Source organism: Curtobacterium pusillum (genome assembly GCF_007673235.1).
Taxonomy (GTDB): Bacteria; Actinomycetota; Actinomycetes; order Actinomycetales; family Microbacteriaceae; genus Curtobacterium; species Curtobacterium pusillum_C.
The window spans coordinates 55,692-167,685 of record NZ_VDZH01000006.1 but is presented as its reverse complement, the minus strand read 5'-3'; the positions used below and the strand labels follow the sequence as shown (position 1 = coordinate 167,685).

The window sequence follows — 111,994 nt, the reverse complement described above, 5'->3', positions numbered from 1 at the left end:
GCCTCGGCGTGGAGCCGCGCCGGTTCCGGCGTGCGCTGCGTCGCGCGGCGCGACGCGGGTAGTCGAACGCGACCGAAGGGCGGTCTGGAGGCGCGGGGCGGGCCCGCCCAGCGCCTCCAGTCCGCTGTTCCGTCAGCCCTGCCTGTCCGCTCGCAGCGCACATCCCGCAGCGAGGTCACGCCCACGGCGAACAGGGGCAGCCACCGGGGTGAGCGCTGGTTACTCTCGATGTACGTCACCGGACTTCCACGAGCCCGGCAAGGGAGAGCACATGTTCGAGAGATTCACCGACCGAGCCCGTCGTGTTGTCGTCCTCGCTCAAGAAGAAGCGAAGATGCTCAACCACAACTACATCGGCACCGAGCACATCCTCCTCGGCCTCATCCACGAGGGCGAGGGCGTCGCCGCCAAGGCGCTGGAGTCGCTCGGCATCTCGCTCGATGCCGTCCGCGAGCAGGTCCAGGACATCATCGGGCAGGGCCAGCAGCAGCCGACCGGGCACATCCCGTTCACGCCGCGCGCCAAGAAGGTGCTCGAGCTGTCCCTGCGCGAGGCGCTGCAGCTCGGCCACAACTACATCGGCACCGAGCACATCCTCCTCGGCCTCATCCGCGAGGGCGAGGGCGTCGCCGCCCAGGTGCTCGTCAAGCTCGGCGCGGACCTCAACCGCGTCCGCCAGCAGGTCATCCAGCTCCTGTCCGGCTACCAGGGCAAGGAAGCGGTCGCCGTCGGCGGCGAGCAGCAGCAGAACGCGCAGCAGGGTTCGCAGGTCCTCGACCAGTTCGGTCGCAACCTCACCCAGGCCGCGCGCGACGGCAAGCTCGACCCGGTCATCGGTCGCGAGAAGGAGATGGAGCGGGTCATGCAGATCCTCTCCCGTCGCTCCAAGAACAACCCCGTCCTGATCGGTGAGCCCGGCGTCGGCAAGACCGCCGTCGTCGAGGGCCTCGCCCAGGCGATCGTCAAGGGCGACGTGCCCGAGACGCTGAAGGACAAGCAGCTCTACTCGCTCGACCTCGGGTCGCTCATCGCCGGGTCCCGCTACCGCGGTGACTTCGAGGAGCGCCTCAAGAAGGTCACGAAGGAGATCCGCACCCGTGGCGACATCATCGTCTTCATCGACGAGATCCACACCCTCGTGGGTGCCGGTGCTGCCGAGGGCGCGATCGACGCTGCCTCGATCCTCAAGCCGCTGCTCGCCCGCGGTGAGCTCCAGACCATCGGAGCCACCACGCTCGACGAGTACCGCAAGCACTTCGAGAAGGACGCCGCACTCGAGCGTCGCTTCCAGCCGGTGCAGGTCAACGAGCCGTCGCTGCCGCACGCGATCAACATCCTCAAGGGCCTCCGCGACAAGTACGAGGCGTTCCACAAGGTGTCCATCACCGACGGCGCCATCGTCGCCGCGGCGAACCTGGCGGACCGCTACGTGCAGGACCGCTTCCTGCCGGACAAGGCCATCGACCTGATCGACGAGGCCGGCGCCCGCCTGCGTCTGTCGATCCTGTCGGCGCCGCCGGAGCTCCGCGAGTTCGACGAGAAGATCTCGGCGGTCCGCGGGCAGAAGGAAGCCGCGATCGAGGAGCAGGACTTCGAGAAGGCCGCGAGCCTGCGCGACGAGGAGAAGAAGCTCCTCGGCGAGCGTCTCCGCCTCGAGAAGCAGTGGCGTGCCGGAGACGTCGCCGCGTCCGGCACCGTCGACGAGGGCATCATCGCCGAGGTCCTGGCGCAGGCCACGGGCATCCCGGTGTTCAAGCTCACCGAGGAGGAGACCTCGCGTCTCGTCTTCATGGAGAAGGCACTGCACGAGCGCGTCATCGGTCAGGAAGAGGCCATCTCGGCCCTGTCCAAGACCATCCGCCGCACCCGCGCCGGCCTCAAGGACCCGAACCGCCCCTCGGGCTCGTTCATCTTCGCCGGGCCCACGGGCGTCGGTAAGACCGAGCTCGCCAAGGCGCTCGCGGAGTTCCTCTTCGACGACGAGGGCGCACTGATCTCCCTCGACATGTCGGAGTTCGGCGAGAAGCACACCGTGTCCCGCCTGTTCGGTGCTCCTCCCGGGTTCGTCGGGTTCGAGGAGGGCGGCCAGCTCACCGAGAAGGTGCGCCGCAAGCCGTTCTCCGTGGTCCTGTTCGACGAGATCGAGAAGGCCCACCCGGACATCTTCAACTCGCTGCTGCAGGTCCTCGAAGAGGGTCGTCTGACCGACGGTCAGGGCCGCGTGGTCGACTTCAAGAACACCGTCATCATCATGACCACGAACCTCGGTTCGCAGGGCATCGCCGGTGGCCCGGTGGGCTTCCAGGTCGAGGGTGACTCGGCCGTCGGCTACGACCGCATGCGCGGCAAGGTCAACGAGGAGCTCAAGAAGCACTTCAAGCCGGAGTTCCTCAACCGCGTCGACGACACGATCGTGTTCCCGCAGCTGTCGCAGCCCGAGCTGCTGCAGATCGTGGACCTGTTCGTGAAGCGCCTCGCCGACCGTCTGCTCGACCGCGACATGACGGTGGAGCTCACGCTCGCCGCCAAGGAGCAGCTCATCAAGGTCGGGTTCGACCCGTCCCTCGGTGCACGCCCGCTCCGCCGCGCGATGCAGCACGAGGTCGAGGACCAGCTGTCCGAGCACATCCTGCAGGGTGAGCTCAACGCCGGCGACCACGTGAAGGTCGACTTCACCGACGGCAAGTTCCAGTTCGAGACCGGGCGTCAGCCGGGCCGCGAGGAGGTCCTCGCCGGGGCTGCCGCAGTCGAGGCGACGGACGCCCCGCAGGGCGAGATCGAGTCCTAGGACCCAGCCACAGGCAGACGGGAGGCGCGGTGCCAGCTGGCATCGCGCCTCCCGTCTGTCGTGGGGTGCGTCCTAGAGCTGATCGCCCCGTTCCGCGTCACTGGCGACATCGCTGTCGGCGGTGCCGTCGGAGTCACCGGTGAGGCCGTCGGCCAGACCGTTGGTCTGGTCGAAGGCGTGCCCGATGGACTCGTCGTTGAGGTCGGCGAGGGACCCGTTGTCCTCGCGCTGTTCCGGGTCGGTGTCCTTGTCCATGGTGCGGACGGTACGCCGGAGCCCCCGTGCGGTTCCCAGCACGGGGGCTCTCGTTCGTCGACCGGATCAGGCCTGGACGTCTCCGCGCCACCCGGTGTCCGTCGGAGCCGCCTCGACGCGCTCCTTGTAGTTCTGCAGGTCCTTCTTGATGGCGTGTCCACCGACGCCGACTGCTGCACCGAGCTTCTCGAGGAACCCGGACGGCTCCCAGTCGATCTGCGCGGTGACGCGGGTCTCGTCGTCGGAGAGCTTGTGGAAGGTGACGACACCCGCGTGGTCGGTCTCGCCGTCCTTGACGGTCCAGGCGACCCGCTCGTCGGGGTGCTGCTCGGTGATGACGGCGCGGAAGTCGCGCTCCTGGCCGGCGACCTTCACGGTCCAGTCGGTGGTCTTGTCGTCGACCTGGACGATCTTCTCGACCTCGTCGAGGAACTCGGGGAACTCCTCGAATCGGGTCCACTGGCCGTAGGCAGCTGCGACGGGGACGTTCACGTCGACGGTTTCGATGATCTGGGGCATGTCCTGGACGGTAGGCGGCGGCGCATGTGCACGGTCCAGGGAGCCGTACCCCGTGAGCACTAAGGTTGGGGAGATGACTGAGCACGGGAAGCACGCGTTCCACGAACGGGACGAACACGGCATCCTCGTGCGACCGGCGCTCGCGTCCGACGTCCCGCACATCCAACGCCTCATCTCGCCGTACGTCGACCGCCGCATCCTGCTCGGCAAGGAGAACGTCGCGCTCTACGGCTCGATCCAGCAGTTCCGGATCGCCGAGGGTCCCGACGGCGTGCCGATCGGCTGCGGTGCCCTCGCCGTCTTCTGGGACGACATCGCCGAGGTCCGCACGCTCGCGCTCGACGCCGACTGGATCCACAAGCGCGTCGGACACCGCATGCTCGAAGCGCTCGAGCACGACGCCCGCGAGCTCGGTGTCGCCCGCATCTTCTGCCTGACGTTCGAGGTCGAGTTCTTCACGAAGCACGGGTACCTCGAGATCGGCGAACAGGTCGTCGCACCCGACGTCTACGCCGAACTCGTGCGGTCGTCGGACGAAGGGGTCGCGGAGTTCCTCGACCTCGCCCGGGTCAAGCCGAACACGCTCGGCAACACCCGCATGCTGAAGATCCTCTGACGCTTTCGGGTGGTCTGCGGCGGGGTTCCCTCGTCGGGCTCTCGGCATTGTCTACCCTGTGCGCATGTCGTCGTTCCGTCACCCCGTCGGGCCCGAGAAGCCGGGTGTCTACTGGCGTCGCCGTGCGACCGTCATCGGGGTGCTCCTGCTCATCGTGGTCGTCGTCGTGCTGATCGTCGTCGGGCGGGGCAGCGGGGCGACCTCGGCGGAGCCGACGGCCACGGCGACCGGGGCTTCGACCCCGTCGTCGTCGTCTTCTTCTTCTTCTTCTTCTTCTGGGTCAGCGTCTTCGTCTGGGTCGTCGTCGCCCTCCGCTCGATCGACGCCGTCTGCTTCATCCGCTGCTGACGGATCCACCTGCGCGAAGGACCAGATCCAACTCACCGCCGTCGTGGACAAGACCGCGTACGGGCCCACCGAGGACCCGAAGATCGCGATGTCGATCAAGAACACCGGGTCCAACTCCTGCCACATGGACCTCGGCTCGTCGCAGCAGGTCCTCACGATCAGCTCCGGTGACGAGCAGTACTGGTCCTCCAAGGACTGCCAGACCGGCGGGACGAACCAGGACGTCACGATCAAGGCCGGGCAGACCCTGACGACGCCGGCGATTGCATGGGACCGGACGCGTTCGTCGACCTCGACGTGCGACTCGTCGCGGCCGTCGGTGACCGGTGGGGGAGCGAGCTACCACCTGCAGGTCGGGGTGGGGAACATCGAGTCGAAGGACTCGGTGCAGTTCATCCTCGACTAGTCGCGGAGCGGCATCGCTGATATGCTGGCTGGCAAGTGGATCGGGAATGCCCGATCGGCGTCGAACCCCTGGCTCAGGCCGGGGGTTCTCGCTTTGTCACGGGTAGACCTTCAGGCCCCACCCACGCTCCGAGCCGTTCGGCGACTTGGGCATCCGTTCCAGGATCCTGTCCCAGGCACGATTGGTCTGTTCGGGTCGCAGCAGATGCGTGCCGATGGGCCGAGCGACGAGGTCCGCGATCTGCAGGCCGGCGCTGTTCGTCTGCTTGCTCGCGATGGCGAATCGGAACGTCTCGGCCATCCCGCGCATCCGGGTGGTGGACAAGATGCGGTTGAACTCTTCCTCGAGCTCACGGTCTTCGGTCCGTCCCCTGCTCTCGAACACGACGACGGTCTCGCTGCGGGCGGCGCCACGATTCTGCAGCTGGAGGAAGACTCGTTCGAGTCCGAACTCGAGCGCCACATGGTACGGACTCGTGTCGCGCCCCACGCGCCGGAGGAACTCGTGCTTCCGGATGGCTGATGCAACGACGCTGAACCGTTCGTCGAAGATCGCGTCGATCCGCTGCATGAACGAGGCCCGCGTCGTCGGGTTCAGCAGGATGTCGAACGGCGGAGCCGATTGCCGCATCTCACGTTCGTGCAGCACCACCATGTCGTGGTTGAAGAAGTCGAACTTGAGTCGCTGGATGAGGGGAACGATCCGATCGATGTACAGATCGACCGGGAAGATGCAGAAGGCCAGCACGAACATCGGGTACTGCGGGTTGATGCTCGTGAGGCTGTGGTCCCCGCTCTCGTCGACGTAGACGATGTATCCACTCTGCATGATACGCCAGCATATCAGCGAGCAATCGCGGCAACGAGAACGGGCCCGTCGTCACGAGGACGACGGGCCCGTTCGAGCTGAGCGAGATCAGCCGAGGACGGTGATGTTCTCCGCCTGCGGGCCCTTGCGGCCCTCGGTGATGTCGAACTCCACCTTCTGGTTCTCCTCCAGCGACTTGTAGCCGTTGCCAGCGATCGCGGAGAAGTGAGCGAAGACGTCAGCGGAGCCGTCGTCCGGGGCGATGAAGCCGAAGCCCTTTTCGTTGTTGAACCACTTGACGGTGCCGGTCGATGCCATGATGGCGTTCCTTACTTTCTTGCCAGTCGACATCTGCTGTCGACTGCCTTGCGATGCGGTATTCGCTACCGCCGATCCACCGACGGATGTCGTCAGATCGATGCGCCCCGCGGGCATTGGGCCGGCGGAACGGGTTCGGGGCCAGGCGGCCGGGGAAGGCCAGTGACCGATGGCGCTCGAGGTGCATGACACCGGAAGAACGATGGACTCCCGCCGAAGCGGTTGGTATCAATGTACCCTCTCCTGGCCACAAGGGAAGAGCCGAAGTCGCTGAACTGCCATGAATCTGGTGGACTAGGGGCGATGGCAGACAAGGAACAGCGCTTCCGGAGCGAACAGCTCGAGGAAGCCCTAGCGAAGCAGGACGTCGCCGCGGTGGCGTTCGCCCTCCGCAACGACATCGTGATCGTCCCCCGGCTCGTGACCGGCAAGAAGGACATGCAGGTCCGGGTGTTCGGTCGCGAGGGCTCCGACAAGCGCATCCTGCTGCTGTTCTCGTCGGCGGACGCCTACACGGCGATGGTGCCCGACGAGAAGATCCGGCAGGTCATGGTCTACGACGGACCGCGGCTGGAGGAGTTCCTCGCCGCGCACCTCGAGTCGCTCGAGGGTGTGTTCTTCGACATCGCCGGACCGCACACGATGCAGGCCACCCCCGAGGACCTGCTCGCCGCACTCCGCGCCTGAGCGATTCGCGCTGTGCGCGGTCGCACGGCGCGTCGCGATCGCGCACGCCGTCGGGACGGGCGGTCAGAACGCGCGGTCGAGCTCGCGTTCGCGCTCGTTGTTCGCCAGTGAGAACGCGACGCGCAGGGCTTCTCGCAGGTGCTGTGCATCGGACCCGAGGACGGTCGTGAAACCGAGCCGGGCTGCTTCGCTCGCACGCTGCTTCGTGCCGGTCGTGGGACGGATCTCGCCGGCGAGGCTGATCTCGCCCACGGCCGCGAGGGTGTGCGGGTACGGCCGGTCCCGGGCCGCGCTCGCCAGGGCCAGTGCGATCGCGAGGTCCGCGCCGGGTTCGGTGAGCTTCATGCCCCCGACCGTCGACACGTAGACGTCGGCGTCGGACAGCTTCAGGCCGGCACGACGCTCGAGCACCGCGAGCAGCATGGCCACGCGGGACGCGTCGACGCCGTTCACGACCCGCCGCGGCTGCGGGGCCGAACTCGGCACGACGAGCGCCTGCACCTCGACCGGGAGCGCCCGACGCCCCTCGAGCGCGACCGTCACACACGTGCCGGACACCGGAGCGCCGTTCTTCGACATGAACAGGCCGCTCGGGTCGGGGACCTCGTGGATGCCGTCGCCGGCCATGTCGAAGCAGCCGACCTCGTCCGTGGGACCGAAGCGGTTCTTCAAGGCCCGGACGAACCGGAGCGCGGTCTGTCGGTCGCCCTCGAAGTGGCAGACGACGTCGACGAGGTGCTCGAGCAGGCGTGGGCCGGCGATCGTGCCGTCCTTCGTGACGTGCCCGACGATGAGGACGGGAAGCGCCCTGTCCTTCGCGACCCGGATCAGGGTCGAAGCCACCTCGCGCACCTGGGACGTGCCGCCCGCGATGCCGTCGATCGAACTCGACGAGATGGTCTGCACGGAGTCGGCGATGAGGAGGTCCGGGCGCACCTGGTCGATCTGACCGAGGATGACGCCGAGGTCGACCTCGCTCGCCAGGAACAGGTCGTCGTGCATGGCCCCGGTCCGCTCTGCCCGAAGGCGCACCTGGTCCACGGATTCCTCGGCGCTGACGTACAGGACGCGCTTGCCGGTCGCCGCTGCGCGCGAGGCGACCTCGAGCAGGAGCGTGGACTTGCCGACACCCGGCTCGCCGGACAGCAGGACGGCGGCACCGGGCACGACACCGCCGCCGAGCACGCGGTCGAACTCGCCGATCCCCGTCTGCCAACGCTGGACCGTCGTCCCGCGGGACTCGGTGATGGGACGAGCGACGCGGTTGCCGGCGACGGCCACGGCGGCCGTGCCGCGCGTGCTGGCCGTCGCTGCGGAGGAGTCCTCGACGGTGCCCCAGGCCTGGCACTCGCCGCAGCGACCGACCCACTTGATGCTGGTCCAGCCACACTCCGTGCAGCGGTAGAGAGACTGAGGGCGGGCCATGCTCGTCAGGTTAGGCGGTGCCGCCGACATGGCCGGACCGGTCGTCCGGACTGTCGTCGCGGGCGCCCGGGATCGGGACGGAACCCGTCATGCGCTGCCGGAGTCGGTCGATCCGCCCCGGCCGGTCGGCGTGGTCGAGCGCCTCGGCACCCTCGACGTCCTGCTCCGCACGAGCCGTGGCAACCGCCCCGGCACCCGCACCGAGGTCCTCTGCCTCGCGTGCGGAGAGGTAGTGACGGATCGCGGCCACCACGTCGACCCGGGCGTCGATCGCGGGCTCGAACGCACTCGCCCAGATCTCGTAGCCGCGGTCGTTCGGGTGGAACAGGTCGCCGTAGCTGTTGAAGAACGTCCGGCGGAGCCCGACGCGCTTCGTGATCGTGTGCAGCGGTGCCACGGTCAACCCGAGTTCGTCCGCCACCCGGTGCACGATCTCGTTCGCCACCGCGACCTTGCGCTCCCGATCCGGCACGAACATGCACGGCAGCTCGGCCACGATCGCGTGGGACGGCACCGCACCGTAGATCTCGCGGATGTTCCGCTCGAACTTGTCGGGATGGAAGTCGGCGATGTCGTTGGCCCCGATCGACACCGTGCAGATGTCGGGCGCGTAGTTCCGGAGCTTCGGCAGCTGGTCCTTCCGGGCGCCCCAGGTCGTCGAGCCGGACACGCTGAGGTTCACGACGCGGACCGAGGTGCGGGAGCGGTGGCGGATCCGCCGGGCGAGCAGGCCGACGTACCCGCGGTGCGGTTCGGTCGCGCCCACGCCCTGCGCCGCCGAGTCGCCGATCGCGAGGTACGTGATCTGCCCCTCGTGCTGCAGGCGCTCGCGCCACCAGTCGGCATGAACAGGGAGCATGTCCACGACGCGTCGGGCGGCGGCGCGTTGCCCGCGGACGCCCGCCCGTGCGCCGAAGGCGGCGCCGCCCATGACGACCAGTCCGCCGACGATCGACGACAGCAGTGCGATCAGGGTCCGGGATCTCATGGGGTGGACGTTACGCGGCGATCTTCGGGACGTGACGAGTCCCTCCTGAGCTGGGGACGGGGGTTCTGGACCGGCCGCCTGTGGAGGGGGAGCGGACCGGCGGTGGTGCGCCGTGCCTCCCGGATCGTGTAAGCTCTTTCCCGGTACCGTGTCCGAGCGGCCGAAGGATCATGTCTCGAAAACATGTGTGGGGGCAACTCCACCGTGGGTTCAAATCCCACCGGTACCGCCGTAGAAAACCCCCGTTGACGCGGGGGTTTTCTTCATTCGCAGGCGTGGCTCTGGTGCAATTCTGGTGCACGCTCTCCATCCACCGCTTCAGACCGCCCCTCTCGTGACCGCCATCTCCTCGGCGGGGCTGCTTGTTGGGGTTCCTCCCGGGCTGATGCTCAGGTCCACTCGCCTGTTTCACGAGCGTGCGTGTCGAAGCGGAGGTGCTCGCTTGCGTTACAACAAGGGCGTGCGCTAAGAGGTCATTGACCTCAGCACCGAGCCCGCCGACGTCGTGGCCGCCCAGGGGAAGAGTGCGGGCGCAGCGACGGCCTCGGTACAAGCCGCACCCCGACCCGAGGTGGCTACGCGGCTTCATCCCTTCGTGGCTCGCCAGATCGCTAGCATCACCTCTCACGACCGGTCGCCGACCAGATTGGCCACCGTCGCAGCTCTTTCCTCTCTTCATCGGTCAGTTCCGCAAGCACCAGATCGAGGTCGTCCGCGTCCTCCAGAAGGATTGCTATGCACGCTTCCAATGTCGAGGAATTGTCGCTCGCAATTTCCCGCCTTAATTTCAGAAGTGCTTGCCTTTCGGCCGTCGCGAGCGGGCCACGCCGTCTGAGAATTTGCCACCGATTGATTCTATGAATAGGGTCCTCTGGCGCGTGGTCGAGAAGCCAGTTCGTGAGGGCCTCGGCGCCACTCAGTAGATATTCGTTGCGCGGCTCGACCGTGAAATCGCAGGCCAACATGAGTTTGAGTGCAAAGTTATTTGCCAGGCTGTATCTAACAGCATTGTCTTCGAGGGATTCATATGCGTCGACGACTTGATCGATGCGCAGATTGAGTGCATTCACAAGATCGGGAACTTCAAGGGACTCGTAAACCGTAGACCAGTTTATCTCTTTGTACTTGTCTTCTCCGTCGGTTTTTCCGAGCATCCTGAACTTATCGCGGTTTGCTGGGTCGAATGGATCAAATAGATATCTCATGTGGTCCGACGACCCGGGCAAGACCATGGTGATTATCTTCTCTTCGCCGAGTGATACGTCCCAGCGACCAAATCCCTCCCCGTTATAGAGGCGAATTTCTTCGTGCCGCGCCATGGCGTCACGCAGAGTCAACAGGTTCCGTTTTTCCTGAAGGTTGAAACTAAGTGAGTTGAAGACCTCATCGGGTAGGCCGAGATAGTCAAACAGCTCGATGAAACCCTCAAGGGCATGTTTTGTGGCGCTCAGCTGCTCGGCTGCGGCAGGGTCTTCCTCCCCTCCAGATCCGGCCCTCCCGTCGATGGTGATCGGCATCCCGTGGGCTGCATTGAGCATGAACGCCACGTCTCTGACCTGGCTCCGCAGGCCGCCAGCGAGGGTCAAATTCAGACTCACCGTCCTCTCTTCCTCTCGTATGCGGATCCGCAGACCTTCAGAGCAGGTCAGCAGGACCACGTCATCCGCTTCTAGTCGAGAAGCCCATGGCCTTGAGAACTCCACATTCCCACAAACAATTACGTTGGTAGTCTCATGAGGGGCAAAGTGCGCCGGAAAGACTTTGAGGTCAACATCGACGGGGATGATCATGCCCGAGGGTAGTTCCGCTAACACAGCGTAGTCGCTAGTCTCAAGGGTCAATTCTACGGAGCGGTCCTGGCTGAAGCCTTCAAGGGTGTGGATCATGATAGCGACGGCGTCATCGAGAACCGAGTCAGGGACCCCCTTTATGCGCCCCTGATCCTGCTGGTGAATCGCAAGTCCAACAATTCCCTCGAGCGAACCCCCAAGGGCCAGGCGCTTGAATTTGAATGACACCTTGGCCGCGTCCGGCTGTGCTGCTAGTTCCCTCTCGATCTTGAACGGGTTCAAGATGGCGAAAAATACCTCTTCCCCGGTTCCGTCCGGGCGCATCGGGACGTAGAAGTAGATGCCTCCGCCGTTTTTCCGGAAATATTCGATATCGGCCCTGTTTACGGCGTAACTTATGGTCGGCTTGTTTTTTTTAACAGGTTTTTGACGGCTGCGGCCTTTGACCTGTACCTCTACGCGGCCAATGATGTCGTCTTTTTTCTGCCCGGAATTGGAGTACAGATCGATATGGCCGTCTGTGATGGGGGTTTTGTCGTTCGTGCCTATGTACGCTTTGAGGCGCGGGCAGCGGCTCGCGTCCGAGGTGACGGCGATCACGCCGAGTTGTTCGATGTCCGCGCCGTGACTGCTCATGTCTTCATCCTGCCCGGATGCGAGTGGGCGCGGGTGGGTGCGAGCGGATCCCGACAACGATCGTTTACGGCTCCGCCTGAACGGGAACCCAAAGACGATCGCCGCATTGGCGACCCCGATGAGCACGGAGACGAGGGCTGCGAACTCGGGGGCTGTGACGAACTGGTTGGTCCGTCCATGGCCAGGTTTCTCACACCGTCTCCACCCGTGGCGGGGGTTGCCGCACCGGCCTGCCACGGCGCCGTTCCAGGCGGTGCAGGTCCACGTCAGCCAGGTGGCGAGGGCGAACGGGAGCGCGACTGCGAGCATGACGCCCCACCAGCCTGTGTCTTCGTGATGACGGTCTGTGGCAGCGGCGACAACGATCAATCAGGAGGTCACCGAGGCTGACTCCGGCGCTAGCCGCGGAGGTGCGGTATCGCCGCGGCCCAGCCGGTGCGCTGGGTCGCGCTACGACGGCAGGGCCAGCCCAGGCCGGCGGGCGGCCAGTCCCGTATGCAGCGACAGCGTGAGAAGACCTCGTGACCGTTTGAGTTCGCCCACTCTGGGATCTTCGCGGGCTCGCCGGGACGACCAGCGCGGTCGTCCTCCCCATGCGGGGCCGTCGATACCAATCGTGACGTCCTCCCACGAGACGTAGCGCGGGCGTCGATCGGGCTCGTCCAGCAAGGTACGGTCAAGCTCGGCGCGCGACCTGCCGCACCGACGTCTCGCCCTTCCGAGCGACCGCGATCACGTCACGGCGGAAATCTTCCGGATACGCCTTCACCATGACGCACATCCTTCCAGCAAGAGCCCATGCCCCTACCTGTCAGGAGTCAACTGAACCTGCAGCAGTCGCTCCTATTTGGTTTAGGTTGAGCGCATGCAAAGTGAATGGTGGTACGCGTACTCGGATGACGAGCTCGCTACAGTAGCAAGGGACACCGATTCGTTCTTGGAGAGCAACCCCGAGATCCGCGGAGGCTTCTCAAATTCGGTCTGGCTCCTGCATGGTCTCGTTCAGCTCGTTCCCGTAACAGAAACAAACCTTTTCTCAGGCAACCTGCATCCGCTGTTTGAAGCTGAAGCGGATTTGAGGGCCTCCACCACGCAAGTGCGCTTCGGGCTTTATAAGCAGGCTCTCTCAGGTTTACGAGGCGTCCTGGAACTCGGGTTGCTCTCGGTGTATTGGGACATCGACGATACCGCTCACATCGACATCCAAGACTGGCTTCAGGGGCGCGAGGACACCCCGGGATTCTCTGCGGTCGGGAGAAAGCTCCTTAAACTTCCAGCGGTGCAGGCTGCGCTCGAGCGAGACCCTGACCTCTTTGAGCGAGGCAAATCCTTGTATCGAGAAATATCGGGGTTTGCTCATTCCCGGGGGTACCGGAAGTCGACTGCCGGCCTCGTTCTTCAGTCGAATCGACCCTTGTTTAGCGCTGATGCGATGCTCAAATGGGTAACTCTTCGGGACCGCGTGCTGAACCTCGTGCTGATTTTTCACCTACTGAAGTACCCATCGGGGCTTCAAGTGACACCTCTGTCTCAAAAGCTGGGCATGAATACGCCGGTGGGTGGTTTCGTAGAACCTTCTGTCCGTGATCGCTTTCTGGCTCATCTGGGGCCGTCTATGGCGGCTATTCTGCAAGAGATTAGCGATGCTGATGAGCGCGCGCAGTCGGCAGCCAACTACTTCCAAAACCTTCCCGATTATCCAGTGGAGTCGTGGCGTGAAGACATCCTCAAGCAGGACAAAGAGTGGATTGCGATGATGGGTTACGACGATTGGCGACGGACTCACGACGTCCGCCCTGAGATGCCGCACGAGTCCCAGCGGGACAAGATCAGGCGTGCTAATTATGGCGATCGGCTGAGGGTCTGGGCCGAATCCGAGGAATTGCTCACTCGGGAAGACGCCGCCAGAAAGTACAAGGCGTCGGGCGACGAAGGCCTCAACCGTAATAGCTGACGCAAGGCTGTTTACTCGCGAGACAGCGAGTACCGATTTCCTTCGGATATCGACCATCGACTTCCGTCGAAACGCCCGAGCGCCTCGTGGTCGACTCTGTGGACCAGGCGTCGCAGAACCACACTTGATGGGTCGAGTGTCAGCAGTACCTCGGGGTAATCGGCGTCGGGAAGTATCGAGCCCACCGATCGTTCCGCTTCAACCGCTCCGTTATTTGCGACGTTCTGGTCCGTGGCGAATATGACGCAGTTCGAGTTACCGGTATGGGCGCTCGCGAATACGATGCCGTCGAGTGGTGGATTAACGGCGCGGCGGAAGAACTCGGCGACAACCTGCGTGGGGACGTAATCGATGTGTTGGCGCCCATCGGGTACAATCGGTCGGCTGATTGCCTGCTGGAACTCCTCGAGGAACAGCAGCAGGATGCGTAGCTCAAGATGCTGTTCGTCGAATGGTGAAGCAAATATGGACGCGGTGCGTAGGTCAAGCATCCGCAGTGGCCGCGTCGGATAAAATGCGCCGACGACGGCATGTTGTGCAATGCTGAACGCACCGACCTCGTTCAGTGCCGTGGCCTCGTCTTCCGCGCCGTAAAACATCGGAATTCCCGCCGGCGACATGCGATTGGCGGCGGCGCGGTCTGCTGGTGCAGGACCAAGCTCGGTGGCAGATGTTGGAAGCTTTGCCGTCATGGACCAATCCCAGGCCACCGTCCGCGCTCGGTACAGCGGGTCCTCAGGCAGCAAATGACTGACGAGACCACTCCCATCGCTTGCGAGCTCGCCCAGCTTCCGAAGGAAGTCTTGCACGCGAGCGCTCGGGCCATCACTACCCATGAAAACGAAGCGGCTCTCGTGCTTCACAGTGGACTCGAAGTCGTCCCATTCATGGCTCAGTCCATCGGCGCTTATCGCCGCCCCGTAGGTACTCACCTCATCGACGGCAATCGCGTCGGAGATCAGGGATCCGATAGCCTCGATGTGACTCACGTCGAACGCGTACTGCGCGAGATACCCAACCGCCCACGTCGTGTCTTCAAGGTCGCTCGGAGTAGGTGCTGCCTCGGGTCGCTCGTACTCGCGCCAAAAGGCGCGCATGAAGGGTTCCACAACGATGTCCCACGCCACAGCGAAGGCAGGCTCGCTGCCGACCGCTGCGCGTCCACAGATCGTGCAGGACCGGTCGGTAGCGTTGCCGACGGATTCTCTTAGAGAAGTGTCGACGATGTGGGATAGACACACTGCGCCCTCGATGGTTGCCCAGTCCGGCGTATCCTCGTCCATGCTGGCCCTCCTGTCTGCTGCTAGAACACGCATCTTGCCGTATGTGACCGCCGGCTCGGCTCGGGCCTTCGGTTTCCCGCAAACGGCGAGCCGCCAGCTGCCAGTTCCTGCGCAACGGTCGCGTCCTACGTCCGCCGGATCTGCGGCGAAGACTTCGGCATGACGTCGTCTTGTCGGTGTCGCGCAGTCCTGGCAGCCGTGGTGCATTTTGGTGCACTGCGACGTGGCTGGGGAATGCCGCAGGGGGCGCGAGTTGTCACCGACCAGCCCGCGATTGCGGCGATCGGAGGTGAACTCTCCCACGTGCCGGGGCTCGGCGATGGGTTCAAATCCCACCGGTACCGCCACAGAAGCCCCCGGCTCATGCCGGGGGCTTCTTCCGTCCTCGGCGGAACTCAGCTCGTCAGGGCGTGACGCGCGCCTTCATGCCCCGCCCAGCCTGCAGCGCGTGGATCGTCTCCGCGAAGCACTGACTCCCAGTACAGGGAACGAGCACCACTCCCTCCGCCCGCGCGACCGGAGTGTGATGGACGCATGGCAACCGCGACCCCCACAGTGACCCTGAACAACGGCATCGAGATGCCCGTCCTCGGCTTCGGCGTCTACCAGGTCGGCGCCGACGAGACCGAGGCTGCCGTCAGCTCGGCGCTCGCCGCCGGCTACCGCCTGCTCGACACCGCCGCTGCGTACGGCAACGAAGAGGCCGTCGGCGCCGCGATCGCGTCGAGCGGCATCCCGCGTGACGAACTCTTCATCACGACGAAGCTCTGGATCCAGGACGCGCCCGCCGAGGCGAACACCGCCCGGGCGCTCGACGACTCCCTCCGCAAGCTCGGCCTCGAGTACGTCGACCTCTACCTGATGCACCAGCCCTTCGGCGATACCTACGGCCAGTGGCGCGCGATGGAGCAGGCGAACAAGGACGGCAAGGCCCGCGCGGTCGGCGTCTCGAACTTCGCTCCGGACCAGCTGCTCGACCTCATCATCAACAACGAGGTCGTCCCCGCCGTGAACCAGATCGAGACGCACCCGTTCAAGCAGAACACCGACTACCAGGAGCTCATGCGCGGCGAGGGCGTCCAGATCGAGTCGTGGGGCCCCTTCGCCGAAGGAAAGAACGGCCTGTTCACGAACGAGGTGCTGGCCGCGATCGGTGCCGAACACGGCAAGTCCGTCGCGCAGGTCGTGCTCCGGTGGCTCACGCAGCGCGGGGTAGTCGCGATCCCGAAGACGGTCAACCCGGACCGCATGGCGCAGAACCTCGACGTCTTCGACTTCGAGCTCACCGAGGCGCAGATGGCCAGGATCGCGGACCTGCACACCGGGGGATCGCAGTTCTTCGACCACCAGGACCCCGAGATGGTGCGCTGGCTCAGCGCCCGTCGCCTCGGCTGACCCCCTGGAGGACGGGAGGCGCGGTGCCAGCTGGCACCGCGCCTCCAGTCCGGACACCGGAAGGACCACTGCCGTGACCCGTCCCGTCATCGCGCGTCGCGCACTGATCCGCGGCGTCGGCGCTGCGGCCGTGGCCGCAGCCGCGGCGAGCCTCGCCGCGTGCACGCCCGACCCCACGCCGTCGACCACTCCGGGGAGTTCCGTGCCACCGACCGACCGCGACGACCGCGTCCTGCTCGCGTACTTCTCGCGCCCCGGGGAGAACTACTGGAACGGCGGCCGCCGGAACCTCGACACCGGGAACACCGAGGTCCTCGCCGACCTGATCCGCGTCCGAATCGACTGCGACGTGTTCCGGATCGAGGCGGCCGACCCGTACTCGGACAGCTACGACGACACGGTCGCACGCAACGTCCGGGAGCAGGGCGACGACGCCCGCCCCGCGATCGCGGGCGACCTGCCCGACCTGAGCGGCTACGGCACGGTGCTGCTCGGCAGCCCGATCTGGAACGTGCAGCCGCCGATGATCATGGCGACGTTCGCCGAGGCGGTCGACCTGTCCGGCACGTCGCTCCATCCGTTCGTGTCCTACGCCGTGAGCGGGCTCGGCGACACTGCGTCCTTCTACCGTGACCTCCGCACCGGGGCCCGGATCGGCGACGGTCTGGCCGTCCGCGGCGAGGAGGTCCGCGACGATGCCGCCGGGGTCGACGTCGACCGGTGGCTGTCCGCCGCCGGCCTCTCGAGAACAGGAGCACCATGAACATCGAACCCGCCGTCCCGACCAGCAAGAACCCGCCCGAGCGCTTCACCGGCGACGTCTGGCTGGACCCGATCGCCGTCCCGCACGAGGACGGCCAGCACATGACCGTCGCGACCGTCCGGTTCGCCCCCGGCGCGCGCACCGCGTGGCACTCGCACGAGAAGGGGCAGTACCTCCGCGTGACCCAGGGCATCGGGCGGTTCGGTACCCGTGACGGCGGGGTCGTCGAGGTGCACCCCGGGCAGACGCTCTACACACCGCCCGGCGAGGAGCACTGGCACGCCGCCGCACCCGGCTGCTTCATGGAGCACATCGCCATGGTGGAGAGCGGTGACGACCCCTCGACCAGCACGACGTGGCTCGAGCACATCACCGACGACGAGTTCGAGGGGCGCTGAGGCGCCGGCGACTCACGGCGTCGCCTCCGTCGTGGGGGCGGCGGTGGCAGCCAGGCTGCCGAGCAGCCGGACACGCTCGTCGGAGGGCGAGCCGGGCACGGTCGTGTAGCCGTACATCGTCCAGCCGGGGCTGTCAGGCAGCTGCATCGCCTCGAACGCGAACTCGAGGTCGCCGACCGCGGGGTGGTGCAGTCGCTTCGTGCCGGATCGGTGGAAGCGGACGTCGTGTGCGGCCCACCGACGTCGGAAGTCGTCGCTGCGGGTGACGAGCTCACCGATGAGGTCGGTCAGGTCCCGGTCGTGCGGGTGCTTGCCGGCGTGGCTGCGCATCGAGGCGACGAGGCTCGTGGCGCCCTGCTCCCAGTCGACGTAGAAGTTGCGGGCGGCTGGGTTGAGGAACGTGAACCGCGCGTTGTTGGCCTGGTTCACGGGGTCGTCGAGGAGCGGGGACAGCAGGGCGCGGCCCAGGCTGTTCGTGGCGACGACGTCGCTGCGGCGGTTCTGCACGACGGTCGGGGTTCCGGTGATGGTGTCGAGGAACCGCTGGAGGCTCGGACGGACGGCATCGTCGGCGGGCTTCGGGGCACGACGCCGGACCGGTACGGGGGTGTCGGCGCGGGCGAGGTCGAGCAGGTGTTCCGTCTCCGCATCGTCGAGCTGCAACGCCCGAGCGAGGGCGTCGAGGACGTCCTCGGAGACTCCGGCGAGGTGGCCGCGCTCCATCTTCGCGTAGTAGTCGGAGCTCATCCCGGCGAGCATCGCGAGCTCCTCGCGGCGGAGACCGGCGACCCGACGACGACCGCCGCCGATGATCCCGGCCTGCTCGGGCGTGATCCGGGCCCGGCGGGTCCGGAGGAAGTCGCTGATCTCGGCGCGGTGGTCCATGCCGACACCGTACGTGCTGCGCCGGGCCGGAAGGAGGGACTGTCGGTACAGGGAAGCCCCACCACTCCCAGTGCGGGCGGATCCGCGGTGGACTCGTCGGCATGACCGCAACGCCCGACACCGCGTCGACACCCGTCCCGCCCCCGGCCCGGGCGTCCCGACCGCACCACACCGTCGTCCTGGTGATCGTCCTCGTGAGCTACTTCATGATCGTCCTCGACAACTCGATCATCTTCACCGGGCTACCCGAGATCCAGCGTGGGATGGGCCTGTCGCCGACGGCGCTGTCCTGGGTGCAGGACGCGTACACCCTCGTCTTCGGTGGCCTGTTGCTCCTCGGTGCACGCGCCGGCGACCTCCTCGGGCGCCAGCGCGTGTTCGTCCTCGGCCTGGCGCTGTTCGGGCTGGCGTCGTTCCTCGTCGGCACGGCGCAGGACGAGGCGTGGATCATCGCCGCCCGCGCGTTCCAGGGTGTCGGCGCCGCGATCGTCGCCCCGTCGTCGCTGTCGCTCATCACCTCCACGTTCCCCGTCGGCCCGGAGCGCACCCGGGCGGTGTCGCTGTACGGCACGACGGCCGGTGTCGGGGCGAGCCTCGGCATGGTCGTGGGCGGTGCGCTCGCCGGCCTGGTCTCCTGGCGGGCGGGGTTCTTCATCAACGTGCCGATCGCGATCGTGCTGATCGTCCTCGCCGTCCGGTACCTGCCGCAGACCGCGCCGACCCGGGGCCGCTTCGACGTCCTCGGCGCCGTGACGTCGACGCTCGGCATGGGAGCACTCGTGTACGGCATCGTGAACGGCGGCGACCACGGGTGGGGTGCGAGCGCCACGATCCTGCCGATCGTGGCCGGCGCCGTCGTCCTCGCCGTCTTCGTGCTGAACGAGTTGAAGGCCGCGCACCCGATCATGCCGCTGCGGCTGTTCGCGGACGCCGGTCGCTCCGGAGCGGCCGTCGCCCGACTGCTCTTCGCGGGCACCGGCATCGCGTTCTTCTTCTTCACGACGCAGTTCCTGCAGGGTGTGTACGGGTGGTCGGCGCTCGAGGCCGGCGTCGCCTTCCTCCCGATGACGCTGCTGCAGTTCGCCGTCTCGCTCTTCGTGCCGCGGCTCACCCGCCGGTTCGGGAACGCGCTGCTCGTCGCGTCCGGGATCGCGATCGTCCTCGTCGCCGTGCTCTGGCTGAGCCGGATCACCCCGGACGTCGGGTACCTGGCGGGGTTCGCCGGGCCGCTCGTGCTGTTCGGCATCGGTCAAGGGCTGTGCTTCGGACCGCTCACCGCCGCCGGCATCGCGGGGGCGCCGGCGGCCGACGCCGGAGCGGCCTCCGGTCTCGTTAACACGGCCCACCAGCTCGGTTCGACCCTCGGCGTCGCGGTGCTCACCGCGGTCGGCGCCGGTGCGGCGACCCTGTCCGGACGGGTCGCGGACGCCTACACCGGTGGGGCGGTCATGCTCGGCATCGCACTCGTCGCGACGCTCGTGCTCGTGCTGCCGTCCGATCGACGCGCCCGTGGCCGGGTTGTCGTGCCGTAGGGTGGACACATCCGCCTTAGCACGAGCCAATCCGTAGGGAGTCATGAGCAACGACGCTGAAGCCACCCCACCCGGACGCCTCCTCGCCTCCGGCCAGCGCTGCCGCATCCGGATCTGGAACCGGAGCGACCGCAGCGTGACCACCGTGCACGAGTCCGCCGAGCGCCTGTACGAGGCACCGAACTGGACCGCCGACGGCCGGCTCGTCCTGAACGCCGACGGCACGCTGTGGACGATGCCGGCCGACGGTTCCGCCGACCCGACCGCGGTGGACATCCCCGGCGTCCCGCCGCTCAACAACGACCACGTGCTCGACCCCGACGGCGTCACCGTGCACGTCAGCGCGAACGACTTCCACATCTGGTCGGCACCACTGGCCGGGGGAGCGGCGACACGGGTGACGCCGGACGACGGTGGCCTGCACTTCCTGCACGGGGTCAGCCCCGACGGCTCCGAGCTCGCGTACGTCCACCTCGACCCGTCCGCCGAGGCCGTTTGGTCCTCCGGCACGATCCGGGTGATGGCCACCGACGGCAGCGCCGATCGCGCCGTGACGACGGAGCCCGCTGCCGCTGACGGCCCGGAGTGGACCCCGGACGGCAGCTGGATCCTGTTCAACACGGAAGCGTTCGGCCACGCGCAGATCGCCCGGGTCCGACCAGACGGCTCCGGGATCGAGCAGCTCACCGTCGACGAGCACGTCAACTGGTTCCCGCACCCGGCGCCGACCGACGACGCCGCCGTCTATCTGTCCTTCCCGCCCGGTACCGAGGGGCACCCGGCGGACAAGCGGGTCCGGCTGCGGCTCGTGACCGGCCCTGGCAGCGTCAGTGACTGGGGGCCTGCGGTCTGGCAGTCGGCCGAGACGATCGTCGAGCTCGACGGCGGTCAGGGCACCCTCAACGTCAACGGGTGGGCTCCCGACGGGTCCGCCCTCGCCTTCGTCGACTACCCGATCGGAGATGCCGCGTGATCATCCACACCGTCTGCTTCACGCTCGTCCACGAGCCCGACTCCGCCGCCGAGGCCGCGTTCCTCGAAGCGGCCCGGACCACCCTGCCGGCGATCCCGGGCGTGCACGACTTCACGGTGTCACGGCAGGTGTCGTCGCAGAGCGACTTCCGCTTCCAGTTCTCGATGCGGTTCGCCGACCAGGATGCCTACGCGGCGTACGACGCCCACCCGGCGCACCAGGGGTTCGTCGGCACGCGCTGGGCGGACGAGGTCGCGTCGTTCCAGGAGTTCGACTTCGTGCCCCTGCCCGCCTGAGCGGGTGCGGCTCGCGAACGCGAGTCGATGACGGCCTGGAGGCACGGTGCCAGCTGGCACCGTGCCTCCAGTCCGTCAGACCGTCACGTCACGGACGTGACCCGAGGAACGCGCGCAGGCCCGCGACGACCAGGTCGTGGTCCTCGTCCGAGGACAGTCCCGACGCGGTGACCGCGGCGACGACGCCGACGCCGCGCACCCGGATCGGGAACGAGCCGCCCGTGACGGCGTACTCCGCACCGAGCCAGCCGATCGCTGCGGGATCGACGCCGGCTGCGGACAGGCGTGCGTCCACGAGGGCGCTCGACTGCTCCATCCTCAGGACCACGGCGGCCTTCCGGTCGATCCAGACCTCCTGGTCGGGCGTGATGCCGGGCAGTGCGGCGCGGAACAGGCGGAGGCCTGGCCGCCGGATGTCGATGCCGACGGCGTGACCGGCCTCGTGCGCGAGCTGACGGACCACGAGGCCGAGCTCCCACGCGTCGTCGTGCGTGAACGTGTCGAGGACGAGGTCGCGCTCCTGCTGCTCGAGCGTCTCGATGCGGTCCGTCATGGTCAGCCCGCCGCGATCTGTGCGCGGGCGGTGTCGATCGTCCCGAGGATCGCGACCGTCTCGTCGAGGGTGTGCAGCGGGGACTCCGTGCGACCCTCGCCGACGAAGCGCGCCAGTGCCGTGGCCTCCCAGGCGAGCGCCGCGAACCCGCGGAGGGGTGTCGGGTCGTCCCAGTGCAGGACGGGAGACCCGTGCTCCGGTGCCGAGAGCGTGAACGAGGTCGGGTTGTAGAACGGGCCGGCGAACGCGATCGTGCCCTCGGTCCCGGCGATCGAGGCGGTCGTCGGTGTGCGGGCCGCGATCGTCGTGTGCAGCACCGCTTGGGCGTCGCCGTGCTCGAGGACCAGCGTTCCGGATGCGTCCACACCGCTCTCCGTCATCCGCCCCCGGGCCGTGACCCGGTGCGGTTCACCGAGCACCATCGACGCGAACTGGACGGTGTAGATCCCGAGGTCGAGCAGTGCACCACCGCCGAGCTCGGGACGGAACAGCCGGTGGTCGGGGCCGAACGGGATGGCCTGCCCGTGGTCGGCGAGGACGCTGCGGACCTCGCCGAGGGTGCCGTCGGCGAGCAGGGTGCGGAGGACGGAGGCCTGCGGGAGGTACCTGCTCCACATCGCCTCCATCGCGAAGACCCCGGCGGCACGGGCGGCGTCGGCGACCGTGCGGGCCTCGGCTGCGGTGACGGTGAAGGGCTTCTCGACGAGGACGTGCTTGCCGGCGGCGATCGCGGCCAGGGCGGTGGCGGCGTGGTCGCTCTGTGGCGTCGCGATGTAGACCACGTCGACGTCGGGTCGTGCGAGCAGCTCGTCGACGCTGCCGAGTGCGGTCTCGATCCCGTGCTCGGCGGCGAACGCGGTGGCGCGGTCGATCGACCGCGAGGCCACGGCGACGATGCGCTGCGCGGTGTGGGCGCGGACGGCGTCGGCGAACTCACCGGCGATCCAGCCCGGGCCGACGATGCCCCAGCGGAGGGTCGGATCGCTGGCCTCGGGGGTGAAGACGACCGGTTCGGGCAGCGTGTTCGGGATCATGGTCGCGAGGTTAGCACGAGCCAAACGCGGCGTGGGGGGCGTGCTCGCCGGCACGCGCGGCGTCGAGTGAGCAGGAATCGTCGGATGGCGTCAGCGGAGCCGACGATTTCCGCTCACTCGACTGCGGGGCCCGTCGAGTCGCGGACCTCGAGTCGGGTCGGAGTGGCGACGCGTCGGCGCTCGCCGCCGTCCCCGGTCGTCCTGTCGATGACCGCTGAGAGTGCCGCGTCGACGGTCGCCTCGACGTCCTGGTGCACCGACGTCAGCCGGTGGTAGCTCAGTGACGCGAGGTAGCTGTCGTCGAACCCGACCACTGAGACGTGTCCCGGTACCTCGACGCCCTGTTGCGCGAACACCGCGAGGAGCCCGGTCGCGCACAGGTCGCCGCAGCAGATGACCGCCGTCGGCAGGAGCCCGCGTGCGACCAGGGTCCGCGCGGCAGCGGCGCCGTCCTCTTCGCTGAACCCGCTCGGGACGACGTCGACCTCGTTGCCCAGCCCCGCGCCGCGCATCGCGGACCGGTAGGCCTCCGCGCGGTCACGGCCGACCAGTCCGTCCTCCCCGCCGACGTACGCGATGCGGCGGTGGCCCAGGGCGACGAGGTGCTCGACGGCGGTGCGGAGTCCACCGACCTCGTCCACGTGCACGTTGTCGGCGAAGGGCGCGTCGGTCCACTCCCCGAGCAGGACGACCGGGACCGAGCGGCTGGCCTCCTCGAGCGCCGTCGAGCCGGGGTCCGGGTTGAACACGACGAGCGCCTCGACCCGGTCGCCGAGCAGGTCCGCGACCACCTGGTCCGTCGATCGGTCCGGACCCGCGGCACCGAGCGCGACGCCGAACCCCTGCTCGGCAGCACGGGCGAAGAGCCGTTCGACGACCCGCACCTGGAACGGGTTGCGCATGCTGAACACCGCGCCGATCAACCGCGTGCGACCCTCGCGCAGGAGCCGTGCGGACGTGTGCGGGCGGTACCCGAGCGCAGCGGCCGCGGCGAGGATGCGCTCCCGGGACTCGGCGCTCGGACCGGGCGCACTGCGGAGCACCAGGGAGACCAGCTGCCGGGACATCCCGACGTGCTCGGCGACGTCGCGCATCGTCGGCAGGCGACCGGTCCCGTGGGGGCGGCGCTCCGGGTGGTCGTCGGTCGGCGTCGTCACGGGTTCAGTCTCCCACTCGCCTCCACGCCCAGTGGTTCCACATCGGTAGCATCGACGGATGCAGCAGCGCCCGCCGTTCCGAGCCGACGTCGTCGGCAGCTTCCTCCGCCCGACCCCCGTCAAGGAGGCCCGCACCGCCCTCGCCGACGGCCGCATCGACGCCGCAGCGCTCCGTGCCGTCGAGGACGACGCGATCCGCGCGCTCATGGACGCGCAACAGGCCGCGGGGCTGCACGTCGCGACCGACGGGGAGGCCCGACGTGCCTGGTGGCACCTCGACTTCTGGGGAGGCCTGGACGGTGTCGAGGTCGTCGAGCTCGACCACGGCATCGCGTTCCAGGGCGTCACCACCACGCCGAAGGGCATGCGGGTCACGGGGCCGGTGTCGTTCCCGGCCGACCACCCCTTCGTCGCCGACGCCGCGTTCGTCGTCGCCGAGGCCACCGCGCGCGGCCTCACCCCGAAGTTCACGATCCCCGCGCCGACCGTGTTCGACTTCCGGCTCGATGCGGACCAGATCCGCACGGACCACTACGACGGTCGCGACGCCATCACCGAGGACCTCGTGCAGGCCTACCGGGACGCGATCGCAGCCCTGTACGCCGCCGGGGTCCGGTACCTGCAGCTCGACGACACCGCCTGGGCGTACGCGTGCTCGGACGCCGAGATGGCGAAGGCCCGCGAGCGGGGCATCGAGACCGACGGCATCGCCGAACGGTTCTCGTCGATCATCCGGCGCGTGCTCGACGGTCGTCCGGAGGACCTCGTCGTCACCACGCACGTGTGCCGCGGCAACTTCCGGTCGACCTGGATCGCCTCGGGCGGGTACGAACCGGTCTCCGAGCAGCTCCTCGGCAACACCGGCTACGACGGGTTCTTCCTGGAGTACGACAGCGACCGCGCGGGCGGCTTCGAGCCCCTGCGGTTCCTGCCCGAGGGCGACCAGGTCGTCGTGCTCGGCCTCGTCACCTCGAAGACCGGCGAGCTCGAGGACCCGGCGGTCATCGAGCAGCGCATCCGGGACGCCGCCGAGTACGCGCCGCTCGGGCAGCTCGCGCTCAGCCCGCAGTGCGGGTTCGCCTCCACTGAGGAGGGCAACACCCTGTCCGAGGACGAGCAGTGGGCGAAGGTCCGCAGCGTCGTCGACGTCGCCGGACGCGTCTGGCGGTAGACGTCCATCAAATCGGACTGGAGGCGCGGTGCCGGTTGGCAGCGCGGCTCCAGTCCGTCTGTGCATCCTTCCCGAATGGTGTTTCGTGCCCCACGGTCAGATCCAGACCGCGGCGTACGCGGTGCAGGGGCGATGGGGAGAGGCCGCCGTCTCGGCGGTAGGTGCAATCGGCGGCGGATACGCCGCAAAGGGGCTTGCGCGGTTTGGCCGGGGGTCATTCGGTCGCACGTCAGATACAGTTTCCGGGCAGGACGTTCGGCGTCGAGATGCTGGGGGTCCCGCTCATATCGCCGGGTTCATTTCCGCGCGAACGCTGTTGGGAACACCGTCGGTGACGGCATATCGGCGTGGGGCGGCAATCGCCGATGGGTCAAGCGTTCGCGAACTCGCTGGTGATCACGAGAGGTAAGCGCATGAAAAGAGTCCCGGGTACTCGTCGCGGTCCGATCGTTATAGCCTCGTCGTACGTCCTGCTTCTTGGTGGGGCGACCGGCGTGAGCGTCGCGGTGACCGGTCTGGCTTGGGAGCAGACTGCCATCTTCGGACTCCTGCTCCTTTGGCTTGTCAGAGCTGCGACCGTCGGGGTATTCATAGGAACGCGCGATCTGAAGATCCGTGGCTGGTTCCGCACTGTCCGACTGCGGTCGGATTCCATAGAACGCGTGGAAATCCGCGGATATTCGGGCCTGATGAATCGGTTCACGGAAGGCGGCCTTGACCCGCTTCACCTCTTCGTTCGCATGTTCGTGATCATCATGAAAGACGGAAGAGAGCGAGAGTTTCCTAGCACTGCAATGTCTGCTCGCCAGTCCAGAAAGACGCTTGCGAGGATTGTCTCCTCTTTTCCGGGAATCCGGCGCGGCCCAAATGATGTCGCGCAGGGTTCGGCCCAAGGGAAGCATGCGGCGCCGCGGCCTGAATAGATGCGTCGCGATAACTGCAGCGGAAAACGACCTCCAAGTTCACACGTAGTCCAACGGTCAGAGGACAGAATTCTACCGCGGCGGCAATCGATTCCTCGGCAGCTACGCTCACCGAGCAGGTAGCGGAGTGCAAAGGGGGTTCGGCCGGCTTCCGCACTGCCATCGTCGTGGACCCGGCGGTATCGGCACAAGGCATAGCGTGTGCGCAAACTAAGCGCGGAACCATCTTCACGTGGATTACGATATTCGCGTGGGGCGGCAATCGCCGATGGGTCAAGCATTGGCGAACTCGCTGGTGATCGCAAGAGGTACGCACATCATGATGAATCAGGGTCATGCGAAGTCTCTCGACCACGAGGCTTGGTACGTGCACGAGGACGACGGTGATCGCGAACAGGGCCGCGAAATGATGCTGCGAGCGGCTCAACAAGCCGAGGCGGCACCGGCGTGACCAACCCAGCATGACGAACCTCGACGCACCGCGGACGCAGGATGCTCGTTCCTTCGGGATGTGGAGGGATGACTGCCTGACGGCTTGACTCAACCGGACCCGCGCCACGGCGGGGCGTCCGCACGGTAGCGTCGACGACGGCCTGTCCCCGACCCGGATCGAGCAACGATGCCTGACGTCCACCGCCCCGCCGACGACCGCTACGAGCGACTCCCGTACCAGCGCGTGGGGAGGAGCGGCCTGCTGCTGCCGCGCATCTCGCTCGGGCTGTGGAACAACTTCGGTGCCGACCGGGCCCTGACCACGCAGCGCGACATCGTCCTGCACGCGTTCGACCGCGGGATCACCCACTTCGACCTCGCGAACAACTACGGTCCGCCGCCCGGAGCCGCCGAGGAGCAGTTCGGGCGCATCCTCGAGTCGGACCTCCGCCCCTTCCGTGACGAGATCGTGGTGTCGACGAAGGCCGGCTACGACATGTGGCCCGGACCGTACGGCAACTGGGGCTCGCGCAAGTACATGCTCGCCTCGCTCGACCAGTCGCTCACTCGCCTCGGGCTGGACTACGTCGACGTGTTCTACTCGCACCGCCCCGACCCCGAGACCCCCATCGAGGAGACGATCAGCGCCCTCGTGACCGCGGTCCGCTCGGGCAAGGCGCTCTACGCCGGCATCTCGAACTACGACCCGGCGCAGACGGCCGCTGCCGCTGAGGCACTCGCCGCCGAGAACATCCACCTGCTCATCCACCAGCCGCGCTACAACATGTTCGACCGGGTCCCCGAGGACGGGCTCTTCGACGAGCTGCTCCGCCTCGGGACCGGCGCGATCGTGTTCTCGCCGCTGGCCGGCGGGCTGCTGACGGACCGGTACCTCGACGGCTCGGTGCCGGTCGGGTCGCGTGCGGCCGAGGGCCGCTGGTTCGGCGCGGACCGGATCGACGACGAGTACCTGACGACGGCGCGTGCGCTCAACGACATCGCCGCGGCGCGCGGGCAGACGCTCGCGCAGCTCGCGATCACGTGGGTGCTCCGGCAGGAGGCGGTCACGTCCGCGTTGGTCGGGGCCTCGAGCGTCCGCCAGCTGGACGGCACGCTCGACTCGCTCGCGGGTGCCCCGCTCACCGACGAGGAGCTCACGGCCATCGACGCGCTGGTGCCGCGCGGCTGAGCCGGGTGACGCGGTGGAGGTGACTCCGTGACGGACTGGAGGCGCGGTGCCAGCTGGCACCGTCCCTCCCGTCACGGCCGGCGCCCCGCTGGCGCGGCGCGTCGGTACCGGCGGTTGGGGCCCACCTCCAGTCCGCTACTGGGTCACCATCAGACCGCTGCGGTCGCCTCGTCGCGGTGCGGGAGCTTCCACCCCGGGCGCACGAAGTGGCAGGTGTACCCGGCGGGGTACTTCTCGAGGTAGTCCTGGTGCTCCTCCTCGGCCTCCCAGAAGTCGCCCGCGGGCTCGACCTCGGTGACGACCTTGCCCGGCCAGATGCCCGAGGCGTCGACGTCCGCGATGGTGTCGCGCGCGACCTGCTCCTGCTCGGGCGTCGTGAAGAAGATCGCCGAACGGTAGCTGCGGCCGACGTCGTTGCCCTGCCGGTCCTTCGTCGACGGGTCGTGGATCTGGAAGAAGAACTCCAGCAGGTCCCGGTACGAGATCACGGACGGGTCGAAGACGATCTCGACGGCCTCGGCGTGGTCACCGTGGTTGCGGTACGTGGCGTTCGGGGTGTCGCCGCCCGAGTAGCCGACGCGGGTGCTGATGACGCCGGGACGGCGACGGAGGAGCTGCTGCGCTCCCCAGAAGCACCCGCCGGCGAGGATGGCGGTTTCGGTGGTGGTCATGCTGGCCTCCTTGGGGTCGTGCCGCTGGCTGTGGCACCACGGGGTGCAACCGGCGACGGGGGTGTCGTGTTCCCGGTGTTGTCAGTCGGTGGTGTCCTGCAGTGCGTCGAGTGCTGCGACGTCCTCGGCGGACAGCACGAAGTCGACGTTCGCGTTCTCGGCGATCCGCGACGGCGTCGTGGACTTCGGCAGGGGCAGGACGTCCTGCTCGAGCAGGTACCGGATGGCGACCTGTGCGACGCTCTTGTCGTACTTCGCCGCGATGTCGCGGATCTCGGCGTTCTCGAGCAGCCCACCCGTGGCGAGCGGCGAGTAGCCCTCGGTGAGGATGTCGTGCTCGCGGTCGAAGGCGGTCGTGGCGTCCTGCGTGTTGCCGATGAACCAGCGGATCTGGTTGGCGTGCGGGACGACGTCGGTGCGGCCGAGCAGGTCCTCGAGGTCCGCGACCTCGAAGTTCGAGACGCCGATCGAGCGCGTCCGACCGGCGTCGTAGAGCTCCTCGAAGACCTTCCAGACCTCGACGTTGCCGTCGCGGTGGTCCGATCCGATGTCGCCCCACGGCCAGGGGGCGTGGATGAGGTACAGGTCGATCTCGCCGAGGTCGAGGTTCGTGCTCGAGGTCTCGAAGGCCTCGCGTGCGCCGGCGGCGGTCTTGACCTCGGCGGGGAGCTTCGTGGTGATGAAGACCTCGTCGCGCGGGACGCCGCTGTCACGGACGGCCTGGCCGACGCTCGCCTCGTTGCCGTACGCGAGCGCGGTGTCGATGTGGCGGTAGCCGAGGTCGAGGGCGGTCTTCGTGGCGTCGTAGGCGTCGTCGCCGGACGGGATCTGCCACGTGCCGAAGCCGATCTTGGGGATGTGCAGACCGTTGGACAGGGTGAACGTGTCGGTGAGAGCGGGCATGGACCGGACAGTACGCCGCGCGGCTGCGGCGCACTGTCCGGATGTCGGGGTACTACGCGACGGCGATCTCGTTCGGGACGCCTGGCAGCTCGTCGCTCGAGGCGATGACCTTCCCGGTGGTCAGGTCGACGGCGTGGATCTTCTGGTCGGCGGTGTCGGTGACGTAGGCGACGTCCCCCGCGACCTTCAGGGCGGGGTGGGCGTCCTGCCACTCGGTCGGGCCGTCCCACGCATCGATCACGGGGAACGAGTCGAGCTGTTCGCCGGTGGTCTCGTCGAAGGTGTGCAGGGAGCCGTCGGAGCCGAGGACGACGGCCTCGTCACCGGGGCCGCGGGCGAGGTCGCGGAAGGTGAAGCCGACGCCGTCCGGCATGTCGGCGACGGTGTACTCGCCGGCTTCGGCGTCGATGAGGGCGATCTGGTGGAGCAGGTAGCCCTCGCTGTCCTCGTCGTCGTTGTAGTCCCCGACGGCGACGGGGGACGTCTCCGTCGTGAAGAGGTTGCCGGTGCGGCCGTACTCGGTCGGGGCGTCGATCTTCTCGAACGCGCCGTCCTGGTAGACCAGGGCGCCGTCGGTGCAGCCGAAGACGGCGACCTCGCCCTCGACCGCGCCTTCGCCGTGCACGTTCGGGCACTCCTCGGAACGGGCGAGTTCCGCGCCGTCGGCATCGAGGGCACGGACGCCGGAGCGGCTCTCCTCGGTGCCGATCGTGGTGAGGAGCGTGCCGTCCTCGAGCTCGATGGCGACGCCGTGGTGCGCCGCCTCGGACTTCGTCGTCGTGGTCTCGGGCAGCTCGTCGCCGTCGAGGTCCGTGTTGTCGAACGTGGTGACGTCGCCGGTTCCGTCGGCGAAGAGGGCGGTCCGGTCGCCGTGCACGACCGCGTGCCCACCGGTGTCGGCCGGGAAGACCGCGTCGGTCAGTGCGGGGTCCGCGGCGGTGTCGAGCACGCGGAAGCCCTCCGGGACGGTCACGAGCACGTGGCGCCCGTCGCCGGCGGGGTTCACGCGGGTGAAGCCGTCGATCGGGTCGTCGGACACGACCCGCAGGTCCTCGTCGAGGACGAGCAGGCCGCCGTCGTAGGTCAGGGTGATGCGCGTGCCGTCGGCGGACGGGGTGCTCGTCCGGGTCGCTTCGGCGTCGGCGGGGCTCGTCGAGCACCCGGCCAGGGCCATCGCGACGGCGCCGACGAGTCCCACGGGCAGGATCTTCTTCATGTGCATGTCCAAACTGTATTGATTCTCATTCTCAATTGGAAGTCGACAGGCCGTCGACGATCGCATCCATGTTGGACCGCATCATCCCGAGGTACGTCGAGGCGGGCCCCTCCGCGGTCAGGGACTCGGTCGCGAGGGGGCGGATCGCGACGTGCACGTCGACCTCCTCGGCGAGCACCTCGGCGAGCCGAGCAGGTTGCGACGCGTCCGCGAAGATCGTGGGCACGCCGGCTTCCTCGATCGCCGCGGCGAGGTCCCGGAGGTCCGCCGCACTCGGTGAGGCCAGGGTCGTCCCGCTCGGGATGACCGCGCCCACGACCCGGAAGCCGAACCGTTCAGCGAGGTACCCGAACACGTGGTGGTTGGTGACGAGGGCACGGCGGTCCTCGGGCAGCGTCGCGAACGCCGTCGTCATCGCATCGTCGAGCTTCCCGAGCCGCTCACGGTAGGCGGTGGCGCCCGGCGTCCCGATGCCGGCGTCGTCGAGTTCGTCGCCGAGCGCGTCCACCACGTCGAGCATCCGCGCCGGGTCGGTCCAGAAGTGCGGGTCCGGGCCGCTGTCGTCCTCGGTGCTCCACTCCAGTACGTCGATGGCGTCGCCGGCAGTGAACACCGGGACGCCGTCGTCGGCGGCCGCCGCGACGTGGCGGACGACGCCCTCTTCGAGCCCGAGGCCGTTCTCGACGACGAGGTCGGCGCTCCGCAGCCGGGCGGCCTCCTTGGCGGACACCTCGAACGAGTGCGGATCGGCGCCGGCGGGCATCAGGACCATCACCTCGGCGGCGTCCCCGACGACCTCGGTGACCACGTCCCCCAGGATGTTCGTCGTCACGGCGACGAGCGGGCGGTCGGCCGTGCTCGGTGCGCAGGCGGACAGCCCCGCGGCGGACACTGCGGCGACGAGCACGACGCCGAGGGCCCGAGCGGTGCGGGAGGCCGGCGTTGCCCGGGTCACAGTCCGACCTCCGCGAAGGCCGCCGGCGCCACCGGGAGCTCGATCGTGCGCGACACCCGGGCGTCGTCCGCGAAGTCGATCTCGTGCACGACGCCGTCCTGCGGGTCCGCCAGGTAGGCGCGCTGCGCATCGAGCTGCAGGAGCGGTCCGGCTGCACCGTCGACGAGCGCGTCGGTCGTCGCCACGGCACCGGTCGTCATCGTGTGCACGACCACCCGACCCTGGTCGTCGATGCCGACCACGTGCTCGTCGGCGTCGTCCACCGCGACGACCGCGCGGAGCGGCCGGTCGGTCGGGACGTGACGCCAGGCTCCCTCGCGGCTGTCCAGCAGCCAGAAGCCGGTGTCCCCGGCCAGCCCGGCGACGGTCGGGCGCCCGGCGCGCGCGGCGAACGCGGTGGCGCGTGGGACCGCGTCCGCGGCGGTGTCGGGCAGCGGGACGGTGCGTGCCGTGCCCTCGTCGTCGACGATCACCACGCCGTCCGCGCAACCCACGACCGCGCCGGCCCGGGTGACGATGCCACCGGCAGGGTCCTGGCACGGCTGCTCGGCGCGGACGTCCTCCCCGTCCGCGGACAGCACTCGGACCCTGTCGTCGGATGCTGCGACGAGGCGCTCCGCGGTGGGGAGGAGGACGGTCGCGTCGAGTCGGGCGGTGACGTCGAGCTCGCCCTGCCCGAGCGCCGACCGGTCGAGGAGGACCGCCTCCCCGCGGTCCGGCCAGGTCACGGCGGTCAGGGTCTCGGAGGAGTGCACCTCGACGCGCCCGCCGCCGTCGAGGGTCCCGACGACACGGGGCTCGGCCGCGTAGTAGTGGGTGTGGTCGCCGTGGTCGACGGTCCAGGCGCCGCCGTCCACGACCGTCGTCCGGTCGTCGTCGCTCGTCAGCAGGAAGCGACCGTCGGTCGCGCTGTGCTCCGGGGCGTCGACCGTGTCGAGGTCGGTGCTGTCCGCCGTGAGGAGGTCGTGCAGGGTCGTCTCGCCGGTCGCGGAGACCGCGAGGAGGCGCAGCTGCGGCTCCTGGGACTCGGTCGCGCCAGCCACGTAGCCGTGCGGACGAGCGGTGTCGGTCGGGTCATCGGCTGCGGGGCGCGGCTCGGACGAGCACGCCGCGGCCGTGAGTGCGATGCCGGTGGCCAGGGCAAGGGCGGTCAGGGTGCGCGCGGGTGCGCGGCTGGTGGTCGGGTTCATGCTCCCTCTCGAGGTGGTGCTGCGGATGGCGGTGTGGTCGGCCGTCCGGCGGCCGCGGACGTGGGGACGGCAGCGGCGACGGCGCGCGACAGTGCGACCGAGACGACCGCGACGACGGCGATGCTCGCGCCGGCCGCGGTTCCCGCGTGCCAGGAGACGAGGAGTCCGACGAGGACGGCGGCGCAGCCGAAGCCGGTACCGAGCGCCATGGTCGAGACGACGTGTCGTGTCCAGACCCGGGCCGCCGCCGCGGGGGCGAGCAGGAGGCCGACCACGAGGAGCGTGCCGACCGCCCGGTAGGACGCCACGACCGCGAGCGTGACGAGCGCGATCAGGACGACCTCGGCCAGGCGTGGTCGGAGGCCGAGCGTCGCGGCCTTCCGCACGTCGAACGCCGCGGCCGTGAACGCGCGGTGGAACGCGGCGGCGAGAGCGAGCGCGACGAACACGGCGGCGCCGAGGCCGGCCAGGTCCGCGCGGGTGACGGCCAGCACGTCCCCGAAGAGGATCGCCGTCACGTCGGTGGCGAACGACCGGGAGCCGGAAACGATGATGACGCCGAGGGCGAGCATGCCGACGAACAGCAGCCCGATCGAGGTGTCGTACGACAGTCGCGCCCGGCGGCGGAGTGCTCCCACGCCGAACACCATCACGCCGGCGCTGATCGCGGCGCCGATCACCGCCGGGATCCCGGTCAGGGTGGCGACCGCGACGCCGGGGAGCATGCCGTGCGAGAGCGCCTCGCCGAGGAACGCCATCCCGCGCACCACCACCCACGTGCCGACGACGGCGCAGAGGACCGCCGCGAGCCCGCCGCCGATGAGGGCGCGGAGCATGAAGTCGACGGAGAAGGGGTCGGTCAGCCAGGTCACGGTCCGAGACGCTACATGAAAATGACTATCGATACTGATAGTGTCCTCAGGTGCTCCCCGCTCCGACCGCACCCGCCCTCGACGTCGTCGGACTCGTCGTCCGACGCGGCGACCGGACCGTGCTCGACGACCTTGATGCGTCGTTCCCGTCGGGGGCGGTGACCGCGGTGACCGGACCCAACGGGTCTGGCAAGTCGACGCTGCTCGACGTGCTCGCCGGTGCGGTGGAGCCGACTGGCGGACGGGTGTCGCGCCTCCAGGCCGACCGCGGTCTCGCCTACGTGACCCAGTCCGTCCCGCCGACCGCGCTCCCGCTCACCGTCCGGGCGACCGTCTCGATGGGGCGGTGGCCGCACCGCCGGTGGTGGCGACCGCTCGGCCGCGGGGACCGGAGGGTCGTCGACGCGCAACTCGAGCGGATGGCGATCGCGGACCTGGCGGACCGCCCCTTCGACGAACTCTCCGGCGGTCAGCGGCAGCGCACGCTCGTGGCGCTCGGGCTCGCCCAGCGTGCCGGGGTGCTGCTCGTCGACGAACCGACGGCGGGGGTCGACGCTGGATCGGCTGCGCTCGTGGTGTCGGCGCTCGCCGACGAGGCCGCCGCCGGCGCGGTCGTCGTGCACGCCGCGCACGACCGGGAGGCCATCGCCGCCGCCGACCGGGTCCTCGCGCTCGGGGCCTAGGGGCAGACGACCGCGACGGAACCCGTCGGCGTGGTCTCGGGGACCGCAGCGGGGGCCGCAGACGTCGGCACGGCGTTCGACCGCCGCAGCCCCATCGAGACGAGCACCACCGCGCCGACCACGGCGACCGCGCCCGCGAGCCAGAAGTCCGCGGCGAGCCCGAACGACGACACCGCGACCCCACCGAGCACCGAACCGGCCGCGATCGCGAGCTGGATCGTCGTCACGAAGAGCGCGAGGCCGGTCTCGGACCCGGCCGGCGACGCCGTCGACATCCAGGTCTGCATCCCGAGCGGCAGCGCACCCCAGACGAGTCCCCAGACCACGAGCAGGACGAAGACGCCGACGACCGAGTTCGCCAGCAACGGGAGGAGCACGACCGACGCGGCGAGGACGACCTTCGCGACGCCGATGGTCCCGAGCACGGTGCGGCCGAGCGTGAACCCGGCGGTGAAGTTGCCGACGATGCCCGCGATGCCGAACACCAGCAGGGCGAGCGTGACCGTGTCCGGGCCGACGCCGACCAGGTCCTGCAGGTAGGGCGCCACGTAGGTGTACGCGGCGAACTGCGCGGTGAACAGGAACGCGGCGGCGATGAGTCCGACCCGTGCCCGGGGAACGCGGAGCAGCGACCCGAGGGTGCCGAACCGGACCCGCTGGAGCGCCGGGATCCGCGGCAGCATCGCGAGCTGCAGCACCAGGGCGACGAGGCCGAGCACGCCGCCGATCACGAACGCCAGCCGCCAGGTCGCCAGCGACGACACGAGGGCACCGAGCGGCAGGCTCACCACGGTCGCGACGGAGACGCCGGCGGTGATGAGCGAGGTGGCGCGGATGGTGGCCTCGGGGCGGACGAGTCGCCCGGCGATCCCGGCGCCGATCGCCCAGAAGCCGCCGATGCCGACGCCGAGCAGCATGCGGGCGACGAGCAGCACCGCGAAGTTCGGCGCGATCGCAGCCAGCCCGTCGGCGACCACGAGCAGGATCGTCAGGGACACGAGCACCACGCGACGGTCGAGACGGGAGGTCAGGACCGTGACGACCGGGGCCGCGACGGCACCGACGAGCCCGGTCGCGACGACCATGAGCCCCGCGGTGCCGATGCCGACGTCGAGGTCGCGGGCGATCGCGGGGAGGAGCCCGATCGGGAGGAACTCGGACAGGACGAGGACGAACGATCCGAGTGCGACGGACACGACGCTGAGCCACCCACGGCGCGCTGCTGACGAGGTCATGCGGACGTCAAGCAGGCACCGGGGTGGTCCATTCCCTGGTGACGGAACGTGCCGTCAGGCGTCGACCGGAGTGTGCTCCCCGACGACGGCGACGGTCTTCCCGCTCGCGACGGACTCCTGCGCCGCGAGCACGATCGACAGCGTCCGGAGCCCCACGTGCACGTCCGGCTGCGGCTGCTCGCCCGTACGGACGGCGTCGAGGAAGGTGCGGAGCATCGCTTCGTCGAGGTCGGCGCCGTACCGGGACTCGATCGGCAGTCCGGTCTCGGCGGCGAGCCCGCGCGCGGCCGGCCCGAAGAAGTCCAGCGACACGGTGCCGCCCGTCCCGGCGACGTCGAGCGTCAGGCCGCCCCACACCGGCGACGTGTCGGGCTTGCTCCACGAGCAGTCGATGCCCGCGACGACGCCGTTCTCGTAGGTGATCGTCACGAGGCCGGCGGTCTCCGCGCTGGCCCGGCCGGCGTGCAGGGTCCGGTTCGCGACCGCCGTGACCGACACGGGAGCCGACCCCATCAGGCCCTCGAGCAGGTCCGCGATGTGCACGACGTGGTCGACGAGCGCGCCGCCGCCGGAGAGCTCGGGCTCGGTGAACCAGGAGCGCGTGAGCGGGAGCATGCCGTTGTTCGCCCCGCGGACCGAGAAGAGCTGCCCGAGGGCGCCGGACTCGTGTGCGGCACGGAGCTTCCCGAACGCCGAGGCGAAGCGGACCGGGAACGCCACCATGAGCATGACGCCAGCGGCCTCGACGGCGTCGCGCATCGCGATGCCGTCCTCCCACGTGGTGGCGAGGGGCTTCTCGCAGAGGACGTGCGCGCCGGCTGCGGCAGCGGCCTCGACGAGCTCACGGTGCCGGGCGTTCTCGCTCGTCACGACGACGGCGTCGGGGCCCCAGGCGAGCAGTTCGTCGTACGACTCCACGTAGTCGACCCCGAGGGCAGCGGCCAGGTCGGCGCCGCGGAGCTCCACGATCGACGACCCGGTGCTGACGCCGCCCGGGTCGGAGCCGCGGACCTCGACGCCCGGCATCGCGGCCAGGGCGGCGAGGTACCCGATGGCGTGCGTGTGGGCGAAGGACATCACGGCGATCTTGAGGTCGGTCATGCGAGCACCTCCGTGGTGGTCGGGGCGAGGTCGACGGGCTGACCGGTCTCGAGCGACTCGAGCGCCGCGTTCGCGATCCGGACGGCTGCGACACCGTCCTCGGCGGTCACCCGCGGTACGGTCCCGCCGGCGAACGCCGCGACGAACTCCTGCAGCTCCGTGCCGTACGGGTCGTCGGCGGGGTCGACCTGCGGCAGGAAGCCGTCCAGCGCCTCCGGTGCCGCGAGGTCGGCGACGTAGTCCTGCTCTGCGCGCGACGAGTGCGAGAGGCTGCCAAGCGTCCCGGTGACCGAGTACTCGGTGGAGAACCCGAGGTGCTGTGGCCCCCAGATGCCCGCGACGTGGCTGATCGCCCCGGACGCGTGGGTGAGCAGGACGTGCGCCGCCTCGACCGGTTCGGCGTCGGTGCCGCCGCGCACGCTGACGGCGGAGACCCGGACGACCTCGCCGGCGACCCAGCGGGCGATGTCGATGTCGTGGATCATCTGGTCCATCACGATGCCGCCGGACAGCGCGCGGTCCGCGAACCACGGCGTGCGCGTCGGGAACGCCCCGGAGCGCACGAACCGCAGGACCGCCAGCTCGCCCAGGAGGCCCGTGGTGACGGCCTCCTTGAGGCGCACGTACGCGGGGAAGAAGCGCACCACGTGGGCCGGGTACAGCTGTCGGCCGGCGGCCCGAGCACGCTCCGCCAGGTCCGCGGCGTCGGCGTCGGTCCGGGCGAGCGGCTTCTCCGACACGACGTCCTTGCCGGCCGCGAGCGCGGCACGGACGACCTCGGCGTGCGCGAACGTCGGGGTGACGACGTCCACCAGGTCGACAGCTGCGAGCAGTTCGTCGAGCGAGTCGACGACGGTGATCGAGGTCCCCGCGGCCGAGGCGGCGGAGGCGAACGCCGCGGCGAGTTCCGGGGCGCCGTCCTGCGCGTACACGACGACGGAGCCGAGCCGCAGCAGGCCGGGCATGTGGGCGTAGGCGATGCCGCCGGCGCCGACGAGGCCGATCCGGGGGGAGGTGTCGGACATCAGGGTTCCTTCACGGGTGGGTGGTGGACGGGGGAGTTGACGAGGAGGGCGGCACCGGCGAGTCCGGCACCCGCACCGACGAGCGACTGCTCGATCGCCGGCACGGACCGCCACTGCAGGCGTTCGGCGACGGCCGTGCGCAGCGGACCGAGGAGCCGCTCGCCGGCCTCGCCGAGCCCGCCGCCGATGACGATCGCGTCCGGGTCGAGGACGGCGGTGAGCATGACGACCCCGGTGGCGAGGGCGTCGACGGCGTCGTGCCACACGCGGTCGGCGACGGGGTCGGTGCCGACGAGTTCGGTGACCTCGCGGGTGTTCGCGGCGAGGGAGCCGCCGGCCTCCCGGTAGCGACGCAGCACGTTGCCGGCGGAGGCGTACACCTCGACGCAGCCGTGCTGGCCGCACGTGCAGAGCTCGCCGCCGGGGACGACGGGCACGTGCCCGAACTCGCCCGCGCCGCCCGTGGCACCGTGCACGATCGCGCCGCCGGTGACGATCGTCGCCGCGATGCCCGTGCCGATCGGGATGAAGACGAACTCGTCGACCGACCGTCCCGCGGCACCGCGGGCCGCCCGTTCGGCGCGTGCGGCAGCACGCGCGTCGTGGTCGAGCGCGACGGGCACGCCGAACCGGTCGGCCAGGAGGTCCGCGACGGGGACGTCCGACCACCCGAGGTTCACGGCCAGGGCCACCCCCCCGCGCTCGGCGTCGACGAGTCCGGGGGAGCAGAGCCCGATGCCGGAGAGCGACCGGCCCGAGGCGGTGGCGCTCGCCGCGAGCTGGTCCACCAGGGCGGTGACGGCGGCGAGGGCGACCCCGCCGGGCAGTCCCGGGTCGGTCGCACCGACGGGGAAGGTCGGGACGGTGGCCCGGTCGAGGACGGTGCCGTCCGCGTCGAACAGCGCGCCCTTGACGGTGGTGCCGCCGATGTCCACCGCGACGACGGCCATCAGGCGCTCCGCACCGTGCGGTCGTCGGACGCCGTGGCCCGGCGGACGAGTTCGTCGACCCGGGTCGGGGCGAGGACCTCGTCGAGCGCGAGCACCACGCCGCCGTGCACACCGGCGTCGCGGGGCGCCCGGCTGGCCCGGACGTCGAGGTCGTCGGCCACGAGGGGCAGGCACATCCGGTACAGCTCGCTCCGGATCGCGGCCACGAGCGGTGGCGACGCCGACATGGCGCCGGCGAGCACGACCTCGCGCGGGTTGAAGAAGTTCGCGATCCCGGCGAGGACCCGGCCGATCAGGGCCCCGGCGGTGCGGAGTTCCTCGACGACGTCGGCGTCGCCCTGGGCCCCGAGCCGGAGCAGGTCCGCGGTGGTGGAGACGTCGTGTCCGGCGGCGCGGAGCCGGGCGATGATCGCACCGGCCGACGCCACGGACTCCAGGCAGTTCGGCACGCCGCAGGTGCACCCGATGACGGACGTGCCGTCCACCGAGGTGTGCGAGACCTCACCCGCCGCGCCGCCGACACCGCGGTGGAGCCGTCCGCCGGCGATGACGCCACCGCCGATGCGGGTGCCGAGCTTCACCGCGACGAGGTTCGACCGCTCCGGTGGTTCGGTGTCGGACCGTTCGGCGAGGGCGATGAGGTTGGCGTCGTTCTCGACGAGCACGGGGGCATCGGTGTGCGACGCGAACAGGGAGCCGAGCGCGACGTCGTGCCAGGTCGGTTCGAAGCTCGGGGTGACGATGCGCCCGCTCGGGTACGCGATCGGAGCCGGGACGCCGATGGCGGCGCCCTGGAAGTCGTCCATGGCCAGCCCGCACTCCGCGGCGAGGGTCTCGAAGCGCCGCCACAGCTCGGCGACGGCGCCGGCCGGTCCGTCGTCGCGGGGGAGCGGCGCCGAGGCGCGGGTGTCGTCCGAGTCGGCGAGCGTCCGGCCGGCGAGGTCGCTCAGCACGACGCGGGTGTGGTTCGCCCCGAGGTCGGCCGCGGCGACGAACCCCGCGGTGCCGTCGAGTTCGAGCCGTCGGGCCCGGCGTCCACCGCGCGACCCCTCGGCACCGACCTCGTGCACCAGCCCGAGGTCGACGAGCGCGTCGACGCGCAGCCCGACGGTGGACGGCGCGAGACCGGTGGTGCGGGCGAGCACCGACCGCGAGGACGATCCGCCGCCGCGGATCAGGCGCAGGACGTCCCCGACGGACCCGGGGACGGGCTCGGCGTCCTGGTAGAGGCGGTGGTTCATGGCGTCATGCTAACCCGCTCTTGCATCGATGGTCGAACGAAGTCTGCCGAGAAATGACTATTTACTTTTCGTCATCGACGAGTAATCTTCCGGAAACACATGATTCCTAGCGTTCAACGAAGAACGAAGGAGGCACCATGCCGAGTGCTGTGGCAGCACCACCCCGCTCGTCACTCGAGCGCAAGGAGGGGCGAGCGGGCTACGCCCTGATCGCCCCGACGAGCATCCTGCTGGCGTTGTTCTACCTGTACCCACTGGTCCAGACCGTCGGGTACTCGTTCACGAACTGGAACCCCGCGACCGGCGCGGCCGGGGACTTCGTCGGGCTCGCCAACTTCGCCGGGCTCCTGCAGGACGACGAGTTCCTGCAGGCCGCCGGCAACACCGCGCTCTACGTGGTGATCGTCGTCCCCGTGACGATGGTCCTCGGGCTCTTCTTCGCCGCGCTCCTCGCCCAGCCGTTCCGCGGACGCGGGGTCTACCGCGCCCTGCTCTTCGTGCCGTACATCGCCCCGATCGTCGGCAGCGCGCTCATCTTCAGCTTCATCCTGTCGCCCCTCGGCGGCCTGGTGAACGGCGTGATCACCTCGCTCGGCGGCCCGCCGATCGGCTTCCTCAACTCGGAACCCTGGGCGCTCGTGAGCGTGATGGTGTTCTCGGTCTGGCAGGGCGTCGGCTACGCGATGATCATCTACTCCGCCGCCCTCACGAACATCCCGGCCAGCTACATGGAGGCTGCGACGCTCGACGGTGCGGGACCGATCCGCCGCTTCTTCACGATCTCGCTGCCGCTGGTCGCCCCCACCACGGGGTTCCTCGCGGTGACCGGCGTGATCAGTGCGCTGCAGGTGTTCACCCAGGTCTACGTCCTCACCCAGGGCGGCCCGCTCGGGTCGACCGAGACGATCCTCTACTACATCTACCAGCAGGGCTTCGTCTTCTTCCACGGCGGCTCCGCGAGCGCTGCGGCCGTCGTCCTCCTCCTCGTCGGCATCATCGTCGCCGTCATCCAGCTGCGGTTCATCAACCGTCGCGACCCGATCGAGCTCACCTAGGAGACCGACGTGACCCACTTCGAAGCCGACGCGCCCTTCGCGGGCGCACCACGGGCCTCCAGGCAGCTCGCCACCGGAACGGTGGCCGTGCCCCGTCGGAAGCGGCCGTTCCGCGCCCGCTGGCGGAAGACCAGTCCGGCGGTCCTCCGCCACGTGATCCTCATCGTCGCGGTCGTGCTGTTCTTCGGCCCGTTCCTCTGGATGGTGCTGACGAGCTTCAAGTCCTCCGCCGAGGCGCTCGCCTTCCCGCCGAGCTTCCTGCCGCGCGAGTGGCGGTTCGACAACTACACGAAGGTGTTCGACGTCGCCCCGTTCGGCATCTACTACCTCAACTCGACCATCGTCGCGGTGCTCACCACGGCCGGGCAGATCATCACCAGCCTCGCGGCGGGCTTCGCGTTCTCCCGCCTGCACTTCCCGGGCAAGAACGTCGTGTTCGTCATCCTGCTCGCCGCACTGCTCGTGCCGTTCGAGGTCGTCTTCACGCCGCTCGTCAGCCTGCTCTCGTCGCTCGGCTGGCTCGACAGCTACCAGGGCCTCATCGTCCCGAACATCCCGTCGATCCTCGGGGTGTTCCTGTTCCGGCAGTTCTTCACCTCGTTCCCGGCGGAGATCGAGGACGCGAGCCGGGTCGACGGCGCCGGCGTCTGGCGGCGGATGTGGTCGGTCGTGGCACCGATGGCGACGCCGATGATCGGGTCGTTCGCGGTCCTGTCGTTCGTCTACAACTGGAACAACTTCTTCTTCCAGTTCCTGGTCGCCACGAAGACCGAGTTCTTCACGGTCTCGGTCGGCCTCACACAGCTGCAGTCCGCGAACGCCGCCGAGAGCTTCAACCTGCTCATGGCTGGCTCGACCCTGGCGATCCTGCCGGTCTTCATCGTGTTCCTGATCTTCCAGAAGCAGATCGTGTCGGCCATGGCCGGCGGTCTGCGCTGAGAAACCGACGCTCCACCTTCACCCCAGGTCCGGAAAGGACAACCCATGCGATCACGAATGCTCGGCGTGGCAGCACTCGCCATCGGCGTCGCCGTCACCCTGTCGGCCTGTTCCGGCGGTTCGGTCACCGGGAACAGCGGTGACTCCGGCGGCAAGACCCAGATCACCGTCTGGCACAACTACACGGGCGACCAGGCCACCGAGGCCAAGAAGCTCATCCAGGAGTACAACGACTCCCAGGACAAGATCGAGGTCACCGCCCAGTACGCGGCCCAGAGCGACCAGTTCGACGCGAAGCTCATCAACGCGCTGAAGAACGACACCGGACCGAACATGGTGCTCGGCGACAGCACGCCGCAGAAGATCGGCCAGGTCGTCGAGACCGGCAAGGTCGTCCCGCTCGACGACTACCTGTCCGACTCCGACTCGTCGATCACCACGAAGAGCTTCACCGAGGGCATGCTCGCCACCGGCAAGTTCGAGGGCAAGACGTACACGCTCCCCACGGACATCGGCGACTACGCCGTCGTCTACAACAAGCAGATGTTCAAGGAGGCCGGGATCACCGACACTCCGACCACCTGGGCGGAACTGCAGGCGGACGCGAAGAAACTCACCAAGGGCACCACGCAGTACGGCATGTACCTGCCGATCGGGACCGGTGAGTGGCCCGTGTTCACCTACCAGTCGATGCTCTGGAGCGCCGGCGGGGAGTTCATGAACGAGGACAACACCAAGGTCGAGTTCAACAGCGACGCCGGCGTGAAGGCCCTGAAGTCCTGGACCGACATGCTCGAGGACGGCAGCGCCTACCCGCAGTCGCTCATGACGTCGACGTCGAACGGTGGCACGCCCGCGCTCACCGCGAAGAAGGCGGCGATGGCGATCACCGGTGCGTACGACCTCGGCACGCTCGACGAGGCACTCGGCAAGGAGAACGTCGGCGTCTTCGCCCTGCCCGGCATCGAGCAGAACGCGGCGAACCTCGGCACGAACAACTCGTACCTGCTCGACGGCTCGAAGGCCGAGAAGGACGCGTCGTGGGACTTCATGCAGTGGTGGCTGAGCCCCGAGGTCGAGGCCAAGTGGGACATCGCGACCGGGTTGCTGCCCGCGAACACGGCGACGAACGACGACGCCACCTGGAAGAAGCACCTCGCGGACAACCCGCGGATCAAGGCGTTCGCGGACGAGCTCGCCTACGCGAAGTCGCGGCCGTCGATCGTCGCCTACGGCGAGGTCAGCGAGGCGCTGTCGAAGGAGCTCGAGAAGGCGATGCTCCTGAAGGAGAGCCCGGAGGACGCGCTCGCCAACGCCGAGAAGAAGGCGCAGGCGGTCCTGGACGCGGCTGACTGAGTCGGCTGCGGTCGCGTGACGCGACCGTCAACGGACTGGAGGCGCGGTGCCGGCTGGCACCGCGCCTCCAGTCGTCCGTGTGGTCGCGTCGGGCGTTGTGGTCGCGTCAGGCGTCGAGGGCTGCCCTGGCCGCTCGGACGACGTCGAGGTCGGTCAGGAAGTGCGCGGAGCCGTCGTCGGCTCCGCCCATCGGGACGCCGGCGTGTGCGCTGCCCGGCGCCGCACGCTTCGCCGACAGGTGCACGGCGGCGGCCCCGGTCGCGACGAGCGCGGGGACGTCCGCGGGGGTGACGCCGGCACCGGCCATCACCTGCACGGCACCGGCCGCGGCGACCATGCGCGTGATCGTGGCTGCACCGGCGACCGCGGTGGGGGATGCGCCGGAGGTCAGGACCCGGGTGAACCCGAGCCCCTCGAGCGTCGCGACGGCGGCGACGGGGTCCGCCGCGTGGTCGATCGCGCGGTGCAGCGTGACCTCGGCGGCGGCGCTGACGGACCGTGCAGCGTCCACGAACCGGGCGAGCACGTCGACGTCGAGCGAACCGTCCGGGCGGAGGGCACCGACGACGACACCGGCCGCGCCCGAGCGGAGGACCGCGCGGGCCTCGCGCACCATGAGGTCGATCTCGTCGTCGTCGTAGACGAAGCCACCGGGGCGGCTGCGGACCAGGGCGTGTGCGGGGATGCCGGTCTCGTGGGCGGCCTCGACGAGGGCCTGCGACGGGGTGAGGCCGCCGAGCTCGAGACCGACGCAGAGCTCGACCCGGTCGGCACCACCGTCACGTGCGACGATCGCGCCCGCAGGGGAGGTGACGGCGATCTCGAGTGCGGCGGTCGTGCTCATGCAGGGTCTCCGAGTGGCTGGTCCGAGGCCGGGATGATCCTGGCGGTCAGGTCCGGTGCCTCGGGGAACACTCGATCGTAGGGGAACAGGGGGCGTTCGATCCTGTGGTGCCCGAGCCGCTCGAGGTCCTGGTCCACGCCACCCGGGGTGAGCGCGAGCATCCAGTCGGCGGCCATGTCGAACAGCTCCGGCTCGAGGTACCCGATCTTCACGATGACGACGTCGGCCTCGCGCGGGGCGAGGTCGAGGTCGGTGAAGTCGTGCTCGTGGTGGTACGGCTTCCGGAGCTTCGTCAGGATCGCGAACACGCTGCCGACCTGCAGCACGACCTCGGTCTCGGCGTCGCGGTCGCCGTGCTTGATCGCGTGCACCCGGCCGGTCATCGTGATCGGTCCGGCGTGGACGGCGTCGACCGTCGCACCGGCGGTCACGGTGACGGTCGCGCCGACCCCGGCCTCGACGGCTGCGGCCACCGCTTCGGCGCCGGGCACACTGGCGTAGATCACGGTCGGGCCGTCCGCTGCCGCGAACCGCGGGTCGGCCAGCACCTGGGTCAGCCCCCACGTCATGTCGCCGGACCCGCCGGCCGTCGGGTTGTCGCCCGAGTCGGAGACGAAGTACGGCCGCGCGGCGCCCGGTGCGAGCGCGGCGGCGAGGCACTCGTCGAAGGAGCCCGTCGGTGCCACGAACACGAAGTCCTCGCGGACGTCCCAGAACGCGCGGGCCAGTCGTTCGGCGCCGGCTGCGACGGTGGCCCGGTCCCAGCCGGTGACGACCGTGACCGCTCGGTCGCGGGGCTGGTCCGCCCAGGCGTAGCCGACCCAGATCGCGGCGTCGAGGACGCCCTCGGTGGCTTCGACCTGCGGCACCTGCGCGTACAGCGACGCCGCCGGCTCGATGCGGGTGGAGGTCTGCTCGCCGGGCAGGAGCACGGGGATCGGGATCCACGCCTTCACAGGACGCTGCGCCCCGACCGGACGGGTGGTGAGCACGTCGACCAGGTTCCGGACGGCGCGCTCCTTCGTCTCGAGGGCGTCCTCGTGCGGGGCCATCCGGTAGCAGGTGACGAGGTCGACCTGGTGGGCGAGCTCGCGCGTGACGTTCCCGTGCAGGTCCATCGACGCCGACACGATGACGTCGGGGCCGATCACCGCGCGGATGCGGCCGAGCAGGTCGGTCTCGGCGTCGTCCAGTCCCTCGACGACCATCGCGCCGTGGATGTCGTACCAGAGGCCGTCCACGTGCTCGGCGTCGACGATCGCCTGCAGCCGGGTCACGATCTCGTCGGCGAGCTCCTCGTACGCCTCCCGCGCCACGATCCCGCCGGGCAGGGAGTGGCCGATGAGCGCCCCGCGGAACTCGGCGACCATCGAGGCCAGGAACGGGTACCGGCCAACGACCTCGTCCCCGCGGTCCGGGTGGAACGCCGGGGCGAGGGTCCTGGTCGGGGTGAACGTCGAGGTCTCGATGGCGAGGCCCGCGATCGCGATGACCGGACGGCGGGTGGCGGGGGCTGCGGGGACGTGGTCAGACACGGACGCTCCTGTTCCTGGTGGTGGACTGCGGGATCGGGGCGGACAGTTGCTCGAGCGACGCCGCGAGGCCGCGCTGCAGGGCGAACTGTCCGGCGCCGACGAGGCCCGCGTCGGCGCCGAGCGACACCGGCTCGATGGCGAGGTGCTGCGTCATGAGCGGGTGGCAGCTCTCGTAGAGCTGGCTCCGCACGGCGGCGATGAACGGGTCGAGGGTGGACAGGATGCCGCCGAGGTAGACGGCGTCCGGGTTGAAGAAGTTCACGTTGGCGGCGAGGACCTCGCCCAGGTAGCGGCCTGCCAGGCGCACGGCACGGGTGGCCTCGGGGTGCGCGTCGGACGCGAGCCGGACCACGTCGGCGGTCGAGGTGACGTCGACCCCGGCGGACGACAGGATCCGGACGAGGGCGGCCCCGGACGCCACGGTCTCCAGGCACCCGGTGTTGCCGCACGAGCACGGGGTGTCGCCCGCGGCGTCGATCCGCACGTGCGTGATGTCCCCCGCCGCACCCGTCGACCCGCGGTAGAGCCGGCCGTCGATGACGATCCCGGCGCCGATCGCCGACCCGGCCTTGATCGTGATCGTCTGGCGTCGAGCGGGGTCGTGCACGGTCTGCTCGCCCGCGGCCATGCAGTTCGCGTCGTTGTCCACGATCGCGGGCAGGCCGAAGCGCTCGGAGAGCCAGGACGCCACCGGGAACCCGTTCCACCCCGGCATCCGGCTCGGCAGGTCCACCACGCCTGCCTCGACGTCGACGGGCCCGGGCAGGCTCAGGCCGACGCCGCGGAGGCCCTCCCGACCACGCTCGTCGGCGAGCCGCTCGAGCAACCCGGCCAGGCGCTGCAGCCCTGCGGTCGGCCCCTCGGAGAGCGCGAACGGGACGTTCGCGACCGACTCGAGCGCGCCTCCCGGCAGCACCACGCCGATGCGCGCGTGACCGCCGCCGACGTCCGCGGCGACCGCGTACTCGTCGACGCCGCCGATGCGGAGCACCTTCCGGGGCCGTCCGCCGGTCGAGGTGTCGGTGCCCTCCTCCGCCAGGAGCCCGTGCGACAGCAGCTGCGACACCACGTGCGAGACGGTCGAGGGAGCGGCACCGAGCAGGTCGGCGATCTCGGTGCGACTGGAGGCCTGTCCGGAGGCGATGAGCTCGAGGACACGGGCGCTGAGGTCCGGCACGACTTTCTCCAATCCGGGCGGAACACGATCGGAACCCCGATCGAAGCCGAGCCTAGGGGGCGGAATGCGCGGTCGACCCTTTCGCCCGTTCCGCAGTAACGCAGTTTTTACATCGAGATGTTTGTTTTTCCAATGCGTTTGGCCATTGACTGTCCGCGTGCCGATCGGCACCCGTGCACCAACCTCCCCGAAGTCCCTCGCACAAGGAGACACCGCATGTCCAAGCCCCGTCGCTGGGCGCTCCTCACCGGAGCTGCGATCGCTGTGAGCGCCCTGCTCGCCGGATGTTCCGGGGGCGGCAACGCCTCCTCCGGTTCGGACTCCGACGCGATCAACTACGCGCTGCCCGCCAATTTCACCCCGAACTGGATCCTCCCGATCGGCACCGCGGCGCACCTCAACACGAACAACGGCTCGATCGCACAGTCGCTCTACGAGCCGCTCATCGCGTACGACGGCTCCACGGGCAAGATCGCGTGGAACAAGGCCGGCTCCGTCGCCACCGACGTCTCGTTCGCGTCCGACTCGAAGAGCGCCACGGTCACCCTCGGTGACCGGCACTGGTCCGACGGCAAGCCGATCACGAGCCGCGACGTCGCGTTCTGGTTCAACCTGATCAAGGCGAACAAGGACCAGTGGGGCTCGTACTCCGAGGGCAAGGCCCCGGACAACTGGACCTCCTTCAAGACGGTCGACGACACGCACTTCACGATCACGTTCGACAAGGCGTACAACTCCGACTGGATGCTCGCCAACCAGCTGAGCCACATCATCCCGCTGCCCCAGCACGCCTGGGACAAGACGAGCGCGAACGGTTCGGTCGGGAACGCGGACGAGACCACCGCCGGCGCGAAGGCGGTGTGGAAGTACCTCAACACCGCGGCCGGCAAGATCTCGGACTACGCCAGCGACGACCTGTGGAAGACGATCTCCGGCCCGTACGGCGTGAGCGCGTTCACCACGGCCGGCAAGGTCACCCTGACGGCGAACACGAAGTACGACGGCGGCGAGAAGCCCTCGATCAAGACCGTCAACCTCCTGCCGTTCACCACGAGCGACGCCGAGGTGAACGCGGTCCGCTCCGGCGAGGTCGACTACGGCTACATCAACGCCACCGACATGGACCAGAAGTCGTCCTTCACGGCGAAGGGCTACTCCGTCGAACCGTGGACCGGTTGGGCGATCACGTACATGCCGTACAACTTCAACAACCCGACGATGGGCGCCGTCTTCAAGCAGCTGTACGCCCGCCAGGCCGTGCAGATGTCGATCGACCAGAAGTCGCTGTCGAAGGTCGTCTTCAACGGCACCGCGACGTCGACCTACGGGCCGATCCCGCAGGCGCAGGAGTCCGACTACGTGTCGAGCGTCCAGAAGGACAACCCCTACCCCTTCAGCACGTCGAAGGCCAAGGACCTGCTGACCAGCCACGGCTGGTCGGAGCAGGGCGGCACGATGGTCTGCACCGACCCCGGCACGTCCGCCAGCCAGTGCGGCGACGGCGTCGCGAAGGGCACGAAGTTCACCATGCAGGTGCTGTCGCAGTCCGGCTCGACCGTGACCGACAACATGATGAGTGCCATCCAGTCCTCGCTCGCGAAGACCGGCATCGGGTTCACCATCAAGACCGCGCCGGTGTCGAGCGTCCTGTCGCAGACCCCGACCTGCACGTCCGACGAGGCGAGCTGCAAGTGGGACCTGTCCTTCTTCGGCACCGCGGGCAGCTGGTACTTCCCGGCCTACCCGACCGGTGAGTCGCTGTTCTCGACCGGTGGTTCGGCGAACTTCGGCAGCTACTCCAACAAGGAGGTCGACGCCCTCATCGACGCGACGACCACCTCGCCCGACGCCACCGCCGTGCAGGACTACAGCGCCGCGGTCGCGAAGGACCTGCCCGTGATCTGGCTGCCGAGCCCGGACTACCAGATCTCGGTCGTCAAGAAGGGGCTGACCGGGTTCGACCAGGACTCGCTCGCCAACTTCCACCCGGCCCAGTGGAAGTGGTCGAAGTAGGTCGCTGAAGCGACCACGGCCTGGAGGCGCGGTGTGCGTCCGACGCACACCGCGCCTCCAGTCAGCACCAACGTCCACACCGAATCGACGGAAGCCGCATGACCACAGCCCTGTACCTGCTCCGGCGCGTGCTGCAAGCACTCGCCGTGGTCCTCATCGTCACGATCGTCGTGTTCTGCCTGTTGCACGCCCTGCCGGGCGGGCCCGCCCGCGGTGTCCTCGGCGTCTCCGCGACGCCCGCGCAGATCACCGCGTTCAACCAGGCACAGGGACTCGACCAGGCCCTGCCGGTCCAGTACCTGCGGTTCCTCGGCCGCCTGCTCACCGGTGACCTCGGCACCTCGTACACGCTCAACGAACCGGTGTCGCAGCTCATCGCCGAGCGCCTGCCGAAGACCCTCGTGCTCACCGGGATCTCCGCCGTCCTCGGTCTCGTCATCGCGATCCCCGTCGGCATGTGGCAGGCCGCGCGGCGCAACGGCGCGGTCGACTACGCGGCCACCGCCCTGGCGTTCGTCTTCTACTCGACGCCGGCGTTCTTCCTCGGCCTCGTCCTGATCATCGTCTTCAGCCAGCAGCTGCCGTGGCTGCCGTCGCAGGCGCCGAGCGGGAACACCCTCGCCGAGGTCTTCCAGGACCCCGCCGGACTCGTGCTCCCCGTCGTCACCGGGGCCCTCGCCATGATCGCCGTGTTCAGCCGGTACATGCGGGCCTCGACGCTCGAGAACCTGCAGGAGGACTACGTGCGCACCGCCCGTGCCGGGGGAGCGTCCACCGCCACGATCCTGCGGCGGCACGTGTTCCGGAACTCGCTCACGCCGGTCGTCGCGATGCTCGGGTACTACCTGCCCGTGCTGTTCGGCGGCGCGCTCGTGACCGAGCAGCTCTTCAACTACCCCGGCATGGGACTGCTGTTCTGGAACGCCGCGCAGACCTCCGACTACCCGACGCTGCTCGGCTGCGTCCTCGTCATCTCGATCGCGACCGTCGTGGGCACGCTGCTCGCCGACGTCGCGCAGTCCCTGATCGATCCCCGAGTGAAGGCAGGCCGCGCATGAGCGCCGTCCAGATCGCCCCGGAAGCGCCGGGGACCCCAGTCGTCGTCGCGTCGACCGGCTGGCGCCTCGCCGTCCGTCGCTTCCGGCACAACACCCTCGCGGTGATCGGCCTCGTCGTCATCGTCGTCATCGTGCTGTTCTGCTTCGTCGGCCCGTTCCTGTACCCGACCGACCAGACCCACACGCAGCTGTCCCAGGCCAACCTCGGCCCGAGTGCGGCGCACTGGCTCGGCACCGACGCCGTCGGGCACGACGTCCTCGGTCGCCTGATGTTCGGCGGCAAGGTCTCGCTCATGGTCGGCATCGCGGCCGGCATCCTCGCCACCGTCGTCGGGACGCTGTGGGGCTCGGTCGCCGGGTACGTGGGCGGCTGGGTGGACGCCGTCATGATGCGCGTGGTCGACGCGGGCATCGCGATCCCGGCGCTGTTCATCCTGCTGGTCATCTCGGCGATCACGACCCCCGGTGTCGGGGGCCTCATCGTCATCCTCGGGTTCGTGTCGTGGCTCGTGCCCTCCCGTCTGATCCGCGCGGAGACGCTGACGCTGAAGAACCGCGACTACGTCCTGACGCTCCGCGCGATCGGCGGTTCGCACGCCCGGGCCATCGGGAAGCACCTCCTGCCGAACTCGGTGTCGACGATCGTCGTGGCCGCCACGTTCCAGGTCGCCGACGCGATCCTCCTCGTCGCCTACGTCTCGTACCTCGGGCTGGGTGTCCAGGCTCCGGCGACGGACTGGGGCGGCATGCTCTCGGCGGGTCTCACCGCCGCCTACTCGGGACGGTGGTGGCTCATCGTGCCGCCGGGTCTCGCCGTGATCCTCGTCGTCTGCGCGTTCAACGCCGTGGGCGACGGGCTCCGGGACGCCTTCGACGTGAGGGGCCGCTGATGTCCATCCTGACCACCACCGACCTCGGGGTCGCGTTCAGCACCGAGTCCGGCACCGTCGACGCCGTCCGAGGGGTGTCCCTGCACGTCGAACCGGGGGAGACCCTGGCGCTCGTCGGGGAGTCCGGGTCCGGCAAGTCCACCGTCGCCCTCGCCGCGATGGGCCTGCTGTCCGGGAACGCGACCGCGCGTGGCAGCGCCGTCGTCGACGGTCACGAGGTCGTGGGGGCCCCGGAGAGCGCCCTCCGCCGTCTGCGCGGGAGCACCGTCTCGATGGTCTTCCAGGAACCCGCGACCGCCCTCGATCCCCTGACCCGCGTGGGAGCACAGATCGCCGAGGTCATCCGGAACCACGGGGACGTCTCCGCGTCGGACGCCGCCGCACGGGCCGTTGACCTGCTCGACCGCGTCGGCATCCCCTCGCCGGCTGCGCGCGCGAAGGCGTTCCCGTTCCAGTTGTCCGGCGGGCAGCGGCAGCGCGTCGTCATCGCGATGGCGATCGCGAACTCGCCGAAGCTCCTCATCGCCGACGAACCGACGACCGCGCTGGACGTCACCGTGCAGGCGGAGATCCTCGAGCTGCTCCGTCGCCTGGCCGCGGACACCGGCACGGGTGTCCTGCTCGTCACCCACAACATGGGTGTCGTCGCGGACTTCGCGGACCGGGTCGCGGTGATGCTGCAGGGCGAGATCGTGGAGACCGGTGGCGTCGAGGACGTCCTGCTCCGGCCGCAGCACGACTACACGAAGCGCCTGCTCGCGGCGGTGCCGCGGCTGGCGGTCGCACCAGCCGGTGCTGCGGCCTCCGTCGAGTCGGTCGCCTCCGTCGACGTTCCGGACGGGAGGCACGGTGCGGCCCCGGTGGTCGACCTGCGGGACGTCTCGGTGACGTTCGGGCGCGGGGCGCGCGCGGTGCACGCCCTGCAGGGCATCGACATCGCCGTGCACGCCGGCGAGACCGTCGGCCTGGTCGGTGAGTCCGGCTCCGGCAAGTCCACGGCGGCTCGGGTGGCGCTCGGGCTCGTCAAGCCGACCTCCGGCAGCGTGCACCTGTTCGGGTCCGACCTCCGCACCGCGCGGGGTCGGGACCGCCGGGCGCTCCGGTCCGGCATCGGGGTCGTGCTGCAGGACCCGGTCGCGTCGTTGGACGCCCGGATGTCCGTCGCGGAGTGCATCGCCGAGCCGCTCGCCGTGCACCGCCGCGGGATGTCCTCCGCCGACCGCCGGAAGCGCATCGACGAGGTGCTCGACGCCGTCCGGCTGCCCCGGACCCTCGCGTCCCGCGCACCCCGGGAGCTCTCCGGCGGCCAGCGGCAGCGCGTGTCGCTGGCCCGCGCGCTGGTGCTCTCGCCGCGACTGCTCGTGGCCGACGAGCCGACGAGCGCGCTCGACGTCAGCGTGCAGGAGACCGTGCTCGAGGTCCTGCGCGAACTGCAGGACGACCTCGGCTTCGCGTGCCTGTTCGTCTCGCACGACCTCGCCGTCGTGCAGCAGTTCGCCGAACGGGTCGTCGTGATGCGCCAGGGCGTCATCGAGGAGCAGGGCACCACGGACACCACGCTGCTGCACCCGACGACGGACTACACACGCCGACTGCTCGCGGCGGTGCCCGTCCCCGACCCCGTGCTGCAACGGCAGCGTCGCGCGGAGCGGCTCGCCACCCTCGCGGCGGTGGACGCGTGAGCACGGTCTTCGCGGGGATCGACGTCGGCGGCACCAACACGAAGGTGCTGCTCGCCACCCCCGACCTCGAGGTGATCGACCGCATCGACCTGCCGACGCCGGCGCACGCTGGCGGGGACGCGATCGTGACCGCCGCCGTCGAGGCGGTGCGCGTCCTGCTCGACCGGCACCGGGCCTCCCTGGCGGGTGTCGGAGTGGGCGCGGCCGGTGTCGTCGACGCGACCACGGGCACGGTCCTCGTCACCGCGAACTCGTTCACCGGGTGGGCCGGGTACGGCGTCACCGCCGCGGTCTCGGCGGCGCTCGGCGTCCCCGCGACGCTCGACAACGACGTGAACGCGTTCCTGCTCGGCGAGCTCGCCGCCGGAGCCGTCACCGGTGAGGCCGACGCGCTCGGCATGACCCTCGGCACCGGCGTCGGCGGCGCCCTCGTGCTCGGCGGCACCCTGTTCGCCGGGCCGCGCGGTGCTGCGGGGGAGATCGGACACGTCCCTGGGTTCAGCGACGTCCGCTGCACCTGCGGGCAGGTCGGCCACCTGGAGACCATCGCCGGCGCACGGGGGATCGCCGACCGGTACGCCGAGCGGTCGGGACGACGGGTGTCCGCCCGTGCAGTCGCCGACGCAGCTCGTGCCGGGGACCTCGACGCGGCCGAGGTGTTCGCGACCACCGGGTGGGGGATCGCCCGTGCAGCCCTGCTCACCGCCGGGATCCTCGACGTGACGACGGTCGTCATCGGTGGTGGCGTCGCGCGGTCGTGGGACCTGCTCGAGCCGGCCGTCAGCGCGGCCATCGCGGCCGAACCCCCGGTGAGCGGTGCGACCATCCGGCTGGCCCAGAGTGCGCTCGGCGCCGATGCGGTCGCGCTGGGTGCTGCGGCGCAGGTGCGGGACCTCGTGCGCGGCGGCGCTCCGGTGAGCTGACCCGGTCGCGCACACGACGAGAGCCGGTCCGAACCACCTGATCTCGTGGTTCGGGCCGGCTCGGCTCGTGGGCTGTGTGCCCTGCAGTGCTGCTTCGCTAGGCCCGGCGGGCCCCGATGCGCGGCAGGAGCAGACCGAGCACGATCATCGCGACGGCGAGGACCAGGTGCAGCACGTTGTCGGCGCTGTTCAGCGGCACGAAGTTCGCCGGGTCGGCCATCCCCGCGGTGAAGAGGCCGTAGACGAACAGGACCGCGTAGACGATGCCGCCGACGACGAGGTAGAGCCGGGCGCCGCGAGCACCGCGGGCCGCGAGGAGTCCGACGACACCGAAGAGCAGGTGCACGATGTTGTGGAGCACCGACACCTGGAAGAGGCCGACGAGCATCGCCATCGAGCCGTGACCCGCCACGGACATGGTGCCCATGTCCATCGTCAGGCCGGGGATGAAGCCGGCGATGCCGACCAGGAGGAAGACGACGCCGAAGACGAAGGCGCCCTTCTGGGTCCACGTCGATCCGTACCCGACGCGGGTGGTTGCTGCTGCGTTGCTGGTCATGGTGCGACCTCTCTTCTGGAGAAGACCGACGCGTCCGTGCGCGGCCTGGACGCTCATGACGTCCACGGTGCATTCGGAGCAGTCGCACGGGCGGTTTGCAGGTCGACCGTCCGCCGCTGTCTGGTCAGTGATCCGGGAGGACGCCCGTGAACGCCAGGACCGCGATGAGCGCCCCGACGACCGCCAGGAACACCCCGATGGTCCGCACGAACGCGGGTGTGATCGGTCGCCCGTTCGCGAGCCGCCCTCCACCGATGCGCTGCGCCCACGGTGTCCAGATGGTGATGACGATGCCCCACGCCGCGACGATCACGCCGCCGATGCCGAACAGGAGCTGCGGGTTCACGGGATGGCCTCGACGGTCATGCCTGGAACCTACGCCCGCGACGGCCGCCCGGCGACGGCTGCTCTGCGACGGTGGCTCGACCTGGATGTGCGGTGCGGACCGGCCGAGCACAGTGGGGCCATGAGCCAGTACGACAAGCGCGACCCGAACACCCTCTACCCCGCCCCGCCGTACCCGAAGCAGGAGCAGTCGCTGCCGGGTGCCGCGTGGAAGATGGACCCGAAGCCCGACCACGGCGAGGACAGCTACGTCGGCCTCGGTCGCCTGAAGGGCTTCCGGGGCATCGTCACCGGTGCCGACTCCGGCATCGGCCGTGCCGCGGCGATCGCGCTCTCCCGCGAGGGCGCCGACCTCGTGCTGTCCTACCTGCCCGACGAGCAGGAGGACGCCGAACAGGTCCGCGACCTGCTCGAGGGCGAGGGGCGCCGCGCGGTGCTCTTCCCTGGTGACATCTCCGACGAGCAGTACTGCGGCGACCTGGTCCAGAAGGCCGTCGACGAGTTCGGCGGGCTCGACACCCTCGTCATGGTCGCCGGCCGCATGGACAGCAACGATGACATCCTGACGCTCGACACCTCGATGTTCGACTCCACGTTCAAGACGAACATCTACTCGCTCTTCTGGCTGACCAAGGCCGCCGTCCCGCACCTTGAGCCCGGTTCGACCATCGTCACGACCGGGTCGATCCAGGCCTCCACCCCGTCGGCCGACAAGATCGACTACGCCGTGTCCAAGGGTGCGATCAAGCTCTTCACCGAGGCCGTCGCGCAGCAGCTCGCGCCGAAGGGCATCCGGGTGAACTCGGTCGCGCCGGGGCCGGTGTGGACGCCGCTCCAGCCGGGGTCCGACGACGCCGAGACCGTGTCGCACTTCGGGGAACAGTCGCCGTTCGGCCGCCCCGGGCAGCCCGCGGAGCTCGGCGCCGCCTACGTGCACCTCGTCAGCCCGGAGTCGAGCTACCAGTCCGGTTCCACGATCACGATCGCGGGCGGGACGCCCGCTTTCTAGACGTGGCCGGTGACGGACTGGAGGCGCGTGGCGGGGTCGTCACGTGCCTCCAGGCCGTCTGTGGCCGGGTCGCGCACGACGTGCCAGGCTCGACGGAGCGGAACCGTCCGACCGAGCCGGCCGCGTGAGGAGCAACCGTGGCAGGAACGACGCACGTGGTCCTGGTGGAGTGGAGTGACGCCGAAGCGTCGGCGGAGGCGGACGCGCTCTGCCGCGAGCACCTGCCCCGCATCGACGGGGTGGAGTCGGTGCACTCGGGGGAGAGTGTGAGCACCGAGGGACTCGAGGGCGGGTTCGACTGGATGCTCGTCGTCCGCTTCCGGGACCGGGTGGCCCTCGAGGGGTACCTGCCGCACGAGGAGCACCAGCCCGTCGCGACGTTCATCAGGGGTGCGAGCTCGCGCGTCGTGGTCTTCGACATCGACGACTGACGTTCCATGCGATCACGCAGCCACGGCGGCGTTGGGCCCGACCCGCAGCCTCGCCGTCACGTACAATGGTCGGACGACGGGCCGGTTCCCGGAACGTCGCCAGCCGAAGGCCCCGTTCGCGGGGCCTTCGTTCTGTCCGGGCAGGGTGTCAGGGGACCCAGTTCTCGTCGTGCACGACCGCTGGCGCGACGAGCCGCCACTGGCGGTTGAGTGTCCGGCGCGCAGCTGGGTGCGGATTGTCGACACGCTGCCGACGGAAGTGCACGTAGACCGCCACGTCGATGGCCTGCAACCCATCGCTCAACTTCGAGGACGCGAAGTTGATCGGCGATGAGATGTGCGCGAGCCGCGACGGCTCATCGCTCGTCGTCCCGAACTCCTGGTAACCGGCGAACGCCCGCTGGTGCTCCGCCTGTGTCGCGATCTCGTCGGCGACCACGATCGCCTGCTCGTCGGGATCGATCGCAGCGGCGAAGCGGTCGATCTGTTCGAGCAAGTGTCCGAACACGACGGCGTGAGGGGTCCGCGGATACCGGAAGCGCGCGTTCAACCGTCCGACGTCCACGCCGCGGAAGACGTACTGCACTCCAGCATCCGCAGCCGCGGCGAGCACCGCGGTCGAGATGCCGGCTGCCTCGCGATGGCGGCCGCGGAGGCGCGTCCACGGTCCGGTCCCTCCCATCAGCTCGTGTCCGTGGAACTCGATCCGTGACGACGTGCCGTGCTCAAGCGCCGTCCGGGCGCGGATCATGGCGAATCGTTCTGAGACGATCTCCCATTGCTCGAACGTGGCGAGTGCCGCACCGATGAAGTAGAAGTCGCGATCGTACGATTCATCGACGTAGGCGATGAGCATCCGGGAAGCCTTCCACGGAGTTGCCTCTCGCACCCACCCCTGTGGATACACGACGCATCGTCGACACAGCCGCCCGACGTGGCGTGCTCACCCGACGAGCGACTGCGTCCCGAGCACGATCGCGAGCGCCAGACGGTCGGCGTCCTCGGTACCCGGCTCGGCCGTGTACGCGAGGACGGTGAGGTCGTCCGTGGCGATCTGCAGGGTGTCGCAGTCGAGCGTGATGCGCCCGACGGCCGGGTGCTCGACGACCTTCCGCCGACCGGACTCCCGCGTGGGCGCAGCGTCGCCGGACTCCCACAGCGCGACGAACCGGGGGCTCGCGGCGCGGAGGTCCCGCACGAGCTGTCCCAGCGCGCGGTCGAGCGGGTAGCGGGCGACGGTCATCCGCAGTGCGGCGACGACCGACGCCTCGAACGCCCGCTGATCGGCGTCGGTGTGCACCGCGCGGCTGCCCGGTCCGACAAGGTGTCGCCACGCGGTGTTGCGCTCGTGACCTCGGAGCGCCCCGACCGGGCCCATGAGTGCGTCGTAGGGAGCGTTCGCGACGAGGATCGTCCCCGCGGCGTCGAGCACCGCGACGGGGGTGTCGGCGAGGCGGTCGAGCAGCCGTTGCACGCTCGGCGGGATCCGCGACGGGACCACGTCGGCCCCGGGGACCGCGTGTCCGGCAAGCCGGAAGAGCAGTTCCCGCTCGGCGTCGGCGACCCGCAGCGACCGGGCGAGGGCCTCGACCACCTGGGCGGACGGCGAGGTGGCGCGCCCCTGCTCGAGACGGGTGAGGTAGTCGGCGGAGATGCCCGCGAGGGCGGCGAGCTCCTCGCGGCGCAGCCCGGTGGCACGGCGGCGACTGCCCGCGACGACGCCGACCGCCTCCGGTGCGACGTGGTCGCGCAGGCGGCGGAGGGTCCGGCCGAACTCGGTGTGTTCCACGTCCCCAGTCTGCGACGCCTGGAAGCCGGTGTCCTGGGTCCGACAGTCCTACGACAACCGGACGGCTCCCCGACCGTGCCGGAGCGTCCGACGCTGGAGCCATGACAACGACACTCGTCACCGGGGCCACACGAGGCCTCGGCAAGGAAACCGCCCGCCAGCTCGTCGCCGCCGGACACGCCGTCTGGATCGGCGCCCGGGATCTCGACACCGGCCGCGCCGTCGCCGAGTCGATCGGCGCCCGAGCCGTGCAGCTCGACGTGACCGACGACGCCTCGGTGGCCGCGGCGTTCGCGCAGCTCGAGGCCGAGGGCGGCCTCGACGTCCTGGTGAACAACGCCGGGATCGGCAAGGTCGCGCTGAACGGCCCCGAGGCCCTCGAGGTGTTCGACACGAACGCCGTCGGCATCGTCCGCACCACCGAGGCCGCGTTGCCCCTGCTCCGCCGCTCCGCGAACCCGGTCATCGTGAACATCTCGAGTGCGCTCGGCTCGTTCGCGGCGAACCACGACCCGGAGAAGCCGGCGTCGCAGTACCAGGCGATCGTCTACGGCGCGAGCAAGGCCGCGGTCTCGATGCTGACCGTGCAGTACGCCCGTGCGGTGCCCGAGGTGCACGTCGTCGCGGTCGAACCCGGGTACACGGCGACGGAGTTCGGGGGCGTCGAGAACCCGCACGGTCGCCCGGTGGAGGTCAGCGCCGCGACGGTCGCGGCGGCTGCCGCCGCCGGTCCGGACGGCCCGACGGGCGTGTTCCTGGAGGACGGTGCGCCGCTCGGGTGGTGACCACCCGACGGACTGGAGGCGCGTGGCGGGCCCGCCACGCGCCTCCAGTCCGGTGGTCGTTCCGTCCCACAACGGGCGCGATGGGATGCCGTTTCGCGCGAAGGAGGTCATTTGTTCGGGCCTCCCACGCGCGAATCGGCTCCGCACGAGCGGATCGGCCTCCCACGAGCGATTCGGCCTCCTGCGCGCAGGGCGGGCTTGCGTACGATCGGAGGCGTGGCTGCCGCGACCGAACCGACCGTCCTGCTCACCGCCTTCGAGCCGTTCGGCGGTGACGCCCGGAACCCCTCGTGGGACGCCGCGCAGCGCCTCGCCGAGACGTGGGACGGACCCGCGACCCTGGTCGTCGAGCAGCTCCCCGTGGTCTTCGCCGAGGAACGAGCGCGCCTGGCGGCCGTGATCGCGAAGCACCGGCCCACCGTCGTCATCGCGACGGGCCTCGCGGCCGGACGGGCCGCCGTCACGCCGGAGCGCGTCGCGATCAACGTGATGGACGCCCGGATCCCGGACAACGCGGGCGCGCAACCGGTGGACGAGCCGATCGACCCCCGTGGTGCCCCGGCGGCGTTCTCCGGGCTGCCGATCAAGCGGATCGTGCGGAACGTCCGGGCGGCAGGCGTCCCAGCGTCGGTGTCGAACACCGCCGGGACGTTCACGTGCAACCAGGTGTTCTACGAGCTGATGTCCTTCGCCGGGCGTGAGGGCTTCCGGGCCGGGTTCGTGCACGTCCCCGCGACCCCGGACATCGCCGGCGACGGGCCGTCGTTCGAACTCGAGCAGATCGTCACCGCCCTCGACGCCGTGGTGCGCGCGTCGATCGACCCGTCGGGCGACATCGTCGAGCAGGGCGGCGCGGAGTCCTGAGCGCCGCCCCGGACACCGTCAGATGAACTGGCGGAAGTTCGTCGACGCGAGGTCGAGCAGTTCGTCGCCGCGTCCGGACAGGACCGTGCGGATCGCGTAGAGCGTGAAGCCCTTCGCCTGCTCGGCGGTCACGGCCGGTGGCATCGACAGCTCCTGGCGGTTCGCCTTGACCGAGATGAGCGCGGGCCCGTCGTGCGCGAGTGCGGCGGCCATGGCGTCCTCGAGGTCGGCGGACTCGTCGACCCGGAAGCCCTTGATGCCGATCGCCTCGGCGACGGCTGCGAAGTCCGGGTTCTGCAGCTCGGTGCCGTAGTTCACGAACCCGGCCGCCTTCATCTCGAGCTCCACGAAGTTCAGCGACGAGTTGTCGAACACGACGATCTTCACGGGCAGCTTGTTCTGCACGATCGTGATGAGTTCGCCGAGGAGCATCGTCAGTCCGCCGTCGCCCGCCATCGCGATGACCTGCCGGTCGGGGAACGCTGCCTGGGCGCCGATGGCCTGCGGGACGGCGTTCGCCATCGTGCCGTGCACGAACGACCCGATCAGTCGGCGGTCGCCGTTCATGGTGAGGTACCGCGACGCCCACACGACGGGGGAGCCCACGTCCGGGATGAAGACGGCGTCCTGGTCGGCGAGCCGGTCGAGCACGCGGGTGACGTACTGCGGGTGCAGCGGCTTGTGCCCGCCGGCGGGGACGGCCAGGTCGTCGAGCTTCGCGCGGGTCTTCGCGTAGTGCTTGCGGGCGTCCTCGAGGTGCTTCGTCGGGTGCGAACCGGTGAGCAGCGGGATGAGCGCGAGCGCGGTGTCCTTGACGGTGCCGACCAGGCCGATGTCGACCGGGTGCCGACGCCCGAGCTGCGAACCCCGGACGTCGACCTGCACGTGCTTCGCCTTGGCGGGGAAGAACTGCTGGTACGGGAAGTCGGTCCCGAGCATGAGGACGACGTCGGCGTCCTCCATGGCGCGGTACCCCGACGCGAAACCGAGCAGCCCGGTCATGCCGACGTCGTACGGGTTGTCCCACTCGATGTGCTCCTTGCCGCGGAGCGCGTGCACGATCGGGGCCTGCAGGCGTTCGGCGAGCGCGAGGACCTCGTCGTGGGCACCGGCGACACCCGCCCCGGCGAGGATCGTCACCCGGTCGGCGCCGTTCAGGAGCTCGGCGGTGCGCTGCAGTTCGGCGTCGGAGGGGATGACGCGCGGGGTGGTCCGCTCGATGCGCGTCGTGCGGGGCGCGACGGCGTCGGCGAGCAGCACGTCGCCCGGGATCACGAGGACCGCGACACCGCGCTTCTCGATCGCCTCGCGCATCGCGATCTCGAGCAGTCGGGGCATCTGCGACGCATCGGCGACGTACTCGACGTAGACCGAGCACTCCCGGAAGAGCTCCTGCGGGTGGGTCTCCTGGAAGTAGCCGGAGCCGATCTCCGCCGTGGGGATGTGCGCCGCGATCGCCAGGACGGGCACGCGGGAGCGGTTGGCGTCGTACAGGCCGTTGATCAGGTGCAGGTTGCCGGGGCCGCAGCTGCCCGCGCAGACGGCGAGCTCGCCGGTCAGCTCGGCCTCGGCGGAGGCGGCGAACGCGGCCGCTTCCTCGTGCCGGACGTGCTCCCAGCGGATCGTGCCGTCCTTGCGCAGGGCGTCGGTGAAGCCGTTGAGGGAGTCGCCGGGGAGGCCGTACACCCGTTCCACGTTGTTCAGACGAAGGGTGGCGACGATGTTCTCGGCAACGGTTGTCATGCCCTCCTGTCTACTCGGCGGCGGCTGCGCTGAGTGCTTTCAGAGGCTCGCCGGTGCCGCGGACGCAGCCGGTACTGGGACGATGGGGGGATGTCCGACGCAGCGCTCCGCCCCCGCCGACGAGTGTCCGACGTGAACGGGATCCTCGACCGGAGCCCGTACCCGCTCGCGTCGGTCGCCATCGCCGTCGCCGCGGTCATCGTCATCACGCTCGTCGGGTTCACCCTCGGCACCGTCGACATCGGCCTGTCGAAGGCGCTGAACGGCCTGCACACCGGGTTCATCGGCGCGTTCACCACGGCGGTCTACCACGTCATCAGCCCCGGCCCGGCGATCGGGATCACCGTCGTCGTGGTGGCGGTGATCTGGTGGCGCACCAGGGACCTCCGTCCGGCGCTGGCCTTCGGCGGCACGATCGCGATCACGTGGGTGCCGTCGGCGGTCGTGAAGGAGATCGTGCACCGTGCGCGCCCCGACGTCGCCGTGCTGCCGCACCCGTTCCCGGTGCAGCCGGACCCCGGCTACCCGAGCGGGCACACGGTCTACATCACGGCGTTCGTGATCGCACTGATCTGGCTCCTCCGCGACACCCGGTGGCACCGGCTGGCGCTGACACTCGGGATCGTCGCGATCGTCATCGTGTTCTTCTCGGTGTCGATCGACGCCGTGCACTACCCGACGGATGCCCTCGCCTCGATCGTGTGGGCGCTCGCCGTGGCCCCGGGCGTGCGGGTCGTGTGGGTGGACTGGCTCATGCCGAAGGTCCCGTTCCTGCGGCCGCGGGAGTCCCGGACGCGCTGACCGGGCCACGGCCACGGCCGCTGCCTCGGCCTCCGGCCAGCACGAGGGCGACCACGGCGACCACGGCGGACGCGAGCATCACGATCGCGAGCGGCGCCGCCGTGCCCTCGCCACCGATGCTGACGAGCGGTGACACCAGCGCGGCGAGCCCGAACTGCAGTGCACCGAGCACGGCCGAGGCGCTCCCGGCAGCGGACGGCACCGCGCCGAGCGCCAGCGCGGTCGCGTTCCCGAGCACGAGTCCGAGCGACCCCACCGCCGTGAACAGCGGGACGGCCAGCCAGAAGACCGGCGCGCCGGTGACGACGAGCACCGCGAACGCGACCGTGGACGCGAGCACGAGGGCGATCCCGACGGTGAGCACACCGGTGACGGAGCGGGTCGCGGTGAGCTTCGCGGACAGGATGCTGATCCCCATCAACGCGAGGGCGTTCAGTCCGAACGCCAGCCCGTAGCCGACCGTGCCGAGCCCGAGCATGTCCTGGTACAGGAAGGGTGACGCCGAGATGTACGCCATCATCACCGCGAACGCGAAGCCGAACACCGCGGTGTAGCCGAGGAACGTCCGGGACCGCAGGGCGCGGAGCGGGGACCCCGAGCCCTGACGCTCGGCACGCAGGGCGTCGCGGTGCGAGCGGAGGTGGGTCTCGCGCACGACCGCGAGCACCGCCACGAGCATGAGGACGGACAGCCCGAGCACGATCGTGAGCAGGCCGCGCCAGCCGATCGGGCCGGTGAGGAGCCCGCCGAGCAGCGGGGCGACCACGGGGGCGACGCCGCCGACGATCATCATGAGCGAGAACGCGCGGGCCGCGGGCTTGCCGGTCGCGAGGTCGGAGATGACCGCGCGGCCGATCACCATGCCAGCCGCTCCGCCGAGGCCCTGCAGCAGTCGGGCGACGACCAGCACGCCGACGTTCGGCGCGAGCACGGCAGCGGCGCTCGCGAGCACGCAGAGCGCTGCCCCGGCGAGGAGCGGCGGGACCCGGCCGAACCGGTCGGAGAGCGGCCCGAAGACGAGCTGCCCCGCGGTGACGCCGACCAGGAACGCGGTGAGGGTGAGCTGCACGGTCGTCGCGGAGGCCTGCAGCTCACCGGTCATCTGCGGGAACGCCGGCAGGTAGAGGTCGGTCGCGAAGGGCGCGACGGCGCTGAGCAGGCCGAGCACGAGCAGGAGCCCCGTCGTGATGCCCTGCTGGTGGGTCGTGGGCGGCGCGGTGTGCGCGCGGATGGAGCCGGTGTCGGTCGTCATGATTATGAAATCATAACTCATTGTCCGCGCCGGTACCATGACCCCATGGAACCCGCGGCGCCCGACGACCTCCTCGCCGAGCTCGCCGACGTCGTCCTCCGCATCTCGCGCGAGATCGACCCGCACGGTGCGCGGTCGCTCGACATCGTGCCGCTCACCGGCACCGAGGCGCTCGTGATGCGCTGGGTCGACCGGAACCCGGGGTCGACGCCGAGCGCGGTGGCCGAGGCGACGGCGCTCAAGCGAAGCAACCTCAGCGTCGCGCTCGGGTCCCTCGTCGCGAAGGGGATGGTCGAGCGTCGACCTGATCCCGAGGACGCCCGGACCGTGCAGCTGTTCTCGACCGAGCTCGCCGCGCAGAGCATCGCACGGCTGCACGCGCACTGGGCGACCGTGCTCCGCACGGCGCTCGCCGGGGACGAGCGGGACGTCGCCGCGACGTTCGCGCTGCTCACGCGTGTCGACGAGGGGTTGCGGGACGCGACTCGCTGACGGACGGGAGGCACGGTGCGGCGCCGCCACGCGCCTCCAGGCCGTCAGCTGGTCGCGTCCGGCGCCTCGTCCTCGATCGGCAGCAACCGGCGGGCCCCGCGCCCCTCGGCGCCGAGGTGGTCCCCGGGGTTCATGACCAGGCACGCGTTCAACGAGACGCACCCGCAGCCGATGCACTGCGTCATCTCCTGCTGCAGGCGCTCGAGCTCGAGCTGCCGCGCGCGGAGTCGCGCGCGCCACCGCTCGTTCAGCCGGTTCCAGTCGCGGAGGGACGGCATGCGGTCGGAGGGGAGCGTCGCGAACTGCTCGGCGACCTCGCTCAACGGGATGCCGAGCCGCTTGGCGACCTGGATGATCGCGATGCGCCGCTCGACGTGCCGCGGGTACAGCCGTGTGCCGCCGGCCGTGCGCTCGGGGTGGATGAGGCCCTTGCGCTCGTAGAAGTGCAGCGCCGACGCGGCGACCCCGGTCCGTCCGACGACCTCGCCGATCGTGAGCAGGTCCGTCGGCTTCGGCTGCGGGATCTCCACCATGGTCGAGATCCTAGGTCGGCGTGGACCCGCGGCGCGTTCCTCGTCGGAGAAGGCGGCGCCGGGCGTGCTTCTCCGATCCTGACCGACCAGCGCCGGGTCGAAGGAACAACAGTTGACGAATCATCTGGTGTGCAATATTTTAGTCCTGTGAGCCGGAAGGGACGGCTCCCCGACCCGGAGGTCCACACCATGGCCACGATCCTGCAGCCCGTCACCACCGCCCGCACCGACCTCGCGCTCGACGCGATGCTCGGCCGCCTCGAGCGCACGGCCGCTCGCGCGCCGCACGCCCTCGCCGTGCCGGTCATGGTGCTGCACGCGGCCCTGAGTGCCGTCGCCTACCGCTGACTGCGAGCTGACGGGCCCGCCGACCGATCCGGTCGACGGGCCCGCCCTGCGTCGCGGGGTCAGCGGGCGAGGACGCGTCCGCGCAACCGCTCGCGAGTGAGCCCGGGCAACGCGACGCCCGTGTCGCCCTCGAGCACGTGGGTCCCGGGCGGCACGATCACGTCGATCGCGTCCAGCAGGCCGTCGTCGAGCGCCACCTCGGACGCCTGCGCGTAGGCGTCCACGTGCGAGACCGTGCGCGGACCGATCACCACCGAGGACACGTCCGGGTGCGTCAGCGTGAAGCCGACCGCGAGTTCGAGCAGCGTCAGCCCGGACTCGTCCGCGAGCCGCCCCAGCCGGTCGGCGACGTCGAGCTTCCGGCGGTTCGCCGGAGCGCCGATGTCGTAGGTGTGCGGCTCCTCGACCACCCGAGGCGACCGGGGTTGAACGGTCCCGTTCCGGTACGCGCCGGCGAGCCACCCACCGGCGAGCGGGGCCGCGGCGAGCACACCGAGGCCGAACCGGCGGGCGATGGGGAACGTCGTGCGCTCCGCCGTCCGCGTGAGGATCGAGTACGGGGCGTGCGTCGCGGTGACGCTCTTGCCGCCGGACCGGAGCCACTGCGCCTCGACGAGCTCCTCGGCGGGGAAGCCCGGGATCCCGAAGGCACGGATCTTGCCCTGCGACACCAGGTCCGCCAGGGCATCGAGGGTCTCGTCGAGCGACGTCGCCGGGTCCGGGTGCGCGGGTTGGTACAGGTCGATCACGTCCGTGCCGAGCCGGGTCAGGCTGCGTTCGACCGCGCGGAACATCCAGCGGCGGCCGTTGCCGTGGTGCGAGGGGTCCCGGTCGACCGGGTCGCCGAACCGGACGGACAGGAAGACGTCGTCCCGCCGGTCACCGAGTGCCGCTCCCACGACGCTCTCGGCGAGCCCGGCTCCGTCCGCGTCGGACACGTCCACCGAGGTGACGCCGCGGGCGAGTGTCTCGTGGACCAACCGCACGGCGTCGTCAGCATCCCGTTCCGCGACGGGGACGAGGGCCCTGCTCCCGAGGGTCAGCGCGCTCACGGGAGCGCCCGTCCGCCCCATGCGTCGCTGTTCCATGCGCGCCACGATATGAGGACCGTTCGCCCCGTGGGCCCCGGGTGACGAACCGTTACCGCTGGTACCCTGGGCGGGCTCCACCTACACGCAGTGTGTATCTACCGGCCGTCGGCACCCCGGCGGACAACGGCGGCACCCGATGGGTCCGCCCCCGCAGCACCGGGACGGGCCGAGAAGGCACACCCCATGCTCCAGACCAGTTCTGCTCCGCCTGCCTCCGCGGCGGACGACCGCTCGCTCATCTCCCATGCCGGGCGGTGGTACTTCCCGGTCGCGTTCATCGCCCGGCTCCCGTTCGCCATGATGGTCGTCGGGGTGCTGACGCTCGTCGTCTCCGCTCGCGACTCGGTCGCCCTCGGCGGCATCAACTCTGCTTCCGTCGGCATCGGCGCGGCGGTGTTCGGCCCGATGGTCGGCGCAGCAGCCGACCGGTTCGGCCAGCGCACCGTGCTCGTCCCCGTCGGCCTGGTGAACGCCGTGCTGCTCGGGGTGTTCCCCTTGGTCGTGACCGGCACCGCGCCCGACCTCGCGGTGCTCGCGATGGCGTTCTGCATCGGCGCGTCCGCACCGCAGGTCGCTCCGATGTCCCGCACGCGGCTCGTCGCGATCATCGGGCAGCGCATGGCCCCTGGTCGGCGCGGCAAGGTCCTCAGCGGCACGATGGCGTACGAGTCGGCCGCCGACGAGACCGTCTTCATCATCGGGCCGTTCCTGGTCGGGCTCCTGGCGAGTGCGATCGCGCCATGGGTCGCCGTCGCCGGAGCCTCGGCGCTGACGTTCGTGTTCGTCACCGCGTTCGCCCTGCACCCGACCGGCAAGCTCGTGCTCGGCCACCACGAAGAACTCGTGCAGGCACCCGCCCGCGAACTCCTCCGCCCCCGGCTCGTGGTCGTGGTGATCGGGATCCTCGGCGTCGGCATGTTCTTCGGGTCGACGCTGACCTCGTTGACGGCCTTCATGGAGACCCACGGCGAGCCGTCGCAGGCTGGACTCCTCTACGGTCTGATGGGCATCGGGTCGGCCGGACTCGCGCTCGGTTCGGCAGCCTTCCCGAGCCGGTTCGCCCTCGGCTGGCGGTGGCTGGTGTTCGGCATCGTCCTGCTCGGCGGGGCGATCGCGTTCTCGCAGGCCGGGTCCGTGCTCGCCGTCGGCATCGTCCTCGCCGTGATGGGCGTCGGCATCGGCCCGACCCTGGTCGCGCAGTACAGCCTCGGCTCGGACCGCTCGCCCGTCGGGCGCTCCGCCACCACCATGACGATCCTCGGGTCCGCCGTGATCGTCGGGCAGTCGCTCACGTCGGCGATCGCGGGCGACGTCGCGGAGCAGCACGGCGCCGCGGTGGCGATGCTGATCCCCGCCGCGTCCGCGGCGATCGTGGTGCTCGCAGCGGTCGTCAACCTGCTGCTGCCGCGTCGCGGCGTGACCAGCTGATGGTCTGCGTGACCAGCTGACGGACTGGAGGCACGGTGTCAGCTGGCACCGTGCCTCCAGTCCGTCCGTGCGTGCGGTCTACGACTCCGTGTCGTCGACGAGCAGATCCTGGTGCCGGTAGTCGTTCGACCGCAGGCCCGCGCGGGCGATCATGTGCGTCGACACCGGTACGAGGAACAGCTGGAACACCATGATCGGCAGGACCACCCACAGCGCCGTCCACGTCCACACGGCGACGACGATCGCCGCCAGCGCGAACGCCAGCCCGAGGACCTGCGGCTTCGCCATGGCGTGCAGCCGGACGAGCGGATCGGGGAACCGCACGATCCCGACGCCCGCGCCGAGGGACAGCAGTGCTCCGACGAGGAGGAGGCCGATCGCGATCCAGGCGCGGACCCCCGCGCCGTCGATGAAGCCCTGGATGACGTCGATCACGAGCGATCCCCTTCCGTGGCCTGCTCCGGTGTGGTGACGGTGAGCCCCTCGTCGGACGGATCCGACGACGGCGTGACTGCCCGGGCCACGGCGATCGTCGCGAACACACTCGTCGCGGCGATGACCACCAGGACGGGCACCCCGGTGAGGTCCCGCCGCACGACCATCGCGGCACCGATGACGATGAGCGCGGTGGTCAGGACCATGTCCGACCCGATCATGCGGTCGAGGATGGTGGGGCCCCGCACGATCCGGAAGACCGCCAGCGCGAGGGTGGCGCCGAGGAGCGCGAGGACGAGGGCGATCCCGATCCCCATGACGACGACGGCGGCGCTCATCGGGTGACCTCCGGCAGCGGCTCGGACAGTTCGGACAGGTCCTGCTTCGACCCGAGGGCGCGGATGACCATGGCCTCGATCCCGAGGGCCTCGCGCCGTGCCGCGTCGACCTGTTCGATGCGTTCGGTGTCGAGCACGTGCAGCAGCAGCCGTCGACGACGCAGGTCGACATCGGCGACGTACGACCCCGGCACGAGCGAGATCGCGAGCGTCGCCAGCGTGAAGGTCATCTCGGACGTGGTGTGCAACTGCAGCAGGGTGATCGAGCTGCGCCGGACGCCGCGCGGACGGAGGGCCACCCAGGCGACCCGGAACGACGCGAGCACGACGAGCCCCGACCACACCACCAGGAACCACAGGAAGTGCACGATCGAGAACCGGGGCGACAGCGGCACGGGTGGGAGCGGGAGCGCCTGCGTCACGAGCAGGGCCACGACGATGCCGCACAGCAGCGTCAGTGGTGTCCACGAACCCCAGAGCAGTGCCCAGAGGACGGTGAGCCCGGCGACGAGCGGGACGTCGTAGCGCCAGGCGACGGCGATCCGGCGGGCGTTGGTGATGCGGCGGGTGTCACTCATCGCTCACCTCCGAGGACCGCCTGCACGTACCGGTCGGGCGACTCGAGCGACTCGGCCGCGCGGGTCGCGTAGCCGTAGAGCGGGCCGGCGACGACCGTCAGGGCGACCGACCCGAGGACTGCGACCGCGGTCACGCCGACGAGCATGCGCGGCAGCTTCACGCGGGCGGGTGCCTCACCGACGCCGTCCTGCGTGACCGTCGGCGCGGTGTCCGGACTGGAGGCGCGACTCGCGTGCGGTGCGTCGGTGACGGTTGTCGTGCCTCTCCCCACCGGCACGGCCGGCCGGCCGCTGGCGCGTCCGTCCGGAACCGGCGGCGTGGGCCCCGGGTGGAACGCCTTGCCCGTGTCCTCGGACACGGTCAGCGGGGCGGGCTCCGGGGACCGCAGGTGCGCGTGCGGCTCGGCCACGCTCGCGTGCGGCGCCGCGGCCTCGGCCGCCGGCCGCGGCCGCCAGAAGGCGGCGTCCCAGACGCGCATGAGCGCGTAGAGGGTGAGGAGGCTCGTCACGACGCCGGCGGCGATGGTCGCGTACGCCAGGGGCGAGCCGTCGATCGCCGCGGCGCGGAACAGCCCGAGCTTCCCGATGAACCCGGAGAACGGCGGGATGCCGCCGAGGTTGAACGCGGGGACGAGGTACAGCGCGGCCAGGAGCGGAGAGGCCTTGAGCAGCCCGCCGAGGGACCGCGTCGAGGTGGTCCCGCCGACCCGTTCCATCAACCCCGAGACCAGGAAGAGCGTGGTCTGCACGACGATGTGGTGCACCGTGTAGAACACCGCCGCGGCCGTGCCCACGACCGAGCCGAGGCCGATGCCCATCACCATGAACCCGATGTGGCTGATGAGCGTGAAGGACAGCAGCCGTTTCACGTCGGTCTGCGACACCGCGCCGAGCACGCCGACCACCATCGTCAGGATCGCCACGATCAGCAGCACGGTGTTGAGCTGTGGCCTCGGGAAGATGATCGTCTCGAGCCGGATGATCGCGTAGATGCCGACCTTCGTCAGCAGGCCCGCGAAGACCGCCGTCACCGGCGCCGGAGCCGTCGGGTACGAGTCGGGCAGCCAGAACGCCAGTGGGAACACCGCCGCCTTGATGCCGAAGCCGATGAGCAGCATCGTGTGGATCAGCAGCTGCACGTGCTCGGGCAGCACCGCCATCCGCTCGCTGATCTGCGCGATGTTCACGGTGCCGGTCGCGCCGTAGACGAGGCCGATCGCCGCGAGGAAGATCGCCGACGCGATGAGGCTCGTCACGATGTACGTCGTCCCGGCCCGGACACGCTGCTCGCTGCCGCCCAGGGTGATGAGCACGTAGCTCGCCACCAGGAGCATCTCGAACGCCACGTACAGGTTGAACAGGTCCCCGGCGATGAAGGAATCGAGCACGCCCGCGGCCAGCACGAGGTACGTCGGGTAGAAGATCGTGACCGGTGCCTCGCCGTCGTCCGCGGCGAGCCCTTGCCCGATCGAGAACAACAGGACGATGAGGAGCACGCTCGCGCTCACGGTGAGCAGCAGCGCGCTCAGCCGGTCGACCACGAGCGAGATGCCGTACGGGGCCTCCCACCCGCCGACCTGCACGACGATGGTGCCGTGCTGGTCCACGAGCACCATGAGCGTCGCGGCGACCGCCAGTGCGACCACGAGCACCACGACGGTGATCGCCCGCTGGAGCTTCTGGTGGTTGAGGAGTCCGAGCGCGACCGCGGCACCGAGCAGCGGGACGAGGACGAGGAGCGGGACGAGCCAGGTCATCGGGTCGCCTCCTGTTCAGCGTCGGTGGTGGTCTCGGGATCGTCGTCCGACGTGTCGTCGTCGGCGTCCTCGTCGCGTTCTCGGCCGATCGCGACGTCGGCCTCGTCGACCTCGACCTCGTCGGCGCGGGACAGCTTCCAGGAGCGGTGGATGAGGGCGAGCAGGAACGCACTGACCGCGAAGGTGATCACGATCGCGGTGAGGGCGAAGGCCTGCGGCAGCGGGTCGGCGATGCCCTCGGACGACTTGCCGATCGGCGGGTCCCCGGCGGCACCGGACATCACGAGGAGCAGCAGGTTGAGCGCGTTGCCGAGCAGCAGGAAGCCGAGCAGCATCCGGGTCAGCGAGCGTTCGAGCAGCAGGTAGACCCCGCAGGAGAACAGCACCGCCATCGCGATGACGAGCACGAGGGTGACGGTCACGTGGCGCTCCCTTCCGGGGTGGGGATCTCGGTCATGTCCTGCACGGGCGTCGAGGCGTCGGCCAGGCGCTGCCGGTCGACCTCGGCGCCGAGGCTGCGGAGGACGTCGAGCACGAGGCCGACGACGACGAGGTACACGCCGATGTCGAAGAACGTCGCGGTGACGAACTCCACGTGCCCGAGCACGGGGACGGTCGCCTCGAAGAACTCCGAGTACAGGGCCTCCTTGCCGAAGAACATCGGCACGAGCGCGGTGATCGCGGCCGTGGCGACGCCGAGCCCGAGCAGCCGGCCGGCGCGCACCGGAGCCGCGGCGCCGAGTTCGGCCGGACCACCGGCGAGGTACCGGGCCGCGAGCGCGATACCCGCGACGAGGCCGCCCGCGAAGCCGCCGCCCGCCGCGTTGTGCCCGGCGAACAGCAGGTACACCGACAGCACGATCAAGCCGTGGAACAGCAGCCGGACGACGACGTCGAGGAGGGCCGAGCGTCCGGTCGGGATCGCGGCGCTCGTCGGCAGCCAGGCGCGGGGCTCGCCGTCGGGACGGTGCTTGTCGGCCGTCACCGTCGAGGGGAGGTCGCGGAGCCGGGGGAGCGTGTCCTCCCGCGAGTTCACGAAGATCAGGCTCGCGACACCGGTGGCCGCGGCGACCACGACCGTCAGCTCGCCGAGGGTGTCCCAGCCGCGGAGGTCCACCAACGCCACGTTCACCACGTTCAGGCCGTGGCCGAACGAGCTCGTCAGCGCCGGCAGGTCGGGCCAGAGCGGCTCGGCGGTGCGGGCCGACGCGGCGACGACCACCACGATCGCGAGCGTCACGCCCGCGAGTGCGGCGAACAGTGCCCGGACGATCCGGAAGCGGGACGGGTTCGTCGTCGCGATCCGCGGGGGGAGCCGGCGGAGCACGAGCACGAACGCGATGAGCGTCACCGTCTCGACCACCATCTGCGTCAGGGCGAGGTCGACCGCGCCGTGCAGGACGAACAGCACGGACATGCCGTACCCGGTCACCCCGACGAGCACCGCCGCCGCGAACCGGGTCTTCGCGGTGAGCACGGCGATCGCGGCGACCGACATCACGATGACCACGGGGATCTGACCCCACGAGTCGGCGAACCGGACGTGGAACGCCCACGGGCCGCCGATCACCAGGTTGACGAGGGCGCCGGCGACGAACACCGACAGGATGACCGTCAGGTAGTAGGGGAGCGAACCGCGCTGGACCCCGGCGGTGAGGGCGGTCGCGCCACGGTCGAGTCCGCGCATGACGTGCCGGTAGATGCTCGACGCGCTCGGGAACCCCGCCAGGCGGTGCTGCAGCGCCTCGACCGGGCGGCGCAGGGCGAACAGCGCGAGACCGCCGACGAGCGTGATCGCGGACAGGCCGAGCGCCGGCTCGAGACCGTGCCAGAGCGCGAGGTGCGGAACCTCGCCGGGGAGTGCAGCGGCGCGCGCCGCGGGCTCGAGGCCGTGCGCCACGAACGGGGTCGCGATCCCCAGGGCGAGACCGGTGAGCGCGAGGACCGACGGGACGACACCGAGCCCGTGCAGGGCGTGCGGCTCCGTGTCGGGGACGCCGGGCTTCCGGGCGAACGCGCCCCAGAGGAACCGGAGCGAGTAGGCCACGGTCAGCACCGAGCCGATCGTCACGCCGACGAGCGCGAACCAGGCCCAGCCGGCATCGGGACCGTGCAGCGACTCGATGAACCCGGTGAGGACGGCCTCCTTCGCGACGAACCCGATCGTCGGCGGGATGCCGGCCATGGACAGCAGCGCGAGCACCGCCACCACCGCGAGCCACGGGAGCTTCCGACCGAGGCCGCTCAGCTTGGCGAGGTCGCGGGTGCCGGTGACGTGGTCGATCGCGCCGACGACGAGGAACAGGGTCGACTTGAACGCCGCGTGCGCCACGAGGAGGGCGACCCCGCCGAGCGCGACCGCGGGGGCTCCCCACCCGGCCGCGAGCACGAGGAACCCGAGCTGCGCGACCGTGCCGTAGGCGAGCAGGAGCTTGACGTCCGTCTGTCGGAGCGCCCGGTACCCGCCGATGAGCATGCCGGCGACTCCGAGCAGCGTGATGGTCTCCCGCCACCCCTCGAGCAGCGCGAACGCGGGGGCGAGGCGGGCGACGAGGTAGATGCCCGCCTTCACCATCGCCGCGGCGTGCAGGTACGCGCTGACCGGGGTGGGCGCGGCCATCGCGGCCGGGAGCCAGAAGTGGAACGGGACGATCGCGGACTTCGTCAGGGCACCGAGCAGCACGAGGACCACGGAGACGGAGACGATCGTGCCGGACGGCGGATCGGCGATGATCCCGGAGAGCGAGGTCGTGCCCGCCGTGACCGACAGCATCACCAGTCCGGCCAGCATCGCGAGCCCACCGGCCGTGGTGACGACGAGGGCCTGCATCGCCGCCGCACGGCTGGCGCGCTTCACCGAGTCGTGGCCGATGAGCAGGTAGGAGAAGACCGTGGTGGCTTCCCACAGGACGAACAGGACGATGACGTCGTCGGCGACCACCAGGCCGTACATCGACCCGGCGAAGGCGGTGAGGACGCCGGCGAACCGACCCAGTCCGGGTTCGTCGCGGCCGAAGTACGACGCGCAGTAGACGAGCACGAGGGCGCCGACCACCGACACCACGAGGGCGAGCACCCACGACAGGGCGTCCATCCGCAGCGCGATCGCGAGGTCGAGTTGCGGGATCCACCCGAACCGCTCGGTGGCGCCTCCGTCCAACGCGGTCCGGGTCTGGGCCACGGTGAGGACCGCGGCCGCTGCCGGTGCGAGGGCCGCCACGTAGAACACGCGGCGGCCGAGGGCGGGGGTCAGGGCGGGGACGATCAGGGCGACGACCGCGAACGCGACGAGGACGGTGACCATCGGGCACCTCCTCGGGGTCGGGCTGCAGTCCGGCTCACTGGGCCCTCACAGCTTACGAAGCGGCCGATGTGGAGAACCTGAGTAGGCGGACAGGGAGCCCGCGCGGGGGTCAGGCTGTCAACACCACTCTGCCCGCGCCCGCGGCGCCCTGTCCGGCCCAGGCCGCCTCGACCTCCGCGAACCGCACGCCCGTCGCGTCGACACGGATCGTGCCGTCCGCGATCGCCGCGACGATCCCGGGCAGCTCCGCGACGAACGCGGCACGACCGACCGAGCCCTGGCCGCTCCCGACGATGGTGAGGCCGGACGCACGGAGCGCGGCGGACGGGATCCGTGCCTCCTGGCCGGCCGTCGACCCGATCGCGACCCAGTCGAGGCGACGACCACGGTCGGAGCGGGCCGTGACGAGTGCTCGCATGACGTCCGCTGCGGGCTGCCCCCAGACGTAGTCGACGACGACGTCCACGTCGGCGGCAGCGGCGGCGACGCCCTCCACGTCGTCGAGCGGGACGACCACGTCGGCGCCGAGCTCGCGGAGCGCGGCGAGCCGGGCTGCGTCACGGCCGCTCGCGACCACGTGCGATGCGCCGAGGTGCTTCGCGACCTGCACCGCGGCGGTGCCGGACGCCCCGGTCGCGCCGAGGACGAGCACGCGACTGCCGGGCTCGAACGCGATCCGCCGGCGGAGGGCGACCCACGACGACATCACCGGGTTGGCACCAGCGGCGATCGTGACCGGGTCGGCGCCGTCGGGCAGGGCGACGCTCGCGCGCGGGTCGACGGCGACGCGTTCGGCCATCGAGCCGCGGGTGTCGCTGGCGACGGCGAAGTAGCGGAGGGAGCCGTCCGGGAAGCGCCCGACGCCGTCGACGCCGGGGACCAGGGGGAGCGCGCCCTCGCTCGTGTAGTGGGATCCGTCGGCCTGCGAGCGGACGCGCGGGTGGAGTCCGGCGGCGACGACCTCGACGACGACCTCGCCGTCCGCCGGGGTGGGCTCCGCGAACTCCTGCCAGGTGGGGGCGTGGCCGAAGGTGGTGACGACTGCTGCGTGCATGGTGTCCTCCTGATGATTCGTGTTACGAAAAAAATTAGTTCGCAACACGAAATGAGTCAAGTAGGCTGGGGAGATGCAGGAGATGACCGAGGACGAGCTGCTCGTCGACGCACTGGGCGAGACCGCGTTCCGGACCATGGGGGCGTTGACCGGGATCGCCGCGGACGCCGGGGTCTCCTTGACGCAGCTCCGGGTGCTCGCGATCCTGCGCGATCGTCGGCTGCGGATCGGCGACCTGGCGGACTACCTCGGGCTCGAACGATCGACGATGACCGGACTGGTGGCTCGCGCGTCCGCCAAGGGACTGCTGGCTCGGGAGCCGAACGCCGAGGATGCCCGCGCGGTGGACGTCGTGATCACCGAGGCCGGCCTCGAGGTCGCGCGGTCGCTCGAGGCGGCGATGCGCGATGCGCTGCTGCCCCTGACGACCCGGCTGGCCATCGACGACCGACGCGCGCTGCGCGACCTGCTCGAACGCATGCTGCGCTGAGCGCGCCCGCGCCTCGCCGTCGTCAGCGCCCGTGCGCCCGGGACGGGATCTGCGTCGCGAGCTTGCCGCCGGACACGTCGAGCAGTGTCCCGGTGATGTAGCCCGCCGCGTCGCTCGCCACGAACACCAGCAGGTCCGCGACGTCGTCCGGGGTCTCCCACCGCCGGAGCGACAGCGTGTCGAGCAGCCGGTCCTGTGCCTCGGTCGGCATCGTCGCGAAGCCGTTCATCGCCGTCGGCACCATGCCCGGCGCGTACGCGTTCACGGTGATGTCCCACGGCCCGAGCTCCGACGCGAGCACCCGGGTGAACGCCACGACGGCCGACTTCGAGGCCGCGTAGGCGGCGCTGCCGACGCTCGGCACGATCGCCGCGAAGGACGCCGCGTTGATGATCCGGCCCCGCCCCGCCGCCTGCATCACCGGGGCGACGGCCTGGCTCATCAGGAACGTCCCGCCGAGGTTGACGTCCATGCAGCGGCGCCAGGCGTCCCACTCCAGCTCGGCCACCGTGCCCTCGACGTTGATGCCCGCGTTGTTCACGAGGACGTCGATCGTGCCGTGTCGTTCGACGACGGTGTCGACGGCGGCGCTGACGGATGCGGGATCGGCGACGTTGCAGACCACGTGCTCGAGCGGGAAGTCCTGTTCGAACGCGAGGTCCAGGGCGACGACGCGCGCTCCCTCGTCGGCGAAGCGGGAGGCGATGCGGTGCCCGATGCCGCGCGCGGCCCCGGTCACGATGACGACACGGTCGGTCAGGTCGAGGTGCATCGGGCGCTCCTGTTCGTCGGGCAGGCCGTGACCTCGCGTCGTCGGCGACTGCAATAGGCATACTATTCCAGCATGACGGAGCAGCGAGTCCTGTGGATCACCGGTGGCGGCAGCGGCATGGGTGCCGCGAGTGCCCGGGCGGCCGCGGCCGACGGCTGGACCGTGGTGGTCAGCAGTCGACGACCCGAGGCGCTCGACGAGGTCGTCGGGGCGGTCCGCGCCGACGGCGGCTCGGCCTGGGCCCTGCCGCTCGACGTCTCCGACGACGACGCCGTGCGCGCCGCCCGGGACGCGGTGCTCGCCGAGCACGGGCGGCTCGACGGGCTCGTGCTCGCCGCCGGGCTGAACACCCCACGGCGTCGGTGGGACGACCAGTCGGTGCCCGACTTCCGCGCGATCGTGGACACGAACCTCACGGCCGTCGTCACCGTCGTCGACGCGGCGCTCCCCGCGCTGCGCGAGTCCGGCGGGGTGGTCGTCGTGGTGTCCTCGTACGCCGGGTGGTCGTTCCAGCCGGGCGCCGGGGTCGCCTACTCGGCGAGCAAGACGGCGCTCGGTTCCGTCGTCCGCACCCTCAACCAGCAGGAGGCGCCGCACGGGGTCCGCGCCACGCACCTCTGCCCTGGTGACGTCGCGACCGACTTCCTCGCCCAGCGGCCCTCGGTACCGGACGTCGCCGCGCGCGCCGTCATGCTCCAGCCGTCGGACATCGCCCGCACCGTCGCGTTCGTGCTGGGGTCGCCCGCACACGTGCGCATCGACGAACTCGTCGTGAGCCCGGTGTCGCAGCGGTGACCAGCACGTTCGACCGGGTGCTCGACGAGCTGGGCAGCGCCGTCGTCACCGGAGCGCACCCCGCCTGGGAACGTCGCAGCATCGACCAGCTCGCGGAGCGCACCGGCGCGAGTCGCAGCATCGTCCGCGAGGCCGTCCGCGTCCTGGTCGGCCTCGGCCTGCTGACGGCCCGCCGCCGCGTCGGTGTCGTCGCGGTGCCGATCGGCATGTGGGACGTCACCGACCCGCGCGTGGTCGGATGGCGGCTCGCCGGCTCGGACCGCGACCGGGTGCTCGCCGAACTGCGCGCGCTGCGGCGCGCGATCGAACCCGCTGCGGCGGCGGCAGCCGCGGAGCGCGCGTCGGACGCGTCCTGCCAGGACCGACTGGAGGCGCTGCTCGCCGCCGCCGACCGTCTCGCCGCCGCCACCGGTCCCGACGACGCGGCCGCGTTCCTCCAGGCCGATCGCGAGCTGCACCGCAGCATCCTGGGGATGTCGGGGAACGCGGTGTTCCGCCGCCTGGGCGGAGTCGTCGCCCGCGCACTCGACGAGCGCGCCGGCATCGGGCCGGACTTGCACGACGTCGCACTGCACGTCGCGGTCGCTCGTGCGATCGCGAGCGGTGACGCCGCTGCCGCGGCGGCGGCCATGCGGGAGATCGTCGACGGCACCTGAGACCCGACGGCTCCGGACTTCGACCGCCACCAACCCCATGGACGCCGACACGCGGCGCTCTCACCGCAGTATCTGATATCCGATGAGGGCTCTACGCTGTGTTCATGCCGATCCCGAAGCCGACCCGTCCCGCGAAGCGACTCCTGCTCCGTGACGTCGTGTTCGCGAAACTGCGCGACGCGATCGTGAGCGGGGAGCTGCAGCCGGGCGAGACGATCAGTGAGTCCGAGGTCGAGTCGTGGGCCAACGCGTCCCGGACCCCGGTGCGCGAGGCGATCGACCGGCTGGCCGCCGTGGGGCTCATCGACGTGCTGCCGCAACGCGGGACGCTCGTCGCCGAGCTCGACCCCCAGCGGGCGTCCTCGTCGTTCTCCCTGCTCGGGGAGCTCCTCGCCGTCTCCTCGCGGATCGTGGTCCCGGTGGCGACGGCCACGCAGCGCGACGCGGTGGCACGCCGCACGCGGTCGGTGCGGTCGGCGGCCCAGCTGGTCGCGACGGACGGCGTCTTCGACGTGCTCGTCGGGGTCATCGGCAACCCGCGACTCCGTCAGGCGTGGGACGAACTCGTCCCGCACGTGCTCCGGACCTGGACGATCGCACCCGAACACGCGCCGACGCTCGACGAGCTCGACCTCGACGGATTCGCCGCAGCGGTGACGGACGGTGACGGCGACCGCACGGAAGCCGTCCTCCGCCGCTGGTTCGACGCGCACGACGCCCACCCGCGAACCGTGCTCGACGCACCTGCCCAGGAGACGATCTGATGCCGCTCCCCGGGAGCGCCGCGCAGCCCGCCGGCCGTACCTTCCTCCGTGACCGGGCGTACGACGCCCTGTTCCAGGCGATCCAGACGAGTCAGCTCGTCCCGGGTGAGGTGCTGCGCGACGACGAGCTGATGGAGTGGCTCGGCATGTCCCGCACGCCGATCCGGCACGCGTTGATCCGTCTCGCCGAGTCCGGCCTGATCGAGATGTCAGCCGGTCGGCAGACCACCGTCGCCGAACTCGCGCCGGAGCGGACGAACCGTGCCCTGTTCGTGTCCGGGATCTGCAACGAGTACGCCGTGGTCCGGCTGATCGGATCGGACGCCCCGGGCGTCGCCGACGAGCTCGCGACCCAGCGAGCCGAGGTCGCGGCGGGCGTCGAGGCCGGGGACGGCCCGCGCATCGCCCGCGGCATCGGTGCGTTCTTCGACGTCCTCACGAACCGGATCGGGAACCCGGAACTCGAACGACAGGTGCGCCGGATCGACGCCGAGCTCGCACGCTTCCTCGCCCCGGGCGACTCGACGACGCCCATCGACACCGAATGGCTCCGCCGCGGTGTCGAGTCAGTGCACGACGCTTTCGTCGCCGATGACCCCGACGCTGCGCGGGCGGCGCTGCGAGAGCTCTACGCGCCGACGCACCGCGACTTCCTCGAGCGCTTCCGGGAGCCCGAGATCGACTGAACCGGCATACGCTGGCGCCGTGCATGACGACGTGCCCGACGGGCTGACCGACATCGTTCCCGACCCCACCGCGCTCGAACGGATCGCCACGGGCAGCACCTGGGCCGAGGGGCCGTGCTGGATCCCCGCGACCAGGACCCTCAGGTGGTCCGACATCCCGGGCGACCGCATCCTGCAGTGGCACGCCGACACCGGGGCGGTCGACGCCTACGCCGAGGGGGTCGAGTTCACGAACGGTCGCACCCTCGACCGGGACGGCAGTGTGGTGCAGTGCTCGCACGGTCTCCGGCGGGTCGAGCGCGACCGGGACGGCACCGTCACCCCGATCGTCGATTCGTGGAACGGCGTCCGGCTGAACTCCCCGAACGACGTCGTCGTGGCCCGGGACGGCAGCGTCTGGTTCACCGACCCCGCGTACGGCATCACGCAGCCGCGCGAGGGGCACCCCGGCGAGCGGGAGTACGGCGACCACTGGGTGTTCCGCTGCGGCGCCGCCGGCGAGGACCTCCGTCCGGTGGCGGTCGACCTCGACGAGCCGAACGGGTTGGCGTTCGACCCGACGGAACGGATCCTGTACATCGCGAGTTCGTCGTCCGACGAGCCGGTCATCCGTGTCTACGACCGCGACGGCGCCCGCCTGAAGAACGGTCGCGTGTTCGCCCGTCTCGAGCCCGGCGAGGGTGCTCCGGACGGCATCCGCGTCGACGTGCACGGCAACGTGTGGTCGTCGTCGCACCGGGGCGTGGTGGTGTTCGACCCGTCCGGGCGACGGCTCGGGCAGATCGACGTTCCGGAGACGGTGGCGAACCTCTGCTTCGGCGGAGACGACGGCACGACCCTGTTCCTCGCGGCGACGACCTCGATCTACCGGATCGCCACGACGACGCGGGACGCGGCCCCGTAGGACTCGCTCTTCCGGAACCCTGCACTGCAATGTAGTATTTCATTGCAATGAGCAGGGAAACGGAGCAACCATGACGAAGCACGTGGCGATCATCGGGACGCGTGGGTACCCGTCGTACTACGGCGGGTTCGAGACGGCGGTGCGGCACGTCGCTCCGCACTTGGCGGACGAGGGTTGGGACGTGACGGTGTACGGCCGTCCGGGGCAGGAGCGGCTCGAGGACCCGACCCTCGACGAGCGCGTCACCCGTCGGACGACCCGTGGTCTGGAGTCCAAGTCGTTGTCGACCCTGAGCTACGGCCTCACCGCGGTCCTCGACACGATCCGTCGTCGCCCGGACGTCGCGCTCGTGATGAACTGCGCGAACGGCTTCTGGCTCCCACTCCTGAAGCTCGCCGGGATCCCGACCGTGGTGAACGTGGACGGCATCGAGTGGCAGCGGGCGAAGTGGGGTCGGCTCGCGAGGTTCGTCTTCAAGTCCGGTGCCCGCTTCACGGCCCGGTACGCCGACCGGCTCGTGTTCGACGCCGATGCGATCGGTGACTACTGGCGACGCGAGTTCGACGAGACCGGTGTGATGATCCCGTACGGCGGCACCGAGACGGTCGACCTGCCCCTGCACGCTGCTGACGCGCACCTCGAGGACACGCCGTTCGCCTTGGTGGTGGCACGGTTCGTGCCGGAGAACACCGTTCCCGAGTTCCTCGTCGCTGCCGAGCGGATCGCCGCGAGGCACCCGGTCGTGATCGTCGGGTCCACCGGCTACGGTGGCGAACTCGACGACTGGGCGAAGGCCCTCGCCGACGCGGACCCGAACGTGCACTGGCTCGGTCACGTGTCCGACGACGACCGTCTCTTCGCGTTGTGGCAGCACGCGGGGGCGTACTTCCACGGGCACAGCGTCGGCGGGACGAACCCGGCGTTGGTGCAGGCGATGCACTGCGGTGCGCCGACGGTTGCGCGCGACACGGTCTACAACCGTGAGGTCCTCGCCGGGACGAGCGCCCGCTTCGTGCAGCCGGACCCCGATGCGATTGCTGACAACGTGATCGCGATGCTCGAGGACCCGCACGAGCAGCTCGTGATCCGGAACCAGGTCCTCGACCGTGCGCGGACCGCGTACACGTGGATCGACGTCTGCGATGCCTACGCGGCGGTCATCAGCGACGAGGCCGGTATCGAGCGCGAGCAGATGCAGGAGGTCGCACGATGAGCGGAGTCGCGAGCATGCGCATCGTGCCCGAGCTGCGGGCTGCGCACATCGAGCGACACCGGCTCGGCACCCCCGCGGAGCTGCTGTACCTGGGGGCGAACTACGACCTTGCCGGCACCGCGCTGGCGGACGGCATCCGCCGGGTCAGCCTCGGTGCCGCGCTCCGGTCGTTCCTCACCACCACGGCCCGGACGCTGGAGGTCCCGGAACCGCTGTGGATGCGGTTCTGGTTGAAGCACCTCGCGCTCGTGGTCGGGTTCAAGGCGGCGGGTGCACTCCGCTGGCGGAAGCACCGGGTGGTGACGTACGCGATGGAGAACAACGACCTCGCGACGCTGGTCGGTGGTCGCCGTGGAGCACCCGCCTGGGTGGTGAACTCGGTCGCGACGATCATCGGTGCGACCGCACGCCTGACGATCGACCGCATCGCCTTCGCGAGCGACGCGGCCCGCGCCGCCTACGCGTACCTGCCGTTCACGGCGGGCATCGAGCAGGCCACGACCACGGAGCTGCCGCCTCCGACGGCGACGGCCGCGAAGCCGGCGCCGCTCACGTGCGTGTTCGTCGGTGCGATGGAGGAACGCAAGGGCGTTCGCGAGCTCATGCGCGCGTGGACGATCGCGGAGACGATGGTTCCCGGGGCGCGTCTCGTCATGGTCGGCCCCGGACCGCTGCAGGCCGAGGCTGCGTCGTGGGCTGCTGAGTCGCCGTCGAGCCGCCACGTCGTCGGGCGGTTGCCGCACGCCGAGGCCGCCACGATCCTCCAGGCTGGTTCCGTCCTGGCGGCACCGTCCGTCCCGGACGGTCGCTGGAGAGAACAGATCGGCCTGCCGATCAAGGAGGCCCTCGCCGCCGGACTCACGGTCGTCACGACAACGCAGACCGGACTGGCGCCGTGGCTGCACGACCACGGCCACGTCGTGCTCGACCACGCGGGAACGTCGTTCCCGGGTCGTCTGTCGAGAGCGTTGGTACGCGCACTCCGGGCGCCACTCGATCGCGACCAGGTCCGTGCTTCACTGCCCGAAACCGATGGCCGTCTGGTCGCCGACGCATGGCTGCACGGCACGAGCGCGCGACTCGTCGCCGACATGGCGACCAGGCCCGTCCCGGTGCACCGGTGACGGCGCAGGACGTCGTCGTGGTCAACACGCTCGGCGGCGCCCTCCGGCACTACAGTGCTGGACTCGTCGCCGCCATCGGCGCCTCGGGGGGCGCGGTGTCGATCGTGCACGTCGACGAACCCAGTGTCGCCGGCGGCTCGGGACTCGACTGGGTGCGCCGCTACGTCGCTGCGCTCTGGTCGGCTCGCCGCACCGGGGCTCGGGTCATCGTGACCTGGCCGGTGCTCGGCCACCTCGACCGTCTGCTCATGCGCCTCGTGCTCGGCCGTCGTGTCGATTCGGCACTCATCGTGCACGACCCCCGTCCGCTCGTACGCGCTCGTGGCTACGGCGAACGATCGCGCCGGGTGGGTGCAGTCGCCCGGAGAGTCGAACTCGTCGTGCACAGTGCTGCCGCGGCAGAGGCCCTCGCGGCGGACTGCCCCGATCTCGTACCGGTGTTGTTGCCGCACCCGGTCGTCCCGCGGGCCGAGGTGCCGCGGGTTCGGGCAGCCGACGCGCGTCCGGTGGTGCGGGTCCTGGGGCAGTTCAAGCCGGATCGAGACCTCGAGCTGCTCGCCGAGATCGGCGCACAGCTCGGTGCGACCCACCGGTTGGAGATCATCGGGCGGCGGTGGCCTGCGGTCGAAGGGTGGTCCGTCACGGACGAGTTCGTGTCCGAAGAACGCCTCGACGACCTGATGGCGACTGCTGATGCCGTGCTCGTGCCCTACAAGCGGTTCTTCCAGTCCGGGATCGCGATCCGTTCCCTCGAACTCGGGACGCCTGCGATCGGTCCGGCGGGGTCGAGCATCGCCGACCTCTACCCGGACGACCGGTACCTGGCATCGGACTCTGTGGCGTCCTGGTGCGGAGCGATCACCGCGGCGACGTCGGCGGATTCAGCGGCGATGCGCGAACTGGCTGCGCGTGCCGATGACGTGTGTCGGGCCGCGTGGTCGCGTTGGGCGGAGCCCCCTCGCGTGCGCGCTGGCTGACGCGGCTGCCGTATCCTGACTCGGCCATGCAGTGCGACTACTTCGACCGCGGGGTGTGCCGATCGTGCACGCTCATGGGGCAGCCGTACGCCGAGCAGGTCCTGGACAAGGAACTCCGCACGCGCGAGCTCCTGCACGACGCGGTGGAGGCGTCGGGTGGCCCGGGCGGCGTCGAGTGGCTCCCGGCCATCACGAGCCCCGAGTCGGCGTACCGCAACAAGGCGAAGATGGTCGTCGGCGGGACGGTCCAGCAGCCGACGGTGGGGATCCTCGACCACCGGCAGCGCGGGGTCGACCTGCGGCACTGCGGGATCTGCACCCCGGGCATCCAGCAGGCGCTGCCCGTCCTGGCCGACTTCATCAGCGACGCCGGCCTCATCCCGTACGACGTCGCCGCACGCCGGGGTGAGCTGAAGTACGTGCTCGTGACCGAGTCGCCCGACGGGGAGCTCATGGTCCGGTTCGTCCTGCGCTCGGAGGGGCAGCTCCCACGGCTCCGGCAGCAGCTCGGGGCACTGCAGCGCGTGTTGCCGAACGCGGTCGTCGTCACCGCGAACCTGCTGCCCGAGCACAAGGCCGTGACCGAAGGCGAGCGCGAGGTCGTGCTCACCGACCAGGAGACCCTGTCGATGCGGCTCGGCGACGTCACGATGCACCTGCGACCGCAGAGCTTCTTCCAGACCAACACGACCGTGGCGACACAGCTGTACGCGCAGGCGTCGGCGTGGATCGACGAGGTGTCGCCCGCCTCGATGTGGGACCTGTACTGCGGCGTCGGCGGGTTCGCCCTGCACGCCGCGCGTCCGGGGCGCTCGGTGACGGGGATCGAGACCAGCCGTGAGGCGATCCGGTCCGCGAAGCAGTCCGCGCGCGAGGCCGGGCTCGAGGGGGTCCGGTTCGCCGCCGACGACGCGACCGAGCACGCGCTCCGATCCCGTCCCGAGGTGCTCCCGGAACTCGTCGTGGTGAACCCGCCGCGGCGCGGGATCGGCGAGACGCTGTCGACGTGGCTCGAGGAGTCCGACGTCCAGCACGTGGTCTACTCCAGCTGCAACCCGGTGACGTTGGCGAAGGACCTCGCGCGCATGCCGTCGCTGCGCCTGCGGCGCGCGCGCGTGCTCGACATGTTCCCGCAGACGGGGCACCTGGAAGCGGTCACGCTGCTGTCCCGGAGGTGACCAGGACGGCGGACGGGAGGCGCGGATCACCGCCGCCACGTTCCTCCAGGCCGTCATTGCCAGGGAACTGCCAAGGTGGCGTACCCGGGTACGCCGCGATCGCCGCGCACGCGGCGATCGACGCGTACAGGTTCACCGCCGGGGTACATAGCATCGATGGGTAGAACCGTTGGTCTCGGTTTGATAACAGTCAAGAGTTTCCTATGGTGGCCGACCGAGGCGCCCCCGGCACGAGACCCCCACCCTCGGTGGCGCTCCCGCAACTGCTTGGAGTATCAACCATGAAGAAGCTTTCCCGTACCCGCACCATCGTCGGTGGCCTGGCCTTCGCCGGCATCGCCGCGACCGGTGTCGGCCTCGCGGCAGCACCCGCGAACGCAGCATCCGGCTCGACCTGGGACGCCCTCGCGCAGTGCGAGTCCGGCGGCAACTGGGCGATCAACACCGGCAACGGCTACTACGGCGGCCTGCAGTTCACCCTCGGCACCTGGCAGGCGAACGGCGGCGCGGGCAACCCTGCCTCCGCGAGCCGTGGCGCCCAGATCGCCGTCGCCGAGCGCGTCCTCGCCTCTCAGGGCTGGGGCGCCTGGCCTGCCTGCTCCGCGAAGCTCGGGCTGAGCGGCACCACCGGTGCAGCTCCGCAGGCCGCGGCTCCGGCACCCGCCGCTCCGGCGCCTGCCGCCCCGCAGCAGCAGGCCGCGCCGCAGCAGGCGGCACCGAGCACGCAGGCCGCGCCGAGCACTACGCAGGCAGCGCCGAAGCCGGCCGCTCCGAGCAAGCCCGCGCCCGTCAAGACGAGCGGCAAGACGTACACGATCGCCTCGGGCGAGACGCTCGACAGCATCGCGACGAAGCTGAAGATCGACGGCGGCTGGAACAAGCTCTGGGCCGCGAACACGTCGACCATCGACGACGCGAACCTCATCTACGCCGGCCAGGAGCTCCAGCTCCCCGCCTGATCGCTCCGGCGATCCGTGCAGCAACGCCCCGCGACCTCGGTCGCGGGGCGTTGTCGTCGTACGGGCTACCGAGGCTCTACTGCGGGTTCTCCTGCAGCCACTCCGGCACGTCGTCGGATCGGAGCGCCTGTGACAGCGACTGCACCGCGAGGGTGTTCACGTTGACGATGGACTGGCCGTCCGGGGACGTCCCCGTGCCCGCGGTGGGCATCGTGAACGTGCTGAGGTCGGACGGGCGGACGTCGCGCAACGACCATCCGAGGCCGACGAGTGTCTGGAAGGTCAGGCCCTCGTCGACGGACAGGTACTTGCTCGTCACCGTCACGAAGTCCTGGATGCGACCGGGATTCGTGATCGTGCCCTTCGAGAGGACGCCGTCGAGGATGCCGCGCATGAACGCCTGCTGGTTCTGCACACGCGTGTAGTCGGCGTCGGCGAAGGAGTAGCGCTCGCGGACGAACGCCAGGGCGGCATCGCCGTCGAGGCGGTTCGCACCGGCCGCGTACGTGTGTCCCCGGGCCTCGAACGCCTTGGGCGAGTCCACCGTGACGCCACCGAGGGCGTCCGTCATGTCCTTGAAGCCCTCGAAGTCGATCTCGGCGACGTGGTCGATCCGGACGTCGAGGAGCCGCTCGACGGTCTGCACCGTCAGCGGGACGCCGCCCCACGCGTACGCGGCGTTCATCTTGGCCATGCCGTGACCGGGGACGTCGACCCACGAGTCACGCATGATCGACATGAGGTACACGCCCGTCCGGTCGGCCGGGACGTGCGCGAGCATCAGGGTGTCGGAGCGGCCGCCGATGTCGAGCTTCTGGTGGTCGCCGTCGGGGTTGTAGTTCGATCGCGAGTCCGAGCCGATGAGCAGGATGTTCTGCGCGCCCGCTGACGGTGCGGGGCGGGAACCGGTCGGGAACGGGTCCGCGATGACGTCCTTGCCGGCGTCGTAGCTGCGGGCGAGACCGCCGACGAAGACGCTCGCGACGACGGCGACCACCGCGGCGATGCCGACGAGCGAGCCGAGCGAGGCGATGAGTGCGACGAGGAACGGCCGCTTGCGCTTCCGCTTCGGTGCGTCGATCGGTGCGGCTGCGGCGGCTTCTGCTGCTTCGGCGGCCTGACGGGCGGCGCGGCGCTCGGACATCGGGGCTCCTGGCGGGTCGGGTCGGTCCTGCTGCCGACGCGGCCAGTCTACGACATGATGTATATCAAACGCTAGGTGATCAGTTCGGCTTGCTGTCCCCGCGCGCGAGCAGGGCGGTCAGTGCCTCACGCAGCGCCGGGTCGTCCGGCAGGACGTCGCGCTCGATGTGCCGGGCCGTCTCCCAGGCCCCGCGACCGTGCTCCGTCACGGTGACGATCCGACGGCGGCGGTCGGCGGGGTGCGGGGAGCGCTCGACCAGGCCGTCCCGTTCCATGCGCTCGAGCGTCCGTGACATCGTCTGCGGCTGCACGCGGGCGGTGCGGGCGAGGGTGTCGGCGCCGGTCGGGCCCGTGCGGATGAGGATGTCGATCGCGATGAGCGCCGCGTGGGGGAGCCCGATGGCCCGGAGCCGCTCGTCCCAGTCTCGTTCGACCGCCCGTGCCGCTGCCGACAGGAGACGGCCGAGTGGCCATCCGTCGGGGGTGTCGCGCATGGATGGAGTCTACGGGCGGGGCTCCTGCGGCTCGTCTAGTAATCAGCATGCTGACTATTGGAGTACGCTCACGGTCGTGTCCCGCTTCCTCCGCATCGTCCTCCCCGCGCTCGTCATCGTGGCCTGGCTCGCGATCGCCTCCGTCGGTGGCCCCTACTTCGGGAAGATCTCCGAGGTCTCGACGAACGACCAGACCTCGTTCCTCCCCGCCTCGGCGGACGCCACCAAGCTGCAGGAGCGCGCGTCGGAGTTCCGGCAGGCATCCGGAGCGCCCGCGATCATCGTGCTGGAGCGCGACGGCGGGCTGACTGCGTCGGACCAGCGGGCCGCTGGCACGTTGGCGGCGGACCTCGGGAAGCGCGACGACGTGCAGGGGGTCAGCCCGGCGATCCCCAGCGAGGACGGTGACGCGGTCGAGATCGTCGCCACGCTGACGCAGGACGCGGACACCGGCGACGCGGTCGAGGCGATCCGCGCCGACGTCGACGACGCCCTGCCGTCCGGCGTGCAGGGGTACGTCACGGGCCCGGCCGGCTTCACCGCCGACCTGACCGAGGCGTTCGCGGGCATCGACGGCATCCTGCTCGGGGTGGCGCTCGCCGCGGTCTTCGTGATCCTCATCATCGTCTACCGATCACCGCTGCTGCCGATCCTCGTGCTCGGCACCGCGACCTTCGCCCTGTGCGCCTCGATCCTCGTCGTGTGGTGGCTCGCCAAGGCCGACATCGTGACCGTGAACGGCCAGGTGCAGGGCATCCTGTCGATCCTCGTCATCGGCGCCGCGACCGACTACGCGCTCCTCTACACGGCACGGTTCCGGGAAGCGCTCCGCGACCACCGCACCGGGTGGGGTGCGACGAAGGCGGCCCTGCGCGGGAGTCTCGAACCCATCCTCGCCTCGGGCGGCACGGTGATCGTCGGCGTCCTCTGCCTGCTGCTCTCCGACCTCAACTCGAACAAGGCGCTCGGTCCGGTCGCGGCGATCGGCATCGCGTTCAGCCTGCTGGCCGCCTTGAGCCTGCTGCCCGCACTCCTGCTGGCCTTCCGACGCGCGGCGTTCTGGCCGCTCCGCCCGGCGTACGGCAGCGCGCACCCCGTCCTCACCGGCCCCGATGCCCGTGGGCTCTGGGCGCGGGTGGGCCGGCTCGTGTCCCGGCGTTCCCGGGTCGTCTGGATCGTGTGCACGGTCGGGCTGCTCGCGATGGGCACCGGTCTCGTCGGGCTCAAGGCCGACGGCGTGCCGCAGAGCGACCTCGTCATCGGGAGTTCGCAGGCCCGCGACGGTCAGGACGTGCTGGCCGACCACTTCCCGGGCGGCTCGGGCAGTCCGGCGCAGGTCATCGGCTCGGCGGCGAAGGTCGACGAGCTCGCCGACGCCATCACCTCGGTCGACGGTGTGGACAGCGTCGTGGCGGCGGCGAAGGACGCCCCGTCAGGAACCGTGGCCCTCGACCAGGCCAGCGGTGCGACCCCGACCGTCTCCCGCGGCGACGTCCTGCTCGAGGCCACCCTGTCCGACCCGGCGGACTCCGACGCCGCCGAGCAGACCGTCCGCGACCTCCGCACCGCGGTCGAGCGGGTGGACCCGGACGCGATCGTCGGCGGTGCCACCGCCACGGCCGTCGACACGAACGACACCGGCGTCCGCGACCGCACGCTCATCATCCCCGTGGTGCTCGCCGTGATCCTGCTCATCCTGATGCTGCTGCTCCGGAGCATCGTCGCGCCGCTCGTCCTGATCGGCAGTGTCATCGTGTCGTTCGCCGCGGCGCTCGGGGTGGGTGCCCTCGTGTTCGACCACGTGTTCCAATTCCCCGGGGCGGACCCGTCCGTGCCGCTCTACTCGTTCGTCTTCCTGGTGGCGCTGGGGGTGGACTACAACATCTTCCTCATGACCCGCGTCCGCGAGGAAGCCCTCCGGCACGGTCCGCACGAGGGCGTCCTCCGCGGCCTCGGCGTCACCGGTGGGGTGATCACCTCGGCGGGGGTCGTCCTCGCGGCGACGTTCGCGGCCCTCGGGGTCATCCCGATCCTCTTCCTGGTGCAGATCGCGTTCGTCGTGGCGTTCGGCGTGCTGCTCGACACGATCGTCGTCCGGTCCCTGCTCGTCCCCGCCCTGGCGCACGACCTGGGCCGGCGCGCGTGGTGGCCGTCGCGCCTGTCGCGCGCAGACCATCACATGTGACACGCTGGGCGTATGCCAGTTCCTTCGACGCAGCCCGCCGCCGAGCGGAAGCTCCTCCGTGACACCGTGCAGGACAAGATCCGGGACGCGATCATGGACGGCACCCTCGAGCCGGGCGAGCGCCTCAACGACGACGACCTCATCGCCTGGCTGGGTGTCTCCCGGACCCCGATCCGCGAAGCCCTCGCCGAGCTCGCCCGCGCCGGACTGATCGAGATGGCGCCGAACCGGTACACCCGGGTCGCCGCCCCGGCGAAGGACGAGCTGCTCGACGCGTACCGCACCCTCGGCGTGATCTACGGCGGCGTCGTCCGACTGGCGACCCCGCGCTTCACCGACGCGCAGCGCAAGAAGGTCGTCAAGATGCTCGACGACGTCACCGCGCAGGTCGAGGCGCAGCACCAGGGCGAGGTCGCCCAGAACGGCGCCGCGATCTACTCGATGTGGGCGGACCACTGCGGCAACCCCTCGCTCGAGCAGCTCTGCAAGTCGACGACGGACGGGCTGGCGTTCAAGCTCCGCGTGCCGGAGCTCGCCGAGCTGATCCCGGCCGACGTGGTCCTGCCCGAGCTCGCGAAGCTCAAGGACGCGGTCCTCGCGAAGGACCCGATCGCGGCCGAGCTCGCCATGGAGGCGATCCACCTGCTCCCGTCGCGCTCGTAGCGCGACCAGCGCGACCAGCTGACGGCCTGGAGGAACGTGGCGGCCCCGCCACGTCCTCCCTCGCAGGCTCGGTCGGCGCGCCCCGCGCAACGCTCCGCGTCGCCGCCGAGCGGGGCGCGCCAGGCCGTCAGTGCGTCACCACCTGCGTCGCGAAAGCGACAGTTCTCGTCGTCGACCACGGACGCTGTCGCGAGAGCGACAGATTGGCGCGAACAGTCGGCCGGATTCTGTCGCTTTCGCGCGGAGGTTGCTGACCAGGCCCGACCGGCCCGACACGCGCCAGGCCGTCAGTGCGCGACCGCGCTGATCATGCCGAGGCCGACGCTGATGCGGTCGGCCACCTCGATGAGGTCCTCGGCGAGAGAATCCATGTCCCGGTCCCGTAGCTGCGTGACCCGCCCCGAGATCGAGAGCGCCGCCACGATGCGCCCCGACGCGTTCCGGATCGGCGCCGCGATGCAGAACCGCCCGAGCGCGACCTCCTGGTTCTCGACGCACCAGCCACGCTTCGCCGACGCCTCGAGGTCGGCCGTCAGCTCGTCGTGCAAGGTGATCGTGTGGTCCGTGTAGCGCGCGAGGTCCTCGCCGAGCAACGCCTGCCGCTCGGACTGCGACAGGTCGAGCATGAGCGCCTTGCCCAGCGCCGAGGCGTGCAGCGGCTGCCGCATCCCGATCATGGTGTGGGACTTCGGGGCGAGCGATCCCTCGAAGTGGCAGAGGTAGATGCAGGCCGTGTCGTCCTGCACGCCGACGTTGGCGGTGAGGCCGATCCGGTGGGCGAGCTCCTGCGCGGCGGCCCGGCTCTCGCGGTGGACGGGGTTGTGGTTGAGCCCCTGGCTGGCGAGCTCGAGCACCGCACGGCCGACGGAGTACCCCTGCGACTCGGGGTCGCGGCGCACGTACTCGAGTGACTCCAGCGTGGCGAGGAGCCGTCCGGTGGTCGAGGTCCCGAGTCCGATCGCACGAGCGATGTCGGAGGCGCGCATCGCCCCGTCGGCAGCACCGAGCGCGCCGAGGACAGCCGCGGCGCGCTCGATGCTCTGGTTCGGAGGGGTGGTGGCCATCCGCCCATTCTGTCCCGTGGAGTCGATCAGGACACCGTGACACCGCTGACGAACGCGTTCGTCCGCACCTGGGCCGCGGTGAGGGGCACACCGCCGAGCACGACGTCCTCGAAGGCGACGCCCGAGATCCCGTGCGTGGCGTCCCACCCGGACAGCGTCACCGGGTCGGCCGTGACGTCGGTGAAGTCGCGGATCGTGATGCCCGTGATCCGGCCGCGCTCGTCGCGGTACCCGGTGTCGTTCGAGTACTGCCCCTTGAGGACCTGCAGCACGATGGCCTGCTTGCCGACCGGCTGCGACTCCACGTGGAAGCCGTCCACGGTGACGTCCGAGACCGTCGCCCAGTCCTGCACGTCGAACTTCAGGGCGACCTCCTTCGCGCGGAGCACGTACGACTGCGTGATGGAGATATCGGTGAACACTTCGGTCTCCATGGACGAGCCGAACCGGACGGGGTTGCCGCCGGTGACGTTCCAGAACGTGGTGTCGGTGGCGTGCAGGCCGCGGGTCTCCGGTTCGCCGTTCGTGGCCGCGTCGAGGGCGTGCCAGCCGAACCCGTCGTCGCCGCTCATCACGAAGTTGTGCTCGACGGTCATGTCCTGCACGCCGTCGGTGTCGATGCCGTCGTTGTTGATGAGCGTGCCCATCAGGTTCAGCCAGGACACGTGGATGCCCGAGGAACGGATGTACAGCGTCTGCCACCACTGGGCGTTGCGGACGCCGATACCGGACACCGTGATGTCCGAGCTGTCGTGGAACCGGATCGCCATCGTCTTGTCGGTCCGCGACGTGTCCGCCCCGGCGTCGAGGATCCCGCGCCCGAGCACCCGCACACCGGTGACGCCGTCGCCGTCGATGCGGCCGTGCACGAGGGCACCCGGCGCGAGGTAGACCGTCTGGCCCGATGCCGGACGGATCACGCCGGCGTCGTGTTCACCCGGGCCGAAGTACAGGACGTGGGAGTCGGTGGCGGACGGCACCGCGGTCTCCTCCGGCGTGACGAAGAGGAACAGCGCGCGGACGCCGGGCGTCTCGATGACGAGCGGGTGCGCGTCGCGGATCGTGAAGGTCACGGTGTCGCCGGAGCGGGTCGTGGCGATCGCGAGCGTCCGCGGGGTGACGACCGGCGTGGCCGACGCGGCGAGACCCGGCATCGTGACGCTGACGGTCGCGGTGCCCGTCCCCTTGGCGAACATCGCGACGTCGTGCGAGGTGCCACTCACCGACTCGGCCTTGACCGGCACGGCGGTGCCGTTCGCCGACACGGTGTGCGCGGTGGCGGTGGGTGCCGTCGGGTTGCCCGGGTTCGCGTGGATCACGGCGGTGCCGGCGGTCGGACCGGCGGCGTTCGTCGCGGCGACCGCCGGGGCAACCGCCCCGAGGGCGGTGAGTGACAGCGCGACGGCTGTCGCGATGGTCAGTGTGCGCAGGCGCATGGCGATCTCCCTTGATCGGTGGTGGTGCTGCGGGTGGTGCGGGTGGGTCAGTAGACCTTCACGGCGCTCGCCGACACGAAGGGCGAACCGTTCGTGGCGGTGACGACGACGCGCAGGGACGCGGTGCGCGTCGGTGCGACGTCGTGCACGCGGTGCCGGTGCCGGTTGTCGGTGACGGTCGCGAGCTCCCGCCACGTTCCGTCGACGCACGCCTCGACCCGGTAGTCCCGGGCGAGCGTCGGGACGGCGTCCCACGGCGTGCGGTGGTGGTGCAGGTTGATGAGGTCGGCGTCGACGTCGTCGTTCCACACGATGCGGACCTCGCGGACGTCGACGGGCTCCGCCCAGTCGAGGGTGAGCGTGGCCACGCCGTCGCCCGGTTCCGACGACCACAGGTGCGGCCCGCCGAAGGGACGCTGGTAGCCGTCGGCGATCCGGGAGGCGCGCCACGCGTCCGACGCACCGGCTGCGGTGAACGCGAAGGAGCGTCCGCGCAGGGCCCGCGCTTCCCAGTCGGTCACGGGCTGGTCGGCCTCCTCGGGGATGTGGTCGTCGAACTGGTCGTCCTCGGCCGACCGGGCCCGGAGCGCGAGGACGCCGTACGGGTGTCCGTCGGTCAGGGGCAGGCGGACCCCGGCGGCACGGCGGACCACGACGACGGCGTTGCACGGCTCGTCCGGCCGGAACCCGAGGTCGACGACCGCCGCGCCCGCGCCGGCGGGGACGCTCGCGGTGTGGGTCGACACGTGCTCGATGGGCGCGTAGTTCTGCGGCTTCCCGGTGGTCCAGAGCTCGATCGTGAGCTCGGTGTCGACATCGGCGACGGTCCGGAGCGCGAACGACCAGAGTGCGGGGTCGGCGGGCAGGACGATCGCGACGTCGCGGTCGAGTGCGAAGGTGTCGTCGGTCGTCCACGGCGTGGTGTCGAGCGCGGTGAGCTCGCTGCTCGCGCTGATCCTGGCGCGCCGCGCGAGGTCGGCGCCGTCGACCGCCCTGACCCCGACGAGCGGCGCGTCCTCGCGGAGCAAGGTCTGCTGCAGCATCGCGACGTGGTCGGTGCCGAGCTCCCGCGGGGTCACGCCGTGCCGGGCCGCGAGGTGCGCCGCGGTCCCGGCCGCCTGACCCTGGGTGGAGCAGGTGGCCATCACCCGGGTGGACCCGAAGGCCACGTGCGACGCGGAGATGTTCCGGCCGGCGAAGAGCAGGTTCGCCACGTCGGCCGAGTAGAGGGAGCGGAACGGGATGTCGTACGTGCCGTCGGTGTACCGCTGCTGCGCGCCGGCGGTCTCGGCGTAGACACCCTCGACGGGGTGCAGGTCGATCGACCAGCCGCCGAACGCGACCGTGTCCGGGAAGGTTCGCTGTGACAGGAGGTCCTGCTGCGTCAGGGTGTGGTCGCCCACGAACCGGCGGTACTCGCGCTTGCCGGGGATCGCGCCGACCCAGTCGAGGGTGAGTGAGTCGGCGTCGAACGAGCCGGAGTTCTTGATGTGGTCCCAGATCCCGTAGACGACGCCCCACAGCTCGTCGCGGATGCGTTCGTTGTCGGTGACGGTGTCGAGCTCGCCGCCCCACTCGATCCACCAGTAGTTGCAGCCGTTGTCGCCGGTCTTGATCGCCCGGTTCGCCAGGATCGGGGTCTTCGCCAGATCGACGGCGATCGAGGGCGGCACGAACTTCTCGGGGCGGCCGGTGTCGTGCGTGGAGAAGAAGATCGAGCTGCCGAGCAGTTCGTCGTCGGGCCGTTCCGGTGCCCACTCCTCCCCGTACTCGTCGCGTCCTTCGCGGCCGATCCGGTACGAGGCCCCGGCGAGGGCACCCACGAGGCCGTCGCCGGTGCAGTCGAGGAAGACCGGCGCGGTGAAGGTGGTCTCGATCTCGGAGCCCATGGTCCAGCCGGTCACGGACGTGATCCGGTCCCCGTCGGTGACCACCGTCCGCACGTCGGTGTTGAGGTGCAGGTGCACGTTCGGTTCGGCGCGGACGAGGTCGAGCACCACCTGGTCCCAGTAGATCGCGTTGCCCTGCGGGTTCCGGTACTGGTTCTCGAGGAAGAGCTCGCCCATGATCCCGGTCTCACGGGCGAACCGCTGCGTGCCGTGGGCGGTGGCGCCGACCACCCACACGCGGACCTCGCTCGAGGAGTTGCCGCCGAGGACCGGGCGGTTGGTGACGAGGGCGACGCTGGAGCCGAGGCGGGCGGCGGCGACGGCGGCGCTCACACCGGCGAGACCGCCTCCGACGACCACGACGTCGTGGTGCTGTTCACGGGACTGCATGGCGGCGACGGTATCACTTGCTGGCGAGACATTCCCACTGTGTGGCAAAGTGTGCCCGGCAAGTGCTATCGTCAACGAACTCTCGACAACGAAGTGTGAGGTCAACCCATGAGCGACGGAACCCGAACGCGCACGAGCGCCGACGCCGCCAGCACCCCCGACGCCGCCACCAGTCCGGACGTCCGCGCAGCGCTGGGCGACGACGCCCGCCGCCAGAGCATGCGGAAGGTCATCGTCGCCGCGGGTGTCGGGCACTTCGTCGAGTGGTTCGACTTCGGCCTCTACGGCACCCTGGCGACGGTCATCTCGCTGTACTTCTTCAAGCAGGGCGACCCCCAGGTGGCACTGCTCTCCGCGTTCGCGGTGTTCGGCGCCGGCTTCGTGATGCGTCCACTCGGCGGCCTGTTCTGGGGCTCGCTCGGTGACCGGGTCGGCCGGAAGACCACGCTCGCGACGGTCATCCTCATCACGAGTGGTGCCACCGCGGTGATGGGCATCCTGCCGACCTACCAGAGCGTCGGACTGCTCGCTCCGATCCTGCTCGTCGTGGTCCGGCTCGTGCAGGGCTTCGCAGCCGGTGGCGAGGGGGCCGGGGCGACCACGCTGCTCGCCGAGTTCGCACCGTCCAACCGGCGCGGCTTCGTGACGAGCTTCATCGACGTCTTCGGGTTCGCCGCGTTCATCGTCGGTGGCGGCCTGGTCTTCCTGTTCACGGCGATCGCCGGTGACGGGGCGCTCGAGTCGTGGGGCTGGCGTGTGCTGTTCCTCATCGCACTGCCGCTCGGCCTCGTCGGGCTGTACCTCCGCTCGAAGCTCGAGGACACCCCGGAGTTCCGCGCCCTCAAGGCCAAGGGCGAACTCGCGAAGAACCCGCTCCGACGCTCGCTCCGGACCGGGTGGAAGGCGCTGCTGTTCTGCGTCGGCTTCGTCGTCCTCAAGGCCGTCGGGCACTGGATCCTGCAGACGTTCATGCCGTCCTACCTGCAGGCCGACCTCGGGTACTCGCCGCTGGTGTCCTACGGCGTCGTGGTCATCGGCTTCATCGTGATCGCCGGTCTCGTGCCGTTCTTCGGGTTGCTCTCGGACAAGATCGGCCGGAAGCCCGTGATGCTCGCCGGTTGCGGCGGGTTCCTCGTGCTCACCTACCCGACCCTCATGCTCATGAACGCCGGCAACTTCTGGGCGGCCGCCGGGGCGATGGTCCTGCTCGGGCTGTTCATGGCGGCGTTCGACGGTGCCGTCAGTGCCGCGATGGCGGAGCTGTTCCCGACGGCCATCCGCTACGGCTCGATGGGCATCGCGTACAACATCAGCGTCGCCCTGTTCGGTGGCATCACGCCGTACTTCGCGACCTGGCTCATCACCGCGACGGGCAACACCTTCGCCCCCGCGTTCTACGTGATGGCGGCGGCCGCGATCACCGGGGTGACCGTCCTCCGGGCGCGCGAGACGAACAAGGCCGAGCTCGCGTCGTAGACGCGACCGGATGACGGACGGGAGGCACGGTGCCAGCTGGCACCGTGCCTCCCGTCCGTGACCGGTGCGTCCCGGTGCGGCGGAATCGCGGCGACCTTCCAGGGCCGTTTCATGTCCACTTCGTGCATCGCAGTTATGGTTTCCGGGTGAGCAACGACCCTGAGCAGACGACCGGCCGCGGCCGCCGCGGCTTCACGCCGCCTCGCCACGGCCGCCAGAAACGGCGTGGCGGCGTCATCCTGCCCGCCGTCGCCGGCGTGCTCACCATGGGGCTCCTGCTGAGCGGCGGCTACGCCGCGTTCGCGTACGGACGGCTCTCGACCGGCATCACGAAGATCGACGCGATCGCCGGCAACAAGTCCGACAAGGACGACGTCGACGGGCAGGCGCAGAACATCCTGCTGGTCGGCGACGACCACCGGCCGGACAACGCGACGCCGGAGGAGATGGCGGAGCTCAGCACCGAGTCCGACGGCGGTGCGACGAACACCGACACGATGATCGTCCTGCACATCAACGCCGACGGCACCCAGGGGACGATGATCTCGTTCCCCCGCGACTCGTACGTCGACATCCCCGGCGTCGGCAAGGGCAAGCTCAACAGCGCCTTCTACTTCGGCACCCTCAACGGCCGCGGTGACACCGGCGGGGCGAAGCTGCTCATCCAGACGATCCAGAACCTCAGCGGCCTGACGATCGACCACTACGTGCGCGTCTCGCTGCTCGGCTTCTACCAGGTCGTCAAGGAGCTCGGGCCGGTCGACGTCTGCCTCAACCAGGCGGCGAAGGACCCGTACTCCGGCGTCGACCTGCCCGCGGGGAAGTCCACGCTCGACGCGAAGCAGGCGCTGTCCTTCGTGCGCCAGCGCCACGGGCTGCCGAACGGCGACCTCGACCGGAACATCCGCCAGCAGTACTTCCTGTCGCAGGAGGCCCGCAAGGTGCTCTCCGCCGGCACCCTGCTCAACCCGGTGAAGATGAACAACATCCTCGGCGCCGTGGGCGGCTCGATCCAGACCGACACCGACCTGGTCAACCTCGCCACGCAGATGCGGAACCTGCGGCCCGGCAACATCCAGTCGGCCACCATCCCGACGCTCGGCACCCCCACCATCTACGTCAACGGCTCGGCGCTGTCCATCGTCGAGATCGACACCGTGGGGCTCCCCGCCTTCGTGCAGAGCCTGGTCGGCGAGCCCGAGGAGTACACGAAGGCGACGGCCGCGCAGCCCGCCGCCACGACCGTCACGGTCCTGAACGGCAGCGGGATCACGGGCGCCGCAGCCGCCGCGGGGGCGAACCTCACCGCGCGGGGCTTCCAGGTCGGCGCCCCGGGCTCGTCCGACACCACGAAGACGACGCAGATCCAGTACCCGGCGGGGCAGGAAGCCCAGGCGAAGGCGCTCGCCGCCGCCGTGCCGGGAGCCGTACCTGTCCGGACCGCCGCCGTGACGGGTGTCACGCTCGTGCTGGGGACCGACGGCAAGACCGCCACGGCGCCGGCCGCTCCCGGTGGTGCGGCGTCGCAGCCGTCGTCGGGGGAGTCCGCGGGGTCGGAGTCGAAGCCGTCGAAGTCCGCGTCGTCGGAGCCGAAGCCGTCGTCGACCGACGTGAAGAGCTACGGCAAGGACGGCGTCTGCATCAACTGACCGGGTCCTCGCACTCCGGCGGGTCACGGTCCCCTGCGCACCGAGGTCGGTAGGTTCGAGGGGTGAGCAACGCAGCGCGTCCGATCACCCTGATGACCTACAACATCAAGAACCCGGATCCCGCGCACGACTGGCCGGCCCGGCTCCCCGTCCTGCTCGACGTGATCCGCCGGCACGATCCCGACCTCGTCTGCGTGCAGGAGGCCTTCGCCCACCAGATGGACGACCTCCGGGCCGGACTGCCGGACCACGGCGACGTCGGACAGGGGCGCGAGGGTGACACGGCGGGGGAGCACGCCGCGGTGTTCTTCCGCCGCAGCCGGCTCCGTCCGCTCGACGAGGGGACCTTCTGGCTGTCGGACACCCCCGACGAGCCCGTCTCGAACACGTGGGGGAGCCTGTTCCCCCGGGTCGCGAACCACGCCCGGTTCCTCGACGCCGAAGGGGACCCGTTCACCCTGCTGACCACGCACCTCGACCACGAGGTCGGCCCGCACGGCGACGAGGTCCGGGCGAAGAGCGCGGCACTCATCGTCGAGCGCCTCAGCACCACGGACGGACCCGTCGTCGTCGCTGGGGACTGCAACGAGCCGGCCGGTGCGGGAACGGCGTCGACGGTGTTCGCGAACGCCGGCTACGACGACGCGTGGGTGGTCGGCGGTGACCCGGAGGACCGGACCGCAACGTTCAACGACTGGGAACCGCCGGTCGACTCGGGGGAGCGCATCGACTGGGTGCTCACGCGCGGGATCGCCGGTGTGGACCGCGTTCTGATCGACCACGACGGACCGGAGACGTGGTTCGCGAGTGACCACTTCCCGGTCGTGGCCACGCTCCGGATCTGAACGGACGCGCCGCTGAACGGATACGCCGGACGTGTCGCCGGGGACCGGGTCAGCAGGTGCGCTGCGCGTGCACCGGCATCGGCGACCCGAGCACCGTGACCGTGGTGTCGTCGGTGAGCGCCGAGACGCCGTTCGTGCCCGCGGCGTCGGCGTCGTCCTCGGGGGCCCAGCCCTCCTCGAGCAGGAGCTGCCAGGCCTTCGCCTCGTCCGAGCCGAACGACATCCGGTCGGCCTTCGGGGCGTCCGAGATGGCGTCGTGGATGTCGTCGCCGACCTGCACGCCGTCGGGTCCGGTCAGCTCGACGTCGTCGCCGAAGCGGGAACGCACGGCATCGCGCAGGACACGGACCTCCACCGCGTTGCCCGCCTGCGCCGGCGTGGTCAGCGCGGCCACCCGGATCGCGCCACCCCACGTGTAGGTGGTGCCGGACGGGAAGCACGCGCCGCCGTCGCCCTCGGCGGTCTGGGTGCGGGACGGGGTGCCGAGCAGGCGGTTGAGCAGGCTCACGGTGGTGCGGGAGTCCCGCATCGAGGCCTCGACCACGGTCTTCTCGCCGCGGCGGAACACCAGGGACTCGGCATCGAGTTCGATCGAGTCGACCCGCTTGAGCTTCGCGGTCGTGACGCGCGCCGGGTCGTCGCGCGGCGCGGTGTCCGGGGCGACCTCGGCCGCCGAGGCCGGTGCCGCGCCGACGCCGGACGCGCCGTCCACGACGAACGTGCCGGCCGAGAAGGCCAGCACGGCGGCGCTCAACGCCAGCACGGTCCGGAAGGTCACCACTCGACGGTACGACGTCGAGGCTGCCTGGACGACGGGTGTTACCGAATCGGAGCCTGGCAGTGACCGGACCGTGACCTTTCCGACCAGGTCACCCTGGACTGGACAGGTCTTGTACATGTATGGTCGCCACCATGCCCGTCTCATCGAAGCGACGCCTCGTCGCCGACGCCCTCCGCGACGCGATCGCGACGGGCCGGTACGTCCCCGGGGAACGCCTCCCCGGCGAGCACGACCTCGCCGAGCGCTACGCGGTCAGCCGCGGCACCGTCCGTGCGGCGCTCGCCGACCTCGCCGACGACGAGTACATCGCGACCCACGGCGGCATCGGTTCGGTGGTCACGTTCGACGGTGCGGCGCTCGACCCGCGCGCCGGCTGGGCACGCTCGATCGCGGGGAGCGGCACCGAGGTGCGCGCCTCGACGCTGCGGATCGAGCGGATCGAGGACGCCGAGCTCGCGAGCCTCGTGGACGCCGACCCCGCGCTCGTCGCGGTCGACCGGGTTCGTTCCGTCGTGGACGGCCCGAAGGTGTCCTACGAGCGCAGTCTCGTCCCGCGCATCGGTCGCCTCGACCGCGCCGTCGAGGAGGGCCTCGTCGACGGATCACTGAGCGCCACCATCGAGGCCGCCGGGCTCGTGCCGGCCCGGGCGGAGCAGTGGATCGACGTCCGGCCGCTGGACGACGACGAGGCGGCCGTGCTCGACCGGGCACCCGGCACGCCGTTCCTGCACAGCCGCCGCGTCGCACGGACGGCAGACGGTGCCTTCGTCGAGGCGGTCGACAGCCTGCTCGACCCCGAGCGCTTCCGTATCCACATGCGTTTCGGACAAGGACGATGACGATGACCGACAGCACGACCCACGACCACGCCCTCGCCGCGTTCCAGGGCCTCGCGATCGGGGACGCCCTCGGGATGCCGACCCAGTCGATGTCGCTGGAGCAGATCCGCGAGGACCACGGCCGCATCACGAGCTTCGTCGACGCCGGCCCCCGACAGCGCATCGCGCACGGCATGCCCGCCGCGAGCATCACCGACGACACCGAGCAGGCCGTGCTCGTCGCACGACTGCTCGTCGAGGGCGACGGCGGACTCGACCCGACGCGGTTCGCCGAGGCGCTCATCGAGTGGGAGCGCGGGATGGCGGCCAAGGGGTCGCTCGACCTGCTCGGTCCCAGCACGAAGACGGCCGTGCAGCGCATCCTCGACGGTGTCCCCGCATCCGAGGCGGGCTCGACGGGCACCACCAACGGTGCCGCGATGCGCATCACCCCGGTCGGCATCACCACGTCGGCCGACGACCTCGAGGTCCTCGTCGACGCCGTGCAGGACGCGTCCCGTGTCACCCACGACACCGGACTCGGCATCGCCGGGGCCTCGGCCGTCGCCGCCGCCGTCAGCGCCGGGATCGACGGTGCCTCCCGCGCGGAGGCGCTCGACGTCGCCGTCGCCGCCGCCCGGATCGGCGAGCGGCGCGGGCACTGGATCGCCGGTGCCTCGATCGCCGACAAGACCGCCTGGGCCCGTGGATGGCTGCCGACGGTGGCAGCGGCGGACCGCATCGCGGCGATCGACGGCGTGATCGGCACGAGCGTCGCGAGCCAGGAGTCCGTCGTGGCGGCGCTCGCCCTCGTCGCGCTCGACCTCGACCCCTGGGAGACCCTCTGCACGGCCGCGAGCACCGGTGGCGACACCGACACGATCGCGGCCATGGCGGGCGCGGTGCTCGGTGCCGTGCACGGGGCGTCGGCATGGTCCCCCGAGGCGGTCGCGCAGGTCGAGTCCGTCAACGGCATCCGGTTCGCGGACGCCGTCTCCCCCCTGCTGGAGCTCCGCGCGGCCAGCAGCCACTAGCCCCGGTCGGTGGCGACCCCCACGAGCCACCGCCCGGCCCCGAAACCCTTCCGACGACGTAAGAGGAACCATGACCGACACCCCGAGCTCGGGAACGCTCACCAGCATCGAGCAGCGCGGCATCGAACCCGTACCAGCGGCCGAACGCACCGGGCAGGCCGGCGCACTCTTCTGGGTGTGGTTCGCCGCCAACATCTCCATCCTCGGCCTGCCCCTCGGCGCGACCCTGGTGGCCTTCCAGCACCTCAACATCTGGCAGGCGCTGCTCGTCGCGGTGATCGGCGCCGCCGGTTCGTTCGCCGTGGTCGGGGTGATCTCGATCGCCGGGCGTCGGGGCGGTGCACCCGGCCTGACCCTGAGCCGGGCGGTCTTCGGCGTCCGCGGCAACATCGGGCCGACCTTCGTCTCGCTGCTCTCCCGCCTCGGCTGGGAGACCGTGAACACCACGACGGCCGCCTTCGTGCTGCTGTCGCTGTTCACGATCCTGTTCGGGACGGACGGCGACGCGAAGCACAACCCTGTCCTGACGATCGTCGCGATCCTCGTGTTCGTCGTGGCGACGGTGCTCATCTCCGGCCTCGGCCACGCGTTCATCGTCGCCGTGCAGAAGTGGGCGACGTGGGTCTTCGGTGCGCTGAACGTCTTCGTCGCCGTGTTCCTGGTCGTCCGCGTCGACTGGCACGTCGTCGGCAGCGCCCCCGCCGGACCGTTCGCCGCGATGGCGATCGGGATCGGCACGATCGCGGCCGGCACCGGCATCGGCTGGGCGACCGCGGGTGCGGACATCGCCCGGTACTCGAAGACGAGCGTGCGCGCCGGCAAGCTCGTCAGCGCGAGCGCCGCCGGAGCCGGCATCCCGCTCGTGGTCCTCGTCGGACTCGGCGCGCTCGTGTCCGCCGGCGACCCGACCCTGGCGCAGGCCGGCGACCCCGTCGCCGCGATCCGCGACCTACTCCCCGGCTGGATGGCCGTCCCGTACCTGATCGCGGCGTTCGGCGGGCTGCTGCTGTCGAACCACCTGTCGGTGTACTCCGCGAGCCTCACCACGCTGACCCTCGGCATCAAGGTGCCCCGGGTGTGGGCCGTCACCGTCGACGTGGTCGTGACGTTCCTCGGCGCGATGTACTTCATGCTCGTCGCCGACGGGTTCTACGCGCCGTTCATCACGTTCATCTCGGTGCTCGCCGTCCCGATCACGGCCTGGCTCGGCGTCTTCATCGCCGACATCGTCCGTCGCACCTGGTACGACCCCGAGGCGCTGCTCGACCTCCGCGCCGGCGGCCGCTACTGGTACTCGGGCGGCATCGCGTGGCGGGCGGTCGTCGCCTGGGCCGTCGCCATCGTCGTCGGCTTCCTGTTCACGAGCGTGCAGGTCGGCGACGCGGACCCGGTGTTCGTCGGCGCCTTCGCCGGCACCTGGATCGGTGCGAACGGTCTCGGCTGGATCGTCACGTTCATCGTCGCCGCCGCGGTCTACGTGCTCACCGGTGGTCCGAAGGGCGCCCTGCACGCACCCGCCGACGAGTCGGCTCCGCTGCCCGCGACGGAGCACGCCTGATGCCCCGTCTGGTCTCGGTCGGCAACGTCATCGTCGACATCGTGATGCGTGTCGGCGAGCTGCCGGACCCGGGCGGCGACGTGATCGCGTCGTCGTCCGAGATCACGGCCGGAGGTGGCCTGAACACGATGGTGGCCGCGCGCCGGGACGGCCTCGACGTGGTCTTCGCCGGGCAGTACGGCTCTGGCCCGTTCGCCGCCGTGGTCCGCCGGGCGCTCGCCGACGCCGACGTCGAGGTCCTGCAGCCCGGCATCCCGGACCAGGACAGCGGGTACTGCGTCGCGCTCGTCGACGCGTCCACCGAGCGGACCTTCGTGACGAGCGTCGGTGCCGAGGGACGGCTCGGTCCGGCCGAGCTCGCCAGGGTGGACCTGCGCGACGACGACACGTTGTTCGTGTCCGGATACGGCCTCGCCCACCCCGTCAACGGTCGCGCGATCGCGGACTGGATTCCGACGATCCCGGCATCGGTGCGGGTCGTGTTCGACCCGTCGCCATTGGTCGACACGCTCGACCCGCAGGTGGTCGCCCCCGTCACGGCGCGTGCGGACATCGTGTCCACGAACGCCCGGGAGGCCCGGCTCACGTCCCCGGGATCAGCCGACCTCCGCCAGGCGGTCACCGCCATGGCCGCGGTCGCGCGGGGCACGGTGCTGGTCCGTGACGGCGGTGCCGGGTGCTGGGTGGCCGATCCGTCGCTGCCCGACGGACCCATCCTGGTGCCGGGGTTCACGGTCGAGGCAGTCGACACGAACGGTGCCGGGGACGCACACGGCGGCGTCCTCGTCGCGGCGCTGTCCCGCGGCGAGGCCCTGCTGGACGCGGTCCGCCGCGCCAACGCCGCCGCCGCGGTCGCGGTGTCGCGACCCGGTCCGGCGACGGCGCCCACGCGGGCCGAGACCGACGCGTTCCTGGCCGCCCACCCGGCCTGACCCGCCCGCCGGGGCCGCACCGTGCCTCCAGTCCGGCCTGACCCGCCCGCCGGGGCCGCACCGTGCCTCCAGTCCGGCCTTCCCGACCACCGCCCGTTCCGCGCCCCGTGGCACACATCGCGCCCCGTCACGGCGGGGCGCGATGTCCGACCGGGGGCGCGATGTGAGCGTGATGGCGCCGGGGAGGCGAGCACCGGCGGACGCAGTCCGGGTCGCGCACCGGGGGACAGGCGCCTGGACGGGCGGAGGCGACCGCCTGCGTACCGTCGGTGCCATGACGGACCAGTACAGCAAGCAGGACCCGACCACGATGTACGCCGACAAGAAGCCCGACGAGCAGTACCTCCCGGGTGCCGGGACCGACGCGGAGATGGCGCAGAACGTGGCCGCCGACCACGGTGAGGACACCTACCGCGGCTCGGGCCGACTCGAGGGCCGCAAGGCGCTCGTGACCGGCGGCGACTCGGGCATCGGCGCGGCCGTCGCGATCGCCTACGCCCGCGAGGGTGCGGACGTGGCCATCTCGTACCTGCCCGAGGAGCAGGAGGACGCCGACCGCATCGTCGCCCTCATCGAGGCCGCCGGCCGCAAGGCCATCGCGCTGCCCGGCGACATCACCTCGCTCGAGGTCTGCGAGCAGCTCGTGGCCGACGCGGTGGAGCAGCTCGGCGGGCTCGACATCCTCGTGAACAACGCGGGCAAGCAGCAGAACGTCGACTCCATCGTCGACATCTCCGACGACGAGTTCGACGAGACCTTCAAGACGAACGTCTACGCGACGTTCCGCATCACGAAGGCCGCCGTGCCGCACCTGCAGCCGGGGTCGACGATCATCAACACGACGTCGATCCAGGCGTACGCTCCGTCCCCGCACCTCGTGCACTACGCGGCGACGAAGTCCACCGTGAACAACCTGGCGAAGGGCCTGGCGGCGCAGCTCGCACCGAAGGGCATCCGCGTGAACGCCGTGGCACCCGGGCCGATCTGGACCCCGCTGCAGCCTGCCGGTGGGCAGAAGCCGGAGGACCTCCCGACCGCCGGGGAGCAGACGTACCTCGGTCGCTGGGGGCAGCCGGCCGAGCTCGCGCCGGCGTACGTGTTCCTGGCGAGCGGCGAGTCGTCGTACGTCGTCGGGGAGACGCTCCACGTCGACGGGGGCATGCCGACGCCGTAGCGCGACGGGCCGGGCGCATCGTGCGCGAGGCGCCGCATCGACAGCGAGACACCGCCGGATCCGGCGGTGTCTCGCTGTGTGTCCGGCGTCTCTCGCGCCGGGCGGTGTCAGGCGCCGACGAGTTCGTCGACCCGGGTGGGGTCGGCGATCGCGGCGTGGAGGTCCGCCGTCGACATGCGGCCGCGGGCCCAGGCGTCGAGGGCGAGAGCGAGCGCGCGGGCGGCCCGGTCGTCGACGCGCGCGGACTCGGGGTCCGCGGTCGCGGTGCGGATCGCCAGGTAGAGCTCGGTGATGTCGGTGTGGTCGTCGAGCGAGACCGCCGGCGTGTGCACCGACGTGGCGATCACGGCGACCGCGGCGTCGTGCGTGACGACCAGGTTGCACGTGGCGAACGCCGAGACGGTGTCCGCGACCGAGTCGGTGTGGGTGACGACCGAGACGGGGATCTCGGTGACGCGACGGAAGGCGCGGACGAGCTGCTTCGTGGCGGCGGCATCGCGCTCGGCGAACTGGAACACCCGGATCGAGGCGAGTTCGAGCTCACCGGCGACGGCGGTGGTGGCGGCGGCGAGGGCCTCGGTGGCGACCGTGGAGTCGGCGCCGATGCTCACGGCGAGTGCGGACGGCCCACCCTCGAGCAGCGCGCCGTGTTCGCGGTGCCAGAGTGCGGCCAGTTCGGCGACGGACGACAGGTCCGCCAGGTCGACGGTCTCCTTGCCCAGGAGGCCGAGGCGCCCGCGGAGACCACGGGCGCCGACGACGAGTGCGTCCTGCGGCAGGAGCGAGCGCAGGGTCTCGATCAGGGCGTCGCGACCGAAGTCACGGGCATCGGTCGACGGGGCGGTGACGAAACGGCGTGCTGCGGGCATCGGGTGCTCCTCGGGAGGGATCGGGTCGCACCCATCCTGACAGCATCGTATTAGAAATACAAGATGTTCAGCACGGGGTCGTGCAGGTGCGCGCCATCCGCTCGAGGAGCTCGCGGGCCGACAGTGCCGCGGCGAGCTCGACCTCGACGGGGTTGATGCCGACCGCGCGCTCGAACTCGCGGCGGCGGGCCTGGTCCGCGATCGCGACCTCCGGACGCTGCGGCAGGACGGCGATCGCCCGAGCGGCGGCGTCGAACGCGCCGACCGGCCGGCCGAGCTGCTCCCACATCGTGCGGACGTCGTGCGCGACCTGGTCGGGATCGCCGCCGAACTCGAAGCCGGCCGAGGCCATGGTCGCCAGTCCCTGCGCGGTGGGGTCGTTCGGGGTCATGTCGGCATCGTCACACGGATCCCCGCGAACGTGCTGCGAACCGACGTCTTGTCCCCCGACATGCCGACACCCGGACCGGGGATTCTGGTGTCCCCCGATCTCCGTTTGGATGGACCTGCCCCCAGTGGGCGACGCGGACAGGACGTCCGGGGACCGACGGAGGGCACGATGCTCGAACACACCAGCGCGGACACGCAGGCGGCAGCCGCCGCGGCCGCCACCCTGCACCTGCGGATCACGATCGTGGGTGCGACCGTCGACCTGCTCCGGGACGTCCCCTTCCACGAGGCCGACGCCGCGAAGGTCGCCGAGCGGCTCGACATCTCCGTCGACGAGCTCCGGCAGCACTTCCCCTCGTGGGACGGGCTCGTGCTCGCCGCGGTCGACCGGTGGAACGGCGGTCGGATGGACGAGGTCACGCGCGAGGTCGGCGACGGGTCCACCGTCCAGCTCCTCCGCGGCATCGTCGCCTCGAACGCCGAGGACCCGGCGCTCATGCGGCTGCTCGTGGCGCTGCTCTCCGTCGCCGGGAACCCGCAGCACCCGATGGCCACGTACCTGCGGTCGCGGTACCAGCTCTTCTACGCGCAGATCAAGCGCGGGCTCGAGCACGACATCGCCGTGGGCCGCGCACCGCACACGATGGACCCCCGTCGCGGAGCGGAGCAGCTCATCGCCCTGTACGAGGGGCTGCAGCTGCAGGCGCTCCTGCGGTCGGACCTCGACCTCGTCCCGGCGTTCGACCGTGCCGTCGCCCGGCTCGAGCGCGGCTGGATGGAGCGATACGAACCGCAGGCCGCACGTCGGCTGTCGACGTGGAGCGACGGCGGCTGGGAGCTCTGAGGGCCGGTCGTCAGCGCGGTCGCGGGCCGCGTGGCACCGATCCGTCGCCAGGGTCGTAGCCCGAGTCGCGGATGACCCGCAGCGCGGTCGTGTCGTTGTGGACCGAGTGCACGACGACCCTCCGTGCGCGGCGCAGCGCCCGTCGAGCACCGGGTGTCGCGACGAGTCCGCCGAGCACGAGCCCGGCGCCGATCGCCAGGGCCACCGACACCGCGGCGACGAAGTCCAGGGCGGCGCTCGACGACCCGGACATGAAGTTCAGCAGCGCGTTGGACACGGCGACACCGGGCAGCAGGGCCCCGCAGAACGCCGGGACCGCGATGGCCGCGACCGCCGTCCGCATCCGGGCTGCGGCGATGGTCGACAGCACGCCGAGGAGCACGGCCGCGAGGAACGTGGCGCCGAGCAGCGGGATGCCGAGGTCACGCAGGCCCCGGAGCGCCGCGCCGGCCGCGACCGAGAACACCACGGCGACCGGGATCACGCGGGCACTGGCCTGCTGCACGAAGCAGTTCGCCGCCGCCGACACCACGGTCAGCGCGAGGGACGCCCAGAGCGGCAGGGTCTGCGTGACGATGCCGGACGGATCGACCTCGATGTGCAGCCACTTCGTCACGGCGATGCCGGCCGGCACCCCGACCACGATCGCCGCGATGATCAGCCCGATGTAGAACGCCCGGGCGACGGCCATCGCCCGGAACCCGGAGATCGCGTCCTGCGCCCACGTGACGAGTGACGGGTGCGGGAGCAGGAGCACCACGAGCGCCGCCACCATCGTCGCGGCCTGGCCGGGGTGCAGCACGCCGGCCCAGATCGCGAGGGTGCCGATCGCCGACGCCACCGCACCCTGCGCCCCGGACACGAAGAACTGCGGGAACCCCCGACCGGTCAGCCACCGTCCGGAGACGATGATCCCGAGCATCAGCACGAACGCGCCCAGGCCCGCTCGCCAGCCGCCACCGGCCTGCATCGAGATCGAGATGCCGAGGATCGACAGCCCCACGTCGGCCAGCCACCGTGGCCACCGTGGCGGCAGGCGGAGCACCGCGACGAGGGCGTTCACGGCCGAGGTCATGTCGCGCTCGTCGTGCACGAGGTCGTCGACGATCTGGTTCGCCCGTGCCAGCCGGTCCAGGTCGGAGCCGTCGGACTGCACGGTGCGGACCTTCACGAGCGGCGGGGTGTCCGCCGGGGCGTACTGGATCGTCACCGAGCTGCCGGAGAAGTCGAGGTCGAGGGGCGCGAGGTTCCACTTCGTCGAGACCGCCACGACGGCCGTCTCGACGCTGCGGGTGTCGGCACCGGAGGCGAGCATCACCTCGGCGAGGTCGAGGCAGAAGTCGACGATCTGCACGGGGGAGTACTGCTCGCGCGGTCGGGTGTCCGGCGTGACGTCCTCGTAGATCGTGCCGCGCAGCCGGGCGCGGGCATCGCGGATGTCGTGCTGCGCCAGGCTCCGGACTCGCGGCCGGGGGAGGCGCCCGGGTCTCGGGGCACCGGGGACGGACTGCTCGGCCATCCCGCCATGGTGCCAGTCACGTTCTCCACGTGACCGGTGGACGGACGGGAGGCGCGGTGCCAGCTGGCACCGCGCCTCCCGTCCGTCCGGTGGTGCTGACTACTGCTCGAGCGTCGCGTGCAGCGTGATGTCGACCCCGGTCAGCGCCTTGCTGACGGGGCACGTCGCCTTGGCGTCGTCGGCTGCCTTGAGGAAGGCCGCCTCGTCGATGCCGGAGACCTCGCCGCTGACGGTGAGGACGATGCCGGTGAGCTTGAAGCCGCCGGCGCTGTCCGGGCCGAGCGAGACGTCGGCCTTGACGTCGAGTGCCTCGACCGTGCCGCCGGCCTCGCCGAGGATCGCGGAGAACTGCATGGCGTAGCAGGCGGAGTGCGCCGCGGCGATGAGTTCCTCGGGGCTGGTGGTGCCGTCGGCGTCCTCGGCGGCGCGCTTCGGGAACGAGACGTCGTACGTGCCGACCTTGGAGCTGGAGAGTTCGACCTGGCCGGAGCCGTCGTTCAGGCCGCCGTTCCAGGCGGTGCGTGCGGTGCGCGTGGGCATGGCCGCTCCTTTCGTGTGGGGAGTGGTCCCGAACGGGACCGTCGCTGCCGAGTCAAGCGGAGAACGATCGTTCTCGCAACCGGCTCACGGGGAAGACGCAGGTTCCGTGATCGGTGATTTACACGACAGGTGTAGATTTGGGGGTGTTCAAAGGAGTCCCCATGCGCGCCGTCGTGTTCGAGCAGTACCAGACCTTCCCGTCCCTCACGGAGGTCCCGAAGCCCACTCCGGGCCCGGGGGAGGTGCTGCTCAAGGTCGCCGGCGCCGGTGCCTGCCACTCGGACGTCGCCGTGTACCGCGAGTTCCAGGAGGGACAGCCTGGCGCCCAGGCACCCGCGTTCGTACTCGGTCACGAGAACTCCGGCTGGGTCGAGGAACTCGGCGACGGCGTCTCGGGCTTCACCGTCGGTGACGCCTACCTCGTCTACGGACCGGTCGGCTGCGGGCACTGCTCGTACTGCTCGAAGGGGCAGGACACCTACTGCGAGAACGCCGCCACGAACCCGTACATGGGCATCGGCCTCGGGCGTGACGGCGGCATGGCCGAGTACGTCACCGTCCCGGCCCGGAACCTCGTGCCGCTCGGCGACGCCGACCCCGTCGCCGCCGCACCCCTCAGCGACGCGGCCCTCACGCCGTACCACGCGATCAAGAACTCCCTGCCGAACCTGGCCGGCGGCGGCAAGTACGCCCTCGTCGTCGGACTCGGTGGACTCGGGCAGATCGCGGTGCAGATCCTCACCGCGCTGACGGGCGCCACCGTCATCGCCACGGACATGAAGCAGGACGCCATGGACCGTGCGGCTGCCCGTGGCGCGATCACCGTGCCGGGCGGGCCCGACCAGGTCGCCGCGATCCGCGAGATCACCGGCGGTCGCGGGGTGGATGCGGCGTTCGACTTCGTCGGTGCCACCCCGACCATCACGACCGCCCAGGCGTCGATGGCGATCGGCGGGCGCTTCACGGTCGTCGGGATCGCGGGCGGCACCACCGAGTGGAACTTCTTCGCGACGCCGTACGAGTCGACGATCACGAACACGTACTGGGGCACCATCGAGGACCTGCACGAGGTCGTCGCCATGTACCGTGCCGGGCAGATCGTCCCGGACGTCGAGCGGTACACGCTGGACGACGCGCTCGAGGCCTACCGAAAGCTCGAGGCCGGCGAGCTCTCGGGCCGCGCGGTCGTCGTGCCCTCCGCTGCTGCCGTCTGACGATCCGGTAACGGTTCCCGCCGTCCGGCGAGCGCCTCGGTATCGTGGGGGAACGGCGCGAGGGGCGCGCCGGGGTGGGAGCCGATCATGTCGAAGAATCCGGACTACTCAGCAGCGGTTGCTCGACCGCGGACGGCGGACGGCGACGGCGGTCAGCTCACGATGGGGTTCACGTACGACGCTCCGACCGCTGGTGCCGGAGCGGCCGAAGCCGTCCCGGTCAGCCGGGCCGGACTCGTCTGGCGGATCGTCGCCTCGCTCGTGCTGGCGGCCATCGGGATCAACGCGATCGTGCGCTCCGTCCCGCTGTGGCAGACCGCCAACGTCGACGGAGCGAGCGGCGCCTGGGTCGGGGCTCTCGCACTGCTCGTCCTCGCCGGGCTGGCCCTCGCCTACCCGATCGTGAACGTCGTGCGGTGGGTCCGGGCGAAGCGGTAGTCACCGTGCCGGACGAGCCGCAGCGATACCGGGCCCCGCGTCTCGACGACGAGGCGACGACCCGCATGAGCATCGCGAACGCGGCGCCCGGCAGCGTCGGGTTCGCCTACGCGCCGCCGGACCACGGCGCCGACGCCGAAGCGCCGATGACGCGTTCCGGCCTGGTGTGGCGCATCCTCGCGTCCGTCGTGCTGGCCGCGGTCGGCGTCAACGCCGTCGTGCAGATCGTCCTGATCATGGTGCGGCCCGAACCCGCCTGGGTCGCCGCGCTGGGGATGGCAGTGGTCGCGCTGCTGACGCTGGCGTACCCGGTCGTGAACCTCGTGCGGTGGGTCCGGGCCGTGCGGCGTCAGCGTCCGGCCGCGTAGCCCTGCGCGCCGCGCGAGTTCGCCGCGGCACCGAGGACCCCGGTCGCCGGGTCACGCGTCACGCACGTCAGCCGGCCGAGTGCCCAGTCGCCGGCGCGGGTGACGACGTGGCCGCGGGCCTCGAGTCCAGCGATGACCTCGTCGCCGAGGCGGTCCTCGACCACGAGTCCCGCGGGCTCCCACGTGCGCGGCCAGAACGACCCCGGGAACGACGTCGTGTGCATCGCCGGGGCGTCGATCGCCTGCTGCGGGGAGTACCCGCCGACGATCCACCGCAGCAGGAACAGCAGCTGCCACTGGTCCTGCTGGTCACCGCCCGGTGAGCCGAGCGCCAGCACCGGAGCGCCGTCACGCAGGACGATCGTCGGGGTCAGGGTCGTGCGGGGGCGTTCGCCGGGGCGGAGGGTCGAGGCGGTGCCCTCCTCGAGCCAGGTCATCTGCAGGCGGGTACCGAGGCAGAACCCGAGCTCCGGGATCGTCGGGGACGACTGCAGCCAGCCGCCCGACGGGGTCGCGCTGACGATGTTGCCCCAGCGGTCCACGACGTCGATGTGGACCGTGTCACCGCGGGTCTCGCCGTCGGGTGCGACGAAGGGCTCACCGCGGTCCTCGACGGGCGTGGCTGTCGATGCCTCGACCCGGACGGTCGGCTCGCCGACTCCCTGCGCTGCGACCGTGCCGACGCGCTCGGCCTCGGCCAGCGTCCGGACCGGTGGGATCGCGTGCACGACGCCGTCGACGGAACCCGGGCGCAGTTCGGCCGAGGCGCGGTCGCTGATCAGCGCGCGGCGTTCGTCGGTGTAGGCGTCGGACAGCAGCACGTCGAGCGGGACGTCGCCGTCGCCGTAGAACGCCTCGCGGTCGGCCAGGGCGAGCTTCTGCGCCTCGGCGATCATGTGCGCGCCGACCTCGGTCGACGGGTCGAGCAGCGCGTCGTCGAACGGTTCGAGCAATCGGAGGGTCTGCAGCAGCGCCGGACCCTGGCCCCACGGTCCGGTCTTCGCGATCGTGCACCCGCGGAACTCCGCGGTCGTCGCGGGCTCGTACGAGGCCCGGAACGCCGCGAGGTCGGAGGCTCGGATCACCCCGGCGTGGTCGCTGCCCGACGAGTGTCGGTGGGGCGTGCGGACGAAGCGGTCGATGGCTTCTGCCACGAAACCCTCCGCCCACTCGGTGCGTGCCGCGTCGATGCGGGCGGACCGGCTGCCCGCGCCGTCGCCGGCGGCGACGAGCCGCTCGAACACCGAGGCGAGCGCCTCGTTGCGCACCAGGTCCCCTGGGGCCGGCACCGTGCCTCCAGGCAGCCACTGCGTGGCGGAGGTGGGCCAGTGCTCCTCGAAGAGGCCCCGCACGGTGGTGATGGTGCGGACCACCGCCGGTGTGACGGGGTGGCCGTCGCGGGCGTAGCCGACAGCCGCTGCGAGGACGTCGGCGAGCTCCCACGTGCCGTGGTCCCGGAGGAGCAGCAACCACGCGTCGACGGCACCAGGGACGGCGGCGGCGAGGGCGCCTGACCCGGGGACGAGGTCGAGTCCCTCGGCGCGGTAGTGCTCCGGCGTCGCGCCCTCCGGAGCCGGACCCTGGCCGACGAGGACCGTCGGGGTCGGGTTGGTCGCTGTGGCGAAGATCGCGGTGAGGTCGCCGCCGGGCCCGTTCAGGTGCGGCTCGACGACCTGGAGCACGAACGCACCGGCGGTCGCTGCGTCGAACGCGTTCCCACCGCGTTCGAGCACGGACTGGGCCGTCGCCGTCGCGATCCAGTGCGTCGAGGCTGCGGTCCCGAACGTGCCAC

Annotated in this window: 110 protein-coding genes and 1 tRNA gene (2 of these 111 only partly in view); 58 read left to right on the top strand and 53 right to left on the bottom strand. The window is 70.5% G+C overall.

The features are described from left to right. Positions 1-62, top strand: the final stretch of a protein-coding gene (locus FS532_RS16670; RefSeq protein ID WP_186322101.1) for a Clp protease N-terminal domain-containing protein. The gene continues 415 nt to the left of window position 1, outside the view; 62 of the gene's 477 nt are visible here — the last part of the coding sequence; the start codon falls outside the window, past its left edge; its stop codon occupies positions 60-62. 209 nt (positions 63-271) lie between these two features. After that, on the top strand, positions 272-2,788 hold the full coding sequence (locus FS532_RS16665) for an ATP-dependent Clp protease ATP-binding subunit (RefSeq protein WP_144756818.1): 2,517 nt from the start codon (positions 272-274) through the stop codon (positions 2,786-2,788). Between the two features lie 72 nt (positions 2,789-2,860). Here FS532_RS16665 and FS532_RS16660 read toward each other — a convergent pair whose 3' ends face one another. Further along, complete coding sequence (locus FS532_RS16660) at positions 2,861-3,043, bottom strand: hypothetical protein (protein ID WP_144756816.1); 183 nt, start codon at positions 3,041-3,043, stop codon at positions 2,861-2,863. 66 nt (positions 3,044-3,109) lie between these two features. Next, positions 3,110-3,562 carry an SRPBCC family protein gene (locus FS532_RS16655; protein ID WP_144756814.1) on the bottom strand — a complete coding sequence of 151 codons (453 nt, stop codon included), beginning with the start codon at positions 3,560-3,562 and terminating at the stop codon, positions 3,110-3,112. A 73-nt stretch (positions 3,563-3,635) separates the two neighbouring features. Between FS532_RS16655 and FS532_RS16650 the strand changes: the two genes are divergently transcribed. Both FS532_RS16650 and FS532_RS16645 read left to right on the top strand, forming a co-directional pair. Next, positions 3,636-4,178 carry an amino-acid N-acetyltransferase gene (locus FS532_RS16650; RefSeq protein WP_079237744.1) on the top strand — a complete coding sequence of 181 codons (543 nt, stop codon included), beginning with the start codon at positions 3,636-3,638 and terminating at the stop codon, positions 4,176-4,178. 64 nt (positions 4,179-4,242) lie between these two features. Next, positions 4,243-4,932, top strand: a complete 690-nt coding sequence (locus tag FS532_RS16645) for a hypothetical protein (RefSeq protein WP_144756812.1) — start codon at positions 4,243-4,245, stop codon at positions 4,930-4,932. 96 nt (positions 4,933-5,028) lie between these two features. On the opposite strand, the gene FS532_RS16640 is transcribed toward FS532_RS16645, so the two are convergent. Both FS532_RS16640 and cspE read right to left on the bottom strand, forming a co-directional pair. Continuing rightward, positions 5,029-5,760: a DUF3800 domain-containing protein gene (locus FS532_RS16640; RefSeq protein WP_222122012.1), complete on the bottom strand. Its 732-nt coding sequence runs from the start codon at positions 5,758-5,760 to the stop codon at positions 5,029-5,031. 87 nt (positions 5,761-5,847) lie between these two features. Next, positions 5,848-6,057, bottom strand: a complete 210-nt coding sequence (gene cspE, locus FS532_RS16635) for a transcription antiterminator/RNA stability regulator CspE (protein WP_017887662.1) — start codon at positions 6,055-6,057, stop codon at positions 5,848-5,850. 303 nt (positions 6,058-6,360) lie between these two features. Between cspE and FS532_RS16630 the strand changes: the two genes are divergently transcribed. After that, complete coding sequence (locus FS532_RS16630) at positions 6,361-6,744, top strand: SseB family protein (protein ID WP_186322100.1); 384 nt, start codon at positions 6,361-6,363, stop codon at positions 6,742-6,744. Between the two features lie 63 nt (positions 6,745-6,807). On the opposite strand, the gene radA is transcribed toward FS532_RS16630, so the two are convergent. Further along, positions 6,808-8,169: a DNA repair protein RadA gene (radA, locus tag FS532_RS16625; protein WP_144756806.1), complete on the bottom strand. Its 1,362-nt coding sequence runs from the start codon at positions 8,167-8,169 to the stop codon at positions 6,808-6,810. Between the two features lie 10 nt (positions 8,170-8,179). Further along, complete coding sequence (locus tag FS532_RS16620) at positions 8,180-9,157, bottom strand: SGNH/GDSL hydrolase family protein (protein ID WP_144756804.1); 978 nt, start codon at positions 9,155-9,157, stop codon at positions 8,180-8,182. A 142-nt stretch (positions 9,158-9,299) separates the two neighbouring features. Between FS532_RS16620 and FS532_RS16615 the strand changes: the two genes are divergently transcribed. Further along, a tRNA-Ser gene (locus tag FS532_RS16615) sits at positions 9,300-9,386 on the top strand. A 388-nt stretch (positions 9,387-9,774) separates the two neighbouring features. Here FS532_RS16615 and FS532_RS16610 read toward each other — a convergent pair. Next, positions 9,775-11,583: a DUF4365 domain-containing protein gene (locus FS532_RS16610; RefSeq protein WP_144756802.1), complete on the bottom strand. Its 1,809-nt coding sequence runs from the start codon at positions 11,581-11,583 to the stop codon at positions 9,775-9,777. A gap of 865 nt (positions 11,584-12,448) precedes the next feature. On the opposite strand from FS532_RS16610, the gene FS532_RS16605 reads away from it, so the two are divergent. Then, positions 12,449-13,537 (top strand): hypothetical protein, encoded by a 1,089-nt coding sequence (locus FS532_RS16605; RefSeq protein ID WP_144756800.1) that lies wholly within the window; start codon positions 12,449-12,451, stop codon positions 13,535-13,537. Positions 13,538-13,548: 11 nt separating this feature from the next. Here FS532_RS16605 and FS532_RS16600 read toward each other — a convergent pair whose 3' ends face one another. Continuing rightward, a complete protein-coding gene (locus FS532_RS16600; protein ID WP_186322099.1) occupies positions 13,549-14,820 on the bottom strand; it encodes an RES domain-containing protein in 1,272 nt (423 codons plus the stop codon). 534 nt (positions 14,821-15,354) lie between these two features. Here FS532_RS16600 and FS532_RS16595 point away from each other — a divergent pair. From FS532_RS16595 to FS532_RS16585, 3 genes are all read left to right on the top strand, one after another. After that, entirely contained in the window at positions 15,355-16,215 is an 861-nt protein-coding gene (locus FS532_RS16595; RefSeq protein ID WP_144756796.1) for an aldo/keto reductase, read from the top strand. Positions 16,216-16,288: 73 nt separating this feature from the next. Continuing rightward, on the top strand, positions 16,289-16,978 hold the full coding sequence (locus FS532_RS16590) for a flavodoxin (RefSeq protein WP_222122011.1): 690 nt from the start codon (positions 16,289-16,291) through the stop codon (positions 16,976-16,978). Further along, the gene (locus FS532_RS16585; protein WP_144756794.1) at positions 16,975-17,376 is read left to right on the top strand and encodes a (R)-mandelonitrile lyase; all 402 of its coding nucleotides are present in this window, start codon (positions 16,975-16,977) and stop codon (positions 17,374-17,376) included. Before FS532_RS16590 ends, FS532_RS16585 begins: the two co-directional genes overlap by 4 nt. A gap of 12 nt (positions 17,377-17,388) precedes the next feature. Here FS532_RS16585 and FS532_RS16580 read toward each other — a convergent pair whose 3' ends face one another. Next, entirely contained in the window at positions 17,389-18,261 is an 873-nt protein-coding gene (locus FS532_RS16580; protein WP_144756792.1) for a helix-turn-helix transcriptional regulator, read from the bottom strand. A gap of 101 nt (positions 18,262-18,362) precedes the next feature. Here FS532_RS16580 and FS532_RS16575 point away from each other — a divergent pair, with 101 nt between their 5' ends. From FS532_RS16575 to FS532_RS16565, 3 genes are read left to right on the top strand one after another with little or no spacing between them, the layout of a single operon-like run. Beyond that, positions 18,363-19,793, top strand: coding sequence for an MFS transporter (locus tag FS532_RS16575; RefSeq protein ID WP_144756790.1), 1,431 nt, complete (start codon positions 18,363-18,365; stop codon positions 19,791-19,793). 43 nt (positions 19,794-19,836) lie between these two features. Continuing rightward, positions 19,837-20,766: a TolB family protein gene (locus tag FS532_RS16570; RefSeq protein ID WP_144756788.1), complete on the top strand. Its 930-nt coding sequence runs from the start codon at positions 19,837-19,839 to the stop codon at positions 20,764-20,766. After that, the gene (locus FS532_RS16565) at positions 20,763-21,062 is read left to right on the top strand and encodes a Dabb family protein (protein WP_144756786.1); all 300 of its coding nucleotides are present in this window, start codon (positions 20,763-20,765) and stop codon (positions 21,060-21,062) included. The genes FS532_RS16570 and FS532_RS16565 overlap by 4 nt, the downstream gene beginning before the upstream one ends. 88 nt (positions 21,063-21,150) lie before the next feature. Here FS532_RS16565 and FS532_RS16560 read toward each other — a convergent pair whose 3' ends face one another. The 3 genes from FS532_RS16560 to FS532_RS16550 all read right to left on the bottom strand — a co-directional run bounded on the left by FS532_RS16560 (position 21,151) and on the right by FS532_RS16550 (position 23,806). Further along, complete coding sequence (locus tag FS532_RS16560; protein WP_144756784.1) at positions 21,151-21,615, bottom strand: heme-degrading domain-containing protein; 465 nt, start codon at positions 21,613-21,615, stop codon at positions 21,151-21,153. A 2-nt stretch (positions 21,616-21,617) separates the two neighbouring features. Next, positions 21,618-22,649 (bottom strand): Gfo/Idh/MocA family protein, encoded by a 1,032-nt coding sequence (locus FS532_RS16555; RefSeq protein ID WP_144756783.1) that lies wholly within the window; start codon positions 22,647-22,649, stop codon positions 21,618-21,620. 113 nt (positions 22,650-22,762) lie between these two features. Next, positions 22,763-23,806, bottom strand: a complete 1,044-nt coding sequence (locus FS532_RS16550) for a LacI family DNA-binding transcriptional regulator (protein WP_222122010.1) — start codon at positions 23,804-23,806, stop codon at positions 22,763-22,765. A 58-nt stretch (positions 23,807-23,864) separates the two neighbouring features. Between FS532_RS16550 and FS532_RS16545 the strand changes: the two genes are divergently transcribed. From FS532_RS16545 to FS532_RS16535, 3 genes are all read left to right on the top strand, one after another. Further along, entirely contained in the window at positions 23,865-24,977 is a 1,113-nt protein-coding gene (locus tag FS532_RS16545; protein WP_144756781.1) for a 5-methyltetrahydropteroyltriglutamate--homocysteine S-methyltransferase, read from the top strand. A gap of 1,155 nt (positions 24,978-26,132) precedes the next feature. Next, on the top strand, positions 26,133-26,351 hold the full coding sequence (locus tag FS532_RS16540; protein ID WP_144756779.1) for a hypothetical protein: 219 nt from the start codon (positions 26,133-26,135) through the stop codon (positions 26,349-26,351). 168 nt (positions 26,352-26,519) lie between these two features. After that, a complete protein-coding gene (locus FS532_RS16535; protein ID WP_144756777.1) occupies positions 26,520-27,521 on the top strand; it encodes an aldo/keto reductase in 1,002 nt (333 codons plus the stop codon). A gap of 149 nt (positions 27,522-27,670) precedes the next feature. On the opposite strand, the gene msrA is transcribed toward FS532_RS16535, so the two are convergent. The 6 genes from msrA to aztB all read right to left on the bottom strand — a co-directional run bounded on the left by msrA (position 27,671) and on the right by aztB (position 33,328). Then, positions 27,671-28,192, bottom strand: a complete 522-nt coding sequence (gene msrA, locus FS532_RS16530) for a peptide-methionine (S)-S-oxide reductase MsrA (RefSeq protein WP_144756776.1) — start codon at positions 28,190-28,192, stop codon at positions 27,671-27,673. Between the two features lie 81 nt (positions 28,193-28,273). Continuing rightward, positions 28,274-29,095, bottom strand: coding sequence for an aldo/keto reductase (locus FS532_RS16525; RefSeq protein ID WP_144756774.1), 822 nt, complete (start codon positions 29,093-29,095; stop codon positions 28,274-28,276). A gap of 52 nt (positions 29,096-29,147) precedes the next feature. Continuing rightward, entirely contained in the window at positions 29,148-30,317 is a 1,170-nt protein-coding gene (locus tag FS532_RS16520) for a hypothetical protein (protein WP_260852781.1), read from the bottom strand. A gap of 25 nt (positions 30,318-30,342) precedes the next feature. After that, entirely contained in the window at positions 30,343-31,266 is a 924-nt protein-coding gene (locus FS532_RS16515) for a metal ABC transporter substrate-binding protein (RefSeq protein ID WP_144756772.1), read from the bottom strand. Beyond that, complete coding sequence (locus FS532_RS16510) at positions 31,263-32,456, bottom strand: ABC transporter (RefSeq protein WP_144756770.1); 1,194 nt, start codon at positions 32,454-32,456, stop codon at positions 31,263-31,265. The genes FS532_RS16515 and FS532_RS16510 overlap by 4 nt, the downstream gene beginning before the upstream one ends. Next, positions 32,453-33,328, bottom strand: a complete 876-nt coding sequence (gene aztB, locus FS532_RS16505) for a zinc ABC transporter permease AztB (protein ID WP_144756768.1) — start codon at positions 33,326-33,328, stop codon at positions 32,453-32,455. Before aztB ends, FS532_RS16510 begins: the two co-directional genes overlap by 4 nt. 50 nt (positions 33,329-33,378) lie before the next feature. Here aztB and FS532_RS16500 point away from each other — a divergent pair, with 50 nt between their 5' ends. Further along, positions 33,379-34,011, top strand: a complete 633-nt coding sequence (locus FS532_RS16500) for a metal ABC transporter ATP-binding protein (protein WP_144756766.1) — start codon at positions 33,379-33,381, stop codon at positions 34,009-34,011. Here the strand turns inward: FS532_RS16500 and FS532_RS16495 are convergent. From FS532_RS16495 to FS532_RS16475, 5 genes are read right to left on the bottom strand one after another with little or no spacing between them, the layout of a single operon-like run. Continuing rightward, a complete protein-coding gene (locus tag FS532_RS16495) occupies positions 34,008-35,246 on the bottom strand; it encodes an MFS transporter (protein ID WP_144756764.1) in 1,239 nt (412 codons plus the stop codon). The genes FS532_RS16500 and FS532_RS16495 overlap by 4 nt on opposite strands. A gap of 54 nt (positions 35,247-35,300) precedes the next feature. Next, the gene (locus tag FS532_RS16490; RefSeq protein WP_144756762.1) at positions 35,301-36,347 is read right to left on the bottom strand and encodes a Gfo/Idh/MocA family protein; all 1,047 of its coding nucleotides are present in this window, start codon (positions 36,345-36,347) and stop codon (positions 35,301-35,303) included. Then, complete coding sequence (locus tag FS532_RS16485; protein ID WP_144756760.1) at positions 36,344-37,372, bottom strand: Gfo/Idh/MocA family protein; 1,029 nt, start codon at positions 37,370-37,372, stop codon at positions 36,344-36,346. The genes FS532_RS16490 and FS532_RS16485 overlap by 4 nt, the downstream gene beginning before the upstream one ends. Next, complete coding sequence (locus FS532_RS16480) at positions 37,372-38,322, bottom strand: ROK family protein (protein WP_144756758.1); 951 nt, start codon at positions 38,320-38,322, stop codon at positions 37,372-37,374. The genes FS532_RS16485 and FS532_RS16480 overlap by 1 nt, the downstream gene beginning before the upstream one ends. Then, positions 38,322-39,563: an ROK family transcriptional regulator gene (locus tag FS532_RS16475; protein WP_144756756.1), complete on the bottom strand. Its 1,242-nt coding sequence runs from the start codon at positions 39,561-39,563 to the stop codon at positions 38,322-38,324. Before FS532_RS16475 ends, FS532_RS16480 begins: the two co-directional genes overlap by 1 nt. A gap of 137 nt (positions 39,564-39,700) precedes the next feature. On the opposite strand from FS532_RS16475, the gene FS532_RS16470 reads away from it, so the two are divergent. From FS532_RS16470 to FS532_RS16460, 3 genes are read left to right on the top strand one after another with little or no spacing between them, the layout of a single operon-like run. Beyond that, positions 39,701-40,618: a carbohydrate ABC transporter permease gene (locus FS532_RS16470; protein ID WP_144756754.1), complete on the top strand. Its 918-nt coding sequence runs from the start codon at positions 39,701-39,703 to the stop codon at positions 40,616-40,618. 9 nt (positions 40,619-40,627) lie between these two features. Next, complete coding sequence (locus FS532_RS16465) at positions 40,628-41,557, top strand: carbohydrate ABC transporter permease (protein ID WP_144756752.1); 930 nt, start codon at positions 40,628-40,630, stop codon at positions 41,555-41,557. 45 nt (positions 41,558-41,602) lie between these two features. After that, entirely contained in the window at positions 41,603-42,913 is a 1,311-nt protein-coding gene (locus tag FS532_RS16460) for an ABC transporter substrate-binding protein (RefSeq protein WP_144756750.1), read from the top strand. A gap of 106 nt (positions 42,914-43,019) precedes the next feature. Here the strand turns inward: FS532_RS16460 and FS532_RS16455 are convergent, their stop codons facing one another. The 3 genes from FS532_RS16455 to FS532_RS16445 are packed head-to-tail and all read right to left on the bottom strand — an operon-like array spanning position 43,020 to position 46,469. Continuing rightward, entirely contained in the window at positions 43,020-43,757 is a 738-nt protein-coding gene (locus FS532_RS16455) for a copper homeostasis protein CutC (protein ID WP_144756748.1), read from the bottom strand. Further along, complete coding sequence (locus FS532_RS16450) at positions 43,754-45,292, bottom strand: M81 family metallopeptidase (RefSeq protein ID WP_144756746.1); 1,539 nt, start codon at positions 45,290-45,292, stop codon at positions 43,754-43,756. The genes FS532_RS16455 and FS532_RS16450 overlap by 4 nt, the downstream gene beginning before the upstream one ends. After that, the gene (locus FS532_RS16445) at positions 45,285-46,469 is read right to left on the bottom strand and encodes an ROK family transcriptional regulator (protein ID WP_144756744.1); all 1,185 of its coding nucleotides are present in this window, start codon (positions 46,467-46,469) and stop codon (positions 45,285-45,287) included. The genes FS532_RS16450 and FS532_RS16445 overlap by 8 nt, the downstream gene beginning before the upstream one ends. 216 nt (positions 46,470-46,685) lie before the next feature. On the opposite strand from FS532_RS16445, the gene FS532_RS16440 reads away from it, so the two are divergent. The 5 genes from FS532_RS16440 (at position 46,686) to FS532_RS16420 (ending at position 53,035) form a co-directional block, all read left to right on the top strand. Next, positions 46,686-48,482, top strand: coding sequence for a peptide ABC transporter substrate-binding protein (locus FS532_RS16440; RefSeq protein ID WP_144756742.1), 1,797 nt, complete (start codon positions 46,686-46,688; stop codon positions 48,480-48,482). A gap of 98 nt (positions 48,483-48,580) precedes the next feature. Beyond that, the gene (locus FS532_RS16435) at positions 48,581-49,540 is read left to right on the top strand and encodes an ABC transporter permease (RefSeq protein WP_144756740.1); all 960 of its coding nucleotides are present in this window, start codon (positions 48,581-48,583) and stop codon (positions 49,538-49,540) included. Then, the gene (locus tag FS532_RS16430; RefSeq protein ID WP_144756738.1) at positions 49,537-50,430 is read left to right on the top strand and encodes an ABC transporter permease; all 894 of its coding nucleotides are present in this window, start codon (positions 49,537-49,539) and stop codon (positions 50,428-50,430) included. The genes FS532_RS16435 and FS532_RS16430 overlap by 4 nt, the downstream gene beginning before the upstream one ends. Beyond that, positions 50,430-52,112, top strand: a complete 1,683-nt coding sequence (locus tag FS532_RS16425) for a dipeptide ABC transporter ATP-binding protein (protein WP_144756736.1) — start codon at positions 50,430-50,432, stop codon at positions 52,110-52,112. Before FS532_RS16430 ends, FS532_RS16425 begins: the two co-directional genes overlap by 1 nt. Beyond that, the gene (locus FS532_RS16420; protein WP_144756734.1) at positions 52,109-53,035 is read left to right on the top strand and encodes an ROK family protein; all 927 of its coding nucleotides are present in this window, start codon (positions 52,109-52,111) and stop codon (positions 53,033-53,035) included. Before FS532_RS16425 ends, FS532_RS16420 begins: the two co-directional genes overlap by 4 nt. Before the next feature lie 97 nt (positions 53,036-53,132). Here FS532_RS16420 and FS532_RS16415 read toward each other — a convergent pair whose 3' ends face one another. After that, positions 53,133-53,594, bottom strand: a complete 462-nt coding sequence (locus FS532_RS16415; RefSeq protein ID WP_144756732.1) for a DUF4383 domain-containing protein — start codon at positions 53,592-53,594, stop codon at positions 53,133-53,135. Between the two features lie 124 nt (positions 53,595-53,718). Then, a complete protein-coding gene (locus tag FS532_RS16410; protein WP_144756730.1) occupies positions 53,719-53,940 on the bottom strand; it encodes a hypothetical protein in 222 nt (73 codons plus the stop codon). 120 nt (positions 53,941-54,060) lie between these two features. On the opposite strand from FS532_RS16410, the gene FS532_RS16405 reads away from it, so the two are divergent. Then, a complete protein-coding gene (locus tag FS532_RS16405) occupies positions 54,061-54,948 on the top strand; it encodes an SDR family oxidoreductase (RefSeq protein WP_144756728.1) in 888 nt (295 codons plus the stop codon). A gap of 137 nt (positions 54,949-55,085) precedes the next feature. Next, the gene (locus tag FS532_RS16400) at positions 55,086-55,379 is read left to right on the top strand and encodes a Dabb family protein (RefSeq protein ID WP_144756725.1); all 294 of its coding nucleotides are present in this window, start codon (positions 55,086-55,088) and stop codon (positions 55,377-55,379) included. A 148-nt stretch (positions 55,380-55,527) separates the two neighbouring features. On the opposite strand, the gene FS532_RS16395 is transcribed toward FS532_RS16400, so the two are convergent. Further along, on the bottom strand, positions 55,528-56,235 hold the full coding sequence (locus FS532_RS16395; protein WP_144756723.1) for a DUF3800 domain-containing protein: 708 nt from the start codon (positions 56,233-56,235) through the stop codon (positions 55,528-55,530). A gap of 87 nt (positions 56,236-56,322) precedes the next feature. Then, positions 56,323-57,168, bottom strand: a complete 846-nt coding sequence (locus tag FS532_RS16390; protein WP_144756721.1) for a helix-turn-helix transcriptional regulator — start codon at positions 57,166-57,168, stop codon at positions 56,323-56,325. Positions 57,169-57,269: 101 nt separating this feature from the next. On the opposite strand from FS532_RS16390, the gene FS532_RS16385 reads away from it, so the two are divergent. Together FS532_RS16385 and pcp are read left to right on the top strand one after the other, a co-directional pair. Continuing rightward, positions 57,270-57,953, top strand: a complete 684-nt coding sequence (locus FS532_RS16385; protein WP_144756719.1) for an SDR family NAD(P)-dependent oxidoreductase — start codon at positions 57,270-57,272, stop codon at positions 57,951-57,953. 216 nt (positions 57,954-58,169) lie between these two features. After that, entirely contained in the window at positions 58,170-58,817 is a 648-nt protein-coding gene (gene pcp, locus FS532_RS16380; RefSeq protein ID WP_144756717.1) for a pyroglutamyl-peptidase I, read from the top strand. A gap of 18 nt (positions 58,818-58,835) precedes the next feature. Here the strand turns inward: pcp and poxB are convergent, their stop codons facing one another. Beyond that, complete coding sequence (gene poxB / locus FS532_RS16375; protein WP_144756715.1) at positions 58,836-60,560, bottom strand: ubiquinone-dependent pyruvate dehydrogenase; 1,725 nt, start codon at positions 60,558-60,560, stop codon at positions 58,836-58,838. 90 nt (positions 60,561-60,650) lie between these two features. Between poxB and FS532_RS16370 the strand changes: the two genes are divergently transcribed. Continuing rightward, entirely contained in the window at positions 60,651-61,361 is a 711-nt protein-coding gene (locus tag FS532_RS16370; protein WP_144756713.1) for a phosphatase PAP2 family protein, read from the top strand. On the opposite strand, the gene FS532_RS16365 is transcribed toward FS532_RS16370, so the two are convergent. Continuing rightward, positions 61,312-62,613: a multidrug effflux MFS transporter gene (locus FS532_RS16365; RefSeq protein ID WP_144756710.1), complete on the bottom strand. Its 1,302-nt coding sequence runs from the start codon at positions 62,611-62,613 to the stop codon at positions 61,312-61,314. The two genes, FS532_RS16370 and FS532_RS16365, sit on opposite strands and share 50 nt — an antisense overlap. A 45-nt stretch (positions 62,614-62,658) precedes the next feature. Between FS532_RS16365 and FS532_RS16360 the strand changes: the two genes are divergently transcribed. Then, on the top strand, positions 62,659-63,105 hold the full coding sequence (locus FS532_RS16360) for a MarR family winged helix-turn-helix transcriptional regulator (protein WP_144756708.1): 447 nt from the start codon (positions 62,659-62,661) through the stop codon (positions 63,103-63,105). A 44-nt stretch (positions 63,106-63,149) separates the two neighbouring features. Here FS532_RS16360 and soxR read toward each other — a convergent pair whose 3' ends face one another. After that, a complete protein-coding gene (soxR, locus tag FS532_RS16355; RefSeq protein WP_144756705.1) occupies positions 63,150-63,638 on the bottom strand; it encodes a redox-sensitive transcriptional activator SoxR in 489 nt (162 codons plus the stop codon). 147 nt (positions 63,639-63,785) lie between these two features. On the opposite strand from soxR, the gene FS532_RS16350 reads away from it, so the two are divergent. Beyond that, positions 63,786-63,986 (top strand): hypothetical protein, encoded by a 201-nt coding sequence (locus FS532_RS16350; protein ID WP_144756703.1) that lies wholly within the window; start codon positions 63,786-63,788, stop codon positions 63,984-63,986. Between the two features lie 59 nt (positions 63,987-64,045). Here FS532_RS16350 and FS532_RS16345 read toward each other — a convergent pair whose 3' ends face one another. Further along, the gene (locus FS532_RS16345) at positions 64,046-65,074 is read right to left on the bottom strand and encodes an aldo/keto reductase (protein WP_144756701.1); all 1,029 of its coding nucleotides are present in this window, start codon (positions 65,072-65,074) and stop codon (positions 64,046-64,048) included. A gap of 186 nt (positions 65,075-65,260) precedes the next feature. Here FS532_RS16345 and FS532_RS16340 point away from each other — a divergent pair, with 186 nt between their 5' ends. Next, positions 65,261-66,505, top strand: a complete 1,245-nt coding sequence (locus FS532_RS16340; RefSeq protein ID WP_144756699.1) for an MFS transporter — start codon at positions 65,261-65,263, stop codon at positions 66,503-66,505. Positions 66,506-66,583: 78 nt separating this feature from the next. Here FS532_RS16340 and mnhG read toward each other — a convergent pair whose 3' ends face one another. From mnhG to FS532_RS16305, 7 genes are all read right to left on the bottom strand, one after another. Then, the gene (gene mnhG, locus FS532_RS16335) at positions 66,584-66,940 is read right to left on the bottom strand and encodes a monovalent cation/H(+) antiporter subunit G (RefSeq protein WP_144756697.1); all 357 of its coding nucleotides are present in this window, start codon (positions 66,938-66,940) and stop codon (positions 66,584-66,586) included. Then, positions 66,937-67,278: a sodium:proton antiporter gene (locus tag FS532_RS16330; protein ID WP_144756695.1), complete on the bottom strand. Its 342-nt coding sequence runs from the start codon at positions 67,276-67,278 to the stop codon at positions 66,937-66,939. Before FS532_RS16330 ends, mnhG begins: the two co-directional genes overlap by 4 nt. Further along, a complete protein-coding gene (locus FS532_RS16325; protein WP_144756693.1) occupies positions 67,275-67,856 on the bottom strand; it encodes a Na+/H+ antiporter subunit E in 582 nt (193 codons plus the stop codon). The genes FS532_RS16330 and FS532_RS16325 overlap by 4 nt, the downstream gene beginning before the upstream one ends. Next, complete coding sequence (locus tag FS532_RS16320; RefSeq protein WP_144756691.1) at positions 67,853-69,613, bottom strand: Na+/H+ antiporter subunit D; 1,761 nt, start codon at positions 69,611-69,613, stop codon at positions 67,853-67,855. Before FS532_RS16320 ends, FS532_RS16325 begins: the two co-directional genes overlap by 4 nt. Continuing rightward, a complete protein-coding gene (locus tag FS532_RS16315; RefSeq protein WP_144756689.1) occupies positions 69,610-70,035 on the bottom strand; it encodes a Na(+)/H(+) antiporter subunit C in 426 nt (141 codons plus the stop codon). The genes FS532_RS16320 and FS532_RS16315 overlap by 4 nt, the downstream gene beginning before the upstream one ends. Further along, the gene (locus tag FS532_RS16310) at positions 70,032-72,917 is read right to left on the bottom strand and encodes a Na+/H+ antiporter subunit A (RefSeq protein ID WP_144756687.1); all 2,886 of its coding nucleotides are present in this window, start codon (positions 72,915-72,917) and stop codon (positions 70,032-70,034) included. The genes FS532_RS16315 and FS532_RS16310 overlap by 4 nt, the downstream gene beginning before the upstream one ends. A gap of 109 nt (positions 72,918-73,026) precedes the next feature. Then, positions 73,027-73,971, bottom strand: a complete 945-nt coding sequence (locus tag FS532_RS16305) for a quinone oxidoreductase family protein (protein WP_144756685.1) — start codon at positions 73,969-73,971, stop codon at positions 73,027-73,029. Between the two features lie 73 nt (positions 73,972-74,044). Here FS532_RS16305 and FS532_RS16300 point away from each other — a divergent pair, with 73 nt between their 5' ends. After that, the gene (locus tag FS532_RS16300) at positions 74,045-74,461 is read left to right on the top strand and encodes a MarR family winged helix-turn-helix transcriptional regulator (protein ID WP_144756683.1); all 417 of its coding nucleotides are present in this window, start codon (positions 74,045-74,047) and stop codon (positions 74,459-74,461) included. Between the two features lie 22 nt (positions 74,462-74,483). Here the strand turns inward: FS532_RS16300 and FS532_RS16295 are convergent, their stop codons facing one another. After that, a complete protein-coding gene (locus tag FS532_RS16295) occupies positions 74,484-75,233 on the bottom strand; it encodes an SDR family NAD(P)-dependent oxidoreductase (RefSeq protein WP_144756681.1) in 750 nt (249 codons plus the stop codon). Between the two features lie 72 nt (positions 75,234-75,305). Between FS532_RS16295 and FS532_RS16290 the strand changes: the two genes are divergently transcribed. The 10 genes from FS532_RS16290 to FS532_RS19140 all read left to right on the top strand — a co-directional run bounded on the left by FS532_RS16290 (position 75,306) and on the right by FS532_RS19140 (position 84,489). Beyond that, positions 75,306-76,028 (top strand): SDR family oxidoreductase, encoded by a 723-nt coding sequence (locus FS532_RS16290; protein WP_144756679.1) that lies wholly within the window; start codon positions 75,306-75,308, stop codon positions 76,026-76,028. Beyond that, complete coding sequence (locus FS532_RS16285) at positions 76,025-76,684, top strand: FadR/GntR family transcriptional regulator (RefSeq protein WP_144756677.1); 660 nt, start codon at positions 76,025-76,027, stop codon at positions 76,682-76,684. Before FS532_RS16290 ends, FS532_RS16285 begins: the two co-directional genes overlap by 4 nt. Positions 76,685-76,788: 104 nt before the next feature. Further along, a complete protein-coding gene (locus FS532_RS16280) occupies positions 76,789-77,448 on the top strand; it encodes a GntR family transcriptional regulator (RefSeq protein WP_144756675.1) in 660 nt (219 codons plus the stop codon). Further along, a complete protein-coding gene (locus FS532_RS16275) occupies positions 77,448-78,134 on the top strand; it encodes a GntR family transcriptional regulator (protein WP_144756672.1) in 687 nt (228 codons plus the stop codon). The genes FS532_RS16280 and FS532_RS16275 overlap by 1 nt, the downstream gene beginning before the upstream one ends. A gap of 19 nt (positions 78,135-78,153) precedes the next feature. Beyond that, on the top strand, positions 78,154-79,038 hold the full coding sequence (locus tag FS532_RS16270) for an SMP-30/gluconolactonase/LRE family protein (protein WP_260852780.1): 885 nt from the start codon (positions 78,154-78,156) through the stop codon (positions 79,036-79,038). A gap of 70 nt (positions 79,039-79,108) precedes the next feature. After that, positions 79,109-80,251 (top strand): glycosyltransferase, encoded by a 1,143-nt coding sequence (locus FS532_RS16265; RefSeq protein ID WP_144756670.1) that lies wholly within the window; start codon positions 79,109-79,111, stop codon positions 80,249-80,251. Continuing rightward, positions 80,248-81,375, top strand: a complete 1,128-nt coding sequence (locus FS532_RS16260; protein WP_144756668.1) for a glycosyltransferase — start codon at positions 80,248-80,250, stop codon at positions 81,373-81,375. Before FS532_RS16265 ends, FS532_RS16260 begins: the two co-directional genes overlap by 4 nt. Next, positions 81,372-82,352 carry a hypothetical protein gene (locus FS532_RS16255; protein ID WP_144756666.1) on the top strand — a complete coding sequence of 327 codons (981 nt, stop codon included), beginning with the start codon at positions 81,372-81,374 and terminating at the stop codon, positions 82,350-82,352. The genes FS532_RS16260 and FS532_RS16255 overlap by 4 nt, the downstream gene beginning before the upstream one ends. Before the next feature lie 26 nt (positions 82,353-82,378). Then, the gene (rlmC, locus tag FS532_RS16250; protein WP_144756664.1) at positions 82,379-83,530 is read left to right on the top strand and encodes a 23S rRNA (uracil(747)-C(5))-methyltransferase RlmC; all 1,152 of its coding nucleotides are present in this window, start codon (positions 82,379-82,381) and stop codon (positions 83,528-83,530) included. A gap of 281 nt (positions 83,531-83,811) precedes the next feature. Then, positions 83,812-84,489: a transglycosylase family protein gene (locus FS532_RS19140; RefSeq protein WP_144756662.1), complete on the top strand. Its 678-nt coding sequence runs from the start codon at positions 83,812-83,814 to the stop codon at positions 84,487-84,489. Positions 84,490-84,565: 76 nt separating this feature from the next. Here FS532_RS19140 and FS532_RS16240 read toward each other — a convergent pair whose 3' ends face one another. Both FS532_RS16240 and FS532_RS16235 read right to left on the bottom strand, forming a co-directional pair. Next, positions 84,566-85,633: an LCP family protein gene (locus tag FS532_RS16240; RefSeq protein WP_144756660.1), complete on the bottom strand. Its 1,068-nt coding sequence runs from the start codon at positions 85,631-85,633 to the stop codon at positions 84,566-84,568. A 79-nt stretch (positions 85,634-85,712) separates the two neighbouring features. Next, positions 85,713-86,126, bottom strand: coding sequence for a MarR family winged helix-turn-helix transcriptional regulator (locus tag FS532_RS16235; protein ID WP_144756658.1), 414 nt, complete (start codon positions 86,124-86,126; stop codon positions 85,713-85,715). A 76-nt stretch (positions 86,127-86,202) separates the two neighbouring features. On the opposite strand from FS532_RS16235, the gene FS532_RS16230 reads away from it, so the two are divergent. Together FS532_RS16230 and FS532_RS16225 are read left to right on the top strand one after the other, a co-directional pair. After that, a complete protein-coding gene (locus tag FS532_RS16230) occupies positions 86,203-88,311 on the top strand; it encodes an MMPL family transporter (RefSeq protein WP_144756656.1) in 2,109 nt (702 codons plus the stop codon). A gap of 12 nt (positions 88,312-88,323) precedes the next feature. Then, positions 88,324-88,974 (top strand): GntR family transcriptional regulator, encoded by a 651-nt coding sequence (locus FS532_RS16225; RefSeq protein ID WP_144756654.1) that lies wholly within the window; start codon positions 88,324-88,326, stop codon positions 88,972-88,974. Positions 88,975-89,261: 287 nt separating this feature from the next. Here FS532_RS16225 and FS532_RS16220 read toward each other — a convergent pair whose 3' ends face one another. The 3 genes from FS532_RS16220 to FS532_RS16210 are packed head-to-tail and all read right to left on the bottom strand — an operon-like array spanning position 89,262 to position 93,753. Further along, complete coding sequence (locus FS532_RS16220) at positions 89,262-90,038, bottom strand: IclR family transcriptional regulator (protein ID WP_144756652.1); 777 nt, start codon at positions 90,036-90,038, stop codon at positions 89,262-89,264. Positions 90,039-90,064: 26 nt separating this feature from the next. Next, positions 90,065-91,474, bottom strand: a complete 1,410-nt coding sequence (locus tag FS532_RS16215; protein WP_144756650.1) for a hypothetical protein — start codon at positions 91,472-91,474, stop codon at positions 90,065-90,067. A gap of 47 nt (positions 91,475-91,521) precedes the next feature. Further along, the gene (locus tag FS532_RS16210) at positions 91,522-93,753 is read right to left on the bottom strand and encodes an FAD-dependent oxidoreductase (RefSeq protein WP_144756648.1); all 2,232 of its coding nucleotides are present in this window, start codon (positions 93,751-93,753) and stop codon (positions 91,522-91,524) included. 108 nt (positions 93,754-93,861) lie between these two features. On the opposite strand from FS532_RS16210, the gene FS532_RS16205 reads away from it, so the two are divergent. The 3 genes from FS532_RS16205 (at position 93,862) to FS532_RS16195 (ending at position 97,723) form a co-directional block, all read left to right on the top strand. Beyond that, positions 93,862-95,229 carry an MFS transporter gene (locus tag FS532_RS16205; RefSeq protein ID WP_222122009.1) on the top strand — a complete coding sequence of 456 codons (1,368 nt, stop codon included), beginning with the start codon at positions 93,862-93,864 and terminating at the stop codon, positions 95,227-95,229. A 146-nt stretch (positions 95,230-95,375) separates the two neighbouring features. Next, complete coding sequence (locus FS532_RS16200; protein ID WP_144756646.1) at positions 95,376-96,878, top strand: LCP family protein; 1,503 nt, start codon at positions 95,376-95,378, stop codon at positions 96,876-96,878. 62 nt (positions 96,879-96,940) lie between these two features. Then, positions 96,941-97,723, top strand: a complete 783-nt coding sequence (locus tag FS532_RS16195; protein ID WP_144756644.1) for an endonuclease/exonuclease/phosphatase family protein — start codon at positions 96,941-96,943, stop codon at positions 97,721-97,723. A 49-nt stretch (positions 97,724-97,772) separates the two neighbouring features. Here the strand turns inward: FS532_RS16195 and FS532_RS16190 are convergent, their stop codons facing one another. Next, positions 97,773-98,501: a hypothetical protein gene (locus tag FS532_RS16190; protein WP_186322097.1), complete on the bottom strand. Its 729-nt coding sequence runs from the start codon at positions 98,499-98,501 to the stop codon at positions 97,773-97,775. A gap of 134 nt (positions 98,502-98,635) precedes the next feature. On the opposite strand from FS532_RS16190, the gene FS532_RS16185 reads away from it, so the two are divergent. The 5 genes from FS532_RS16185 (at position 98,636) to FS532_RS16165 (ending at position 104,020) form a co-directional block, all read left to right on the top strand. Continuing rightward, on the top strand, positions 98,636-99,343 hold the full coding sequence (locus tag FS532_RS16185; RefSeq protein ID WP_186322096.1) for a GntR family transcriptional regulator: 708 nt from the start codon (positions 98,636-98,638) through the stop codon (positions 99,341-99,343). Positions 99,344-99,345: 2 nt separating this feature from the next. Beyond that, positions 99,346-100,356: an ADP-ribosylglycohydrolase family protein gene (locus FS532_RS16180; protein WP_144756638.1), complete on the top strand. Its 1,011-nt coding sequence runs from the start codon at positions 99,346-99,348 to the stop codon at positions 100,354-100,356. Between the two features lie 70 nt (positions 100,357-100,426). Further along, entirely contained in the window at positions 100,427-101,914 is a 1,488-nt protein-coding gene (locus FS532_RS16175; RefSeq protein ID WP_144756636.1) for a purine-cytosine permease family protein, read from the top strand. Continuing rightward, complete coding sequence (locus FS532_RS16170) at positions 101,914-102,846, top strand: PfkB family carbohydrate kinase (protein ID WP_144756634.1); 933 nt, start codon at positions 101,914-101,916, stop codon at positions 102,844-102,846. Before FS532_RS16175 ends, FS532_RS16170 begins: the two co-directional genes overlap by 1 nt. A gap of 274 nt (positions 102,847-103,120) precedes the next feature. Continuing rightward, the gene (locus FS532_RS16165) at positions 103,121-104,020 is read left to right on the top strand and encodes an SDR family oxidoreductase (protein WP_144756632.1); all 900 of its coding nucleotides are present in this window, start codon (positions 103,121-103,123) and stop codon (positions 104,018-104,020) included. Positions 104,021-104,127: 107 nt separating this feature from the next. On the opposite strand, the gene FS532_RS16160 is transcribed toward FS532_RS16165, so the two are convergent. Continuing rightward, the gene (locus FS532_RS16160; protein ID WP_144756630.1) at positions 104,128-104,889 is read right to left on the bottom strand and encodes a hypothetical protein; all 762 of its coding nucleotides are present in this window, start codon (positions 104,887-104,889) and stop codon (positions 104,128-104,130) included. Between the two features lie 67 nt (positions 104,890-104,956). Continuing rightward, on the bottom strand, positions 104,957-105,280 hold the full coding sequence (locus tag FS532_RS16155; RefSeq protein ID WP_097181625.1) for a hypothetical protein: 324 nt from the start codon (positions 105,278-105,280) through the stop codon (positions 104,957-104,959). A 168-nt stretch (positions 105,281-105,448) separates the two neighbouring features. On the opposite strand from FS532_RS16155, the gene FS532_RS16150 reads away from it, so the two are divergent. Further along, positions 105,449-106,123 carry a TetR/AcrR family transcriptional regulator gene (locus FS532_RS16150; RefSeq protein ID WP_144756628.1) on the top strand — a complete coding sequence of 225 codons (675 nt, stop codon included), beginning with the start codon at positions 105,449-105,451 and terminating at the stop codon, positions 106,121-106,123. Positions 106,124-106,133: 10 nt separating this feature from the next. Here the strand turns inward: FS532_RS16150 and FS532_RS16145 are convergent, their stop codons facing one another. Further along, positions 106,134-107,642: a threonine/serine ThrE exporter family protein gene (locus FS532_RS16145; protein WP_144756626.1), complete on the bottom strand. Its 1,509-nt coding sequence runs from the start codon at positions 107,640-107,642 to the stop codon at positions 106,134-106,136. A gap of 99 nt (positions 107,643-107,741) precedes the next feature. Then, a complete protein-coding gene (locus tag FS532_RS16140) occupies positions 107,742-108,182 on the bottom strand; it encodes an OsmC family peroxiredoxin (RefSeq protein ID WP_079237841.1) in 441 nt (146 codons plus the stop codon). Between the two features lie 161 nt (positions 108,183-108,343). Here FS532_RS16140 and FS532_RS16135 point away from each other — a divergent pair, with 161 nt between their 5' ends. From FS532_RS16135 to FS532_RS16125, 3 genes are all read left to right on the top strand, one after another. Continuing rightward, the gene (locus tag FS532_RS16135; protein ID WP_144756624.1) at positions 108,344-109,396 is read left to right on the top strand and encodes an NAD(P)-dependent alcohol dehydrogenase; all 1,053 of its coding nucleotides are present in this window, start codon (positions 108,344-108,346) and stop codon (positions 109,394-109,396) included. An 87-nt stretch (positions 109,397-109,483) separates the two neighbouring features. After that, positions 109,484-109,834: a hypothetical protein gene (locus FS532_RS16130; protein ID WP_144756622.1), complete on the top strand. Its 351-nt coding sequence runs from the start codon at positions 109,484-109,486 to the stop codon at positions 109,832-109,834. A gap of 65 nt (positions 109,835-109,899) precedes the next feature. Further along, complete coding sequence (locus FS532_RS16125) at positions 109,900-110,202, top strand: hypothetical protein (RefSeq protein WP_144756620.1); 303 nt, start codon at positions 109,900-109,902, stop codon at positions 110,200-110,202. Here the strand turns inward: FS532_RS16125 and FS532_RS16120 are convergent. Then, a protein-coding gene (locus FS532_RS16120) for a gamma-glutamyltransferase family protein (protein WP_144756618.1) crosses the window boundary here: on the bottom strand, positions 110,184-111,994 show its 3' portion. It continues 61 nt past the right edge of the window; the window shows 1,811 of its 1,872 coding nt (coding positions 62-1,872); its start codon lies beyond the right edge, outside the window; the stop codon is at positions 110,184-110,186. The two genes, FS532_RS16125 and FS532_RS16120, sit on opposite strands and share 19 nt — an antisense overlap.

Bases quoted from the DNA above. Each gene is read 5' to 3' on its own strand.
- FS532_RS16185 (WP_186322096.1), top strand. From the start codon at position 98,636: ATGCCCGTCTCATCGAAGCGACGCCTCGTCGCCGACGCCCTCCGCGAC.
- FS532_RS16340 (WP_144756699.1), top strand. From the start codon at position 65,261: ATGCTCCAGACCAGTTCTGCTCCGCCTGCCTCCGCGGCGGACGACCGC.
- FS532_RS16660 (WP_144756816.1), bottom strand. From the start codon at position 3,043: ATGGACAAGGACACCGACCCGGAACAGCGCGAGGACAACGGGTCCCTC.
- FS532_RS16620 (WP_144756804.1), bottom strand. From the start codon at position 9,157: ATGAGATCCCGGACCCTGATCGCACTGCTGTCGTCGATCGTCGGCGGA.
- FS532_RS16160 (WP_144756630.1), bottom strand. From the start codon at position 104,889: ATGCCCGCAGCACGCCGTTTCGTCACCGCCCCGTCGACCGATGCCCGT.
- FS532_RS16125 (WP_144756620.1), top strand. From the start codon at position 109,900: ATGAGCATCGCGAACGCGGCGCCCGGCAGCGTCGGGTTCGCCTACGCG.
- FS532_RS16630 (WP_186322100.1), top strand. From the start codon at position 6,361: ATGGCAGACAAGGAACAGCGCTTCCGGAGCGAACAGCTCGAGGAAGCC.
- FS532_RS16545 (WP_144756781.1), top strand. From the start codon at position 23,865: ATGCAGCAGCGCCCGCCGTTCCGAGCCGACGTCGTCGGCAGCTTCCTC.
- FS532_RS16595 (WP_144756796.1), top strand. From the start codon at position 15,355: ATGGCAACCGCGACCCCCACAGTGACCCTGAACAACGGCATCGAGATG.
- FS532_RS16560 (WP_144756784.1), bottom strand. From the start codon at position 21,615: ATGACGGACCGCATCGAGACGCTCGAGCAGCAGGAGCGCGACCTCGTC.
- FS532_RS16520 (WP_260852781.1), bottom strand. From the start codon at position 30,317: ATGCACATGAAGAAGATCCTGCCCGTGGGACTCGTCGGCGCCGTCGCG.
- FS532_RS16180 (WP_144756638.1), top strand. From the start codon at position 99,346: ATGACCGACAGCACGACCCACGACCACGCCCTCGCCGCGTTCCAGGGC.
- FS532_RS16655 (WP_144756814.1), bottom strand. From the start codon at position 3,562: ATGCCCCAGATCATCGAAACCGTCGACGTGAACGTCCCCGTCGCAGCT.
- FS532_RS16485 (WP_144756760.1), bottom strand. From the start codon at position 37,372: ATGTCCGACACCTCCCCCCGGATCGGCCTCGTCGGCGCCGGCGGCATC.
- FS532_RS16145 (WP_144756626.1), bottom strand. From the start codon at position 107,642: ATGGCCGAGCAGTCCGTCCCCGGTGCCCCGAGACCCGGGCGCCTCCCC.
- FS532_RS16370 (WP_144756713.1), top strand. From the start codon at position 60,651: ATGTCCGACGCAGCGCTCCGCCCCCGCCGACGAGTGTCCGACGTGAAC.
- FS532_RS16490 (WP_144756762.1), bottom strand. From the start codon at position 36,347: ATGACCGACCTCAAGATCGCCGTGATGTCCTTCGCCCACACGCACGCC.
- FS532_RS16210 (WP_144756648.1), bottom strand. From the start codon at position 93,753: ATGCAGTCCCGTGAACAGCACCACGACGTCGTGGTCGTCGGAGGCGGT.
- FS532_RS16205 (WP_222122009.1), top strand. From the start codon at position 93,862: ATGAGCGACGGAACCCGAACGCGCACGAGCGCCGACGCCGCCAGCACC.
- FS532_RS16600 (WP_186322099.1), bottom strand. From the start codon at position 14,820: ATGGACGAGGATACGCCGGACTGGGCAACCATCGAGGGCGCAGTGTGT.
- FS532_RS16470 (WP_144756754.1), top strand. From the start codon at position 39,701: ATGCCGAGTGCTGTGGCAGCACCACCCCGCTCGTCACTCGAGCGCAAG.
- FS532_RS16360 (WP_144756708.1), top strand. From the start codon at position 62,659: ATGGAACCCGCGGCGCCCGACGACCTCCTCGCCGAGCTCGCCGACGTC.
- FS532_RS16570 (WP_144756788.1), top strand. From the start codon at position 19,837: ATGAGCAACGACGCTGAAGCCACCCCACCCGGACGCCTCCTCGCCTCC.
- FS532_RS16580 (WP_144756792.1), bottom strand. From the start codon at position 18,261: ATGGACCACCGCGCCGAGATCAGCGACTTCCTCCGGACCCGCCGGGCC.
- FS532_RS16295 (WP_144756681.1), bottom strand. From the start codon at position 75,233: ATGCACCTCGACCTGACCGACCGTGTCGTCATCGTGACCGGGGCCGCG.
- FS532_RS16280 (WP_144756675.1), top strand. From the start codon at position 76,789: ATGCCGATCCCGAAGCCGACCCGTCCCGCGAAGCGACTCCTGCTCCGT.
- FS532_RS16405 (WP_144756728.1), top strand. From the start codon at position 54,061: ATGAGCCAGTACGACAAGCGCGACCCGAACACCCTCTACCCCGCCCCG.
- FS532_RS16165 (WP_144756632.1), top strand. From the start codon at position 103,121: ATGACGGACCAGTACAGCAAGCAGGACCCGACCACGATGTACGCCGAC.
- FS532_RS16260 (WP_144756668.1), top strand. From the start codon at position 80,248: ATGAGCGGAGTCGCGAGCATGCGCATCGTGCCCGAGCTGCGGGCTGCG.
- FS532_RS16665 (WP_144756818.1), top strand. From the start codon at position 272: ATGTTCGAGAGATTCACCGACCGAGCCCGTCGTGTTGTCGTCCTCGCT.
- soxR (WP_144756705.1), bottom strand. From the start codon at position 63,638: ATGGTGGAGATCCCGCAGCCGAAGCCGACGGACCTGCTCACGATCGGC.
- FS532_RS16495 (WP_144756764.1), bottom strand. From the start codon at position 35,246: ATGACCTCGTCAGCAGCGCGCCGTGGGTGGCTCAGCGTCGTGTCCGTC.
- FS532_RS16150 (WP_144756628.1), top strand. From the start codon at position 105,449: ATGCTCGAACACACCAGCGCGGACACGCAGGCGGCAGCCGCCGCGGCC.
- FS532_RS16510 (WP_144756770.1), bottom strand. From the start codon at position 32,456: ATGAACCCGACCACCAGCCGCGCACCCGCGCGCACCCTGACCGCCCTT.
- rlmC (WP_144756664.1), top strand. From the start codon at position 82,379: ATGCAGTGCGACTACTTCGACCGCGGGGTGTGCCGATCGTGCACGCTC.
- FS532_RS16130 (WP_144756622.1), top strand. From the start codon at position 109,484: ATGTCGAAGAATCCGGACTACTCAGCAGCGGTTGCTCGACCGCGGACG.
- FS532_RS16325 (WP_144756693.1), bottom strand. From the start codon at position 67,856: ATGAGTGACACCCGCCGCATCACCAACGCCCGCCGGATCGCCGTCGCC.
- FS532_RS16320 (WP_144756691.1), bottom strand. From the start codon at position 69,613: ATGACCTGGCTCGTCCCGCTCCTCGTCCTCGTCCCGCTGCTCGGTGCC.
- FS532_RS16605 (WP_144756800.1), top strand. From the start codon at position 12,449: ATGCAAAGTGAATGGTGGTACGCGTACTCGGATGACGAGCTCGCTACA.
- FS532_RS16440 (WP_144756742.1), top strand. From the start codon at position 46,686: ATGTCCAAGCCCCGTCGCTGGGCGCTCCTCACCGGAGCTGCGATCGCT.
- FS532_RS16585 (WP_144756794.1), top strand. From the start codon at position 16,975: ATGAACATCGAACCCGCCGTCCCGACCAGCAAGAACCCGCCCGAGCGC.
- FS532_RS16610 (WP_144756802.1), bottom strand. From the start codon at position 11,583: ATGAGCAGTCACGGCGCGGACATCGAACAACTCGGCGTGATCGCCGTC.
- FS532_RS16135 (WP_144756624.1), top strand. From the start codon at position 108,344: ATGCGCGCCGTCGTGTTCGAGCAGTACCAGACCTTCCCGTCCCTCACG.
- FS532_RS16275 (WP_144756672.1), top strand. From the start codon at position 77,448: ATGCCGCTCCCCGGGAGCGCCGCGCAGCCCGCCGGCCGTACCTTCCTC.
- poxB (WP_144756715.1), bottom strand. From the start codon at position 60,560: ATGACAACCGTTGCCGAGAACATCGTCGCCACCCTTCGTCTGAACAAC.
- msrA (WP_144756776.1), bottom strand. From the start codon at position 28,192: ATGACCACCACCGAAACCGCCATCCTCGCCGGCGGGTGCTTCTGGGGA.
- cspE (WP_017887662.1), bottom strand. From the start codon at position 6,057: ATGGCATCGACCGGCACCGTCAAGTGGTTCAACAACGAAAAGGGCTTC.
- FS532_RS16330 (WP_144756695.1), bottom strand. From the start codon at position 67,278: ATGAGCGCCGCCGTCGTCGTCATGGGGATCGGGATCGCCCTCGTCCTC.
- FS532_RS16425 (WP_144756736.1), top strand. From the start codon at position 50,430: ATGTCCATCCTGACCACCACCGACCTCGGGGTCGCGTTCAGCACCGAG.
- FS532_RS16290 (WP_144756679.1), top strand. From the start codon at position 75,306: ATGACGGAGCAGCGAGTCCTGTGGATCACCGGTGGCGGCAGCGGCATG.
- FS532_RS16475 (WP_144756756.1), bottom strand. From the start codon at position 39,563: ATGAACCACCGCCTCTACCAGGACGCCGAGCCCGTCCCCGGGTCCGTC.
- FS532_RS16300 (WP_144756683.1), top strand. From the start codon at position 74,045: ATGCAGGAGATGACCGAGGACGAGCTGCTCGTCGACGCACTGGGCGAG.
- FS532_RS16170 (WP_144756634.1), top strand. From the start codon at position 101,914: ATGCCCCGTCTGGTCTCGGTCGGCAACGTCATCGTCGACATCGTGATG.
- FS532_RS16235 (WP_144756658.1), bottom strand. From the start codon at position 86,126: ATGCGCGACACCCCCGACGGATGGCCACTCGGCCGTCTCCTGTCGGCA.
- radA (WP_144756806.1), bottom strand. From the start codon at position 8,169: ATGGCCCGCCCTCAGTCTCTCTACCGCTGCACGGAGTGTGGCTGGACC.
- FS532_RS16215 (WP_144756650.1), bottom strand. From the start codon at position 91,474: ATGCGCCTGCGCACACTGACCATCGCGACAGCCGTCGCGCTGTCACTC.
- FS532_RS16155 (WP_097181625.1), bottom strand. From the start codon at position 105,280: ATGACCCCGAACGACCCCACCGCGCAGGGACTGGCGACCATGGCCTCG.
- FS532_RS16395 (WP_144756723.1), bottom strand. From the start codon at position 56,235: ATGCTCATCGCCTACGTCGATGAATCGTACGATCGCGACTTCTACTTC.
- FS532_RS16140 (WP_079237841.1), bottom strand. From the start codon at position 108,182: ATGCCCACGCGCACCGCACGCACCGCCTGGAACGGCGGCCTGAACGAC.
- FS532_RS16555 (WP_144756783.1), bottom strand. From the start codon at position 22,649: ATGATCCCGAACACGCTGCCCGAACCGGTCGTCTTCACCCCCGAGGCC.
- FS532_RS16455 (WP_144756748.1), bottom strand. From the start codon at position 43,757: ATGAGCACGACCGCCGCACTCGAGATCGCCGTCACCTCCCCTGCGGGC.
- FS532_RS16435 (WP_144756740.1), top strand. From the start codon at position 48,581: ATGACCACAGCCCTGTACCTGCTCCGGCGCGTGCTGCAAGCACTCGCC.
- FS532_RS16640 (WP_222122012.1), bottom strand. From the start codon at position 5,760: ATGCAGAGTGGATACATCGTCTACGTCGACGAGAGCGGGGACCACAGC.
- FS532_RS16480 (WP_144756758.1), bottom strand. From the start codon at position 38,322: ATGGCCGTCGTCGCGGTGGACATCGGCGGCACCACCGTCAAGGGCGCG.
- FS532_RS16345 (WP_144756701.1), bottom strand. From the start codon at position 65,074: ATGGAACAGCGACGCATGGGGCGGACGGGCGCTCCCGTGAGCGCGCTG.
- FS532_RS16525 (WP_144756774.1), bottom strand. From the start codon at position 29,095: ATGCCCGCTCTCACCGACACGTTCACCCTGTCCAACGGTCTGCACATC.
- FS532_RS16645 (WP_144756812.1), top strand. From the start codon at position 4,243: ATGTCGTCGTTCCGTCACCCCGTCGGGCCCGAGAAGCCGGGTGTCTAC.
- FS532_RS16220 (WP_144756652.1), bottom strand. From the start codon at position 90,038: ATGGCCACCACCCCTCCGAACCAGAGCATCGAGCGCGCCGCGGCTGTC.
- FS532_RS16575 (WP_144756790.1), top strand. From the start codon at position 18,363: ATGACCGCAACGCCCGACACCGCGTCGACACCCGTCCCGCCCCCGGCC.
- FS532_RS16225 (WP_144756654.1), top strand. From the start codon at position 88,324: ATGCCAGTTCCTTCGACGCAGCCCGCCGCCGAGCGGAAGCTCCTCCGT.
- FS532_RS16175 (WP_144756636.1), top strand. From the start codon at position 100,427: ATGACCGACACCCCGAGCTCGGGAACGCTCACCAGCATCGAGCAGCGC.
- FS532_RS16240 (WP_144756660.1), bottom strand. From the start codon at position 85,633: ATGTCCGAGCGCCGCGCCGCCCGTCAGGCCGCCGAAGCAGCAGAAGCC.
- FS532_RS16385 (WP_144756719.1), top strand. From the start codon at position 57,270: ATGACAACGACACTCGTCACCGGGGCCACACGAGGCCTCGGCAAGGAA.
- FS532_RS16365 (WP_144756710.1), bottom strand. From the start codon at position 62,613: ATGACGACCGACACCGGCTCCATCCGCGCGCACACCGCGCCGCCCACG.
- FS532_RS16310 (WP_144756687.1), bottom strand. From the start codon at position 72,917: ATGGTCACCGTCCTCGTCGCGTTCGCGGTCGTCGCCCTGATCGTCCCC.
- FS532_RS19140 (WP_144756662.1), top strand. From the start codon at position 83,812: ATGAAGAAGCTTTCCCGTACCCGCACCATCGTCGGTGGCCTGGCCTTC.
- FS532_RS16305 (WP_144756685.1), bottom strand. From the start codon at position 73,971: ATGCACGCAGCAGTCGTCACCACCTTCGGCCACGCCCCCACCTGGCAG.
- FS532_RS16535 (WP_144756777.1), top strand. From the start codon at position 26,520: ATGCCTGACGTCCACCGCCCCGCCGACGACCGCTACGAGCGACTCCCG.
- FS532_RS16265 (WP_144756670.1), top strand. From the start codon at position 79,109: ATGACGAAGCACGTGGCGATCATCGGGACGCGTGGGTACCCGTCGTAC.
- FS532_RS16415 (WP_144756732.1), bottom strand. From the start codon at position 53,594: ATGACCAGCAACGCAGCAGCAACCACCCGCGTCGGGTACGGATCGACG.
- FS532_RS16430 (WP_144756738.1), top strand. From the start codon at position 49,537: ATGAGCGCCGTCCAGATCGCCCCGGAAGCGCCGGGGACCCCAGTCGTC.
- FS532_RS16650 (WP_079237744.1), top strand. From the start codon at position 3,636: ATGACTGAGCACGGGAAGCACGCGTTCCACGAACGGGACGAACACGGC.
- FS532_RS16460 (WP_144756750.1), top strand. From the start codon at position 41,603: ATGCGATCACGAATGCTCGGCGTGGCAGCACTCGCCATCGGCGTCGCC.